This is a genomic window from Steroidobacter sp. (assembly GCF_036402275.1).
Taxonomy (GTDB): domain Bacteria; phylum Pseudomonadota; class Gammaproteobacteria; order Steroidobacterales; family Steroidobacteraceae; genus Steroidobacter.
The window spans coordinates 1-115,343 of sequence record NZ_DASWTF010000018.1; the positions used below are offsets into that span (position 1 = coordinate 1).

A 115,343-nucleotide genomic window follows, 5' to 3' on the forward strand; every position below is an offset into this window, starting at 1 on the left:
GCCTCTACTTGCGCCGGACTACACTAGCTCGCGCGACGGCGAGGACGACGCGTCTTGGCGGCGTCGGCCGCGGGCTCGAGCGGGCATTCACAAACGATGCGGGTGCCGGGTCGTACATCGCCGGCGGCGCCATCCGGCGCCCCGCGCTCGAAGCGAACTTCGCCGCCGAGAATCCGCGCGCGGTACCGCATGATCTTCAGGCCCAGGCCCGGTGCGTCCACCGCGTCCGACGGCATGCCGAGACCGTCGTCAGTTACCGTCAGCCGAACCTTAGCGCGGGCCCCATGTAAATGCAGTCGTATAGACCGCGCCTGACCGTGGCGGACCGCGTTCCGGACCGCTTCCTGCGCTATTCGATAGAGATGATTGGCCAATTCCGTGCTCAGCGGGCGAATCGTCTTCACACGATGAGTACAAGTGACGTGGACGCCATAAAGCTCCGTAGCGTGCATGGCGAGGCCCTCGAGCGCATCCGATAGGCCGCCGCGCTCCAGATTCACGGGCGACAGGCCCCGCGCCAGCGCGCGAGTGCTCTCGATCGAGTTGTTCACGAGTCGGGTGATGCCCTCGATTTCCGGCAGAATGGTCGGATACTCGGTGGTCAGACGGCCGGCGAGACCGCGCAGCATCAGCGCGATGCCAGTCAACTCCTGACCGAGGCCGTCGTGCAGATCATTACCGATGCGGTACTGCTCGCGGCTGACCGCTTGCAGGATGGCGCGCTCCAGCTGCTTGCGCTCGCTGACATCCTGAAGCACCAGCAGGCTGTGATTACTGCCCGCGATCTCGAAGCGGGACAGCACGCCCAGCGCGGCGAAATGCGTATCGTCGGCGCGGCGGCCGTCGAACTCGACCTGAATGGAACGGCCCTGCTTGGCTGACAGCGGTTGCCAGCGCTCGGGCTGCTCGAACGGCCAGCCGGCGAGCATGGACATGTTGCGGCCGATGAGCTCGCCGCGACCATAGTTGAACAACGTGTCGAACGCCGGGTTCGTGATCTCGATGACGCCGTGCTCGTTGATCACCGCGACGCCTTCGAGCATCGATTCGATCATGCGCGCCTGAGTCGCGATGGCTCGCTCCGCCCGCACCTGTTCGGTGGTTTCGCTGGTGACGACCGCGAGCGCGACGATTTTCTGCTCGGCGCGGATCGGGCTGACCCGCACGTCGAAGTGACGCGACTGGCCATCGTTGCCCTCGATCTCGGCGACGTAACCATCGACCTGGCCGTTCGCCAGCACCCGATGCAGCGTCGACAGCGCGCGCGCATGCAGGCTCGGCGGGAAGAAATCGGTCACGAGCACGCCTTCGAGCTGCCGCGCCGTGCGTTCGCCGATGCCGCGATTCGCCATCAGAATGCGCAAGCCGCGATCGACGACGAACACCACCTCGGACACCGCACCGACCAACTGCCGCATGGCGTCGGTCTGCAGCGTCGAGCGCAGTCCGTCCTCGGCGGAGACGCCGATTAGAAGGTCGATTGTTTTCGCAGTATTCAAGCCGTCCACTTCCCTGCCCGCGGCGAGCGCTTTGGCCGCCCACGGAACTGGACAGCATGGTGTTAGAGCGCCGTTGTAGGGGATATCAGCCACTCCCCTAATGTCACACGCGGTGTGCGCGCCTTTGCGAGGAGTGTGGCGAGAGTCTCGCTTAGGGTTATAACTCCAAGCCGAGCAAGTACTTATATTGCGGGACGGGCGCGCTATGCGATTCCGCTCACGCTTAAGGCGTGAACTGCGTCACAATTACCAACGAGGCCTGAGTAGTTTTTACTCAGCGAATGACTCAATGAGTTCCGCTGGGCGCGGAGTCTGTCGGTGAGCCCTTATCGGATACCCACTGCGTGGCGTAGCGGATCAGCTCGCTGGTGGAGCGCAGGTTGAGCTTCTCGCGCATGTGACGACGATGCGCGTCGACCGTCTTCATGGACAGATCCAGCCGCTGTGAAATTTCGCGCGTGCTGATGCCTTCGCCGATCAGACGAAACACTTCCAGCTCACGATCGGTGAGCGCCGACACCGGATCTTCGTCGGACGCGGGTGAACGGCCGCGCGCCACCTGACTGAGCAGACGCTCACCCATGGCGGAACTTACATGCCGCTGGCCACGAGCCACCTTGCGCAAAGCGCCGAGGAAGTCCGTGCCCGCGACGTTTTTCATTACATAACCGCTGACGCCCAGGCGAAGCAGACGCTCGGCATAGAGCGCTTCGTCCTGCATCGACAGCACCAGCACGCGGACATTTGGATGATCACTGCGGATCCATCGCACCAGTTCGATACCGTCGTCGGGGCCCAGCGCCAGATCGACCACCGCCACGTCGGGTTCTTCGCCCTGGATGGCGGTCTGCGCCGCCTGCACCGAGGCCGCCTCCGCCTGCAGCACGAATTCGCTCTGCCCGGCCAGCAGTTGCTTCAAACCTTCGCGGACAAATGGGTGGTCGTCAACGATCAGGATCCTTGTTGGATCGGCCATGGTCTTTCCTCTCGGGGGGATCCGTCATGGCGCCCCCGCCTTCTAGCTTCAGTCTTGCGAGGCCACAAGGGGTGGGCAATCCCCATTTTCCACAGTGCTCGCGTGGTGATACGTTCGGCCCCGGCGCTCCTTACACGATTCAGGGCACGACTCTCGGACGACCGTCGGTGGGCTAACTATGGAGTGCGCCCGGCCCAGCCACAACGGCCGAACGTCCCTACGCGCCTCCGGAAATCTTCGGTATGAAAACGGATTCGACAGAACCGCTGCACTTCGTCCTGCTCGAGGACGATCCCAACGACGCCGAGCTGATTCAGTTGCAGCTGGCCCGTAACGATCTGGACATCAGGTGGCGACACGTGATGTCGGAGAGCGACTTTCGCGCTGCCCTCGCGGGAGCGCCTCCAGACCTGGTGCTGGCCGACTATACCTTGCCCGGCTTCGACGGCCTCACCGCGTTGCGCATCTTGCTCGAGCGCTCCGCGGACGTTCCTTTCATTTTCGTGTCGGGCTCGCTCGGCGAGGAGCGCGCGATCGAAGCGCTCAAGAGCGGCGCCACCGATTATGTACTGAAAGATCGGTTGCAGCGTCTGCCGATGGTTGTAAATCGTGCACTGTCCGAAGCGCGCGTCCGTCGCGAGCGGCGGCGCGCCGAGGTCGCACTGGAAGAACAACGCATTCTGCTCAGTACGTTGATCGACAGCCTGCCCGAGATCATTTACGCGGTCGACAACGAAAATCGCCTCACGGTCGTCAATCGTGCGTTGCTCGACACTCTGAAGAAGACGCGCGAGGAAGTGCTGGGTCGCAAGTTGTCGGAGCTGTGGACCGAAGAGAACGTGGTCGACATCGAGGGTCAGGCCGCCACGACCATGCGCACCGGCCGGCCGCTCACCGATCAGGAGCGCGCGTGGATCGGGCTCGATGGCTCGGTTCGCTGGTTCACGTTCACGCACGTGCCGCTGCGTGATCACGGCACCGTATCGGGCCTCGTCTGCACCGTTCAGGAAGTGACTCAGCGTAAAGAGCTGGAGCAGGAGATTCTGGAGATCTCCAATCGCGAGCAGCGCCGGCTGGGCAGCGATCTGCACGACGGCCTCGGGCAGGAGCTCACCGGTCTGTCATTGCTGATGAAAGGGCTCGAGATGCAGATGGCGCGCGAGTCGCCACAGTACTCGGCGCAGGTCATGAAGATTACCGATCTGTTGGCACGCGCCATCTCAAGCACTCGCTCGTTGGCGCGAGGTCTCGCTCCGGTGAACCTCGAACGCGGCGGCCTGCCGGAAGCGCTGAAGCATCTGGTCGCTCGCTGCACCGACATGTACAGCCTCGAGTGCACCTTCACGATGGGCGGACAGAAGCTGCCGGACCTCGAAGAAGGCGCGGCCACGCATCTATATAGAATCGCGCAGGAAGCGTCGACCAACGCGGCTCGCTATGCGCGCGCGACCTCGATCAACATCGATTTGCGATCGACGGGTCGCAAGCTGCAGCTCGCCATCGCCGACGACGGCATCGGCCTGAGCGCCGGCCTCGCACAAGGTCGTCCGGGCATGGGACTGAAGATCATGGAGTACCGCGCGCGGATGCTTGGCGGCTCGATCAGTTTCGACGAGCCGGGCGCGGGGACGCGGATCACGCTGACGGCGCCGTTACATTTGCTACGGCAATCGAAGGATAAGAAACGTCTCGCGGCCAGCGGCTGAGGCCGCGAGAATTGTTACTTACGGACCACAGGGACCAGCGTGTGGTCCGCGCCGTTCCACACCTGGATGAACGACTCGATCTCCGCCGCCGGCATCGACGGCGCGATGAAATCGCCCTGCAGGGCGTCGCAGCCACACTGCTCCAGGAACTCGAACGCCGGTGAGTTCTCGACCCCTTCGGCGCACGTGGTGAGCGACAGGTTGTGCGCGAGCTCGACGATGGCGCGCACCACGGTCGCCGCCGCCTTGCTCTGTGCGATTTCCGAAATCACCAGGCCGTCGATCTTCACTTCGCTGAACGGCATCTTGTAGAGCAACGTCAACGACGACGTGCCGATGCCGAAGTCGTCGAGCGACAAGCCGACGCCCTTCACTCGCAGGCGCGTGAAGATGTCCATCACCAGCTCCGGATCGTCCACTGACGCCGCTTCGGTCACCTCCAATGTGAGCTGCTCAGGGCGCACTTCGAATTCGCGCAGCACTCGAGCCAGGCGCTCCGGGAACTCCAGATCCTGCACCAGTCGCGGCGACAGGTTCACGGCCGCACCGAGATCCAGTCCACGCGTGCCCCAGTGACCGATCTGACGGATCGCATCGGTGAGCACGAAGTCGGTGAGATCGACGATCAGACCCGACTGTTCGGCCAGCGGCAGGAACTCGCCCGGATATAACAATCCCAGACGGGGATGACGCCAGCGCACCAGCGCTTCGGCGCTGCGCACATGCCAGTCGTTCGCCGAGCGCACGACTTTGGGTTGATAGTGAACGATGAGCTCGTGCTCATCGATGGCGGTGCGCAGCTCTTCGACCGAAATGCGCGAGCTCGGCTCGAGGTGCTTGGCGAGCAACGTCTCGATGTCTTCGAGCATCGCCGGCTTCTGCAACGTGCCCAGCATCTTCAAGCCCAGCGATTCGCCGAGCTGCCGCGCGCTCGCGAGCACGCGCTGATCCATCCCGCTCGCCAGCAGAATTCCGGAAGTCACATTCTGACGCGCGAGATAACGCAGCGCCTCGATGCCGTCCATGCCCGGCATCTGCAGATCGAGCAGGATCAACGCCGGCATCCGATGAGACAGTTGCTCACGGAAGCTGGCGGCGGTGTCGGCCGTGATGACGGTGCAGCCGACGCCCCGGCCGATCTGTTCGATCAGCTCCAGGAAGTCCGCCTCATCGTCCACCGCCAGTAACAGATTCCTCTCACGCCGGAACACGCTTGTTCTCCTCTTTACCGTCCAGCAACGCGCGCACGCGCCGTGCCAGCTCTTCCAACTGATAGGGCTTGGGCAGCAGTTCCACCGTGCCGTCGAGCAGACTTCGGTGCATCACGCTGCTATCGCTGAAGCCCGAGGTGAGCAGCACTTTGAGCTCGGCGCGCCGCTCGGTGAGTTTTTCCACCAGCTGCGTGCCGAGCAGGCCGCCGGGCAACATGATGTCCGTGAACACCAGAGCGATCTCGGGATGTCGCATGAATCGCTCCAGCGCCTGATGCCCGTTGTTCGCCTCGAGCACTCGATAGCCGAGACTCGTAAGAATTTCAACCGTAGTGCCGCGGACTTCGGCATTGTCTTCCACGACCAGCAACGTCTCGGCGCCGCGCGGCAGGTCCATTTGCATGGGCCCTTCGGCGCGCGTCTCGTCGGCGCCGGCCTGCGATCGTGGAAAGTACAACTGCACCGTCGTGCCTTGCTGCGGAACGCTGGCGATGTTCACGTGGCCGCCGGACTGTTTCACGAACCCATATACCATCGAAAGGCCCAGGCCGCTGCCTTTGCCCACTTCTTTGGTCGTGAAGAATGGCTCGAACACGCGCTTGAGGGTTTCGCCGGACATGCCCGCGCCGTTGTCCGCGACTTCCACTAACGCGTACTCCCCGGGCGTCAGACCATCTTCACGCTGCTGTCGGTCCGCGCTGATAGTCACATTCCGGGTCGTGATGGAGATGACGCCGCCGCCGGGCAGCGCGTCGCGCGCATTGATCACCAGGTTGAGCACGGCGTTCTCCAGCTGGCCCGGATCGGCCCGCGTAAACCAGGTGTCCGGGGCGAGCTCACTATGAATCTCGATATCGCCCGTCAGCGAGCGACGCAGCAATTCGTACATGCCGCCGATCAGCGCGTTGAGATCCACGATCTTCGGCTCGAGCACTTGCTGGCGCGCGAATGCGAGCAATCGCTTGATCAATTCGCCGCCTCGCATGGCGGCGTTGAGCGCGGTGTCCGCTTGCCTCAATAAACGCGGCGTCTGTTGCAGCGAGCGCGTCAGCAGCTGCATGTTGCCGACGATCACCGAGAGCAGATTGTTGAAATCATGCGCGATGCCGCCGGTGAGCCGGCCGACCGCTTCCATCTTCTGACTCTGGCGCAGCTCCGCTTCGAGCATACGTTTTTCGGTGACGTTGCGAGCAGCGACGAAGCAGCCCTGAATCTCACCTTTGTCGTCACGGTGCGGAATGAAGGTGGCTTCCAGATCGACCGGCTTGCCGTTGCAGTCGCGATAGCGGCCCTGACCTTCCACGGTCTTGCCTTGCAGAGCTTCGCGCACGTACGGACCGATCGCGCCCCAGCGACGATCGCCGATGACTTCCTTGATGAGACGGCCGCGGGAATCGGATAGTGGCGAGGAGAAAAATTCCTGGAAGATGCGATTGGCGTACACGATGCGTTCGTCGCGATCGGCGTAGGCCACGAACAACGGCAGCGAGTCGAGCACGGTGCCGTAAAAATCCTGGCTGCGGCTCAGTGCTTTTTCGGCGTCGATCTGGGCGCTGATATCACCCAGCGAGCCAGCCAGCCGCGTCGGTCGACCTGAAGCGTCGCGCTCGGCTTCACCGCGCAATCGACACCAGACAATGTTTCCTTTGCGAGTCACGACGCGACAACGAACGTCGAGCCGGCTCTGATTCTCCAGATGCGCGCGAATCCTGCCGAGCACGGCGCTACGATCTTCCGCGTGCAGCACGTTCTGAAAGGCTTGAAACGTGTTGGCGAAATACTCGTCTCCCCAACCGATGATGTCGCGGAAACGGCTCGCATACCAGACATGACCGGTCAGCAAGTCCCACTCGTACAAGCCATCCGAGGTGCCACGAATCGCACGCTCCCAACGCTGTTCGACTTCCAGCGCGGTGCGCTGATCTTGTTTGCTACGTGAGATGTCCTGCAGTACCCCGATGACCCGCATCGGTTTGCCAGCGGCGTCACGTCGCACGACCTTGGCGTACGAAAGAAACCATTTATAGGCGCCGTCGACGGTGGCGAGGCGGTACTCGGACTGAAAGTACGGCGTGCCGCCATGGTAGTGCCGCTCGAATTTATCCAGCACACTCGAGTCGTCCGCCGGCAGCATCAATCGATCGGCGAGCCCCTCGCGTTTCAACAACTCTTTGGGATCGATCCCTAACGAAATGCGCCATTGATCGTTGTAGGAAACTTGATCCTGCTCGACGTTCCAGTCCCACATCGACAACTCGCTCGCTTCCATCGCGAGCTCCAGGCGGGCTTCGCTCGCACGCAACGACTCGCGGGAACGCTTGTAGTCGGCGATGTCTTCGAGCGTGATGACGACTTGCCTGGAATCGACAGCCCGCGTGCTCACACGAGTCCACAAGGTGTGGCCGCCGCGACAATGAACGAGCCATTCGGCGGTGAAGTCCTCGCTGGCCAGGATGGCTTCGCGCAAATGCTGATGAACCGCCGAGTCGTTACTCGATCCGCTTAGCAGTTGCAGCCCAGATTGAAGGATGTCGGCGCGCTCGTAACCCGTCAGTTGGCAGAACGCGGCATTGACATAAGTCAGCTCGACCTGCCCCGCGTTCGAGGTCGCGATGGCGATCCCCTGAACGACGGCATCGAGCGCGGCGGGCGCATCGATGATTGAGCTACGGTCGGCGACAACGGACATGAACTAGGGGTTTCGGTCAGCTTGCGAGTTCGGATGAGTGACATAACCCGGCCGCATCGGCCGCAAGTGCCGAAGTCTGAACAAGTCCGCGATTGGAAAGTGTGTTCTGTCGCCCGCCGCTTCACCTTTAAGGGTTTCCCCTAACGCCTACGGACGTATATCCGAAGAAGGAACCGAGTTGCCTTCGGAGGCTCCAGGCCCGAGCCGAACGCCAGAGGCGGAGGTCAGGGCGGGGTGGCTTCTCCGGGCAGCTTCGGACAGCAGGGACCTGCCGTAGCAGCGCCACAGGGAAGTGCAAGCGGGACGCCCGCGATAGCGGGCGGAGGCGGGTGCGCGGTGCCCGGAGGAGCCACCCCGCCCTGGCCTCCGCGAACCACGGCGCCTCTTATTCTTAAGTACCGCTAGCGAGCTAACCAACCGCCGTCGACAGGAAGGATTGTGCCGTGAACGTAGTCAGACGCAGCTGAAGCGAGAAACACAGCTGCGCCACCGAGATCGGACGGCTTACCCCACCGCCCGGCGGGGATGCGGCCGAGGATGTCCTTATTACGCTGCTCGTCGGCACGCAATGCCGTCGTGTTGTTGGTTTCGAAGTAGCCCGGCGCAATCGCATTCACATTGATGCCGTACGACGCCCACTCGTTAGCCAACAAACGGGTCACGCCCGCGATACCGCTCTTGGAAGCGGTGTACGACGCCGTGCGAATCCCGCCTTGGAACGACAGCATCGACGCGATGTTGATGATCTTGCCGCCGCGACCCGCGTTGACCATGGACTGCGCCACGGCTTGAGCAAGAAAGAACGGCGTCTTCAAGTTCACATTCAGCGCTGCGTCCCAATCCTGTTCCGTGAACACCAGCGCGTCATTGCGACGGATGATGCCCGCGTTATTGATCAGGATGTCCACGCGACCGGCGGAGTCGATCGCTCGCGCTACGATCTGATGCGCTTCATGGCTGCGCTCCAGATCCGCGTACAGCGAATAGAACTTACGGCCCGCGGCGACCACGCCCCTTTCGGTATCGACCGTGCTGGAGCGCGCGATGCCGACGATGTCCGCGCCGGCTTGCGCCAGCGCGATCGCGATGCCTTGACCCAGTCCGGTGTTGGCGCCGGTGACCAGCGCCACTTTGCCAGCGAGAGAAAACGAGACAGGTTGACTCATGATTACTTCAGCTGGCAGATGTCGAGGACGTTCATGTCCGTGTAGTCGAGGTTTTCGCCGCCCATCGCCCAGATGAAGCTGTAGTTGCGCGTGCCCGCGCCCATGTGAATGGACCACGGCGGCGACAACACGGCTTCCTCGTTGTTGATCACGAGACTGCGCATTTCATCGGGCTCGCCCATGAAATGCATGATTCGCTGCTGGTCGCCTTCCAGATCGAAATAGAAATAAACCTCGGAGCGGCGATCGTGCAGATGCGGCGGCATGGTGTTCCACACGCTGCCGTTCTTCAGCAGCGTCATGCCCAGCAGCAGCTGCGAGGATTTGCAGGTCGCCGGCACGATGTACTGATAGATGGTGCGCTCGTTGGATGTTTCCAACGCGCCGCGCTCCAGCGGCACCGCCTTGTCGATCGACAGGTGCACCGTTTCGTAACGCGCGTGCGCGGGAGTCGAAGCGAGATAGAACTTCGCGCTCTCGCCCGGCTTGGACTCGAACACCACGTCCTTGCTGCCCATCGGAATATACAAACCGTCCTTGGCCGCGAGCGTATAGCTCTGGCCGTCGACGGTCACCTTGCCGGTGGTCTTGCCGATATTCACTACGCCGAGCTCGCGGCGTTCGAGGAACGGCTTGCCCTTGGCGGAAGCGGGCTCGGTCTGCTCGGGCAAACGGATCGCCTGGCCGGCCGGCATGACGCCGCCGATGACCATGCGCTCGTAGTGCGTGTAGTTCAACGCGATCGCGTTTTCTTTGAACAAACCCTGGACCAGATAACGTTCGCGCAGCTGCTCGGTGCTGGCGCCGTCCATCATGTCCGGATGCGTGGCGTGATAGGTTTTCTTGAACACGGGAAATCCCCTGGGAAAGCAGCGCCGTTACAGCTTGTAAGCTTGCTTGGGCAACCGGTAAGCGAGATCGCGAGCCACTTGCGCCGCGGCGTCTTCATCGATGCGATGTTCGGCGACCAGTCGCGACAGGTAGACACAATCGATACGACGCGCCAGATCATGACGGGCCGGAATCGACAGGAACGCGCGCGTGTCGTCGTTGAAGCCGACGGTGTTGTAGAAACCCGCCGTCTCGGTGGTGTACTCGCGGAAGCGCAACATGCCTTCGGGGCTGTCGTGGAACCACCAGGACGGGCCCAGCTTCAACGCCGGGTAATGGCCCGCCAGCGGCGCCAGCTCGCGGCTGTACACCGTTTCGTCCAACGTAAACAGAATGATGCTCAGCTTCTTGCTGTTGCCGAACCGGTCCAGCAACGGACGCAACGCCTGCACGTACTCGGTCTTCTCCGGAATGTCCGCACCCTTGTCGCGGCCGAAGGTCTCGAACAGCCAGCGATTGTGATTACGGAACGCGCCCGGATGGATCTGCATCACCAGGCCGTCCTCCTCGCTCATCTTGGCCATCTCGACCAGCATGGCGGCACGGAACAGCTCGGCGTCCGCGGGCGTGAACGAACCCTTGGTGACTTTCTCGAACAAACGTTGCGCTTCGACCGGGTTCAGATCGGCAGTAGCCGCCGTCGGATGACCATGGTCGGTCGAAGTGGCGCCGGCCTTGGCGAAATCCGCGCGACGCTTGCGGTGCGCGTTGAGATAACCCTTCCACGAGTAAACATCTTCGTTCGTGAGCTCGGCGAAGCGCTTCAGCGCGTCCTTGAACTGCTCGTGCTCCGGATCGATCACCGCGTCGGGACGATAGGCAGTGATGACGCGGCCCTTCCAGCCGCTGCTCTGAATCTTGTGATGATGTTCGAGCGTGTCCACCGGCGATTCGGTGGTCGCGAGCACTTCGATGTTGAAGCGCTCGAACAGCGCGCGCGGACGGAACGCGTCCTGCGCCAGCTTTTCGCCGATGACGTCGAAGTAATGGTCCGCGGTGGACGGCTCGAGCCGCACCTTCAGATCGAACACTTTCGCGAACACGTAGTTCAACCACAGCCACGACGGCGTGCCGTTGAACAAATAAAAGTTCGCCGCGAACTTGCGCCACGCTTCGCGCGGATTCGCATTCGAGGGGCCGCGACGCGACGCCACGCCGAGCTCGTTCAGGTCGACGCCCTGGCTGTACAGCATGCGGAACAAGTAATGGTCCGGCGCCAGCAGCAACTCGGTGGCGTTACCGAACGGCGCATTGCCGGCGAACCACTGCGGGTCGGTATGACCGTGCGGACTCAGGATCGGCAGGTCGCGCACTTCCGCGTATAGGCGGCGGGCGATCTGTCGGATAGCGGGTTCAGCGGGAAACAGTCGATCTTCGTGCAAGTGTAAGGGTGTGCTCATGGCCGATGCGGAGTCGCGATACGGGCAGTTTCAACAAGGGCAATGGTAACCGGTGTCAACATCGCCCGCCAGCAATCTATCCAGGACAAACCTGAACCGTGCGCAAAACTATCGCGCGCAGCCCCGTTTGTGGGGTTAATTCGCCGGACGACCGCTCGATTCGCGCACCACCAGATGCGGAAATACCGTGGTCGCCGCGATCGACGGCCCTTCGGTCCGGGAGATTTTGGAGATCAGCTTTTCAGCCGCCAATCGTCCCATGTCCCGGATCGGTTGTCTCATGGTGGTCAAAGAGGGACAAAGCCGGGACGCCAGCGGACTGTCGTCGAAGCCAATGATCGTGAGGTCATGCGGAATACGCAGGCCTCGCAGGTACGCCGTTCGATAGACGCCCGCGGCTGTCTCGTCATTACCGGCGAAGATCGCCGTCGGCCGCGGAGTGCGCGATAACAGCATTTCGGCGCAAGCTGCGCCGGATTCGAAGGTGTACGCGCCTTCTGCGACGTAGTCCGGCGCCAGTGTGAGACCTCGATCCGCCAACGCGTTGGAGAACCCTTCGAGACGCTCCTGCGAGGAGCGGTAGGTCGGCGGGCCGACGATCATGGCGATGCGCGTATGTCCCAACTTGGCCAGGTGCTCGGCCACCTCGGCCGCGGACTGTCGGTCCATGGACTGCACCAGGTTTTCGGGCTCATCCAGCGCGGCTGACAAGATGCGGATGTAGGGACAACTGATCTCGCGCAACAGGTCGGCGAGCGCATTGTTCTCCGACACCGGCGGCAGGATCAGCATGCCGTCGAGCTTCTGGCGGCTGACCAGCTGGCGAATGTCGCTCAAAAATTCGGGACTATTGCGATCGCAGGGATGCACCACGAGCTCGTAACCGACCCGGCGCAACGCGCCGAGCGCGCCTTCCTGCACGTTGATCACATAGGGCGCGTTGGGATTGTCGTACACCAGACCGATCAGGTACGAGCGGCGGAAAGCGAGGCCGCGCGCCTGCGGATCCGGCGTAAATCCAGTGCTGCGAATGATTTCCGCGATTCGGGTGCGGGTCTCCTCGCGAACGAACGGCGATTCGTTGATGACCCGCGACACTGTCTTTTTCGAGACATTCGCCAGTCGCGCGATGTCGTTGATGGTGTGCTTCTTTTCCAGAGCTCGCCGGACAGGCGCGGCGGGACGAGCTTCCGCCACAACGGGGCGCGTCTCCGGGATCACGCGCGCGGCTGGGATGAGCGGCGGTTGTCGACTCGCCTTCTTGGCCGTTTTTTTCGCCATCGACGCGGTAACCTGCTGTGAAATCCGGCGGCGCCAGAATACATTGCGAGTGGGCTCGTGCGCATTAACGGTACCAGAACCGCGGGCTGCCTGACACCGGTTTCCCCACCGGCCCATTCGGTGCCATCATGCAGACTATGAGTGCAGCTACTAACGCCACCCCTGTCTCCCCGGCTGTCTATCGGGTCGCGCCGGACGACGATGTCGCCGTCGCCCTCCGAGACCTTGCCGCGCAGGAAAGCATCAGCGTCGGCGATCGCACCGTCGTAGTCACTGACCCGATCCCTCGCGGACACAAGGTAGCCATCCGGCCCGTGTCTGCGGGACAAGCGGTCCGCAAGTACGGCTGGCCCATCGGACGAGCCACCGCCGACATCGCCGTCGGCGCGCACGTCCACTCGCACAACCTCGAAACTCTGCTCGCCGGCACTGACGAGTACGAGTACACCGGTGCCGGGGCATCGGTTACAAGCAAACCGGCCACACGTAGCGGTTCCTTCCTTGGCTTTCGTCGCGCCAATGGCAAAGTGGGCACGCGCAACGAGATTTGGATTCTGTGCACCGTAGGCTGCGTGGGCCGGACGGCTGAACGCATCGCCCGTCTCGCCGCCCAGAAATACGCCGGTCGCGTCGACAACGTCGTCGCATTCCCGCATCAGTTCGGTTGTTCGCAGTTGGGCGGCGATCTCGATCGCACGCGCCGCTTGATCGCGGGCCTGGCGCGTCATCCGAATGCCGGCGGCGTGCTGATCCTCGGCTTGGGATGCGAATCGAATCAGTTGTCCAAGCTGCTCACCGAGATTCCGGAAGCGGAGCGCGAGCGCATTCGTTACTTCGCGGCGCAGGCCACTGAAGACGAAACAGAAGCGGGTTTGCAGGCAGTGGAAGAACTGGTGAAGCTCGCCGAGCAGGACAAGCGCGTGCCTTGCGGCCTCGATGATCTGGTGGTCGGATTGAAGTGCGGCGGGTCGGATGGCTTCAGCGGCATCACGGCCAATCCATTGGTGGGCCGCATCGCCGACCGTGTCACCGCAGCCGGCGGCACGGCCGTGCTCACCGAGATTCCTGAAATCTTCGGCGCCGAACGTTTGTTGATGCAGCGGGCCGCGGATCGCGAGGTGTTCGACGGCATCGTGCACGTGGTCAACGACTTCAAGGAATATTTCCTGCGTAACAACCAGCCCGTGCACGAGAACCCGTCGCCGGGCAACAAGGCCGGCGGCATCACCACGCTGGAAGAGAAATCGCTCGGCGCCGTACAGAAAGGCGGTCATGCGACCGTTACGCAGGTGTTGCGCTATGGCGAGCGCACGACCAAGCCGGGACTGACGCTGCTCGAAGCGCCCGGCAACGACGGCGTTTCCTCGACGGCGCTGGTCGCCGCGGGCGCCACGATTCTGTTGTTCACCACCGGGCGCGGCACGCCACTGGGTTTCCCGGTGCCGACGCTCAAGATCAGCTCGAACTCCAAGCTCGCCGAGCACAAATCTCACTGGATCGATTTCGACGCCGGCAAGGCCTTGACCGCCGCCGATCCCGAGTCGGTCACCGACGAGTTCTTGCAGTTGATCGTCGACACGGCGTCCGGCCAGCCGGCCCGCAACGAGATCAACGAGCAGCGCGAAATTGCAATCTGGAAAGACGGTGTGACTCTGTGACTTTATCGCTCGCTTCCGTTGCGGTGCTCGGCAGCCGCAACATCAAGATCCCCACATACGACCGCAAGACTGTCAGCACCGGTATCGTCCATTTCGGACCCGGTGCTTTTCATCGTGTGCACCAGGCGTGTTATATCGACGATGTCTTGCACACCGATCCGCGCTGGGGCATTTGTGAAGTGTCCCTGCACAGCGCCGGCGTGCGCGACGCGCTCGTACCGCAGGAAGGCCTGTACACCATCGCCATTCTCGACGAGCAGTCTTCGTTCCGAGTCGTCGGCTCGGTGAAAGAGGTGCTGGTCGCGCCGGAGTCGCCGAGCGCCGTGCTGGAACGCATGGTCAATCCGGCGACGCGCATCGTCACCGCGACCATCACCGAGAAAGGTTATTGCCTCAATAAAGAAGGCGGCCTGGACTTCTCGCATCCAGACATCGCTCATGACTTGCGGCATCCCGAAGCGCCGCGGACCTTCGTTGGTTTTCTCGCGCGCGCCTTGCGTATGCGACACGACCTGGGCCACGAGCCCTTCAATGTGATCAGCTGCGACAATCTCGCGGACAACGGTCATCGGCTGCGCCGCGCCGTGCTGGATTTCGTTCGCTCGAGCGATCCTTCCCTGGTTGCGTGGGTCGAGAAAGAAGTGACTTTCCCATGCACGATGGTGGACAGCATCACTCCTGCCACCGACGACGCGCTTCGGGCGCGCGTGAAAGGTGCGCTCGGCGTCGAAGATCTTTGGCCCGTGCAACGTGAGTTCTTCTCTCAGTGGGTGATCGAGAACAAGTTGCGCGGTCCGCAGCCCGATTGGGCAGCGGTCGGCGTCACGGTGACGGATGATGTCGCCGGCTTCGAACGCGCCAAGCTGCGCTTACTGAACGGTGTGCACTCCACGCTCGCCTACACTGGCAGCCTCGCCGGTTACGAGACTGTGTCGTCCGCCATGAGCGACGGGGCGCTCGCTACGTTTGTCCGTCGCATGATGGTCGAGGACATTCGCGCCGGCCTGGCCGCGCCGAAGGGCCTGGATCTGGACCAGTACATCGAGGCGGTGTTGCGTCGGTTTCGTAATCCGACCATTCGTCATCTGCTGTCGCAGATCGCGTGGGATGGTTCGCAGAAGCTGCCGTTCCGAATCCTTCCGACGATCGCCGAGAACCTGGCGGCTGGCCGCTCCGTTGCGCGGCTGTGCGTGCCGCTGGCGGCTTGGTTTCATTTCATTCGTCGGCAGGTACAGCACGAGCGGCAGATCGTCGATCCGCTCGCGACTCAACTCACGGAGCTCGCCAAGCGTTGCACCGGCGATGCGCGAAACGATGTCGCGACGTTCCTCGGCTTCGAGAAGGTGTTCAGCGCCGAGCTCGCTGGCAATGCGACGTTCCGTTCGGCACTCGAGACCGCTTATGCGCGGCTCTCGAACGTGGACGGCCCCGCCGCGCTCGGCCAAGCACTCACCTCAGCGGTGTAATAGAACAACGGCCACCTGGGTACATGGACGTACCCCGCCGCCGCAGGCGGCGGCGAGAGGCAAAAGTCGCGCCTTTTGCCGACTCGCACGAGGGTCGTGGCAGGATGCCCGATCCCGAGTCATTTAAGCAGCGCCGGTAACCACAGCGACAGCTGAGGCACGAACACCACGATCATCGACACGGTGAGCGCTGCGAGATAGAACGGCCATATCGTTCGCAGCGCTTGCGTGACGCTGATCTTGCCGATCGCCGCACCCACGAACAGCACGGAGCCCACCGGCGGGGTGATCAATCCAATGCCTGCGTTCAGGATCAGGATCACGCCAAAGTGCACCGGATCCACACCGAACGCCTTGGCGACCGGCAGGAAGATGGGCGTGCAGATGATGATCAGCGGCGCCAGGTCCATGAACGTGCCGAGGATCAGCAGCACGACGACGAGCAGGATCAGGATGACGTACTTGTTATCGGCCACGGATGTGAGCGCATCCACCGCCGCCGATGGCACTTGCAGATAAGCGAGCAGCCAGCCGAACGACGCCGCCGCACCGATGACGAACAGGATCAGGCCGGTCGTGCGGACCGCGCCCATGCAGGTCTCGGCGAAGTGCTGCCAAGTCAGGCGGCGATACACCAAGCCGGTGACAAGAATGGCGTAGAACACGGCGATGGCGGCGCTTTCCACCGCGGTGAAGATGCCGGCTCGAATGCCGAAGAAAATCAGCGCGACCAGCAACAAGCCGGGCAACGCGGCGACCAGACGAACGAAGATCTCTTTGAAGCCGGGAAATGCTTCCGTTGCGTAACCTCGACGCCGGGCGATCGCCCAGCCCGTGAACATCACCACCACGGTCATCAGCAACGCCGGAATCACGCCGGCCGCGAACAGATCGGCGATTGAGATCGACCCGCCCGCGGAGGCGGAGAACAAAATGAGGTTGTGAGACGGCGGCACGAGCAGTGCCACCAGCGCCGCGGTAATGGAAACATTCACCGCGAAGTCCCTGTCGAATCCGCGCTTCACCATCTGCGGAATCATCGTGCCGCCAATCGCGGACACATCGGCGATTGCCGAACCCGACACGCCGCCGAAGAACAAGGAGGCGAGCACGTTCACCTGGCCTAGACCGCCGCGCAGGTGACCGACGAGCGACGACGCAAACGAAATCAATCGTTCGGAAATACCTCCGCGCATCATCATCTCGCCCGCGAAGATGAACAGTGGAATCGCAATCAACGACGCCGCATTCGCCCCCGCCGCCGTCTGCAACGCGACGACAATCGGAGGGATGCCGAGATAAAGCACCGTCGCGAACGACGCCGCTATGAGCGCGAAACCCACGGGAAGGCCGATGAGCAGCAGCAGCCCGAGTGAAACAAAGAGAATTGTTACAGCCATTTCGAACGCCTTCGCTTCAGACCACCACCGCGGCGTCAGCAGCGGCTGAGTGGGGTATGTTCTTCCGGCAGCTTGAGAAACCGGATGTTTCGCTAGCAGTCCTACCGGGACGTATTCACGGACGGTGCCGGAAGGACATACCCCACTCAGCCGCTGCCGGCCACCGAGCCTCTTACTCCGGCTCCGGCAGCCCTGATCCGCGTCACTCCGCCGCCGGATCCTGAGGCCGCGGCGGAACGAACAACTTCTCCACCGCGAAGATCGCAATCAGCAACCCACCGATACACAACGGCAGATAAGCCACCCCCTGCGGAAACGGCGCGCCAGCGATGGGAAAATCCCACGAGTCGCTCACCATCTTCGCCCCCCAGATCCCAAGCATCAGTCCGATGGCCGCGGCGATCAGACTCGTGACGGCGAGCAGTACTCTGCGCGCTGCCGGCTTCAATGTCTCAACCAGGATGAAGAATCCGAAGTGACGATTCGCGCGCACGCCGCAGGCGGCGCCCAGCATCATGGTCGTGCTCATGAACAACAGAGCGAGCGGCTCCGTCCAGCTCGGCGAATCGTTCAGCACGTAGCGGGCAAACACTTGCCAGCCTTGCACGATCGCCATTCCGCCCAGCCCCAGGCAAGCAATCACCAGGGCAGCACGATCCAGAACGTCGAGCACCGAGATCAATCGGGCCGTAGCAGGGACGGCGTCGGTTTGCTGATTGACGGACATGCGTTACGCCACCGCTCGAATGCTTTGGTAGATCTGTCCCAAGCCCTGTCGCTGCAGATATCGTTCGAGCAGCGGTTTCGCCGCGTCATGGAACGCCGTCGTATTGACCTCGTTGGCCTGTACTCCAGCCTTCAGCACGAAATCGCGCGACTCCGCATCCATTCGGTCCCACAGCTGCCGCATATACGGCACCGACTCACGCGCCGTCGCGACGATCAAATCGCGATCCGCCGGCTGCAACGATTCGAACGTTCGCCGCGACATCAGCAAAGCTTCTGGCGAATGCGAATGCATCGACTGCGACCAATAACGCGCCACTTCGAAGTGACGACTGGTATGGAACGTGCGCCAGTTGTTTTCGGCGCCTTCGATCAGATGCGTTTGCAACGCCGAGTACGACTCACCGAACGGCAGCGGCGTCGGGTTCGCCCCCAAAGCGCGCGCGAGCTCGATGAAAATATCCGAAGGCGGCACACGAATTTTCAAACCGTGCAGATCCTTCGGCTCGTGCACCGGTCGACGCGTGTTGTAGAACGATCGTGCGCCGGCATCGTAAATAGCCAGGCCGACCAGATCGCGCGTGGCAAAACTTTCCAGCACCGCCCGGCCCGCATCGCCGTCGGTCGCGCGTCGCATGTGCTCCACCGACTCGAACACGTACGGCAGCGAGAAGATCTGGGTCAATGGAAACGGATTGTTCAGCGGCGCGAAGTTGACGCGCGTGATATCCAGAGCGCCGAACCGAGTCATATCGATGGTGTCGGACTCACGACCGAGCTGGCCCGCGTGATACACGCGAATGTTCAACCTGCCATTGGTTTCCTGCTGCAGCTTCTTGCCGATCCAACGCACGGCCTCGACGGTCGGGTAACCATCGACGTGCACATCGGCTGCCGTCATCGTCGAACCCGGCGCCGCAGCGGCAACACGTGCGCTGCTCGCGCAGACCGCGCCGATTCCAACCAATAGCTCGCGACGATTCATTTTGTATCAGCGCGTGGCGTTGGACGGATACTGACCCGCACGAACACCGCGACACTCGACTTCACCGCAGCCCTCGAAAATGTGGCGCGATTGCTGACCGATGCGAATGTCGTGAACGCCCGTGATGGCGCCCGTGGAAATCACATCCCCGGCGCGCAATGGGCGCCCGCGTTCAGCACACTTGTTCAACGCGAAGGCCAGTGCGCCCAGCGCGCCCTGCCGAATGAACGCCGTGCCGCGGCCGACGAGTGCATCCTCGATGAACGTCAGTGCGACGATTTCTTCGATGGAGCGCCACTCGCCCACGGCCGATCCGACCACGACGCCCCAATTGTTTCCAAAATCGGAAATGACCGCGCCCGGTCCGATATCGTTGAGCGTCGCGAGCGGGCTGCCAGCGACTTCCACGCCCAGGTGAAAGCTGCGCACCAGCTCCGCTGCTTCATCGATGCTCCAATCTTTCTTATTGGCCGGAGCATCCTCGTTCACACGCAGCACGATCTCGGCTTCGACTGCCGCGAAGCCACCGTCAAAGATGGGAAAATCGATGACCTGTCCGACGCGCGCCGTATAGAGATTGCGCTGAAAGACCGGACCGACCAGCCGCTCTTCGGGGAACTGCTGCGCGAACGCCGCCCCGATGCGCGCCACTTTCCAGCCGACGATAGTGTCCGGGAAACGCTTGATGGCGGCTTCCTGACAGGCGTAAGCATCCGCCAGATTGGTGGGCACCTGGCCCGGAAACTGCGGAAGCGATTGCCCCGCCAGCCGCGCACGGACGAATTGTTCGGAAATCATTTCGGCGCCGTTGGCCGGCAACCCATGCAACACCGCGCTGTTCATGTCGCAGTATCTCCCCCAGTCGACGCTTGAAATTCTGGGTCGCGAGCAGCCCTGCGCCGCCCCGATACACCGAAAACTGTATATAGGAAACCGGTGTCATTTACAATCCACCGGCCTCGATCGCTCAGTCCCGACAAGGGTAATCAATACGTGCCGCGCTGAATGTAAGGCACCGCCGCGAACAACTTCCGCTCCTCGCCGCGAGGATCGTCGACCAACTGCGAGCTCGCATCGAACACCATGGTCGCGCGCGCCGGCAGCTCGTACGGACGCCATTCGGGAATGCCTGCATGCGTAGGCTTACCTGTACGCGCGAACGCAAGAAACGCCTCGCTCATCTGATCCGCCGTCTTCTGCGCATCGGCATTCTGACCCGTCAGGGATCGAGGTTGCGCGATGTTGTCGAACACCAGCGGAATATCCATCGCGTGCTGGGCGCCGTAGCGGCCGTTCTCGAGCGGCGAGCGGTAATTCAACTGATAAACGTACGCAGGTGAACCTTGCGCCGCGCGCAGCTCTGCCTCGATCACAGCACCGCGCCAGGAACGACCCGCCGTGGTAGCCGCGAAGAACACCTCGGTGGCGGAATATTTGGGATACAGCTTGCGATACTCGGCGATGACGTACTCGGGCTGAATATCGACGTGAAGTTGGGGCAACAAGCGCTCCGGCAGTTCTTCCCAAGTCAGCTGTTCCACTCCCGGCTCGTTGCCTAGGAATGCCCGCGTCTCATCGCGCGTGTTGCCAATGATCATGGGAATATCTGCGGCGAGCGGCGGCGCATCGGGATAGAACGGATGACGCGATAGCACCGACTGATCGAGCACGGGACCGAAATACACGTTGCGCCCGACCATGGACGGATCACTGGCGCGAATCGCGGGGACCAGATCCGCGGTCGGCACGTCGTTCAACTTGCTCACGTCGCTCGGCGCGATCTTCAATGTTTGCAGAATCGTTCGGGCGCGCTCCGTCGCGCCGCGCGGGCCGGCGGCAGTAATTTGCTGACCGCTCATGGTCGCGGCCCGCTGAAACAGCCCTTTGGCCGCCGGCATCGCCATCAGCGTCGCGATTTTCGCGCCGCCGCCGGACTGGCCGAACACCATGACCCGCTGCGGATCGCCACCGATGAGCTCGGCATGATCACGCACCCAAGTCAGCGCCTGCACCAGATCGAGGATGCCGACGTTGCCCGACGAGGCGTACTTCGATCCGCCGAAGCGCGCGAGATACAAATGTCCGAACACATTCAAACGATGGTTGACCGTGACGACCACGACGTCGCCGCGATTACACAGTCGCGTGCCGTCATAGGTCGGATGCGATCCGGAGCCGTTGCTGAACTCGCCGCCGTGGAAATAAACCATGATGGGCCGCTTGCGCCCATCGCGCAGAGCCGGCGTCCAGACGTTCAGGACAAGGCAATCCTCACTCACGTTCTCCCGCTCGCTCGACTGGGGGCACGAGGGACCGTAGCTGGTTGCGTCACGCGTCTTCTTCCAGGCGACCGGTAGCTGCGCCGGCTGGAAACGTGTGTTGCGAGTGTCGGCGCCGTACGGAATGCCCTTGAAAACATGGACACCCTGCGCCTTCACGCCAGCCACTTTGCCGAAGCGCGTTTCGAGAATGCTGCTCTTGCCAGAGTTGGCGTGCACGATCGACGGCAGGCTCAAGCTACCAGCGAGGAGCAGCGAGCCGCCGAGCAGCTCGCGTCGAGAGATCGAGGAGGGATTGTTCATCTGAAACTCATTCTTCAGGTCGGGAAATCCATCCCTGGCTTTGCAACCATTGCCGGCAGCGCTCGATCCAGCGATCGCCGGTGGTGGCGTTGTTCAGACCGTAGCCATGGCCTCCTGCGGGATACACCATGAGCTGCGCCGGAATCTTCCTGGCTTGCAGTGCTTCGAAGAAACGAATGCTGTTGGCGACGGGCACGGTGGCGTCGTCGGCGGCATGCACAAGAAACGTCGGCGGCGTTTCATCGCTGACCGCGAGCTCCGCCGAGAAACGCTGCATGTCCGCGGACGCCGGCGCATCGCCCAACAGCATCTGACGCGAACCCCAGTGCACGGTCGCGTCAGTGAACGTGATGACCGGATAGATCAGCATCAGAAAATCCGGCCGCACGTCCGCGCTGGTCCATTGAGCCAGCACGGGTGTTTTGAACATCGTGCCCGTGGTCGCGGCGAGATGTCCTCCGGCCGAGAACCCCATGACGCCGATGCGGCCCGGATCGATCTGCCACTTCGCCGCGTCACGCCGCACCGTGGCTACCGCCTGCTGTGCATCCTGCAAAGGACCGACGCGCTTGTCTTTCATATGCTTGTCGCTGGGCGTTCGATATTTCACCACGAACGCAGTGACACCCATTTCGTTGAAAGCGCGCGCTACGTCATAACCCTCTTTGAGGATGGACACGCCGCGGTATCCACCGCCAGGAAAGATGACGACGGCCGCCCGCTTCGGATCCTGTTTGGCGGGCCGGTAGGCCGTGATCGTGGGACGAGAAATGTTTTGCAGGAACGGCCACTGGTGATTCGGATCGCGCACCGATTCTTCGTCCGGCGCCACGATGGCGCCGGGAATCTCACCGGGATATAGCGGCTGCGCCGGCGGCTCGGCTGCGCCGGCCGCCGTCATCGTCATCCACCCGAGCAATCCCAACGCCGTCTGGCGCAATTTGTTGCCCGCCCTCATGACTTGGCCGAGCCTTCGATCGCTTCGTAACGCATGTCACGAAACACCGCCGCGCCCTGACCCGCCACGTAAATGGCCGGCCGCAGGCTGAGGAAGTCCCAGGCGACGTTGTGGTGATAGCCGCTCACTTCCATCTGCACGTCGAATTTCTTCCATTGCTTGCCGTCGGTGCTGTAGCGAATGGTCACGATGTGCTCGTCGTTTTCGATCAGCACGTGCAGGCGTCGCCCGACGCCCGGTGGCAATTTGAGACGTCGCTCCAAGCCGTAGCGGTGCATGACCAGACCGTTCGCATCGAAGCCCAGGCCGCAATACAGCCGCTTGTTATAAAACAGCAGCAGACCGGCCTGCGCACTGTCCTGCAGCTCGATGTCCACCGTGACCCGATACGACGTGTCCGGAGTGATGAAGGACAGCGGCGAGCAATCGTGCGGCTGCGTGCCTTTGCCGGCGATACGCAGCGCTTTGTTCTGGTACTGCACGCGGCCCATTTCGTTCGACCCGGGATTGTAGAAACCCCACAGCACGCCGAAACGGTTGGTGGAAAAATCATCCGACAGCGGCATGCCGTTCGGCGACGGTTTTCCTTTGGCCGGTTTGGCGATCGGTTGTGACAAATCGCCGCCTTTGGCGCGGAACCAGCCATCCTTGGTCCACTCCACCGGATCGAGCAGCGTCTGGCGGCCGAGCGTCCAGTAACCGTTCTCGTAACCGTGATACACCATCCACCAGTCGCCGGCCGGTCCTTGCACCAGCGTGGCGTGCCCGCGCGACCACCACTTTTCTTTGGCCGAGTAAGTGCGAACGATGGGATTGGCCGGATCGTTCTCCCAAGGCCCGTGAATGGATTTGGAACGCGCAACGATCACCATGTGACCGGTTGGCGGCCCGGCGGTCCCGCCGACCGCGGTGATCATGTAGAAGTAATCGCCGTGGCGCATGACTTTCGGCCCTTCGGGCGCGAACGATTCCACCACCCACTCCTCGGGATAGCGCCAGGGATCGTACACGTGCTCGACGGGGCCGTCGGTAGCCAGGCCGTCGTCGGTGAGGCGCACGCGGTCGCCGCCGCTAAGAAACAAATAGCGCTTGCCGTCTTCGCCCACCACGTGACCGGGGTCGATGTGATTCGGCAGGTTCAGATCGATGGGATCGCTCCAGGGTCCGCGGATGTTATCGGCGTGGATCACATACGTGGATTTGCGATCGGGCCAGCGCGCCGGAATATAAATGTAATAACGGCCCTTGTGCTTGATGAGCTCGCAGGCCCAGACCGAGCCGATGGGCTTGGTGAGCGCCGCGATCACCGGCTGCCAGTTCACCAGATCACGCGAATGCCAGATCACCACGCCGGGATAGGCGTCGAACGACGAGAACGTCATGTAGTAGTCGTCGCCGTCCTTGAGAATGGTCGGATCGGCGTGATCGCCCGCGACGATGGGATTGAGAAACGTGCCGTCGCCGAGATCGGCCTGGCGCTGTCCCTCGATCCCACGGCGCCACGTCTTGCCGGACGTCTTCCCGGACGCCTGGGCCTCGCTGGCGCATGGAGTTGCACTTTGAGCGGCGGCGGGGAGAGTCCCCGCCGCCGCGCCCAGAATCGCCGAGCCCAGCAGCTCGCGTCGACTGATTTCGGTCATTGTCACCTTCGCTCAGAGTGAATACTGCAAGCCCAGATAGTACTGCCGTCCCGTGTGCACGTAGTTGTTGATGCGCTCCGCGTTGCTGTCCATCAGGTCGGTGCGGTATTCGTCCGTGAGGTTGAGCGCCTCCAACGACACCTTGAAGTGATCGTTGATCTTATAGCTCGTGGAGAAGTCCACGTAAGTCGATTCATCCGTGAAGTCGATGTCGTTGGGCACACGCGAGAATGCATTGGTCATGAACGAGTCGCGGTACGCCACCGACACGCGCGCACTGAAGATGTCGTTGTCGTAGTACAGCGTCGCGTTCGCGGACTGCTCCGACAGGCCGACCAGATTGAGAATGCGCGGCGGCTCGCCTTCTCCGGCGAAGTTCACCTTCGACTCCACGTTGGTGTAGTTGAGGATGGTGCCGAAGTTGTTCAGCCACGCCGGACCGAACGTGAACGGCTGCTGGAACTGAATTTCGAAGCCTTCGAGCTTGCCGCCGCGACCGTTGATCGGCCTGCGCACCTCGAACGTCTGCTCCGGCCCGGCCGGCACTTGATCGAGCAGGCTGTCGGGATAACCCAGTTCCACCCAAGGCACGAACGTCGACTGGGTGGCCACGAACGAATCGATGTCCTTGCGGAACAGCGCCAGCGCGAGCAAGCCTTCGTCCGAGAAGTACCACTCGAACGACAAGTCATATGCGTCGGCCCGGAACGGATCGAGATCCGGATTGCCCACGGTCACGGTCGGTGGAGTGGCGAAGCCGCCGATGGCGATGCCCGGCGAGAGATTGCCCAGCGGCGGCCGCGACATCACTTTCGAATACGCGGCGCGCACCAGGAAGTCCTGAATCGGCTCGAGCACCAGGTTCACGGCCGGCAAGGTGTCGTCGTACTTGCGGTTTACAGTGGTCTCGATGTTCTGGCCGCTGCCGACCAGTAGACCGGTGGACGCGAGGTCCGTTTCGACGTAGCGCACACCGACATCGCCGCGCAACGGCATGTCGAACACCGTCGTATTGAAGTCGACCTGCACGTGATATCCCAGATCTTCTTCGGTCACGCTGCGCACGTCAGCCGCCGTGGCACGCAATGGGAAGCACGCGTCGTTGTTGTACAAGCCGATCGCATTCGCCACCGCCCGCACGTCGGCGACGAAGAAGGTCGGCGCCATGCCGGGCGCGAGATCGTTGTCGCCGTAGCCTTGCTGACGGCCCAGAGCCGAGGTGATGGCCACTGAGCAATTGGCGTTGGCGGCGGTCAGCGTGGTGTCGCGCGCGCCCGCTGTCACATCGAAGCCATACTCCTTCCACGACACGCCGCCTTTGAGCGTAAACGTGTCGTTGAGCTCGAACGCCGTTTCGATGCGAGCCGTGTCGAACTCGTTGGTCTGATCGCTCGGGCGCTCGCGCACTTCGGAAAGCGTCCAGTTCGCCGGATTGCTGATATCGAATCCATAGGAAACGAACGGGCGCTGATCGTTGCCACGGAAGTCGTACACGAAGTTATCGGAGTCGAAATTCTCCAGAATGATGGTGGTCGCGCGCTCCACCTCCAGTTCCGACTTGGACGTGCCGACCAGCGCGTTGATCTTGACGCGATCGCCGATCTCCTGGTCCAGCGTCAGCGAGTATTGGTTGAATGTGGTGTTCCATTCGTCGAGGCGGTTCTCGGAACGCACGTCGACGTCGTTGAATACGCCGTACACCATGGTGCCATTCTCGTCGATCTCGTAATCCAGCACATCGGTCGCGCCGCGCCCCGAGGCATTGGCGCGCGAGTGGGAGATGGCTTCGATGAACGGTTCGGTGCGCTCGGCATCCAGCTTCGAGTGCAGCACGTCGAAACTCAGCAGCGTGGTATCGGTTGCCTGCCACTGCAACGAGCCGGTGAGGCCCAGCCGGTCCTGATCGTGCTCGAAATTCACATAGCGCGGAAAGCGCGCATGCACAGAATTGTTGACGCGCGCCTGCTCCTCAGGGCTCAAGCCCGCGGGCAAGGTTTGCCAGCGATCGGCGCCGGTATTGCCATTGCGCTCCCAGCCGCCGGACTGCATGCCTTCTTCGCGAGTCTGGCGCTGCGAGTACGCGACAGAGAACAGCGCGCCGAATGTTTTACTGTCGTTGCTCATGCTGACCAGCGCGACGGCGCGCGGATCGGCCTTATCCGACAGTTCGTTGTAGCCCTGCTGATAGGAGCTCACGAATTTGAAACCTTCGAAATCCAGCGGGCGCGCCGTGAACAAATCGATGGTCGCGCCCAACGAGCCTTCGTCGACTTCCGCGCTCGAGGTCTTGCGGACGGCGATCTGATTGAACAACTCCGATGCGAATACGTTGAAATCGAAAGCGCGCGTCCGGTTCGTGCCCACTGCGTCGGTGGCGCTCGTCGTGGTCAGCGCTTCCATGCCGTTGATGCGAACCCGAGAGAATTCGGGACTCAAACCGCGGATGCTGATCTGTCGGCCTTCGCCGCCGACACGATCGATCGACACGCCGGGCACGCGCTGCACGGACTCGGCCAGGTTCGTATCGGGAAAGTCGGCGATGTCTTCGGCAAAGATGGCGTCGACCGCGCCGGCGGTGGCCTTCTTGATCTCCAGCGACTGCTCCAGACTTTCGCGATAACCGGTCACCACGACTTCTTCCACCGCTGACTCCGAGGCGGTGTTCTGACCGGCTTCCTGGGCATGGGCGCTGCCAGCCACGATCGCACCGGCCAATAGGATGTGCACAGCTCCGCGTAACTCGAGCGAGTGCTTGGACAACTTCGACATGAGACCCCCAATCGCAAATGCTATCGGTAACAATCAGCGACCCACGCACGCACTGCTGCTAAAGCGCGCAACGTGATCGCCTCCGGTGCTCCGGATCGTCCTTACCGCCGGCTCGGTGCTGGGGCGTCGCTTCCAGCGACGCCGATCGTGAGTGCTGCTGGCCTCACCAGATCATGGGCCCTGCGAGCAACGGCGCCGTCAGAGGCGTCGTCCATGCAGGCAGCAGCTGATGATTCAACGTCGGAACCCATCCCGCGTCCGCGCCCAGGTCTGGATCGTTGCTGGCATTCCATGCAGCCACGACGTCGACTGGATTGCGCACCGGCGGGCCGACCAGCAACGTGCCGGAGGCGGACACCGCGGTGCCGTTGAATCTTTCTAGAATCCGATCGGGAGCAAAGCTGCGAGGCGCGGCGAAGAAGTTCTCTTCGGCGTAGATCGCGGACTCGATGCCCACTCCCCAGCTGTACTGATAGTTCGGCGTGTTACGCAGGTCGTAATAGTTGTTGTAGAGATGAACTTGACCGAAGCGCACGCGCGGCACTCGCTGCCCGACGCGCTCGAAAACGTTGTGATGCAGAGTCACGCGCAGCTTGCCGCGGTCCGCGGCGGTGCTGTCAGAGGAGCCGATCAGCATCACCTTGTCGTGATTGCGGAAGCGGTTCCACGAGACAGTCACCAGATCCGAGGCGTTGGTGATATCCAGCGAACCGTCGTGCACCTGATACAGCACGCCGAAATAATTCGGCTGAGTGCTGTCGGCGGTGACGCGGTCCTCGAACGTGTTGTGATCGATCCAGACATTGTTCGTGTCGCGCAATGAGATCGAGTCGTACAACGCGTTCCAGGCGCCTAGCGAACCGTCGGTAGGCGACCACTGCGGGAAGCAGTCGTAGGTATCCTGGAAAGTGATGTTTCGAATGATGATGTTGCTGCGGCTGTTGGCCACACCAGATGTGCCGCGGATGTCGATCCATGCGCCGCGGATCGCGGCCTTGTCACCGACGCCGACGATGGTGGTGTTGGAGCCGACGCGAATACGAACGCGTGGCTGCTGAGCCGCGGCCGAGGCGGCGCGTGCCGCTTCCAGCGGACCTGACGGCGCCACCCTGCCCCACACCGCCGGATCGTACGTCGCTAGAAATTGCTCCAGCGTGTAGCCGTCGCGATAGTAATCGGCGCAGGTCAGCGGCTGGTTCGCGTCATCGACATTGGCGTCGATCACGCCCTTGACGTAAATGATCTTCGGCTCGTTCGAGGGAGTCGTCGGCGAGGTCGAGGACACCGCGCCGTTATTCAACGCGGCGATGAGCTCACTGCGATTCCTGACGACATACACCTGCTCGGGCGCAGCCGCAGCGCCGCCGGTCACGCCGGCGCCGCTCGCGGCCCAGCCGTTCTCGGCATGCAAAGTCTCACGACCTAGGTCCCTGTGGTCATGCGCGTTCGCGGTTGCGCAGCTCAACGCTGCTAACAAGCAACCTGCGCGCAGAATCATTCCCGTCGCACGCACGCTTCCCCCTTCATGTCCGGCAACGTGCTCGTTGCCGGAGTTGTTTCAAACTGTCGTTCTCCCGAGCGTTTAGAACTTGTACCGGGCGCCAAGCAGGTACTGCCGGCCCTGGTGGTGGTAGTACGACAGGCGATTGCCCGCCGAATCCACGTACTGATCCTGGAACTCGTCAGTGAGGTTGAGCGCTTCCAGGGTCAGGTCCAGGTTGTCCGTCACCGTCCAGGTCGATGACGCGTCAACGGTGAGCGTCTCTTCCGTGCCTTCGACATCGTTGAGGTTTCGGCCCGGCACCGTGGTCAGGAACTCGTCGCGATAAGCCGCCGAGACACGCGCGCTGAACGCTTCGTTTTCCCAGTACAGCGTGGCGTTGTAGGCCGACTTCGACAGACCGGTGAGATCTTCCTTGACCACCGCGCCGCTGGCGTCCAGATATTCGACCTCCGATTCCACGCCGGTGTAGTTCAGAATCAAACCGAAGTTGCTCCACAATCCCGGCAGGAACGAGAACGGCTGCTGGTAGCTGATTTCGAAACCTTTCAGGTCGCCGCCGTCGGTATTGGTCGGCACCGCGAATTGCCAGCCGGAAACGCAGGTGGCCGGATCGGGAATCGCGGTTCCGCACGCCGCGATCGCAACGCTGTCGGGCAGCCCCAGCGGATTGTTCGAGAAGTTATCGGTGCTGCGCACGATCTGCACGAAGCTGTCGATGTCCTTCATGAACAGCGCCAGCGACAGCAGCGAGTCCTCGGCGAAATACCACTCGAAGGACAGGTCGTACGCCTTGGCTCGATACGGATCGAGCAGCGGATTGCCGACGGTCAACACCTTGTTCGCACCGTTGATCGACGCCGACGCACCCGGCGCGAGAATGCCCAGGCCCGTGGCTCCGCCACCGCCGTTCGGACGCACCATCACCTTGGCGGCCGCGGCACGGATCACGAGCTCGTCGGTGAGATCGAGCGCGACGTTCAACGAAGGCAATGTGTCGGTGTAAGTGCGCTCCACGGTCAACTGCAACGGCGCGCCGATGTTGGCCGCATACCCCGAAGAGGTTTGCTTGGTTTCGACGTAGCGAACTCCCGCGTTGGTGCGCAGTTGCCGTCCCCACACTTCGGTCTTGAAATCGGCCTGCACGTAGCCGCCGGTGTCCTCTTCCTCGATGCTGTAGTTGTTGCCCAGCGCCGGCTCGATGCCGAGCGGGAACAGCGAGCGATCGTTCAATCCAAACAACGCGGTGGCCTGATCGATATCGGGAATGATCCAGCGGGTAGCGGTGCCCGCCGGAACGTTCAAGTTGCCGCTGATGCGCGCCAGCTCGCTGTAGCTGGCGATCGGCGTAGCGCGGATGGCGGGCGACAACGAACCTTCCTGGTTCGCGGTCGTGCCGTTCGAGCGCACCAACGCAGAGGTCTCGAACTCGAACTTTTTCCACTGCGGACCGGCCTTGAGCGTGACGGCATCCGTCACGTCCCAGGCGACGTCGAACGAAACTGTCTTGAACGTATTCGAGGAACTCTGCGGGCGGAGACGAATCTGCGACAGCGCCCACGCCGAGGGGTCGTCGACCGCCGCATTGCCATAGCTGATCACCGGCAAACGGTCGTTGCCGCGGAAGTCATACACATACCCGTCGACGTCGGGCCGATCGAACAGCAGCGTGGTCTGTACGGGATTGTCGTGCTCGGCTTCTGAATAGCCGGCGAGGCCGCGCAACCGCACCGAATCGGTAAAGCTGTGCGTACCTTCCAGGGTAAGGTGCGTGAAGTCGGTCTCGAGCTCGTCGAAGCGTGCCTCGGAACGGATGTCGACGTTATCGAACAAGCCATACACGAGGGTATTGCTCGCGTCGATGATGGCATCGCGCACCACGACGTTCCTGATGTTGGCTGCACCGTTGGAACTGAACACCGGTGCTTCCAGGAAGATCTCGCTCCGCTCGGCCTCGAACTTGGCGTACATGGCATCCAGACTGAGCAAGGTCGCGTCGGTAACTTGCCACTGCAACGAGCCGGTCAAGCCAAGCCGTTCCTGCTCGTGCTCGTAGATGTCATAGCGCGGAATGCGCGGGCGGAACGCACGATTCAGCTGGTCCAGCGTCACGCCGGTCAGAGCGGGATCCTTCGAGCCGAACGCAGCGTTATTGTCGATCGCGCCGCTCGCGTTTACCGCGTTCTGCCAGCGCACCGTGCTCGATCCTTCATCGAGCAGCTTGCGCTCGGTATACGCCACCGACAGCAGCGCGCCGAAGCGGCCGTCGGCGAAGGTGTCGCTGATGAGAAAGGCGCCGCGCGGGTCGACATCCTCGTTGATATCGTTGTAACTGGCTTGCGCGCTGGTGACGACAGTAAAGCCGTCGTAATCGAAGGGCCGCGCCGAACGCAGGTCCACGGTCGCACCCAGCGAGCCTTCTTCGATTTCGGCGCTGGCGCTCTTGCGAATCGTGATCGAGTTGAACAACTCGGACGCGAAGGTATTGAAGTCGAAGGAACGGTCGCGATTGGTGCCACCCGCGGCGTCGGTGCCGCCATTGGCGCTCATCGCCTCCATGCCGTTGATGCGTACACGGGTGAACTGCGGACCCAGGCCGCGAACGCTGATGTTTCGGCCTTCGCCGGCATCGCGGGCGATGGAGACGCCGGGCACGCGTTGAATCGATTCGGCGAGGTTCAAATCCGGAAAGTCGGCGATGTCCTCGGCGACGATGGCGTCGATGGCGCCGACCGCGTCGCGCTTCTCCTCGAGCGCCAGGCTCAGGCTTTCGCGAAAGCCTGTAACCACCACCTCTTCCAGCGCGGCATCCTGTGCGGACGCTGCCTGATCCGACTGTTGTGAAATCGCCGCAGTACTAGCCGATAACGCCGCGACCCCCAACACGGTTCGCACCGCAAAGCGGAGCGCACCGTGGCGACCTACCTTCGACATGATAGTTACCCCCATTCCGAAATCGCCCTGACACCGCTGATCTGGACCATCACTGGCCACCGGCTTCTGGCTGCCCGGGTATGGCCGTCCTGCCAACCCTTGCGATTGGCCATCCCGATTTCTGACACCGGTAGCATCCTGCGCGCGCAGCGTTGACACCGGTGACAATGAGAGGCTAACAGAGCAGCCAGCCGGCCGGCAAGACACCCCCGCCGGCTGTTGTCTGGACGCCAAAACAGGTCCCGATGGGCCTACAATTCCGGGCTTCGGGTTTTACATTCACCACGGAACACGCCTTTGTCCATGAAACCGGCCATCATTTGCTTCGGTGAGGTCTTGCTTCGCTTGTCGTCGCCCGGCAAGGAGTTGCTGTTGCAGTCGCCACGGTTCGACGCCCATATCGGCGGCGCCGAAGCCAATGTCGCCGTCTCCTTATATAAGTTCGGTCATCGCACCCGTGTGGTGAGCACGCTACCGGACTCGACGCTCGGCCGCGCCTGCGCCGACGAGTTACGCCGTCATGGCGTGGACACGGATGCGATCAACTATCGCGACGGTCGCATGGGAATGTATTTCCTCACGCACGGCGCGGGTCATCGGCCGGCGGAAGTTCTCTACGACCGCAGTAACTCCGCCTTTGCAGCGGCTCCCGCTTCGACTTACGACTGGCCGGCGCTGTTGAAAGATGCGCGCTGGCTGCATGTTTCAGGAATCACGCCTGCTGTGAGCAGCACGACCGCAGAGGCCGCTGCGCAAGCGATGCAAGCTGCGCGCGCAGCCGGCGTCCAGATTTCGTTCGACTGCAATTTCCGCGCGCGACTGTGGGGCTCGCGTTCACCGGAAGCGCCTCAGCTGTTGACTCGTCTATGCGAACAGGCCGATGTGATTTTCGGCGACGATCGCGATCTCGCGTTCATGCTGGGCTTCAAGCCAACCAAAGAAGATGCGCGCCGCGAAGCGGCCGATCTCGCGTTCAAGACATTCAAGCAGCTTCGTTACATCGTCTGCACCGAGCGCGCTCGCGCCAGTGTCGATGTTCAGCAACTCACCGGTTTGTTGTTCGACTCGAAGAACACCTACACCAGCCGCTCGTACCCTCTGCATAGCATCGTCGACCGTATCGGCGGCGGCGACGCCTTCGCGGCCGGCGTTCTGCACGGCCTGCTCACCGACATGACGCCGCAAGCCGCCATCGACTTCGGCGCCGCCGCGGGCTGCCTGAAGCATTCCATTCCCGGCGACTTCAACCTGCTGGGCGTGTCGGATGTGGAACTGTTGCTGTCCGAGAAAGGCGGCGACGTGCGTCGCTAAATCTTAACCATCAGCGCCGTCCGCAGGACCCATTTGTAGCCGGCGCTGACGTATCATTGTTCTCCCTTTCAGCGCCGCGCCCAGCTCATTTTTCGCGAGTTCCGGTGTGCGGATCGCGCCTTTGGCGGAGGACGATATGTACGAGTTCAAGCGGTTTTACATCGACGGCGCCTGGGTGAGCCCGCCGGGCCGTAAAGAGCTGGCGGTCATCAATCCGGCGACGGAACAGGAAGTCGGCAAGATCATGCTCGGCACCGCCGAGGACGTGAACGTGGCCGTGAAAGCCGCGCGCGCCGCCTTCGAGACTTATTCCCAGACCTCGCGCGAAGAACGCGTCGCGCTGCTCGAACGCATCATCAAGGTTTATCAAGCGCGCATGAAGGACGTGGCCTTGGCCATTTCCGATGAAATGGGCGCGCCGATGAAGTTCGCGTTGAATGCGCAGGCGGGCAGCGGCCTCGGTCACTTCATGTCGACGCTGGCGGCGCTGAAAGAATTCGAGTTCGAAGAAAGCCTCGGCACCACCATGATCCGCCGCGAGCCCGTCGGTGTGTGCGGCTTGATCACTCCGTGGAACTGGCCGCTCAACCAGATTGGTTGCAAAGTCGCTCCCGCGCTCGCCGCCGGCTGCACGATGGTATTGAAGCCCAGCGAAGTCGCGCCGCTCAGCGCACACATTTTTGCCGAGATCATGCACGAGGCCGGTGTGCCGAAGGGCGTGTTCAACATGATCGATGGCGACGGCCCGACGGTGGGCGAAGCGCTGTCACGCCATCCCGACATCGACATGATGTCGTTCACGGGTTCCACGCGCGCCGGCGTTCAGGTCGCGAAAGCGGCCGCCGATACGGTGAAGCGCGTCTCGCAGGAGCTCGGCGGTAAATCAGCAAACATCATTCTCGAAGACGCCGATCTGAACGCCGCCGTGAAAAGCGGCGTGCTGTCGATGATGTCCAACACCGGCCAGTCATGTAACGCGCCGTCGCGAATGCTCGTGCCGAAGAAGCTGTACGACGAGGCAGTGAACATCGCGAAGAGCGTCGCGGCCAAGCCGGTCGTGGGCGATCCGAAAAAAGACGGCGTGACCATGGGCCCGGTGGCCAACCGGACGCAGTTCGAAAAGATTCAGCGCTTGTTACAAACGGGCATCGACGAAGGCGCCACCGTGGTGGTTGGCGGCCCCGGCCGGCCGGACGGCATCGACAAGGGTTATTTCATCAAGCCCACCGTGTTCGCGAACGTGAACAACAACATGACCATTGCGCGCGAAGAAATCTTCGGGCCGGTGCTCGTGATGATTCCGTACGAGAGCGAAGAAGAAGCCATTCGCATCGCCAATGACACCGTGTATGGCCTGTCGGGCTACGTGTATTCGGGCGACATCGAGCACGCACGCAAAGTGGCGCGCAAGCTGCGGACCGGCATGGTGCATTTGAATGGCGCTTCCACCGACGTGAACGCGCCGTTCGGCGGCTACAAACAGTCCGGCAATGGCCGCGAGTGGGGCAAGGAAGGTCTCAAGGAATTCCTCGAGGTCAAGGCCGTGATGGGTTACTCGGCCGCCTGACGCCTCAAGGCTGGGGCCCGTGATCCGGATTGGGCGCCGGTGCGGGCCCGGTGCGGCGATCGAAGAAGCGGACCACTTTCATGCCCGCGAGCTCGGTGTCGCCGCTCCATTTCATGTAGTACTCGAGCTGGCCGGTCTTGGTGATGCGGAATTTTTCCAGGCCGCGCGGGCCACGACTCGCGCGGCGCTCGATCACGAACCATTCGCCGTCCCAACCGACTTCCGAATCGGCCAGCTGTCCTTCCGGCATCGATACCTGAGTGTGACTGCCGGCCTGGACCCGGCGTGACTCGACCGCGGAAACGAATTCGAAGCGCGTCGGATCCAGCTGTTTGATTTCCAGAGTCGGGCTCACAGCAAGCATGCGGCGCAGGTTTTCCTGCTGTTGTTTCTGCCATGGACGGGGACCTCGACGGCGACCGCCGGCATCCGGCGGCGGCGCATCCACATCGATGGGCGGCGGCATGCCGGCAGGACGCGAATCTTCCATACGTCGCCGCATGCGCTCGAAGCGTTCCCACTCCTCGGCTTGCCGTTCTCCCAGCATAGCTTCCGGATCGTCACTGGTCGCCGTGTTCAACACCCAGAAACCAGCCAGCTCCACCGGCCGCTTTGGCATGGCGTCGTAATCCGCAAGCGCGAGCGCGGACGCCAGGCACAGCACGACTGCGGTGAGAGCACGGTAGAGCAAGGGCGTTACTGGCGGCGTTATGAAATATAGGGAACCGTAGCGGGCCGCGAGCCAGCTTAAAGACTGCCCTGACGTGGAGCAACCCTACTTAGCCGCGGAGGTGCCGCGTTTGTCGATTGGCTCGTTCCGCTGCAGATACTCGATGAGCGCCTTGCGCTGCTCGGCATCGGGGATGCCGGGGAATCCCATCGAAGTACCCGGGACCGCCGTTTGCGGCTGCTCCAGGAAGCGATCCAGCCGCTCGGCGTCCCACACGCCGCTCTGTGCCCGCAGCGCCGGCGAATATTCTTCGAAGCCCTGCGCTCGGGCGACCTGCCGGCCGAACAAGCCGAACAGATCGGGGCCGAGGCGATGGTACAGGCCATCGTGGATGGTGTGACATCCCAGGCATTGCGCGGCGAACAAGCCAGCGCCATTCAGTGTCGACGCCGGCTCGATCAGGGTGAGTGTCCAGTCGTCGCTCCAGATCAGGATGCGACCATCCTGCAGCTGCAGGATGTCACGCACACGCTTGTTGAGCGCGATGGGCTCCTGTAACACGACGCGATCCTCATCGAGGACCAGTCGATACAGCGAGCGGCTGGACAGCGAGCCCACCAGCAGATTATCCGCCCAGATCGGGAACAGCTCGCCGCTCAACGCTGTCACATCGGTCACGCCGGGGCTGGGCAACCAGGACAGCACCGGCTCCGGGTAGTCGCTGTGACGGCCCGGATGTTTGCTCAGCGGCCAGGCGTTCGAGCCGTAATCGGTGCCGTAAGTCACGATGGGCCAGCCGTAGTTGGCGTGCTCCGACAGCAAGTTGATTTCATCGCCGCCCTGCGGGCCGTGCTCCGCTACCCAGAGCTTGCCGTCGCGCGAGCGCGTGATGCCCTGCGGATTGCGATGTCCCATCGTGTAGATGCTGTGCTGTCCGGTCGCAAGATCGATCATGATCGTCTTGCCATAGTCAGCGGCCGGATCTTGCGAGAACGCCTGGTTGGACTCGATGCCGGAGAATCCGAAATCGCCTAGCGTGAGCAGCATCTTGTTACCTTCCAGGAGCAGCATGCGGCCGCCGATCTCCTCGCCCTGGAATGGGTTCTTGCCGCGCTTACGATCCGTTCCGGTCAGCGGTATGCACGGCTTGCTTTCGAACAAGGTGGACCACTGGGCGCCGGAAATAGCCTGCTGCAGATTTTTCAGCGGGGTCGTCAGTTGCGAGACCCTGACGACGAAACATTGTTCCTGCGCCTTCCAGTAGTGATGAGATGCGAGGATACGAACGTCGTCGCCTTCCACGGCTGCGGCAATATCAGCAACGCGGAATCGCCAGGTCTGCACTTTGGGTGCGCCTTGAGCACGCCAATCCGCCGTACGCGTCGGTTGTCGCGACGACCCGCCGAATGCATTAGCAAACTCTTCGCGGTTCGCCGGCACTCGCGTCGCGAGCTCCTGGATCTTGAAGCCGGCGGGGTCCGCGGGCGCGTCGATTACATATAAATGCCCATCGCCGGTGGCGAACAGGATCCGATCGCCGAGCAGGGTCAGACTACCGCCGCGAGTCTCCGGCTCGGGGATCCAGCCTTCCCGGATGGTCGCACGCAACGGATAGTAGGCCGTGGAGAGATAAACCTCGCGCGTCCTTCGCTGGACGCCTGAGGACGCCTCCAGATGCGAGAAGCCATACGCGCTCACCACACCGGTGAACACCACGATCGCCGCGATGGGCAGCCGCCGCAATCCCACGGGACTGATCGCCAAGGGCACGATGAGCGCGATCACGACGACCAGCGGAATCAGCAGGTAGCGCGGCAAGACAATCGACAGCGCCGCCGCGCCGATGAGGAACAGGCTCAGCACCGCAAAAGACCGGACCAAGGATCGGCCGGCGGCGCGCCAGCTGGCGGTACGATCCACCAGCAACGACAGCAGACAGGCGCCGCCAAACGCGCCGAGCGCGACCAGCAACCCCAGTTTCTGCTGCCGTCCCAACGCCACCCATAATTCGGCGTACTTCAGCACGGGCAGCAGCAGCAGAAGCAGTGCTCCGCAGGCGTACCAGGCCAGGCGCTGCCACAACGGTGGGTGCGCGTCGCTCAAATCGAACCCGTCCTCGCTTGTTGTAGAAACTAGAGCGTGTAACGCGAGCAGTGGGTCTTAGGATCCCCGCGATTGAAAAATATCACGGGGTTGCCTCGATTCGATTCCGTACTGGCCGCGAGCCGGCGGCCCTTCGTTCAGCGCATCTTCCAGTCCAGCATCAGGCCGAAGGTACGGGGACGAATAATGAAGTCCTGCACGCCCAGGCCGAAGTCGCCATAGCCGAACGTCACGCCGCGCTTGTCGGTCACGTTGTTCACGAAGGCGGTGACGCCGACGTTAGCGAACGTCGCGTTGACGCGCAGGTCGGTCTGGCCATAGCCGTTGATACGCAGGTCCGGCGTTTGCAACGACTGCGGCGCGTCGGTCAGGTAGCGATGCGCCAAGGTGATGGTCGGTTCCGACGCATACGGCAGGCGCGCCGTCGCCATCGCGGACACCTGCCACTCCGACGAACCGGGCAGTTGCTGGCCGTCGCGCAGGATCTCGTTGCCGGCGCTGACGACGGTTTTGGTCAGCTGACCATCCAGGTGCGTGACGTTGAGCGAGAGATCGAACGCATCCGTCACCCGCCACAGGCCGCTGAACTCCTGGCCGATGTTACGAGCTTCACCGGCATTGGCGCCGTAAGTCACATCGTCCGGCCGGTACAGACGGACCTGCAGATCGCTCCAGTCGATCAGGAATACCGTGAAGTCGGTCTGCACGCGGCGATCGAGGAAACTGTTACGCATGCCGATCTCGTAATTCCACAGCGAGTCGGTTTCCCAACCGCTGGGCGTATTGAAGCCGTCCAGCGGGAAAATGGTGTTGGGATTGCCGAAGCGATAGCCCTTGGACGCCAGGGCGTACACCATCAGGTCGTCATCGCGACGCCACGCCAGCGACACCTTCGGCGCGAAGCCGTCTTCCGTCTGATGGCCCCGCGGCAACGTCAGCGACCCCGGATACAACACACCGGAATAAACGGCCTGGCTATTGACCTCGGTATCGAACCAACGGCCGCCGAAGGTCAGGGTCCATTGATCGGTGAACCGATAGTTGGCTTCGCCGAACACGGCTTTTTCCTCGCCGTCGGTGCGGCCGACACCCCAATAAAACATGTCGCCGCGCAGGTCCGCCGGATTTCTGTTCACCGACAGAATCTCGTACGAGCCTTCGGAAGTGATGTAGTCCTTGAAGGTCTTGTCGGTCGAGGTGCCCATCACGCCGATCAGATAATCGAACTTCTCGCCTTTCGGCGACGCCAGGCGCAGCTCGTAGCTGCGATTCTCGCTCGTGCCCGTGTCCAGATACGGCGTCGGATTCGGCAGCACTTCGCCCGGCGTGTCGTCGTCGATGGGCGGCAGCACGCTATAGAACTCGGTGAAGTCGTTGGTCAGGCTGCGTTCCTTTTCGCTGTAACCCACCAACGCCGTCAGCGTCGCGAAACCGAGATCCTGATCGAGGCGCAAGCTATGCAGCTGCAACTCGTATTCGACCGGCTCGTTCACCAGCGTGTCGCGCACGAACTCGCCCAGCTGCGGATAGCGATAGCCGAAATCAGGCGTGTGATTCTTATCGTAGAGGCTCAACAAGGAGAACTTGGTGCCTTCGGCCGGCGTCCACACCGCCGAGAAGCGGCCGCCTTTGTCGGTCTGTTCGTTGGTCGCCTTGCGGCCGGTGCCGACGTTGTCGAGATAGCCCGCCTCGGTGCGATAGTAAGCGACGCCGCGAATCGCAAAGGTATCGCTCAGGGGCACGTTGATCATGCCCTTGCCGGCATAGCCGATGTCACCATCGCTGTGATGCGTGCTGCTCGCGGAAGTCTGCAAGGCTGCATCGAAGCCCTCAGTGCTCGCCTCGCGCGCGACATAGTTGATCGCGCCGCCGAGCGCGGACGAACCGAACAGCGTGCCTTGCGGACCGCGCAGCACCTCCACTCGCTCCACATCGAACGTATCGACGTCGGGAATGGCGACGGCGTAGCCGGGCTCGGTCAGCGGAATTTCGTTGATGTAATAACCGGTCGGCCCTTGACCCTGATCCTTGCCGACGGATGTACCGACGCCGCGAATGATGGCCGTCGAGTCACCGAGCGGTCCCGCGTTGAACACGACGCCCGGCGTGCGGGTCAGATAATCCTGCATGCTTTGCGCACCGATAGCTTCGAGCTGCGCGCCGGACATGGCCGACACGGAGCCTGCGATATCGCGCGCACGTTCGGGTCGCTTGGTGGCAGTGACGATCACTTCGTAAAGCGATTCGCCGAGACCTTCGGCGCTCGACGCCGTGTTGGTATTGCGAGCGGCCGGCGCGGCCGATTGCTGCGGCTCCGCCTGAGCATTCATCTCGGCGCGCGCCAGATGTATCGCCGGACCACTTTGAGGGTACGAACCGGAACGCGAAGTCACATTCGACAAGTCGCGCACCAGGATGGCGTTGGAGTCGGTGACCGAGTAGGTCAGCCCGGTGTTGGACAGAATTCTTTTCAGCGCGTCGAGATCGTCGTAACGGCCGACCACGCCGAGCGTCTGTTTACCCTGGGTCAGCTCGGGCGCGAAAAAGATTTCGCGATTGCTCTGGAACGCGAACGCCTTGAGCGCGCTGCCCAGATCCTGAGCTTCGATGTTGAACGCGCGCGTTTCGGAGTGCGCGGCTGCTACTGCCTGCGACAGACTCGGGGCGCTGGCCGTGGCCAGCACGCAAGCGATGATCGCCTTCAGATGCGGCCGGGCCGCGTGCCTGTTGTGCATGAACCGTGCTCCCCATTCTGGTGTAGTGTGACCAGTAAGACGCACGCCATTGCAAAACTGTTAAGGCGATTCGAATCCCGATTACTCACCCGCCGTCAGCAGAATGCGAGACTCATCCCGGCTCGCGATCTGTAGTGGATAGTGACCGGTGACCGTCTCGACGAAGCTGTCGCTGTGCCCTGCTTTGAACACCCCGCTGACGCGCAGCTGTCCCAGCGCCGGATCGGCGAGCTCGATGCGCTTCGACGAATAGCGGTTGATCTCGGCCACCGCCGCTTCGAGCGTGTCGTTGTCGAACACCACCTGGCCTTGCCGCCAGCTCACCACTTTGCTCACGTCGGCCTTACGCTTTTCGACGGGCGCGTCGTCCGAGACGATCAGCGCCTCACCGGCAATCAGCAGCTCGGGAACCGGCGGTGGATTGATCAATCGAGCCAGCGGCGAAAGAATCGGTTCGACGGAAACCTTGCCTTCCGCGAGCGTGACTTGCACGGAGTCGTGACCGTTCAGTCGGACGTCGAAAGCGGTGCCTAGCGCGGTCACGCGCCGATCGCCTGCTTCGACTACGAACGGCCGGCTCGGATTCTTCGCGACTTGGAACCACGCCTGCCCGGCGAGCAAGCGAACACTGCGCTGCTCGGGCGTGAAGCGCACTTCGATACGGCTGTTAGTGTTCAACACCACTGAAGAGCCATCCGACAAGGTGATATTGGAGCGCTCGCCGATGGCCGTACGGAATGCCCCTCCTTCGGTGGCAGCACGCGTGATCATGCTTGCAGGCGAGACCGGACTGTCGCGAAACATCGGGGCAACGGCGTAGGCGATCGCCACGGCAACGCCGACAACAGCCGCAGCCGTCGCGACTTTGAAGAAGCGCAACCGATGCGTGGCGCTCAGCGCTTCACGCCGCAACTTCAAGACGCGGTCATCCACTCGCGCGGCCGCCAACGACGACCACGTCTGCTCAACGGCTTCGAACGCCGCCCTGTTGCGCGGATCGGCCGCGAGCCAGGCATCGAACTCCGCGCGCGTACGGGCGGAGTCGTCCTCATCGAGACGACCATGCCAGTCCGCGGCCGCGGCGTAGATGTCTTGCAGCGGTTCCATGCTCATTTTTCCAGTCCTCGCGCCATGTGCTCCTTGGCACGCCGCAAATGGAATCGAACGCTCTCGACGCTGATCTGCAGGCTGGCCGCGATCTCCTCCTGTTTCATACCTTCGTACAGACGCAACACGAACACATGACGGGTGCGCGCCGGCAGCTCGAGCAAGGCCCCGAGCGCCCGATCGAGCAACTGCCTGCCCTGTAAGACGCGCTCCGGCGAAAAATCGTTAGTGGGCAGCTCACAATTTTCCAGGGGGTCGTGGTCGGCAGCATGCCGCACGGCCCGGCGCCGCACCCGATCGCGGATGACGTTCGCGGCCGTCTGGAAGACATAACCTTCCAGATACTCGATGTCGTCGAAGTTGGGCCGATGCGCCAGGCGGATGAAGACTTCCTGCACCAGGTCGTCGATGTCGTAGCTTTCCCGGATGCGCTTTTCGAAGTAACTGGTCAACGGCCGGCGATAACGCCGATCCAGATGCACCAGAAAATCGCCGGCATCGGTCGCGGGCGCGACCGGCACGGACGAGGCAACTTGTTTGCGCCAACGAAACATCGACACCAGCGGCAGGTTTCAGGCGGGAGTTCGCCCGAGCTTAGTGCTGGGATCGGCCGCCTCGCAAGCCCTGGCCCCCCCGAGATGGACCAGTCGCGATGTTATGTGGCCCGAGCTCGCGACCTCAGTCTTCCAGCTCGATCCAGGTCGGCGCGTGATCGCTGGGTTTTTCCCAACCGCGCACGTCGCGATCGACGCCACCCGCCTTGAGCCGCTTGGCTGCGGGCGCGTTCAACAACAGGTGATCGATGCGAAGTCCGGCATCGCGTCCGTACGCATTCCGGAAGTAATCCCAGAAGGTGTAGATGGTCGCGTCCGGATGCAGATATCGAATCGCGTCGACCCAACCCTGCTCGACGATGCGCCCGAACGCCTCGCGCGTCTCGACACGAAACAACGCGTCGTCCACCCAGCGCTCGGGCTTGTAAACGTCGTTGCCGGTAGGAATGACGTTGTAATCGCCCGCCAGCACCACGGCATTGCTGCTGCCCACCAGCTCGGCGGCATGCACTCGCAGCCGCTCCAGCCAGCGCAGCTTGTAGTCGAACTTTTCGCCGGGCGCCGGATTGCCATTCGGCAAATACAAACATCCGACGATCACGTCACGAACCACTGCCTCGATGTAGCGGCTGTGCAGATCCTCGGGATCGCCGGGCAGCGCGCGCCTGATCTCGGTGGGTTCGCAGCCCTTGGTGAGAATGGCGACGCCGTTGTAACTCTTCTGCCCGTGCCAGATCACGCCGTAGCCGAGCTCGCGGATCGCAGCTTCGGGAAATTTTTCGGACGGCGTTTTCAATTCCTGCAGGCAAGCCACGTCGGGCGATGTTTCCTGCAGCCAGCGCACCAGGCTGGGCAAGCGCGCGTGGATGCTGTTTACGTTGTAAGTCGCGATCCGCATGAGTTGTCTCGTCAGCCGCGCGCGATGAAGGCGTCGATGTTCCGCGCCAGCACCACCATCGGCACGTCACCGCCCATCACCACCGCGTCGTTGAATTTGCGGAAGTCGAACTTGTTGCCGAGCGCCTGCTGCGCCTTCTTGCGCAGACGGTTGATCTCGCTGTGTCCGACCTTGTAGCCGCACGCCTGGCCCGGCCACGCGCAGTAACGATCCACTTCGCTGGTGACCTCTTCGATGCCCGAGCCGTTGGTGCGCGCAAACCATTCGATGGCCTGCTGCCGCGTCCAGCGCTTGGCGTGCAGCCCAGTGTCGACGACCAGGCGGCAGGCGCGGAAGGCGATGGATTGCAGGTAACCCAGCCGACCGAACGGATCGTTGTCGTAAACGCCCAGCTCGGAGGCGAGTTGCTCCGAGTACAGCGCCCAACCTTCGGCGAACGCATTGAATGCCAGCAAGGAACGGAACAACGGCAGCTTGAATGTATATTCGCCCTGCCACACGTGGCCCGGGATGGACTCGTGATATGTCAGCGTCGGCAACGCGTAAGTCGTCCACAGTTTGGTGGTGTGCAGGTTGATCCAGAACTTGCCCGGCACTTTGCCGTCGATCGTGCCGGCGCCGCCATACGCACCCGGCGCGCCTGGCTCAACCTCGGGCGCCATGCGCTTGATCTCGAGATTGCCTGGCACGAGCGTCGCGAACGCGCGCGGCAATCGGGTGCGAATGTCTTTCACCCGATCGTTGAGCAGCGCCATGATCTGAGCGCGGCCTTCATCGTTGTCTGGGAATTGAAAGCGCGCTTGCTTGCCGAGCGCGGTCATGCGCTCGCCCACCGTTCCTTGGGTCATGCCCTGCGCCTTGAGAATGCCGTCCATCTCGGACTGCAGAGCCCGCAGCTCTTGCTGGCCAAGCTCGTGAATCTGATCCGGGGTCATGCGCGTCGTCGTGGCCGCGCTCAGCGCCCATGCGTAGTACTCGTCACCACGCGGCAGCTTCCAAACGCCTGCGTCACTGGTCGCGCGTTTGCGATGAGCTTCCAACTCGGTGAGCTGGCGCTCGAGCGCGGGCGCGACTTTGTCCTTCGCAATCTTCGCCGCCTTGCCGGCGTAATCGCCTTGCATGTCCTTGGTCCGCTGCGCCAGGGAAGTGACCAGCGACCAATCGGCCACGTTACCGCTGCGAGCCATGCGCAGCTGATTGAGCGTCTTGTCGAGCAGGAAATCCGGCGCGATCACACCCTGAGCAGCCGCGGCTCGCAGCCGCCCGGTCTCACCATCGAGCTGCCCTGCATAGGCTTCCAGACGTGACAGATAGGCGTCCGCATCGGCCCGCGTCTCAACCGTGTGACGCGAATCGAGCATGCTCGGAATTTCGAGGAATGCGCCGGTGTTCTGCGCGACGACGTAAGGCGCGTTCCGATACGACCAGTTCTGATTGAGCGTGGAAACATCGCCATAAGGAAACTTGAAGCCTTCGGCGGCGAACTCATGCGCAGTGCGCATGACGTCCACATCGATACGAGCCGCCTCGCCGAGCGTCGAGGTATCGATGGCCTTCAAGCGTTGCAAACGTTTCGCGATCCGCTGCGCGATCGCACGCTGGCCGTCCGCCGAGCGGTCGGTCAACTTCGATTTGAGCGCGGCGCGCGCGCCGGTATCGATGCCCAAGCCCGTGGCGCTCTCGGGATAGTCGACCATCAGCTCTTCGGCCAGCTCCGCGAGCAGGGTTTCCGTCGCCTTGTCGGCGCCGGCCGCCTTGCCGCTGGTCTGGGCCAGGGCCGGCAGATTGGCGACGGCGAGCGCGGCGCCTGTTCCCACAATGAAATCGCGACGGCTGGCGGACATCGGACGGCAATCCTCCTGACAAAAGGTCGGACGCGGCGGCGAGCAACGCTGCCGGACATGGCGAGGCGAGTTAGGGAGTCGCGCCCGACGGGCCGGAATTGGAGCGGGCGACGGGTCTCGAACCCGCGACCTCAAGTTTGGGAAACTTGTGCTCTACCAACTGAGCTACACCCGCGCCCGGCCGATTCTAGGCAACCGCCGGACAATTGCCAATGACGATGTCGCCCGGGGGGCCAGCCGCAACCGGGGTGCACGCCGGGCTATACTGGCCCATCCTCCGCTCCATCCCGCCCTATCGTCCGTGGCTCTCCGATTCGATTTACGTGACCTCGAACTGTTCGTGGCCGTGGCGGACGCCGGCAGCATTGCCCGCGCCGCCGAGCGGTCGCATACCGTTGCCTCGGCGGTCAGCAAGCGGATCTCGGACCTGGAAGACAACCTTGGCGGCGCGCTGTTGCTGCGCGGAGCGAAAGGGGTGGAGCTGACGGCGGCCGGCCATGCGCTGCTGGCAAGAGCTCGCGTGCTGCTGCATCAGGCGGCCCAGCTGGACGACGAGATGCGCCGACACGCCAGTGGCGCTCGCGGCTACGTACGAATGTTTGCAAACATTTCGGCTATCGTGGAGTTTCTGCCACACGCCCTGGCCTCGTTCGCCAGTCAGCATCCCGACATTCACGTTCATCTCGAAGAGCACGTCAGCTCCGCCATCGCCACCGCGGTCGCGGACAACTCGGCCGACTTGGGCATCGTCAGCGAGCTGCCGGTCATCGACGGGTTGAGCACCGTGCCGTTTCGCAATGACGATCTGGTGGTGGTGTTGAAGCCGGACCATCCGCTGGCCGGGCGCGACTCGCTGTCATTCTCGGAACTGATCGACGAGCCCTTCGTCGGTCTGCACGCGGGCAGCTCCTTGCATCGATTGCTCACACGCGCGGCCATGGAGTCGGATCGATCGCTGAACTGGCGCGTCCAGGTCACCAGCTTCGACGCGGCCTGCGCGATGGTCGCGGCCGGGCTGGGCGTGAGCATCGTGCCGCGAGCCGCCACGACTGTGTATATCCGCTCGTTGTCGCTGGCTTCGGTGCCGCTGACCGATGCCTGGGCGCAACGGCAATTGTTTCTTTGTATTCGCACCGGGGCGCCGCTGCACTCCGCTGCCAAATTGCTTTACGACCATCTGCAGTCCCAGTTGAAGAAATGACCGAAGACCGTCCTAGCGACTCCATCTCCAGCGGGCCCTCACGCCGCACGGTGCGCAGTTTTGTGATTCGAGGTGGCCGCGCGACCGTGGCCCAACAACGCGCATTGGATGAATTGTGGCCGCGCTACGGCGTGGAATTCAGCGCGCAGCCACTCGATCTCGATCGGCTGTTCGGCCGGCGCGCCCCGCGCATGCTCGAGATCGGCTTCGGCGCGGGCGAAGCGCTGCTGGCTTTTTCCCAGGCGCATCCGGAGCTGGATTGTATCGGCGTGGAAGTTCACAAACCCGGCGTCGGTCATCTGTTGCTGGGCGCGGACACGGCCGGATTGCAAAATCTTCGCGTCATCTGCCACGACGCCGTCGAGGTGTTACAACAACAGCTGGCGCCCGGCTCCATCCAGCTGATTCATATTTTCTTTCCCGACCCCTGGCACAAGAAACGCCATCACAAGCGGCGCCTGATTCAACCCGAGTTCGTGGAGCTGCTGGCGCGCGTGCTGGCCGTGGGCGGCACGCTACGACTGGCGACGGACTGGGAACATTACGCCCTGCAAATGCGCGAAGTCCTCGACGCCTCGCCGTCGTTCGCGAACGACGCGCCGGACACGGGCTTCACCGCCCGCAACCAAGAACGTCCCTTGACCCGATTCGAACGCCGCGGCCAGCGGCTCGGACACGGCGTTTGGGATTTGAGCTATCGAAGAATCGCACGCGACCTCGCCGCTTCGTGACAGAAAAGTCACATTCGAGAATTGGCAGAAAAAAATTCACGTTGCTCCTTCGGCACCACCGGCAAAATGAAATTAACACACGTTGTGAGGGTGAATTCATAGCGTATTTGGAGCGTGCGACTTGACGCCTTGCAGAAAAAATCCTACTTGAATCCAGCGCGGCGCAGGACTAAAAGAAAGCTCGATGTCACGCGCTTTCTTTTGACGCAAGGATGCCGCCTGCAAGGACTGCTCCCTCTCTCCTGCTGGAGGATGGTCAATGACTTCGCCGAGCCCGGTCGTGGGTGATTGGTATCGCCGCTTCAACGGCGCCCTGTTTGAAGTAGTCGCGGTCGATCGTGACGACGGCACTGTGGAAGTCCAGCATTTCGACGGCACCCTGGAAGAGTTCGACCTGGAATCTTGGGAAGAACAGGATTTCGAAGAAGCGCAGGCGCCGGAGGACTGGACCGGCTCGGTGGACGTCGAGCCCGAGGACTACGAATCGGAGCGGGAGATCGCCACGGCCAGCGCCTGGGTCGATCCACTGATGAGCCTGGATCGTTCCGAAGCGTCCGGTTATTCCGAGTGGCCTTCGCCTCGGGATTTATAACCTTTCGTCGCGACTGTTCTCTCGTTTGTTTCTTATTCCGATCAGGCGCGCGGCCGATCCAGCTCCCTGATCTTGTTCCGCATGAACCACACCAGCAGCAGGCCCGGCGTGGCCAGCAGCACGCTGACCACGTAGTACATATCCCAGCCCGCCGTATCGGCCAGCCACCCAGCGGGGCCGCCGAGCACATATCGTGGCGTCAGCGCGAGCGCCGACAGCAGCGCATATTGAAAGGCGCTGTAGCGCACGTCGCACAACGCCATGATCAGCGCGACCGATGCGATGTTGCCCATGGCGCCGGCGACGTTATCGATGCTCACGGCCGCGATCATCAGCGGCCAGCTTTTGCCTGTCAGGGCCAACGCGTAGTACAGGAAGTTGGACGCGGCCTGCATCGCTCCGAAAATCAGCATCGAATTCAACAGGCCCATGCGCACCATCAGCACGCCGCCGAGAATCGCGCCGACGATGGCGCTCGCGGTGAACAGCGCCTTCAATACCAGCGCGATCTCAGTTTTGCTGAACCCCACATCCATCATGAACGGCGTGAACAGCCGTAGCGCGAAGGCGTCGCCGACCTTGAACAGGATCACCAGCGCGATGAAGGCGATGGCGCTCGGGGAGCCAAGCAGCTCTTGCAACGGCACCACCAAAGACTCTGTCAGCGTGCGCGGCGGCTGATGCTCATAGTGGGGTTCGGGCGCGAGCAACGTAGCGATACAGAACGCCGCCATGACCGCGGCAAGAATTAGAAACGCGGGCTTCCAGCCGAGAAAATCCGCTACCACCAGTGCGAACGCCGAGGCCAGCCAGGCCGACGTTCTATAACCCAGGTTATTGGCTGCCGCCGCCAGGCCACGCTCATTCGGCTGCGCCACGTCGGTACGATAGGCGTCGAACGCGATGTCCTGCGTCGCCGAGAAAAACACGATCGCCACGGCGCATATGGCGATGGGTGTGAGCGAGACCGCAGGGTTTTGCAACGCGAACAGGCCAATCGCCACCGCGAGGGCCAACTGCGTCAGCGCGATCCAACCTCGTCGACGACCGAGCAGCGGCAACGGAAAACGATCGATGGCGGGCGCCCAGAGGAACTTGAACAAATAAGGCAGCGCCACGTACGAAAGAATGCCGATGGTGGTGTTGGTCGCCCCGCTGTCCTTCAGCCAGGCCTGCAACGCGCTCTCGGTGATCTGATTGGGAAAGCCCGAGGCCGCGCCCAACACCATGATGGCGACCATCTTCGGACTGGCCAGAATGTCGCGCCACCGCGGTTTCTGCGCCGGAGTCGCCTGGGTCGTGCTCGCTGCCACTGTGCTCATGGCGGCCGATTATAGAGAAGGCTTGGCCCATGGCCGCGCCTGCGAGCTCGGATCGCGCGAAATCAGGCCGAATCTGGTCCGAAGTCGAGCAGAAATCGACTACCATCGCCGCGTTCCCTCATTCAGCGTTTGTGACATGCGTGCCTTCATCGACCTGTGCCTGCAGCTCGGCGTGCTGCGCTTCGGCGAGTTCAAGCTCAAATCGGGCCGCGTCAGCCCGTACTTTTTCAACGCGGGCCTGTTCAACTCGGGGCGGGCGCTGGCCGAACTGGGCCGCGCCTATGCGCAGGCGGTCGCGGGCGCCGGCGTTCAGTTCGATGTGATCTTCGGCCCGGCCTACAAAGGGATTCCGCTGGTGGCCACGACAGCAGTGGCGCTCGCAGACCGGCATGGCCGCGATGTGCCTTGGGCATTCAATCGCAAGGAGGCGAAGGATCACGGGGAAGGCGGCAACATCGTCGGCGCGCCGCTGCGGGGCCGGGTGCTGATCGTCGACGACGTGATCACGGCCGGGACCGCGATTCGCGAAGCCACCGACATCATTCGCGGGGCCGGAGCCACGCCGGTGGGCGTCATTCTCGCTTTGGACCGGCAAGAGCGCGGGCAGAGCCGGCTGTCGGCGGTCCAGGAAGTGGAACAAACATTGCAGCTCCCCGTGACCAGCATCCTGCGACTGGCGGATCTCATCGACTACCTGCGGCAATCCGGGGACGCGGCGCAACTGGCGGCAATCGAGCGTTATCGCAACGAATATGGCGTGTGACCAAAAGTGTCCAAAGTTGACGTCACACGGACGCCTTACGGCAGAATACGACCACTCACCTCAGGGGAAAATTGCACACCGATGCGCGTGATTCGCATACTGACAATCGTCGCTGCGACATTTGCATCGGGCGCTGTGCTTGCCGCGCAAAGCAAGAACAAAAGCAACGCCTCCGACGAGGCGTACTTCCGCTGCAGGGACGTCAAGGGACAATCCCTGTACGGCGACAGCATGCCGTCTGGCTGTCAGGGCCAGGACACCGAAGTGCTCAACGGTCACGGCATGGTGCTCCGGGTCATCGAGGGCGATCAGACACGCGCCGCCCGGATCTCACGCGAAGTCGCCGAAGCCAAGGAACGCAGGCAGCGCCAGGAACGCGAACAGCGCGATCGCATGCTGATCGAGACTTACGAGAACGTGGCCGATATCGAGCGGCTGCGCGATCAACGCATCGAGCTGCTGGTCGCCCAACGCCGCGTAACCGAGCTGACCATCGCGAACATGCGGGAACGGCAAAGCCGTCTCGAATCGCAAGTCGCGCGCTTCAAACCTTACAGCAACAAGCCGAACGCGCCAGCCCTGCCCGACCACCTCGCCGAGGACATGGTCAACACGGTGAAGAGTCTGCAGGTCTATGAAGCGTCGCTGGAGAAGAACCTGGCCGAGCAGGCCGACGTGAAGTCGACCTTCACGGCCGACATCAAGCGGTTCAAGGAACTGAAGGGAATCAAATAGTCGAAAGGGCCTCGGCCGCTTTCGACCAGATAAACACGTTAGCCTCGGCCGGAGCTGCCGAAGCCGCCCGCGCCGCGCTCGGTCGCGGCGAACTCATTTACCACGTCGAACTCCACCTGCACCACCGGCACCACCACCAGCTGCGCGATGCGCTCGCCGGGTTGAATGGCGAACGTGCTCTGCCCGCGGTTCCAGCACGAAACAAAGATCTGCCCCTGGTAATCCGAGTCGATCAACCCGACCAGATTGCCGAGCACGATGCCGTGCTTGTGACCGAGACCCGAGCGCGGCAGCACGATGGCTGCGTACGCAGGATCCTGCAGATAAATCGCGATGCCCGAAGGAATGAGCTGCGTATCGCCGGGCTTCAACTCCAGCGGCGCGTCGATGCAGGCGCGCAGGTCCACACCCGCGGAACCTGACGTCGCATATTGCGGCAAGGGATAGTCGCGACCGATGCGAGCATCGAGCACACGAATCTGCAGGCGACGGCGCGTATCGGCGCCGGACATTCCATCAGCGGGCATGAGCTAACGTGGGCGTGGCAGCTGGAGTTTGCGTTTCTGTTGGCTGAGCGCCGCGCGCGCGATAACGCTGCGCGATCAGCTCGACCAGCTGGCGCGCCAGAGCGGCTTTGCTGGTCATCGACAATTCCTGTTTGCCGCCTTGCCAGTAGACGGTGAGCGCGTTCTCGTCCTTGTCGAACGCCAGCCCGTCGCCGACTTTGTTGGCGGCGATCATGTCGAGGTTCTTGTTGGTGAGCTTGATCAGCGCGTTGCGCTCCACGTGCTCGGTCTCGGCCGCGAAGCCGACGAGGAAGGGACGCGACTCACCGCGAGATACCGTGGCCAGTACGTCCGGTGCGCGCGCCAGCGCGAGATTCAATGTGTCGCTGGTTTTCTTGATCTTCTCGCATGCGATTTCTCGACAGCGATAATCGGAGACCGCCGCGGCCGCGATGAAAATATCCGCGCCGACGACGTTACTTTGAACCGCGCTCAACATTTGTTCGGCGCTTTCCACGTCGACGCGGTCGACGCCGCGAGGCGTGGGAATTTGCACTGGACCGCTCACGAGCACGACGGTCGCGCCCGCTTCGCGAGCGGCTTCGGCGACGGCATAACCCATCTTGCCCGAGCTGCGATTGCTGATGAATCGCACCGGATCGATCTTCTCCCGCGTCGGACCGGCCGTGACCACGACCTTCAAACCTTGCAGCGGGCCAGCGCCGCCGCGCGTGGTGAAAATCTCAGCGGCGATCTGCGTCGGTTCGAGCATGCGACCCACACCAACTTCACCGCATGCTTGTTCGCCACTCGCAGGGCCGAGCACTCGCACGCCGCGCTCTTTCAATGTGCGTACGTTGGCTTGAGTTGCGGGGTTCGCCCACATCTGACGGTTCATCGCGGGAGCCACCGTGATCGGCGCAGTGGTCGCGAGACACAGCGTCGTCAGCAGGTCGTCTGCGAAACCATGCGTGAGCTTCGCGAGGAAATCGGCCGTGGCGGGAGCAATCACAATCTCATCCGCCCAGCGTGCGAGCTCGATGTGACCCATCGCCGCTTCGCCGCTCTCGTCCCATAAATCGTCGCGCACCGGCTTGCCCGACACCGCCTGAAAGGTCAGCGCCGTGACGAATTGCTGAGCGCCACGTGACATGACGACCTGGACTTCGGCGCCCTGCTCGATCAAGCGGCGCACCAGATCCGGGCTCTTGTAGGCCGCGATTCCGCCCGTGACACCCAGAACGATTTTGCGAGGCTGCGAGCTCATGGACGAGATTATGGGGGCGGCCCGAGGGCCCGGCAAACCTCGCCGGCGCATACAGGCATTCCGCGCGGGAATGGGTCTCCGCCCGCCTGCACAGCGCAACTTAGGCGCTAAAGAGGCTACTTCCGTCGCTAACAGGCCGCCATTTCGCTCACATCCCGATACTTGCCGCGGCCGCCGCGATCCGCATTGGCGCCTTGGGCCGTTCGTACATCCGTTTCATATATGAAAGGAGCGTCGGGCACCGGTCGAGCAGTTGGACTTCGTTGCCCCAGTCCAGGGTGTAGGCGAGCACGAAATCGCCGACCGTCACATGGTCTCCAACCACGAACTCGCGGCCGCGCATGTGCTGTTCCATGACGGCCGCCATCTCCCGGAATTCGCGGCTGGCGATCTCGATGTCCGCCGGGCTCCGCTGCTCCTCGGGATAAAGGAACGTGTGCCGCGCAATGCGCCACAGCGGCTGTTCCAGTTCCGTCGCCGTGAACAGGAGCCAGCGATTGAGCTGGGCACGCAACTTCGGATCGGTCGGCACAAAGCGCTTCTCGGGATATTTCTCGGCGAGATAAAGGACGATTGCCACCGATTCCGTCAGCACGACATCGCCGTCCACCAGCGTCGGGAGCTTGCCGGCGGGATTGAGCCGGAGGTACTCGGGCGTCTGTCCTTGCCCGGCCAGCAAGTTGACCGTGATCGCCTCGAAATCGACACCCAGCTCCTGCAAGGTCCAGCGGGCCCGAATCGAGCGGGTGGGAGCAAATTCGTACAGCTTCATTGCGCGTCTCCTCCAAGATTGCTCAAAGGACGTCCGCGGCCCGCCCCCTCCGACACGCCGGCGATATAACGCAAGCTCCGCTCCAAAGCGCCCGGGCTCGGCGTATAACCCAAGCCCGATGCCGGGAGAGCACTCATTTCTCGACAAACCGAGCCGCATTTGCCTCGAAGCCGCCCCGGCCCAGTCGCAGAGTGATGGACCCAGCCACCCCGGAGACAAGGATGTCCATACGCGACTGGCCGGAAAGCGATCGGCCCAGGGAGAAACTGTTAAAGGTGGGTGCGTCGGCCCTGAGCGAGGCTGAGTTGCTCGCCATCCTCCTCGGCACTGGAGTGCGCGGGCGGAACGCGCTGGATCTGGCGCGGGATCTGCTCGCCGACTTCGGATCTCTGCGGACCTTCCTCACGGCCGATCGCGCGCAAGTCTGTAAGACGCGCGGCTTCGGAACGGCGCGATACGTGGTGCTGCAGGCCGCGCTGGAGCTGACGCGCCGACACTATCAAGAACTGATGAAGGTGGGCTCGGCCCTGCAGAACCCGGAGGCAACCCGCGAGTTCGTGCTATTCCGGCTGCGAGACCTGCCGTATGAAGTGTTTTGCTGCCTGCTGCTGGACAGCCGTTTTCGGGTCATCGGCTTCGAGGAGCTGTTCCGCGGCACCATCGACGGCGCGATCGTTCATCCGCGGGAGGTGCTTCGGTTGGCCCTGTCGCGGAACGCCGCCGCGCTAATCCTGGTGCATAACCACCCGTCCGGAATCGCGGAACCCAGCGCGGAGGACCGTAAAATTACGGTGCGGCTCAGGGATGCCCTGGCCCTGGTGGACATCCGGGTGCTGGACCATCTGGTGGTCGGCGACGGGGTCTGCGAGTCCTTTGTGGAGCGTGGCTGGCTGTAAAAAAGGACCGACTGGGCGCTTTCGGGCATTTTCGGGGCCCGGACGACTTCCCTAAGCCGCCGCCGGCTGGTATAAAGCGCGACTCGTTTTCGGGCCCCCGGCCCGCGTGCCCAATGTGTTATTGAACCTTTGCGCCCGCGCCGCCCCAACCAGGAAATCCGCCATGTCCAGAGTCTGTCAGATCACCGGCAAAGGGCCGATGACCGGCAACACCGTGTCACACGCCAACAACAAGCGTCGCCGCCGCTTCCTCCCCAACCTGCACGTGCAGCGTTTCTGGGTCGAGAGCGAGCGCCGCTTCGTCAGCCTGCGCGTGTCGACCCGCGGCCTGCGCACCATTGAAAAGAAGGGCATCGAGACCGTCGTTGCCGAACTGCGCGCCAAAGGCGTCGCGGTCTAACGAGTAGGAGCCTCAAGCCATGCGCGAAAAGATCAAGCTCGTGTCCACGGCCGGCACCGGCCACTACTACACCACCACCAAGAACAAGCGCCTGCATCCGGACAAGATGGAAGTGCGCAAGTTCGACCCGAAGGCCCGCAAGCACGTGGCCTACAAGGAAGCCAAGATCAAGTAAGAGAGCTTGCCCGCTGGCGGCGGGCCGCTTTTCTGCTCAAAGGCCCACTTCGGTGGGCCTTTTGCTTTTCCGGGCTCAAATAAAAAGCCCGCCTTTCGGCGGGCTCTTCCGTCGGCGGTCAGGCCGACGCCTGGAGATCAGGCAGGCTGCATGGAATAGCTGCGCAAAGTGTTGGCGAAGTCCTGCAGCACCTTGATACGGCTGGCTTCGGCCTGGGCGATCAGTTCCTTCAGGTGCTGAATGAGCTTTTCGTTGCTCATGTTCGCGCCACTCCACATCACCGCCAGGCGCTCGCGGAATTCGTGCACGGTCTTGAGCGTCTGGTTGGACGCCAGCACTTCGCTCAATCGTGAACGGGCGTTCGAATCCAGTAAGCCCGGCTCACGCACCAGCAGCTTGCGAACGCGGCCACTCAGCTTGCCGCCAGCGGCGCGGAGCTCTTCCTTGAAGACAGGCAAAGTCACATTGCGCGTGTAATCACGCAGCACGTGCATGCGATTCACGATCACGGCGCGGACATTTTCCAGATCGATCTGCACGCGCGGCTCGACCTTTATCGGTTCCGGCGCCGTGCGCAGAACGCGAGCCAGGCCCAGCGCTTTGAAGATGCGGATGTAGAGCCAGCCGATATCGAATTCCCAGCGCCGTACCGAGAACTTCGCCGAGCTGGGGAACGCATGATGATTGTTGTGCAGTTCCTCGCCCGCCAGCAGGAAGCCCCACGGCATCACGTTGCGGGCGGCGTCCGCACATTCGAAGTTGCGATAGCCATAGTAGTGGCCGAGGCCATTGACCACGCCGGCGGCGAGCAACGGGTTGGCCATGAGCTGCGCCGCCATGATGATGATGCCGGGAATACCGAACAGCACCAGATCGGTGACGATCAGCAGCACGATGCCCATGTTCCGATACTTGGAATAGACGTTGCGCTCCATCCAGTCGTCAGGCGTGCCGCGACCGAACTTCTCGCGCACTTCCGGATCGCGCGCCGCCGCCTGATAGAGCTCGGCGCCTTCCAGCAAAACCTTTTTCAAGCCGACGATGACCGGGCTGTGCGGATCTTCCGGCGTCTCGCAGCGGGCGTGGTGCTTGCGATGCACGGCCACCCACTCCTTGGTGATGATGCCGGAGGTCATCCATAGCCAGAAACGAAAGAAATGACGCAAGGCCGGGTGCAGGTCGAGGCTGCGATGCGTGGCGTCCCGGTGCAGGTACAACGTCACGCCCATGAAAGTGACCTGGATCAACAGGAAGGTCACCAGCACGTAGCCCCAGAAGCTCAGGTTCAAGACGCCGTATAGAAAATCTAGGTTCACGGGTGCCCCTGCACGGACGCAAAAACTTATAGGATTAGGGAAAAATCGTCGCCGGCCGACTATAACGGAGCCCGAAAGCCCCCACAAATGAGCCGTTCCCTTAAGCCGCGACGTTGCAGCGGCCTACTTTGAACCTGGAGCGGCCGCTTTCAATGGGCGGAAGCCACGAGGCTACCGATTGAACAGAAGTCATGCCTGAACTGCCTGAAGTCGAAACCACCCGTCGCGGCATCGAGTCCTCGGTCGTCGGACATGTCATCAAGAAAGTGATCGTGCGCGAGCCGCGTTTGCGCTGGCGCGTGCCGCGCCAGTTGCCGGAACTGGCTGCCGGCCAACGCGTGTGTCGGCTACGCAGGCGCGCGAAGTATCTGGTGTTCGATCTCGAGCGCGGCAGCATGATCCTGCACCTCGGTATGTCGGGCAGTTTGCGCGTGCTCCCGAGCAGTACGCCGCCATCGATGCACGATCACGTCGACATCGTCATGGATACGGGCCTGTGCCTGCGGTTCAACGATCCACGGCGGTTCGGCAGTCTGCTGTGGGCAGACGGGGATCCGTTAGAGCACAAGCTACTGAAATCGCTCGCGCCGGAGCCGCTCTCGGAGGATTTCGATGGCGAGTACCTGGCGCGCGCGGCCAAAGGTCGCAGTGTCGCGATCAAGCAGCTGATCATGAATGGCCAGGTCGTCGTTGGCGTGGGCAACATTTACGCGAGCGAGGCGCTGTTCCGAGCCGGCGTGCGGCCGCGCCGCGCTGCGGGGCGGCTGAAGCGGCCCGAATTCGATGCGTTGGTGAAAGCGATCAAGGATGTGCTCGGGGATGCGATTCGCGCGGGCGGTACGACGCTGCGCGACTACATCAATCCCGAGGGCAACCCGGGATACTTTCGCCAGAAGCTGTACGTGTATGAGCGCACCAAGGATCCGTGCCGGGTGTGCAAGACGCCGATCAAACATTTCGTGCAGGGACAGCGGTCGACGTACTTTTGTCCGCAGTGTCAGAAGTAGGAGGCTTGCGTCCCTGACGGGACGCCGCATTCAGATTTGATTTAGGCCGCGCCTTCGGCGCGGCCTATGAAGGGCCAGAAAGGCGTCGAGGTCGACGCGACCTCAATACACGACGCCGACACCTACGCCGCGAGGGTCGGAGACGGCTTTGACTTCGCCGGTTTTGTAATCCCACGTCACGATCTGCATGTTGCCGGGCTGGCGGGATTCGCGAAGGTTGTGACCGTATTGTTTCAGCGTCGCCTGCTCGGCTTCGCTGAGCGCGCCGGGCTCGAACGAGAGCACGTCGGGCATGTATTGATGGTGATAGCGACCTTTCTTCACCAGCTCTTCCGTCGGCATACCGTGGAGCCAATCGAGCGTGGCCAGCAACACCATGCCCATGATGTAACTCCCTCCGGGCGTGCCGAGCACCATCACGCCGTCCGGGCGCTCGACGAACGTCGGCGTCATGCTGGACAGCGGTCGCTTGCCTGGCGCGATGGAATTCGCCTCCGCGCCCACCAGACGAAAACCGTTGGGCACGCCGGGCTTGGCGACGAAATCGTCCATTTCGTTGTTCAACAGGATCCCGACGCCGGGCACCATCAACCCAGAGCCGAAGAAGAAATTGATCGACATGGTGCCGGCGACGCGATTGCCATCGGCGTCGATGATGGAAAAGTGCGTGGTCTGCGTTCCGGGCGGCGGCGCGGTGATACCGGGCAACGTATCGCTGGGCGTCGCGCGATCCATGCGAATCGAGGCGCGCTGACCGGCCGCGTAATACGGACTCAGCAACTGCTCGACCGGCATCGTCACAAAATCCGGATCGCCAAAATACTGCGCGCGATCGCGATGTACACGACGCGCCGCCTCGACTACCAGATGCACGCGCGTCGCGTTGTCGAGCTTCTTCAGATCGTAGCCGGAGAGAATGTTCATCGCGTCGATCAAGGCAATGCCGCCCGAAGACGGCGGCGGCGCGCTGATGATGCGAGCGCCGTGATATTCGCCGTACACCGGCTTGCGCTCTTTGACCTGATAGTCGGCGAGATCCTGCAGCGACCAAATGCCGCCCATTTTCTTCACGCCGTCGACCAGCTGTCTGGCGATCGGTCCTTCGTAGAAGCCATCAGCGCCGCGCTCGGCGAGCGCGGTCAGCGTCTTGGCGAGTTCGGGTTGTTTGATGATGTACCCGACCTCGGGCACCTCACCCTTGTTCAAAAATACTTTCGCCGCCGCACCAGCATTGAACGTATCCCGCTTGGCCACGATGCCACCGCGCAAGCGCGTGTTGAGTGGAAAGCCATCGCGCGCCAGGCGAATCGCCGGCTGAAGCACCGTCTTGAACGGCAGCTTGCCGTAAGTCTTGGAAATATATTCGAAGCCCGCGGGTTCGCCAGGAATGCCCGCCGCCAGCGCTGTCGAAGTGGAGCGACCTTTGACGACATTCCCCTGCTCGTCGAGAAACATATCGTGAGTCGCGGCACGCGGCGCGACTTCACGCGCATCCACCATCGTCTCAAAACCATCCGACGCGCGATGTAACAACCAGAAGCCGCCACCACCGAGCCCCGAGCTGCTCGGCTCGACCACGGCGAGCGCCGCACTCACTGCCACCGCTGCATCGAAAGCATTGCCGCCCTGACGGAGAATCTCCATGCCCGCCTCGCTCGCCAGCTGATGCGCGCTCGCGATGCCCGCCTTACCGGGCCGTTGCGGCTGGTCGGCAAGCGCCGTCAGCGGCAATACAAACAAAGCGACGATCAGAACGCGGATGCGGAGCAGCGGTATCACTTTCATGGGATCTCGAGCGCTCGCTATGTTACGAGCGCGACAAACAAAGGAAGGCTATTGCGCTCGGCGCTTGGCCCAGGCGCGTTGCAAGGCAGCCTCGACCTTGGGATGCACGAACTGCGCGACGTTGCCGCCCAGGCTGGCGATTTCGCGGACCAGCGTCGAGGAGATGAAGTTGAATTGTTCCGTGGGCGTCAGGAACACATAGTCCACCTTATCCGACAGATGCCGGCTCATGGTGGCGAGCTGAAACTCGAACTCGAAATCGGACACCGCTCGCAGGCCGCGCACCACCACGCTCAAGCCGTGCTGACGCGCGAACTCGACGGTGAGGCCCGAATAACCGGTCACCTCGACATTGGGAATATCGTGCAGCACCTCGCGCGCGAGCTCGACGCGTTCATCGAGGGTGAACAGGGGCGCCTTATTCGGATTGGCCGCGATCGCGACCACGACCCGATCGAAAATGCCGGCGGCCCGACGCACCAGGTCGTAGTGGCCATTGGTGATCGGATCGAAGGTGCCGGGATACATGGCGCCGGTCATGGCAAAACCTCTTCAGCGGAAGCAACAGTGGTCGCGCGCAGCAGATGATAGCCGACCTGCCCTGCCTGCTTGGAACGATACACCGTCCAGCCGGCTGACAGCGGTGGCAGCGGCGTATCAGCCGGACACTCGACGTAAATATGCGCCGAAGGCGCCAGCCAGCCGTGCGGCAACCTGGCGAACACCGTCTGTAACAGCGTTGAAGCAAACGGCGGATCGAGAAAGATCACGTCGAACGGCTGGGGCTCGCGCTCCAGAAAGCGCACCGAATCTTCGGTCTTGACCGTCGCGCCGGTAGCGCCCAACCGCTGCAATGTCTGGGTCAGATGCCGCCCGACCTGCGGTTCCCGATCGACGAAAGTGACCGCCGCCGCGCCTCGCGACAGCGCTTCGATGCCCAGCGCGCCACTGCCGGCGAATAGATCGAGGCAGCGAGCACCGACGATCGGCGACTGTAACCAGTTGAATAACGTCTCCCGGACCCGATCCGGCGACGGCCGGATCGCGGCGATGTCGGGAATGTCGATTTTCATGCCACGCCAGCGCCCGCCCACGATGCGCAGCCGGTTGGGCAGCCCCCTGGAGCTGGATGAGGAGGTGGATTTGCCGACCGGGCGGCGATTGCTGGGAGCTCTGGCCATGCGCGCGGCGGATGATACCGCCGGCGAGCGCCCCCGTTGCTGTTAGAATTGCGCGCTCCGCTCGCGAAGTACTCGATCCCAACAAGCCAACGCCCGTAATGTTCGGTTTCAAGAACAAGCCACCCGCCCCGACCCCGCCGCCTGCCGCCGAATCGAGCGAAGGCAACCTGTTCCAGCGCCTGCGCGCCAAGTTGAACAAGGGCGACTCGTGGCTGACTTACGACCTGGCCAACCTGATCCCGGGCGGCAAGATCGACGAGAACGTGCTCGAAGAGCTCGAGATGCGCCTCATCACCGCCGACGTGGGCGTGGAGACGAGCGAGCGCATTCTCACGGCGCTGCGTAAGAAAGTGGCGCGCAACGAGCTCGCCAATCTCGACGCCTTGCTCGACGCACTACGCGAGCAGCTCATGGACATCGTCCGGCCCGTGCAGGGCCAGATGGTGATCGACAGCAAATACATTCCGTTCGTCGTGCTGGTGGTCGGCGTCAACGGCGCCGGCAAGACCACGACCATCGGCAAGCTCGCGCGCATCATCAAAGCGGCCGACATGAAAGTGATGCTCGCCGCCGGCGACACATTCCGCGCCGCTGCGGTCGAACAGCTGCAGGTATGGGGTCAGCGCAACGACGTTCCCGTGGTCGCGCAGGCCACCGGTGCGGATCCCGCGGCCGTCGCATTCGACGCTCTGCAGTCCGCGCAGGCACGCAAGTTCGACGTGCTGATCGCGGACACCGCGGGTCGTCTGCACACCCAGTCGAACCTGATGGACGAGCTCAAGAAGGTGAAGCGCGTGATGGGTCGAATCGATCCGAGCGCGCCGCATGAAGTGTTACTGGTGCTCGACGCAAGCCAGGGCCAGAACGCGCTCCAGCAAGCCAAGCTGTTTCACGAAGCGCTGGGCGTGACGGGCGTGGTGCTCACCAAGCTGGACGGCACCGCCAAGGGCGGCATCGTGTTCGCCATCGCCAGCGAATTGAAACTGCCCATCCGTTATCTGGGCGTTGGCGAAAGCGTCGAGGATTTCGTCGGCTTCGAAGCCGCGGCGTTCGTCGATGCCCTGCTCAAACGTGACTAACAAGTTTTCCATCGGCCGCGAACCGACTCACGAACCATGAAACTCAACACGTGCCACCCCAGGTACAGGGATGTGCCCGACGCCGCAGGCGGCGAGCGCAGGGGGAAAAGCCGCGCCTTTTCACCTCTGCGCCACAGCGCGAGTGGCAGGATGCCCGAGTCGCTGTTTCTAACAAGCGCGTCCGAATGATTCGCTTCGACCACGTTTTCAAACGTTATCCCAATGGCCGCGAGGCGCTCAGCGATCTTTCCCTGGAGATCGAGAGCGGCGAGATCGTGTTTCTCACCGGTCATTCCGGCGCGGGCAAATCCAGCCTGTTGAAGCTCATCTCGCTGATCGAGCGGCCCTCGCGCGGCCAGCTCATCGTCAACGGCCAGAACGTCAACGGCGTGAAGCGCTCCAAGGTGCCCGCCTTCCGCCGGCAGATCGGCATGGTGTTTCAGGATCACAAGCTGCTGCACGATCGCACCATCTTCGACAACGTCGCGCTGCCGCTGATCATCGCGGGCATCGGCACCAAGGAGATCGGTAAACGCGTGCGCGCCGCGCTCGATCAGGTGGGCTTGCTCGGTCGTGAGAACAGCGTGCCACTGGAACTCTCGACGGGCGAGCAACAACGTGTCGGCATCGCGCGCGCGGTGGTGAGCAAGCCGCCGGTGCTAATCGCCGACGAGCCCACCGGCAATCTCGATCCCGAGCTGTCGCTCGAAGTGATGAACATCTTCCGCCGCTTCAACGAAGTCGGCGTCACGGTGCTGGTCGCGAGCCACGACTTGTATCTGCTCGAGCATTTCCCCGTGCGTCGCGTGCGACTGGAAGGCGGTCGTATCGTCGACGACAGCCCGGCCGGCGTCAGCGATGGCGAAAAACTCGTCGATCCCGCCAAGTTCATGACCGGCTCCGAGGGAGCGATGCGATGAGTGCCTGGCTGACGCGGCATGCGCAAACATCCATCGGTTCGCTCGGGCGCCTGTCACAACAGAAACTCGCGACGCTGCTGACCGTGCTGGTCATCGGCATCGCGCTCGCTCTGCCGGCGTGCCTGCACTTGCTGATCAGCAATGCGCAGAACGCGACCGGGAACTGGAATCGAGCGGTGGACCTGACGGTATTTCTGAAGCGCCCCACCTCCGCCGAAGAGGCGACGCGCACCGCCGATCGCATCCGCAAGCGTCGAGATGTCGGCAACGTGGAGCTGATCACCGCGGACGCCGCGCTGAAAGATTTCCGACGCGATTCGGGTTTCGGCCCGGCGATCGATGCGCTGAACGACAATCCGTTGCCGCATACCCTGGTCGTGACTCCAGCAGCCGAGTTCACGACGGCGGCGAATCTCGACAGCCTCGCCGCAGACCTGCGGGGCATGCCGTCGGTCGAGGTCGTTCAGCTCGATACGGCGTGGGTGAACCGACTCAATGCCATTCTCGACACTGTGCGACGTGGCTTGGTGGTCGCGGCCGCTCTGCTCGCACTCGGAGTCATGGTGATCGTCGGCAACACCATCCGTCTGGACATTCAGAATCGCCGCGCCGAGATCGAAGTGACCAAGCTGGTCGGCGGCAGCGACGCCTTCGTGCGTCGGCCGTTCCTGTACAACGGCATCTGGTACGGGCTGGGCGGCGGCATCACCGCCTGGATCATTACTCTCGCGGTGACCGGCATTCTCCGGGACCCCATCGGACGACTCGCCGGCCTGTACGGCAGCGCCTTCCAACTCGGCGGCCTGGATCCCAAGGCCACCCTGATCCTGCTCGGCAGCGGGATCGTTCTGGGCTGGCTGGGGTCTTACCTCGCGGCCAGCCGCCATCTCCGGGCCATCGAGCCCACCTGACGGTTCCCATTGGGCATGCTCGGTCACGGCTTTCGTGACTGAGGTTCACGGGCTGGCTGCGGTGCAAAATACGTCAGCAAGATCAACGGTTTAGCTAGGGGCAAACCGTTAGGAACATATGGTCGCCTCTGGAACTTCCAAGGCGACTTAGCACTCAAACTTCGCGATTGCTAAACTTCTGCCCACTTACTGGAGGGGAATCTTCGACATGACAACTGCGCTTGTTCGCTCAAGCACGGATCTCGCCACCAGTCCTTACATGATGTTGGCTGGCCCGGTCGGCAGCCTCGACTCTTACATCGAGCGCGTGTCGCGCATTCCGGTGCTGTCCCGAGAAGAGGAGCTGGATCTGGCCCGTCGTCTGCGTAATGACGAGGACCTCGATGCCGCTCGCCAATTGGTTCTGTCACACCTGCGCTTCGTGGTCCATATCGCCCGCGGTTACAGCGGCTATGGCCTGCCGGTCGGCGACCTGATTCAGGAAGGCAATGTCGGCCTGATGAAGGCGGTGAAGCGGTTCGACCCGGATGTCGGTGTGCGACTGGTGTCGTTCGCCGTGCACTGGATTCGCGCCGAAATCCACGAGTATGTGCTGCGTAACTGGCGGCTGGTGAAAATCGCCACCACCAAGGCGCAGCGCAAGCTGTTCTTCAACCTGCGCAAGTTCAAGAAGAACCTGGGCTGGCTGACGGACGTGGAAACCCGGCAGATCGCCAGCGACCTCGGCGTGAGCACCGCCGAAGTGACCGACATGGAGCAGCGGTTGAGCTCGCGCGACCTGTCCTTCGATCCGGCCCCGGACGCGGACGAAGAGGATGGCGCGTATTCGCCGTCGGCCTATCTGCCGCACCCCGAAGCCGATCCGTCGGTGGCCGTGGAACGCGAGCAGTGGGACGAGGACACGGCGGAACGACTGTCTCAGGCCCTGGAAACGCTCGACGAGCGCAGCCAGCACATCCTGCGCAGCCGTTGGATGCAGGACGAGAAGTCGACCCTGCACGAGCTCGCCGACAAGTACGGCGTGTCCGCGGAGCGTATTCGCCAGATCGAGGCGAATGCGATCAAGAAACTGCGTGGCCTGGTGGCCGATGCCGCATGATGGGTAACGGACTGATGTAACTTTTATGGACCCAGTAAACCAAAGGGCCGGACTCGTGAAGAGCCCGGCCCTTTTTCTTTGCGGTCATCTCATAACGCCGCCAGTTTTTTTCTCCCCTGCGGGGAGCTGCTTCCACAGGAGCAGATCCGCCGGCCCGACTCTTCCGAGCCGGCGTGAAGGAGCAACTAAATAATTACGGCGGCGTTATGCTCAGCCCTTTGTGATTGGCACGATCGTCATCTCGACGCGACGGTTCTGCGCGCGACCCGATTCAGTGTCATTGGACGCGATGGGATGCGACTCACCCGCACCGACCGTGAGCAAGCGCTGGTCGACGATGCCCTGGCCGGTCAGGTAGCTCGCCACCGCCGACGCGCGGCGCTGTGACAGCTGCTGGTTGTACTGATCGCTGCCCGTGCTGTCGGTGTGACCGGCCACTTCGATGACCGTCTTGTTGTATTCCTTCAGCACCATCGCCACGCCGCCCAGCGCGTTATAGAAACCTGAATTCAGGTCCGCGCTGTTGGTCGCGAACGTGATGCTGCTCGGCATGTTCAACGTGATGTTGTCACCCACGCGCGTGACGCTCACGCCCGTGCCTTCGAGCTTCTGGCGCAGCTTCGCTTCCTGCACGTCCATGTAATAACCCACGCCGCCGCCGGCCAGCGCGCCCACGCCCGCGCCGATCAGCGCGTTCTCGAGCTTGTCGCCTTTCGTCAGCAAGCCAGCCACCGCGCCAACCGCGGCGCCGATGCCTGCGCCTTTGACAGCTTTGCTGGTTTGCGTCTCGCGCGTGTACGGATTGACGGTGGTGCAGCCAGCCGTCAAGCAGGCCACGACGATGCCGACACCGGCGAGTTTGGAAAAACGATCGACCATAGGGGTTCCTCTCCGCTGAAAAATTCGCGCGGCACTATGCACCGGCGCGTCAGTCCGTCATCAGCCTGGAAAAAACGGACTGAACCTCGACTGAATCCGTGAGTCTTGCGCGGGCCCGCGTATCGAAACTAGTAAGGGATTCGCAGTTTTCGATAGATGAAGCTGAGCAACCATAGCGGACCGATCATCAAAAACTGAATGTCTTTGAAAAACGACGGTCGCTTGCCTTCGACATGATGTCCGATGAACTGACCGATCCAGGCCACCACGAACAACGCGAGGCACACGCTCCACAACGGCCACGGCAGACTTTGCAAGCCGACGATGGACAGCATCACCAGCCCGACGAACAACGCCATGCCCACCGCGAGCGACCAGGACATGACGAGGTAGTAGGCGACGCCCGCGAACAGAAACAGCGAGCCCCAGTTCAACAGCGGCGAGATTTCCTGCCAGGCCTGCGGCGTGGGCAGCGACCATAACAGCCCGATCAGGCTGACCACGATGATGGGCACGCAAATCCAGTGCAACGTCTTGTTGGTAGCGTTGCGATGACTCTCGCCATATTCCTGCAACCACTGCTCCACGGTGCGCATCGGCTCCCCCTTTGCTCGACGTGATTTTTGTTCGCGATCCGTACGGGCGCACACGCTACCCCGGTCGGTCGCCACCGACAAGAATTGTAGGCTCGCCTCGCAGCACTGCGCGTCGGAAACGCTCACGAGCCAGGAAATTCAGGCGTTTTGCGATTTTGTTAGCGCTCTCGGCCCGCCGCCGGGACACCACCGACGCCCAAGTGCGCACCAAGTGACCTTGAGCCACCTGCGCTAGAATGGGGCCGATCAGGAGACCCACATGTCAGCCCATCCCAAGACCGCTTCCTCGGCCCCCGAGCTCGATCCCGTCGATCTGTACAACGTCCGCAGCATGCTCAGCGACGAGGAGCGGCTGGTGCAGGACTCGGTCGCGAAATTCGTCGACGAACAGGTCATTCCCATCATCGGCGACTGCTTCGAGCACGAGCGCTTCCCGCGCGAGCTGGTCACAGGCGTGGCCGAGCTGGGCCTGCTGGGCAGCTCGATCCATGGTTACGGCTGCGCCGGGTTGAATGCCGTGTCATACGGTCTGATCTGCCAGGAACTGGAGCGCGGCGACTCGGGCCTGCGCAGCTTCGTGTCCGTGCAGTCCAGCCTGTGCATGTATCCAATCTATGCGTTCGGCAGCGAGGAACAGAAACAGCGCTGGCTGCCGAGCATGGCCAAGGGCGAAACCATCGCCTGCTTCGGCCTTACCGAGCCGCACGGCGGTTCGGATCCGGCGAACATGAAGACGCACGCGAAGCGTCAGGGCAAGAACTGGGTGCTGAACGGCGCCAAGATGTGGATCACCAACGGCTCGATCGCGGACGTGGCCATCGTTTGGGCCCGCACCGACGAGGGCATTCGCGGCTTCCTCGTCGAAAAGGATTTCAAGGGCTTCACCTCGGCCACCATCAAACACAAGATGAGCTTGCGTGCGTCGGTGACCGGCAGCCTGTTCTTCGACAACGTGGTGGTGCCGGAAGAAAACATGCTGCCCGGCGTGGTCGGCTTGAAAGGCCCGCTGTCGTGCCTGACTCAAGCGCGCTATGGCATTTGCTGGGGCGTGACGGGCGCGGCGCAGGCGTGTTTGAAGGACGTAATCGATTATTCCAAGACCCGCGTGCTGTTCGGCAAGCCCATCGCCGCCACACAGTCGATCCAGATTCGGTTGGCCGAGATGGCGCGAAAGATCACTACTTCGCAGCTGCTCTCACTGCAGCTCGGCCGCCTGAAAGATCAAGGCATCATGCAGCCCACGCAAGTCTCCGTCGCAAAGTGGCACAACGCTCGCGCGGCTATCGAAGTGGCTCGCGACGCGCGTGACATTCTCGGCGGCGCTGGCATCAGCGTTGAGTACTCGCCGATTCGTCACGCCCTCAATCTTGAAAGCGTGATCACTTACGAAGGCACGGAGACGGTTCATCAGTTGACCGTCGGTCGCGCGCTGACGGGCATCAGCGCGTTCTAACTTTCGCGTTGAATTGATTTGCCGCCGGACCCGAGCCGCCTCGGTGGCTCGCGGCGCCGGCAGCGACCTACCTCCTCCCGGCACCGCGCACCCGCCTCCGCCACGCTTTCGCGTGTCGGCCTGCTCGTACGTCCATGTAGCTGCTGCTCCGACCAACTTCCCTGTTGGATCGAAGCTGCCGTGAGGAGGTAGGTCACTCCCGACGCCGCAGGAAACATCGACTGGCCTTGCCAAACCAGAAAGAATTCCATTCCCAGCGAACGCTCTCCGAATTCTTACCTCCCAAACGCAGCTAACGTTTCGGCGTCGTCGGGAGGGGGATGTGTTCTCCCGGCAATTGGGATCAACATGGTGCGTTGACCCAATAGCGCTACATGGACGTACAAGCAGGCGACACGCGACAGCGTGGCGAGGCGGGTGCAGCGGTGCCGGGAGGACACATCCCCCTCCCGGCGACGCGAGCCACCGCCGCATGTCTTCAAACTCAAAGGTCGACGCTGAAACCGGCGGCAGGCTGAAACATCTCATCCTCCTCCACCGCATGCGCAATCCGAGCGCGGGGCGGCGACACTCGTTCCTCCAATCTAGTCGAGGCGTCCCAGCAGAGGATCAGCGCGACCAGCGACAGCCAGGCCCAAACCGTTTCGCGGCGCTGGCGATCGCGCGCCAAGGTGCGGAAGCTGGGGGCGCGGTCCTGCATCCAGTGACGGGACGGCTCGGACGCGGGTTGCGGCTGAGCGCCGGCGCGGACGCGAGGGGTGGCAGGAATCGGTCGCTCGATCATGGCGGTTCTCCAACGCCGGTTGAGCTCGGCGTGGTGCTATTACCGCTCTGAAGCCCGGACACATCCCCGCTGCCGGAAGGCGCAGCGCGGGCAGATTGTGATTAATTATGGCCATGCGGCCCCGGCGCGGGCTCGGCGGTACACTGTGCCCGTCTCACCGCACAGCTGGCGCCATGAAAAAAGTCATTGCCATCGTCGAAGATGAACCCGCCATCCGGGACAACTACGCGGCCGCGTTTCAGCGGCACGGTTATTCCGTTCGCACCTACGGCACTCGCAAGGAAGCCATCGAGGCATTCCGCGCCCGCCTGCCTGACCTGGCCGTCATCGACGTCGGCCTGCGCGAAGAACCGGAAGGCGGCTTCGAGCTCTGTCGCGAGCTGCGCTCCATGTCGGCGGAGCTGCCGATCATCTTTCTCACCGCTCGTGATAGCGAACTGGACGCTGTGTCCGGCCTCCGCCTCGGCGCAGACGACTATCTGACCAAAGACCTCTCGCTCACTCACCTGATCGCGCGCGTCACCGCCCTGTTTCGTCGCATCGACGCGCTCACTCAGCCGTCGAATCGCGATCAAGTGATATCGCGAGGCCCGCTGATGATCGACGCCGCACGGCTGCACGCAACCTGGCAGGATCAACCGCTCGGCCTGACACTGACCGAGTTCTGGATCGTGCACGCGCTGGCGAAGAATCCCGGCCACGTGAAGAACCGGCAACAGCTGATGGACGCCGCCAACGTCGTGCTCGACGACAACACCATCACCTCCCACATCAAACGCATCCGTCGCAAGTTCCAGGCGGTCGACTCGACGTTCGACAACATCGAGACCATGTACGGCATGGGCTATCGCTGGAAGGAAGCCTGACCGCCGCCACTCACGCGATTCCACGGATGTCTCTTCGCACCAAGCTGCTGTTGCTCAGCCTGCTGACGCTGATCCTGCCGTGGGCCGGCTGGAAATATGCGCAGCAGATGGAGAACACGTTGCGCAGCGGCCAGGAAGCCGCGCTTCTCACCACGGCTGACGTGCTCGGCCGCGTGGTCGCAAGCGAGCCCGAGCTGCTTTATCGCGTCGGCGAAGTGCGCGAGAAGTTCGATCCAGCCCACGGCGATTTGTTTGCACCGCTGTTTCCAGCGCAACCACTGGTCGACGGGTTCGCAGACGAATGGCCGCAGCCCTCGCGGCCAGTGCCCGGCTTCGAGGACACTCGGCCAGACGAGCCGTTGCTGCGGCTCGGTGTGCACGGACGTTCCCTGCACATGTATGCGGAAATCAAAACACCGCGGCGCGCTTACGAGCTTCCTTCCGACAGCGACGCCGCGCCCGAGAGCGGCTCGGATCGATTGATCATTCTCACGCGCGATGAGTTCGCTCGCGAGCGCGCCTGGTCGGTCAGCGCGTTGGCGCCAGGCCCCATCATCGTGCGGCCTTGTGACATCGGCTCACCCTGGCGCCCGCACGCCGAGGTCATGCCGCCGTACGTCAATGGCGTCTGGCGAGAGACCGCCACCGGCTACGCCGTCGAGCTGCGCGGCCCCATGAATCTGTTCGGCACGCAGATCGCGGTGTATGCGCTGAACAAGGACAACGTGCGAATTTCGGGCACGAACGGTCTCGCCTGGGTGCACACCGGTTCGGAAGCATTGAAACAACGACTGGAGCAATACGCGCCTGAAGGCGTGCGCGTTTCCGTCGTCGATGTGAATGGCTGGCTGCTTGCGCGAGCGGGCGCAGTCACCGCCAATGCTTCGTCGGATTATCCTGGCCTGCAGCGTGACGAGTACGGTTTCATGCGCTCGATCTACCGCGGCTTGTTCCCCAGCAGCTCAGTACCTCCGCAACCGACTGGGCTGCCGTATGGCATGTGGGGGGCGCCTGTGGATGAAGCGCGCAAGGGAACGAATGCAGCGATCTGGTTCGATCAACTCGGCGGCGAGCCGTCGCTGGTCCGCGCGGCAGTGCCGGTGCGCTACGGCGACGAGTTGCTGGGCGCGCTGGTGGTCGAACAACCCGGCGAGCAACTCGTGCTTGTGCGCGAGCTTGCGCTCACTCGCCTGATCAACCTCACACTCGTGGCAACTCTCTTTGCGATCGCGATCATGCTGGTGTTCGCGGCCCGACTGTCACATCGCATTCGCCGCTTGAGCCGCGCCGCGAGCACGGCCCTGACCGCTGAAGGTCGCATCGAACACAGCATCCCGGGCACTCAAGCCAAGGACGAGCTTGGCGCGCTCGCGCGCAGTTACGACACGCTGCTCGGTCGCGTGAAGGAATACACCATCTATTTGCAAACGCTCGGCACGAAGCTCTCGCATGAGTTGCGCACGCCCCTGACCATCGTCAGCTCGTCGCTGGACAATCTCGTCTCGGAAGAAACATTGCCGCCGAGCGCACAGAGCTACGTCGATCGGGCGCGCAGCGGCACCAATCGCATGCACGCGATTCTCACGGCGTTGAGCGAGGCGACGCGCGTCGAACAGAGCATCGAGCACACCGACCGCGTGCGCTTCGACCTGAGCGAGCTGGTCCGCAACATGGGCCAGGCGTATCGCCAGACGTTTGCGAGACATCGCATCGAGACCAGCCTGCCGAACGAGGCCTGCATGATCGACGGCTCGCCCGATCTGATCGCGCAGTTGCTCGACAAGCTGATGGACAATGCAGCTGATTTCACCCCGCCCGACGGCCGTATCGCCCTGGCGCTGGACGTGGGACCGCGCGACTACACACTCAGCGTCAGCAACGAAGGTCCGCCGCTCCCGCCGCAGCTGAACGGCCGGCTGTTCGAGTCGCTGGTGAGCAGTCGCGGCAGTTCGGACGGGAAACCCCATCTCGGGCTCGGCCTGTATATCGTCCGGTTGATTGCTGACTTCCATGGCAGTCGCGTCACCGCAACGAACCTGCCCGACGATGCCGGCGTGGTCATCACCCTGGAGATTCCAAGGACTTAGCCAGGTGAACAAGATGAATGCTGCATCACGACGTGGCGTGCCGTCGATATTTCTTACAACTATTGGTGCGCCTGCGCTGAAATAGTAGTTGCGCTAGCGCGACGATTAGGACTAAGTTCCTGTTCCAGAACGCACCGCAAGCCGGTCGGCATGTGGCTTGCTTCGAGTAGGTCCAGGCGAGGCTCCGATTGAGCCGCGCATGAGGCAGAGAAGCGGGGATGGCACCGCGAGGGGAGTGGGATCGAATCACAAGCGACAGGGACGCGCAGCCTTCCGTCCTGGCAATGCCAGGCGAGGCGAGAGCTAGAAGGGTTGAGCGACAACAGCGACGTTTCCAGATTTAGCCGGCGCCACCAAACAACGCGAAGAAATCGTCGACTCGGAAACGAAAAGCCCCGCAAGATGCGGGGCTTTTTTTTGGGTCGTAGCAGCCAGTTTATTTCTGTTTCCAGGCGCCGCTCTTGTCCTGGTAGTACCAGCCCGCGGCCGCTTTGCTCGACCAGCGCTCGGCGAAGGTGGTGCGAATATCCATTTCCCATTCCGGATGGCCGTTGGCGTTGGCGATCTCTCGATACAAATTGGCGCGATCGGCATTCTCGTCCGCGACCAGTTTGCGCACCGAATTGCGCTCGGGCAGCGGCACCAGATTCTGATCGCGGATCTCGACCAAGCCGTCGCTCGTCAGGCCCACCGCGCCGGAGTCGTAGTATTTCTTCAAGCGCGCATGGCGCTCTTCCATGGACTGCGTGAGCTGACGAACTGCCGGAGTCGATACGTTCAGATCGGCTTGCGCGGCCTCGGCCGTCGGCACGAGCAGGTTCAACACTGAGTGCGCGGCCGCGAGCAGCACGTCCCCCGAACGCTCCGGCAGCGCCGAACGCTTGTCGTCGTTTTTGGCCGGCGGCGCGCCCTCGCCGCCCCAGATGTCGTCGATGATCTTGTCGGCGGCCTTCTCTGCGGCGGCGGCCGGGAAATAAACATTGATGGTGACGCACGCCGCCACCACCAAGCACGAGGCGAGGCACAGCAGCGAGCCGAATCTGTAAGCAGCGGAACGCATCATGAAGCTCCTTGGGACCGAGGCGCGATTACAGTCGGTGGCTCGAGACCCGTCAATCCGAGTTATCGTGCGGGACACTTACCGTACGACCGGCCCTCCCGACTCCGTGACGGCCAGCAACTGCTGCACCAGGCGAGGCCAGTCGACGCGCCGCGAGCTGCCGATGACATCGATGCGCGGCAGCCCCTTGCCTTTCACCAGGTAGTAATTGCCATTCTGCGCGGGACCCACGCCGTCCATCACGCACACTTCGTTCTGCAATCGGCACGAAATGCCCAGCCGGTCATAGTTGAAGTCGTCGAAGAAGCGCATGACGCCGCCCGACAACGCCGCGGTCACACCCGCACCGCCGCCGCCAATACTGCCGATGTTCTCTACCGCGCGCTGACTGATGCGATGACGCGAACGATCGTCCGCAGGCGTGTAAAGCCGCGCGTCGAATGCGACCGGCGTCCAGTTGAACAGTTGCAGTCCATTGATCGCACCCGACAACCGGCCCGTTATGCGCCCGAACGAGAACGCGCTGGTCATGGGCTCGAGATCCAGACTGTCGAGTGCGATGCTCGAGTAGAAGCGCGGCCATTGACCGAAGGGCTGCTCCAGACGCAGATCGCTGATCGTTACGTCGCCATCGAACACTTGAGCGCGCAGCGTCGTTCCAAGCGTGACCACGCCCTCGCGCATGCGCAGCTTGGAAATCACGCCGCCAACCGTGCCACCGAATTCAGGCCAGCCGAACGCCTTGCACAGTTGCTGAACGCTGATGGGCTGCAATGTCGCGTCCACCAGGAACGCGACCGAAGGCAAGCCCGCGTTGCGCACCCGGAATGTCTCCAGATCTATAGCGCCATCGAGTACCGGGATGCGCGCGGGCTCCATCAGCCGGAACTGTCGCCCCTGCGTGCTGAAATCGAGCTCGCTCGGACCGAGCGCGAGGCCTAACAGCGACCCGCCCTGCCATTTCAGCTGTGACTGTTGTACCTGCATGTTCCGCGCGGGCGGAGCATCGTCATCATCGCCACCTGCTTGCGACGGCTCGTCGAGCCAATGCCAGTCACCGTTCAAAGCCGACAGATTCAGATTCCCTACGCCATCGTCGACAGTGACATCGTCGAATCGCAGATCGATGCGCTGAGGCTGGCCTTCCGCGATCGACATCGTGCCGCCGAGGCTGCCCGCCGTTTGCAGCGATTTGAAATTCGTGTCGATGAGCAGCGGCTGCAAATAACTCTCGTAAGCGCCGGGAAACTTCAACGCCGTGAGGTCGAGCTCCAGGTCACGCACTGGCTGCTCTTGATCCAGTTGCAGACGGCCGCGTCCCGACGCTCGAGCGACATCGGCGTGATCGAGCACGAACCGATCCAAGGTGACCGATTTGCCATCGACGAGCTTGCCCTGCGCTCGCAGCGAGATTGCATGCACGCCCAAGTCGACAAAAATCGGCTGAGCGAAGGCTTGCCCTTGCGACGATTGGACGGCCACGTCGAACTGCCATTGCCTCGCCAGGCTTCGTAACTCGGCTTGCACTTGCAGCGACAGCTTGTCGCTCGCGAGGCTGCCACTCTCGTTGTTCGCGGTCAGATCGACTATCGCGCCTTCTACTTTCGCCGCGCTGATGTTTGTTTCGACGCCGCGCGCGGTGACAGTAAGATCAGCCAGTCCGGTGGCGCTCACCGCCGGCAGCGGCGCTTTGAAACTCATCGCCAGCTTCATCAATGCATCGATGGGAACACGTTGCAGACGAACCTGAGCATTCCAACCCGAGTCGCGCAGTGCTCCCTGAATGGCGACTCTTCCCTCACCGACGCGCAAGCCCTGAAAGGCTACGTTCAGCGAGCCGTCCGCTCGACCATAAATCAGCCTTGCCTCGAGCGACTGCTTCCCGAGCGACGCCAACTCCGCAACGACGCGAGCCTTCGAGCAAGCAATGACATCGGCCCGCAACTCGAGCGCCGGACAATCGATACGAACATCGCTGAATGTTTGTGACAACGCGGGGACATGCAGCCGACCGATTCGAGCGCGCGCGAGCGCGTTGTCTTTCGGTAACCCCATCTCCACCGACACATCGCTCGCACTCCAGCCTTCACCAGCGACGTGCTCGATATGTAACGTGGCATCGTCCACTGCACGCACGGCTGTTGCGAGCACGACGCCGCCGGCGATCATCGCCGTCGCAGCGAGATAGCGCGTGCGAATGCTCCGGATCGATTGTGATTGTTGTAAGCGAGATACGCTCGGCATCGGCGCGATCATGACGAGCGCCATGCGCGCCGCCAAGCACCCGTTCGACCGGATCGCCTCACAAGCAAATTGACAACGTTGTCACGTGCGTGGGATTCTTTCGGCCCAGAATAGCGAGGACACGGGGGCAAACAATGATCGACGCACGCGCACGCGCCGAGCTTCGCGGCGCCATAGTGGCAACGCTGCTGACAGTGGCTCTGTCGGGCTGCTCTAAAAAAGAGGAGACCACCGGCGAAACTCAGCCGAGCCGCATTACCACTGCTTCCAACGTGCATCCCGAAATCTGGCCGCAAGTATCTCTGCCGGCATTGGATGACACCGCGATCGAACCGCGGCTGAATGAGTTGTTGAGCTCCCTCAGCGTGGAAGAAAAAGTCGGCCAGATCATTCAAGCCGACGTGGGCAGCGTGACCGCGGAAGACGTGCGTCGCTATCGACTCGGATCGGTGCTCAACGGCGGCAACTCCGCACCCGGCGGCGACGACCTCGCGCCCGCTCGTGTCTGGTTGGCCGCGGCGGATGCGTTCTACGAAGCATCGATGGACACCAGCGACGGCAAGCATGCGATTCCGATCATGTGGGGCGTCGACGCGGTTCATGGCCACAACAACATCATCGGCGCCACGTTGTTCCCGCATAACGTCGCACTCGGCGCGACTCGCAATGCGGACCTGATGCGCAAGATCGGCGTGATCACGGCGACCGAGTTGCGCGTCACCGGTCAGGAATGGACGTTCGCTCCGACCATCGCCGTCGCTCAAGATGTGCGCTGGGGTCGGGCTTACGAGTCGTACTCCGAGAATCCGACGCTCGTTCGCGAGTACGCGCACGCCATCGTGCTCGGCTTGCAAGGCGATCCGGGCAAACCAGACTTCTTGCGTGGCAATCACGTGATCGCCACCGCCAAACATTTCCTCGCCGACGGTGGAACGTTCGAAGGTCGCGATCAAGGCGATGCTCGCATCACAGAAGAGCAGCTGCGGGATTTGCACGCGCCCGGCTATGTCGCTGCGATCAGCGCCGGCGTACAAGTGGTGATGGCGTCGTTCTCGAGCTGGCAGGGCAAGAAGATTCATGGTCACCACGGTCTGCTGACCGATGTGCTGAAGACTCGCATGGGTTTCGACGGCTTCGTGGTCGGCGACTGGAATGCGCACGGCCAGGTCGAAGGTTGCAGCAACGTCAGCTGCCCGGCCGCCATCAATGCCGGCCTGGATATGTTCATGGCGCCCGACAGCTGGAAGCCGCTCTATGACAACACGCTGGCGCAGGTTCGTTCCGGCGAGATTCCCATGGCGCGACTCGACGACGCCGTTCGCCGCATTCTCCGCGTGAAACTCCGCGCGGGTTTATTCGAAGCAGGTAAACCGTCCAACCGCGTGCCGGGCGGCAAATTCGAGCTGCTGGGCTCGCCCGAACATCGCGCGGTCGCAAGACAAGCGGTGCGTGAATCGTTGGTGCTGCTCAAGAACGCCAACAAGGTGCTGCCGCTGAAGCCCAACATGAAGGTGCTGGTGGCCGGCGACGGCGCGGACAACCTGCCGAAGCAAAACGGCGGCTGGACCCTCACCTGGCAGGGCACCGGCATCACCAACAAACATTTCCCCAAGGCCGAATCGATCTTCGCAGGCATTCGCTCGGCGGTGAACGCTGGCGGCGGCTCGGCCACGCTGAGCGTGGATGGCAAATACACGCGCAAGCCCGATGTGGCCGTCGTCGTGTTCGGTGAGGATCCTTACGCGGAATTTCAGGGCGACATCTCGACTCTGGAGTACAAGCCCGGTAACAAATCCGATCTGGAGTTGCTGAAGAAGCTGCGCGCGGATCAGATCCCTGTCGTCGCCGTGTTCCTGTCGGGCCGTCCGCTATGGACCAACCCAGAGCTGAATGCGTCGGACGCGTTCGTGGCCGCGTGGCTGCCCGGCTCCGAAGGCGGCGGCATCGCCGACGTCTTATTCACCAAACGTGACGGATCGGTGAACCATGACTTCAAGGGCAAGCTGCCCTTCGCCTGGCCGCGCACGCCGCTGAAATTCAACAGCGAAGGCGCGCCGGAAGCGCCGCTGTTCGATAACGGGTTCGGTCTGACCTATCAGGACACCGCCGATCTGCCGCAGCTGTCCGAAGCTGTGCCGGCTGCGCCCGCGGGGCAGACGTCCACGCACAGCTATTTCGCCGCAGGCCGGCCAAGCAATGGCTGGCAGCTCGCCATCGGTGCTGGCGACGCCGCGCGCACGGCCTTGCCGGGAGCAGTCGGCAACTCGGCTGGCGACGTGCTCAAGGTCAGCGCCGTGGACCGCGCGGCCCAGGAGGATGCCCGATTGGCGCAGTGGTCCGGCTCCGGGCCGGCCACGCTGGCGCTGCAAGGAGATGCGCCCATCGACCTGCAACGCGAGGCCAACGGCCAGCTGTCGGTGACGTTCGATTACCGGATCGACGCGCCGCCGACCGCCAAAGTCACGCTCGGCATTGAATGCGGACCGGGTTGTCGTGGAGACTTGCCAATCGAAGCGCAGCTGAAACAGGCGCCGGCGGGCGAATGGCGCCAGTTGAAAATGCCGCTGCACTGTTTCCAGAGCAAGGGGGCCGACCTGCGCAACGTCACCGCGCCGTTCCTGCTGACCACCGCCGGCAAGCTCGAGTTGGGCATCGCCAACGTGCGGTTGGAGTCGGGCTTGAACGACGCCACGGGCTGTCAATGATGGGCCGTCGACGATGGGCTGGCGATCGATTATTTGAAAATGGGTTACCCAGTTAAGTGTCCGCAATGACCAAAGCACCGCCCCGACGGGCGAAGATTCAAGACGTGGCCGAAGCAGCCGGCGTCGCCATCAAAACCGTATCGCGGGTATTGAACAACGAGCCCAACGTGCGCGAGGAAACCCGTCAGCGGGTGCTCGCCATCGTCAAGAAACTCAACTACCACCCAAGCCTGTCGGCGCGCAGCCTGGCCGGCCGGCGCTCCTTTCTGATCGGCCTGATCTACGAAAACCCCAGCGCCAACTACATCGTGGACGTGCAGCACGGCGCGATGGCCCGCTGTCGTGAGGATCGGTTCCAGCTGCTGATGCATCAGGTCACCGGGCGCGGCGAGGAAATGGAACGCGACGTGCTCGGCCTGGTCGACCAGACGCACCTGGACGGTCTGATCGTGACCGCGCCGTTGAGCGAATCGCCCGATCTGATGCGCGCGCTGGACCGCCGTGCCCTCCCCTTTGTGCGCGTGGCGCCGAATGACGTTGCACATCAAACGCCGTATGTGGACATGGACGACGCCGGCGCGGCGCGCGAGATGACTGAATATTTGATCGGCCTCGGTCATCGGCGCATCGGTTTCATCATCGGCCATCCGGATCACTTCGCCAGCGGACAGCGACTGGTCGGTTACAAGGCCGCACTGGCCGCGCACGGCATCGAGTATCAGGACCGCCTGGTGCGCCAGGGATTCTTCGTATTCGAATCGGGCATGGAGGCCGCCAAGGATTTGCTCTCGCAAGCGAATGCGCCGACCGCGATCTTCGCGAGCAACGACGACATGGCGGCCGGCGTGCTGATGGCCGCGCACGAGCTGGGCATCAACGTTCCTGAACGGCTGTCGGTGGCTGGATTCGACGACACATATATCGCGAAAACCGTCTGGCCGCGGCTGACCACCGTGCATCAGCCCACCTATGACCTGGCTTACACCGCCACCAACCTACTCTTGCAAATGCTACAAACAGGAATCGCGCCACAGTCCATGCGGTTGGGGTATCGTCTGGTGTGCCGCGCCTCGACGGCCGTCGTTCCCAAATGAAGGATGACCCGGCTCGCTGCGTTTCTTTCTGCCGTTCGTTCACGAATCCTCTTGCTGATGCTGCTGGCGGCGCTCGGCGCCGCCGGCTGCACCAACTTTTTCTACGACCGTCTCGATACGCTGGCGGCGTGGTACATCCAGGACCTGGTCTCGCTGGATGACGATCAACGCAGCGATCTGCGCTCCTGGCTGGAGAGCACGCTGCAATGGCATCGCAGCTCGGAGCTGACTCGCTACGCAAAGTTTCTGCGCAATCTCTCCGACTCCGCGGCGCAGCCCGGCAACCCCGCCACATATAAAAATGTCGAATCGCAGATCGAGGAGTTCGGCGCGCGGTTGGTTGAGCAGGCCGCACCCGACGCCGCGCGCCTGTTGATGAGACTGACGCCCGAGCAGCTCACCGAATTCGAAACGAATCTCGCGGAAAAGTCCCGCGAACGTAATGAGGAAAATCTCAAAGCGCTGGCCGATGGCAAATGGCACGAGAAGCGCGCCAGGGACATCGAGAAGCAACTGAAGCGCTGGACCGGTTCGGTCACCAAGGAGCAGCAACAGCTGATCGCCGAACAGAGCAAGCGTTTCGACTCCACCACCGCGGATTGGCTGGAGAGTCAGGGTCGCTGGCGCCAGGCGATGTTCGGCGCGCTGAAGGAACGCTTCGCCGCAGGCAAGTCGCCCGCCGCGGTCGAGGAGCGTATTCTCGCGCTGTTGCGTGCGCCGGACAGTCAGTGGACTCGCGCCTTCCAGACCAAGGCCACTCAGAATCGTCAGCAATCGTTAGCGGTGCTGGCGGCGCTCGACGCCTCGCTGACGCCGGCCCAACGGAGCCATTTGCAACGCGAGCTCACGCAGCTGGCGCAACGGCTCGAGCAGATGACCCAGACCTGATTGCTATTCAAATAAGGAGCTCTCATGAGCCGTGCCCTGTTGCTGGCCATCTCGGTCTCCCTGCTGACCGTCGCGGGCTGCAAAAAAGCGCCGCCTGAACAACCGGCCGCGGAGCAGTCGACGCCGGCCGCGGCCGCGCCGGCGCCAGGACTTTCCGCCGAGGAAAGAACAGCGATTCACGACGCCATCGGCAACATCGATCGACTGCCTGGCGACATGGACGAAGACTCGTGGCGCAAGCCGAGCGAGGTCCTGACGTTCCTCGAAGTGAAGCCCGGCATGAAAGTGGTCGATTATTTGTCGGCCGGCGGTTATTACACCGAGCTGTTATCGCGCATCGTCGGCAGCAACGGTCAGGTCATCGCTTATAACAATCCCGAGTACCTGAAGTTCTCGGGCGAGAAGCCGAAGCAGCGTTACGGAAACGATCGGCTGCCGAACGTCGCGCAACTCACCACGCCGCCCGAAGAAGCGCCGTTCGAACCGAACAGCCTCGATGCCGCATTGTTCGTGATGTCGTATCACGACCTGCACTGGAAGGCTAAAGACGGCTCGTGGCCGAACACGGATCCCGCTCAAGCCCTGGCGAAACTGGTTCCCGCGCTGAAGCCTGGGGCAACGGTGGTGGTGTTGGATCATGCGGCCGTCGCGGGCGCGGATCCGGCAGTGAGCGTCGACGCGCTTCATCGCATCGATCCCGCCATCATCAAACGCGACTTCGAAGCCGCCGGCCTTCAGTTCGATACGGAGAGCAAAGCCTTCGCCAACGCCGAGGACGATCACACCAAGCCGGTGTTCGACCCAGCCATACGTCACAAGACGGATCAAGTGATGTATCGATTCAAGAAGCCGGCGTGAGACATGAGTAGGTGACCCTCCCTGCGGGAGGGTCGTTTATTACAGCAAACTCTGTTCTCCGTCGTACGTCCGCAGAGACTTGAACGAGCTGCGCTCATCCGTCCGCCGCACGCTTGAAAGCTTGCGCAAGCTCCTGTTGCTTGCGCGGCGGGACTGGATCGTAATGACTCAGCTCCATCGTGTACGCGCCTTCGCCGCCGGTCAGCGACTTGATGCGCGATTGATAGTCGTTGATCTCGGCTAATGGCACCAGCGCACTGATCCGGGTGCGTTGGTTTGCCAACGACTGGCTGCCGCTCACGCGGCCGCGACGAGTCGCTAGATCGCCAGTGATGTCGCCGGTGGCCGCGCTCGGTGATGTCACTTCAATACGTACCAGCGGCTCGAGAACAATGGGCGCGGCCTCTTCGACCGCGTTCAGAAACGCGCGGCGGCCGGCGGCGATGAACGCGACTTCTTTCGAATCCACCGGGTGATGTTTGCCGTCGTAAACGATAACGCGGATGTCCTGTAACGGAAAGCCCGCCACCGCGCCTTCGGTCAACGCCTGGCGAATTCCCTTCTCCACAGCGGGGATGTATTGCGAAGGAATCACGCCGCCGACCACTTCGTCGACGAATTCGAAACCCTCGCCACGCGCCAGCGGCTCCACTCGCAAATAAACTTCGCCGAACTGCCCCGCGCCGCCGGTTTGTTTCTTGTGACGATGATGTCCTTCGGCCGGTCGCGTGATGGTCTCGCGATAGGGAATGCCGGGTGTCTTGGTCTTGCAGCCGACCCCGTAGCGCTCCTTCATGCGATCCAGCATCACGCGCAGATGCAGATCGCCCATGCCATACAGCACCGTCTCGTTGAGACTGGCCTGATGCTCGATGCGAACGCCGGGATCCTCGGCCACCAGCTTATGCAGCGCGTCCGAGAGTTTTTGTTCCTCGCCGCGCCGCTCGGGCTCGATGGCGACGCCGGCCATGGCGGGCGGCAAAGTAATGGACTTCAAGTGATAGTGATCTTCGTCGTGCGAATCGTGCAGCACGGCGTCGAAGTGCATCTCGTCCACTTTGGGCACGGCGCAGATGTCGCCGGGAATGGCGGCCGGCACCTCGTAATGATCCTTGCCTTGCAGACGATACAAATGCGCGACCTTGAACGGCTTGCGCGCATCGCCGATGAACAACTGCGCGCCCGATCGCACCGTGCCCTGATGAACGCGGAAGATTCCGAGCCGACCCACGAACGGATCGATGTTCACTTTGAACACATGCGCGATCACGTGCAGATTCGGATCTGGCTTCACCGGGACGCGCACGGCCTGCGCGCCTTCGCCGCGTAGAAAGGGCGGCGGATTGCCCTCCATAGGATTCGGCATGAGTCGCGCGAAGATATTCAGCAACTCTTTGACGCCGGTCCCGGTCTCGGCCGAGGTGAAACACACCGGCACCAGATGCCCTTCGCGCAACGCGCGCTCAAAAGGGTCGTGCAGTTGCTCCGGGGTCAGCTCCTGACCCTGTTCCAGATACACCGCCATCAGGTCCTCGTCGACCTCGACTACCTGATCGATGATTTCGGTATGGGCAGTCTCAACCGAGGAAAAGTCAGGCCGCGCCACGGCGTCCGGCCCGGGATCGAAAAAACAGTCGACCACCGTCTTGCCGCCCTCGGCCGGCAGGTTCAGCGGCAGGCACTCGCGCCCGAACATTTCGCGTAATTGCGACAGTACGGCTTCGGGCTGCGCGTCCTTGGCGTCGATCTTGTTGATGATGACCAGCCGGCACAGCTCGCGATCCCGCGCGAAATCCATCATCCGCTGCGTGACCGGCTCGATCCCGTTCACGGCGCTGATCACGACCGCCGCCGTTTCCACCGCCTCCAGCGCCGTCAGCGCGCGCCCGGCGAAATCCGGGTAGCCCGGCGTGTCGAACAGTTGGACGTGACAGTCTCCCACGGGAAAATGCACCAGCGCCGCGTCGAGGGAGTGGCGTAACTGCTTTTCCTGTGGGTCGAAGTCACAAACGGTGGTGCCGCGCTCCAGGCTGCCGCGGCTGCGGATGGCGCCGGCTTCCAGCAGCAGGCTTTCGGTCAGCAGGGTTTTGCCGGCCCCCGCCTGCCCGACCAGCGCGATGTTGCGAATGTCCGAGGTCGAATGGGCCCCTGGAATCGACATGGGCTGCACCTCCACTGGAGATTCACGCTCAGCATACTCCTCAACCGCCCATTAAGAAGCGCCAGACCTATTGGAGCCGTCGCGCCCTACGCTTAACCTACACACCTTGAACTAACTACTCATTCACGCTTCCTCATGAGCAAGCGCGCCCTGATCGTCGACGATTCGCGTTCCGCGCGCGTCATTTTGAGCCGCATGCTGGAAGGCTACGGTCTGGAGGTGGACTCGTCCGAGTCGGCGGAGCAGGCGCTGGAGTTCCTGCGCCAGGCCCGTCCGGACGTGATCTTCATGGACCACCTGATGCCGGGCATGGACGGCTTCCAGGCCATTCAGGCCATCAAGGGCAACCCCGACACCGCGACCATTCCCGTGATCATGTACACCTCGCAGGAAGGCGAGCTGTATGTCAGTCAGGCTCGCGCGCTCGGCGCCGTCGGCGTCCTGCCGAAGACTGTGAAGCATGCCGATGTGTCCAGGGTGTTGTATCAATTGCGATTGTTGCCGGAGCGTCGCGAGCCGACGACGCGCCCACCGGTGCAGGTCGCGCAACACGAAGGCTCGGCGGCCGTGCAGATCGAACCGGCCCGCCCGTCCAGCGGCGAGGTCGAGACCGCGATTCGCAACGCGATTGCGCCGCTGCTCAAGGAGCACAGCTCCGAAATGCGCCGCTTCGTGCTGGCCAGCCTCGAAGGGTTCGCCCGTCGCATCAGCTCCGAAGGCAAACCGCCAACTGCGCCGGTCGCCTCGGAGCCCGTGGCCAGCACCGACCACCCGTTGCCGGTGGAGACGCAGACCATCATGGTGCGCCAGAACCGCTGGCCTTTGGCTGCCGGTGTCGGCGCGCTCGCGCTGATCCCCGCCCTGGTGCTGGCGCTGTTCTATACGAAAGAGCTCGAGACCACGAAGGCGCTGCGCGGCGCCGTCACTACCTTGCAAGCAACGATCGACGGGCAGCAGGCGCAGCTCACCACGTTGCAACAGAGCCTTCAGTCGGGCCAGGTCGCCACCGTCGCCGCTGCGCCGAAAGCTGACAACGTCACTTCGGAAGTCGTCCCGTATGGGGAAGCGCCTTTGTCCGGCGCGCGCCTGGAGCGACTGCGCGAAATGCTCGGACAACTGCGTTCCAACGGTTTCCGCGGCAAGGTGAAGGTGGCCACTTTCGTGGGCGAGTTCTGCCTCACGGGCAACGGCATCGAAGGCTATTCGATGGCCACCGACGATCTGCCCGTGAACCGTTGCGACCTGGTCGGCAATCCTTTCGAGGACAGCCTGCCCACGGCCCAGCGTCAGTCGCTGGCCTTCGCCAATCTGCTGTCGTCACTGCGTCAGGATGGCGGCTTGACGGTGGAGGTTGCGCACGAAGGCCGTCGCCCGAGCGTGGCCTACCCGACAGCGGATCAACGCGCGCGCGTAACCGCAGGCGAATGGAACCGCATCGCCGCCCAAAACAATCGGGTGGAATTCGCCACTGAGCCGGCCGGCTCATGAAGCGCCCTCGTCACGGAAGTCGCTCTTAGAGGGTTTCAATGTCCCCGCCCTGGTTGCTTTATGGTGCCAACGGATACACGGGCGAGCTGATCGCGCGTGAGGCGGTCGCGCGCGGCATGCGGCCGGTGCTCGCCGGTCGTTCCAAACAAAAAATCGCCAGGCTCGCCGCCGAGTTGAATTGTCCCAGCGCGGTGTTCGATCTCGACGATCACACCGCGTTGGTATCGACGCTCACCCAAGTCGCGGCTGTCCTGCATTGCGCGGGACCGTTCTCACAAACCGCGGCGTCGATGATGCAAGGTTGCCTCGCGACGCACGTTCACTATCTCGATATCACGGGCGAGATCGACGTGTTCGAGCTCGCGGCCAGCGTGCATGGCAAGGCAGAGCGTTCCGGCATCGTGCTGTGCCCCGGCGTCGGCTTCGACGTCGTGCCGACCGACTGCGTCGCCGCCCGCCTCAAGGAAGTGATGCCGGACGCCACTCATCTGGCGTTGGGCTTCGACAGTCGCGCCGGTTTGAGCAAAGGCACCGCCAAGACCGCGATCGAATCGGCGGGCAAAGGCTCGTGTGTTCGCATCGATGGTCGCCTGGTTACCGAGCGCCTCGGCTCCCGGACGCGGCGCATCGACTTCGGCGCAGGCGAGAAACTCGGCGTCAGCATCCCGTGGGGCGATGTCAGCACCGCGTATTACACGACCGGGATCCGGAGTATCGAGGTGTACACGGCGTCGTCACAAAAATCCGTCGACAGCATGCGCCGCGCGAATCTGCTCCGCCCGCTGCTGCGGCAACGCTGGATTCGCGAGCTCGTGAAGTTCAACGCTCAGCGGAGCATCACGCCGCCGGACAAAACACAGCGGGACAACAACCCCACTTACGTGTGGGGCGAGGCACGGAACGCCGCGGGGGAAGTGAAAACTGCAAGACTGCGCACCGCCAACGGTTACTCGTTGACCGTACACTCCGCGCTGGGAATTCTCGGTGAGGTGCTGGGCCGCGCTTGCAACCCTGGCTTCACCACCCCAAGCTTCCTGGTGGGCGCCGACTTCGTCAGCTCCCTGCCAGGCTCGTCCACGATCCGTATCGAATCATGATTGACTCCGCTGCCGCGCTAGATTCCGCTGACATTGCCACGTTTGCTCCCTCGGGCTGGCTCGCCAACGCTCATTTTCAATCCATCGTGCCCAGCCTGAGCCTGCGCCGTCCGTTCGTCGCACGCCGCGCGAAACAGATGCTGGCCGTGGCGGATACTCAGATCGTGGATTGTGGCGATGGCGTGCGGCTGCTCGGTCACTATTCCAGTCAGGCAGCTGCGGGCCGGCCGCCAGCGCGCGATCTTGCAATTTTGTTACACGGCTGGGAGGGCAGCTCCGACTCGGTGTACGTGCTGTCGCTGGGCAGCCATCTGTTCGACCTCGGCTGCGACATTTTCCGCCTCAACTTTCGCGATCATGGTCCGAGCCATCATCTGAACGAGGACATTTTCCATTCGTGCCGCCTCGACGAAGTCATCGGCGCGGTTCGTAGCATCCAGCGCTCGTTGCCTGACAAGCGGATTACCGTCGCGGGCTTCTCGCTCGGCGGCAACTTCGCGCTGCGCGTCGCCGCCAAGGGGCCGCGAGTCGGTATCGAGCTGGAGCGCGCCGTGGCTGTCTGCCCGGTGCTCCGGCCTCACAGCACCATGGAAGTGCTGGAGACCGGCTGGTTCATCTACCAGCAATATTTCATCAACAAATGGAAGCGCTCGCTGCGCCGGAAACAGCAGTGCTTTCCCAAGCTGCACGATTTCAAAGAGATCCTGGCGCAGACCACCATTCGCAGCATGACCGAGATGCTGGTGAGCAAGTACAGCGAGTTCACCAACCTCGATGCTTACTTGAACGGTTACGCCATCACCGGCGACGCGCTCGCGCACCTGACCGTGCCGAGCCACATCCTGATTTCGTTGGACGATCCCATCATCCCGGCGCACGATCTGCAAAACCTGGCTCGCTCGCCCAACCTGCACGTGACCAGCATTCCCAAGGGCGGTCACTGCGGCTTCATGGATACCTTCAACGGCGCCAGCTGGGCGGACCGGCAGATCGCGAACATCATGTTCAAGCAGCGTTCCGACCTTCCGCAAAGCGCCGCCGCCTGATCTCAGCTGGCGCGAGCGCTTCTGAACTCGCGCAGCACTTTGCGAAACGACGTGGTGCCGACCAGGCGCGCGCCACGCGTGGCGAGTTGAGCCGCGGCTTCGCGAGAAGTCACATTGTGAATCGCCCAACGCCACGGCCCACGCCACAACTGCGCGTTGGTTTCCGTCAGCAGTTCGTGGTCGCACAGTAAGTAATCTGGAACCAGCGCTTCGCTCTTCAGCGCCGACAGGTTGGAATATTCGGACAGGATCCAGCCGACTCGACATGACGAGAGCTGCCGCACTTGATGAACGGCAGTGAGATCGCGTGACACCAGCACGCACTGGCGCACGACGGGTTTCAGCACCTCACAGATCTTTCGGACGACCACCTCGGCGCCGAACACTCGCAGGCTGGCGCGTTTGATTTCGACAAAGGCCGTGACGGCCGGATGTGTGCCCAGGAGGCTAGCCGCCTGCGCCAGCATGGGCACGCCGATGTCGGAATATTTGTCACCGAACCGTTCAGGCTCGGTGACCGCGATTTCGACCAGCTCGCGCCAGGTCATTTCCAATGCGTTACGATTCAGCCCCGCCATGCGCTTCAGGTTGGCGTCGTTCAGCAGCACCGGACGACGATCGGCCGTGAGCTGAACGTCGAACTGCAGGTGGCGGGCGCCGAGCTCCAGCGCCGAACGCAGCGCCGGCAACGTATTCTCCGGATAGTCCTCCGAATTGCCGCGTTGAGCGATCAAGTCCGGCAAGGGTGAGAACAGTCTGCTGGCGCTCATCCGGGAGTGCGGCTCAGGTGACTGGAACGATGGGGGTGCTATGTTTACCACAGCACGCGTTGGAGTCGGCATTCAGCGGATCCTCATTGACCCATCAAGCGTGCCATTCTTGTTCGGGCTCCAAACGGCTGCAGCCTGCGAAAGGCACGACGATCGTGGCGCATTCATATAAGTCACTCCGCATGAACGGACCACGGATAACGCGGGTTACCTCGACGCTACTGCTGCTGGCGCTGCTGCAGGCTTGTGGCGGTGGGGGCGGTTCCGGGGGTCAGAACGGAGGAGGCGACCCACCGCCTACGAACCCGCCGCCCACCAACCCGCCGCCGAATCCGAATTCCGGCCTGGACGCCCGGCCGTCGAATGCTACCTGCAACGCCTGGCCGCGCCCCAATGCAGGCAGCGATATTTCCTTGAGTCGATTCACCAACCTGACGTTCACCTTGCCGCTCGAGCTGCTCCAGGCGCCGAACGACGACTCGCGCTGGTTCGTCGTTCAGCAGAACGGCATCGTCAGGCAGTTCACCGGAACCAATCCGTCGAGCGCCAGCACCTATATCGATCTCAGCGCGATCACCTCGCGCGTCCTCGACGGCGGCGAGATGGGCTTGCTGGGCATGGCGTTCCATCCCAATTACCCGACCGACAATCGCGTCTTCCTGTCATTCACGACCGGCGATCCGCTCACGTCGCGGGTCTCCTCCTTCACCAGCACCGATGGCGGCGCGACGCTGAACCCTGCCACCGAAACCGTGCTGTTGACCATCAATCAGCCGGAGGACAATCACAACGGCGGCCACATCGCCTTCGGCCCGGATGGATATTTGTATATAGGCATGGGCGATGGCGGCGGTGGCGGCGACCCGTGGGGCGATCGCGGTAATGGTCAGCGTCTCACCACGATGCTCGGCAAGATGCTGCGAATCGATGTGAACACCGCCACGCCGTACGCGATTCCGCCCACGAATCCGTTCGCAGGCAATGAGCGCTGTCCTGCCGCCGGCCGTGCGAGCGGCAATTGTCCGGAAATCTTTGCCTGGGGCCTGCGCAATCCCTGGCGCTATGCCTTCGATCCAGCCAATGGCGATCTGTGGGTGGCGGACGTCGGCCAGGGCTTGTTCGAAGAAGTGGATCTGGTGACGATCGGCGGCAACTACGGCTGGCGCTGCCGCGAGGGGGCGCATGATTACAACACCGCTGGAACGCCTGGCTGCAGTTCCGCCCCGCTCATCGATCCAGTGGCCGAATACGATCACACGCTCGGCGGCTCCATCACCGGCGGCTTTGTTTATCGCGGTTCGCAGAACACCGCGCTGGTCGGCAAGTTCTTGTTCGCCGACTTCGAGTCGGGCCGTATCTGGGCATGGATCGCCGAGAACGCCTCGCAACCGCGCCAGCCGACCCAGTTGCTCGACTCCAATCTGAATATTTCTTCGTTCGGTCAGGGCAACGACGGCGAACTGTACGTCGTGCATTACAACGAGACCGGCTCGTTGCATCGGATCAACTTCCAGAGCACCGGCGTCATCGACACCGCGCCCCGGCTGTTGAGCAACACCGGCTGTGTCAGCAACGCCGATCCCAAGCAACCGGCCACTGGCCTCATTCCGTATGCGATCAATGCGCCCTTCTGGTCCGATGGCGCGGACAAGGATCGCTGGATGGCGTTGCCCAACAATCAGGGCATCTCGGTGCAGACCGACGGCGACTGGCAGTTTCCGAATGGCACGGTGCTGGTGAAGAACTTCCGCATCGGCACGCGCCTGGTCGAAACTCGACTGTTCATGCGCCATCCGGACGGCGTGTGGGGCGGGTTCAGTTACGAATGGAACGCGGCGCAGACGGACGCGACGCTGCTGGAAGGCGGCGCGGTGCGCGACTTGGGCGGCGGTCGCAGTTGGATTTTCCCGAGCGAAGGTCAGTGCCTCGAATGTCACACTGAAGCGGCGGGCCGCGCGCTCGGACTCGAGACGGCGCAGCTCAATCGTTCCTTCACTTATCCGCAAACCAATCGCACGGCGAACGAGCTCACGACGCTCAATCATATCGGCCTGCTGTCGCCAGCCATCACCGATGCGGCCTCACAACCCGCGCTGCCTGATCCGCAAGGGAGCAGCGGCACGGTCGCCGAACGCGCTCGCGCTTATCTGCACACCAACTGCTCGCAATGTCATCGCCCGGGCGGGCTGGCGCCGACCAATCTGGACCTGCGCTATACGACGAGCCTCATTGGCACCAATGCCTGCAATGCTTTGCCTCAGAACGGCGACCTGGGGCTCGGGTCGAACGCGAGGCTGATCGCGACGGGCAGTTCGGCGAGTTCGCTGGTGGTGAATCGGATGAACCGACGCGACTCGGCGGCGATGCCGCCGTTAGCGTCCAACACCGTGGACACTGCCGGCGTGGCATTGGTCTCGCAATGGATCGACAGCCTGTCCGCGTGCCAATGACCGGAGTTATTTAGCCGGGCCGCGCTTCTCTTCGAAATGCACGACTGGCTTGCCGCTGGTCACGGCCATGTCGCCTTCGATGATGGCGCCTTTGGCGACGGCGATGGTGCGCGCTCTGAGTGAGCCCTTGATGCGTGCCGTCGCGCGCAGTTCCAGTTTCTCGCCAATCGTTACGGAGCCTTCGACGTCACCGGCGATCACCGCGTTGCCAGCGCGAATCTCGCCTTCCCAACGACCGCCCTCGGACAAGGTCAGCGCGCCCTGCACGTCGCCATCGCCGACCACCGTGCCGCCGACCACCAGGTCGCTGGCGCATTCCAGATCGCCAGTGAAGCGCGACCCCGAGCCGATGAAGGTCGGACTGCTGGACACACGATCGGCAAGACGGCGGCGGGGCGTATCGGCCATGAACATCTCCAAGCGAAGCGAGCGCGGATTATGGTCGGATTGCAGGTTGAGGGTCGACACACTGAGGTGCTCGGACGATGTCAGTCCGTGACGGAAGTCACCGAAGCGGTCGGAAGGTGACATTTCGTGTCAGGCTCAAATGTGTCACCCGCTTCAGCGGAATGTCATACGAACTTTCGTAAGTCGCTGATTTCGTGAACGCTGCCCGCTCGGATCGCTCGCCGGCAGTTCACCATAAAATTTTTACAGGTAGTGGCACGCCGGTTGCACTAACGAGCTGGCATTTATGCGCTGAACCTCCAAGCAAGCTCGATACCGAGCCCTTGAGTTCGTATTCGCGCCGCCACGCGTTCTTCCCCGCTGGCGGCGTTTTTTTCGCGCACTCCCCGCGCCAGCGAACCCGACCCGGGCTCGTTATGATGCTGGCTTAATCAGGAGTGCGCATGATCACTCGATCCCGATTGTCTCGAATGATGCTGTGGGGCTTGGCGTTGCTCGCGCCGGCGACGTTCGCGCAAGTGCCCGGCGCGAAGGAAGTCCGCGCGACCACACTGGCCAACGGCATGCAGATCCTCGTCTGGCCGGACCGCGACATCCCCAATGTCGCGCTCTACAACTGGGTGCGCGTCGGCAGCCGCAACGAAGTACCCGGCATTACCGGCCTGGCGCACTTCTTCGAGCACATGATGTTCAACGGCACCAGCAAGCGGGCGCCGGGCGAGTTCGATCAGGTGCTCGAAGCCAACGGTGCGCGCAACAACGCGTTCACCAGCGACGACGTTACCGTCTACCAGGACTGGTTCCCGCGCTCGGCGCTCGAGACCGTGTTCGAGCTAGAAGCCGATCGCCTGCGGAATCTGTCCTTCGATCCGAAGGTCGTGGAAAGCGAGCGCAACGTAGTGCATTCCGAGCGCCGCCTGCGCGTCGACGACAGTCATCAGGGCCGGCTGCAGGAACAAGTTCAGGCCACGGCGTTCGTCGCTCATCCCTACGGCATTCCGACCATCGGCTGGCCCTCCGACATCCTGTCGTGGAGCATCGACGATCTGAAAACGTTTTTCGCGACCTACTACGCGCCCAACAACTGCACGCTGATCCTGGTGGGCGACGTCGATCCCGACCAGGTGATCGCGCTGGCGAAAAAATATCTCGAGCCCATTCCCTCGCACGAGCCGCCGAAACTGGTAAAGACCGTCGAGCCCGAACAACTCGGCGAGCGACGCGTCGCCGTCAACGCCGAGGCGCAGACGCCGCTGGTGCAATTCGCCTATCACGGCATTTCGGGCTCGGATCCACGCCGTCCCGCATTGGATTTGCTGACGCGCGTGCTCACCGATGGCGATGCATCGAGACTGCATCGTTCGCTGGTCGAAGAGCAGAAGCTCACCATCTCGGCCGACAGCTATTTCACCGCCGGCTTCGATCCCGGACTGATCTGGTTCTTCCTTTCGCTGCCGGCGGACGGCGACGCGGCCAAGGCCGAAGCCGCGTTCACGCAACAGATCGAACGCGTGATCAAAGACGGCGTGACCAAGGAGGAACTGGCCCGTGCGCGCAGTCAGGCACTCGCCGATTTCTGGCGCGGCCTCGCGACCATCGACGGCAAAGCCCAGGCGCTCGGCACGTTTGCCGTCCTCCAGGGCGGCCACGAAAAGCTCTTCGACGCGCCCCGCGCTTATGAAGCCGTGACACAAGCCGATCTGCAGAAGGTGGCCGCCGAGTTGCTGCGTCAAACGAATCGCACCGTAGGCGTGTTGAGCTCGCCGCCGCCAGCCGATGAGTTGCAGACGAAGACGGGGGGTGCGGAATGAACGCGTTACGTCGGTTCATCGTCGTTACCGCGAGTATCTGCTCGCTGAGCGTAACGTCGGCATTCGCAGCCAACGCCGTCAAAACGCCGGACTTCGAAACAGTGAAACTCCCCAACGGCGCAACGTTGCTGTTGATGGAGCGGCACGACGTGCCGCTGATTTCCTTCAATGCCGTGATTCGCGGTGGTGCGCTGACCGATCCGGAAAATCGCTTGGGCACGGCCAACCTGCTCGCCGGGCTGCTGGAAAAAGGCGCGGGTTCACGCGACGCCAATGCGTTCGCGGAAACGGTCGCTTCCGTCGGCGGCTCGATCGAAACCGGCACTGCCACCGAAAGCATTTCGGTGGCCGGTTCGTTCCTGGCGCGCGACCAGAAACTGATGGTCGAGTTGCTTGCCGACGTGCTGCAGCGGCCTCGGTTGGAACAAGCGCAGTTCGAAGCTTTGCGCGGTCGTTATATCGAGTTCATCCGTGCCGCGAAGGATTCGGATCGCTCGTCACTCACGCCCATCTATGGCGCGGCCACTCTGTTCGGCTCGCATCCGTATGGCCGGCCCGTGGGCGGCAGCGAAGCCAGTCTCGCCGCGATCACCCATTCGGACGTGCAGAAGTACTACCAGGACAATGTGGGCGCCGATCGCGTGATCATCGCGGTCGCCGGCGATTTCAAAACCTCGCAACTGAAATCGTCGTTGTCACGCGCGTTCTCGGGCTGGCGCAAAGCGGGTCAGCCGATGCCGAGCGTGCCGAAGCAGCCCGACATCACGGGGCGGCGCGTGCTGCTGGTCGATGCGCCCGACGCCGTTCAGTCCTACTTCTGGGCTGGAGATGTGAGTGTCGCCAGGAAAGATCCGCGGCGCGCTTCGCTCGACATCGTGAACACTTTGTTTGGCGGCCGCTTCACCTCGATGCTCAACACCGAGCTGCGGATTCGCAGCGGCTTGAGCTACGGCGCGAGCTCGCGCTTCGACCGCATGGCCGAAGGTGGCAGCTGGGAATTCGCCTCGTTCACACGCACCGAAAAAACCATCGAAGCCATCGACCTGGCGTTCGCCACGCTCGATAAGCTGCATGAGGGCGCCATCGCCGATCCGCAACTCGAATCCGCGAAGAGCTATGTCCTCGGCCAGTATCCGCTCGGCCTCGAAACGGCCTCGCAGTGGGCTTATCAGCTGGCCACGCTGGAGTTCTACGGGCTGGATCGAAGCTACATCGACAACTATGGCGACGCCCTGAGAGCCGTGACTCTCGCGGACGCCAAGCGCATCGTGAGCGAAGTGATTCCGCCCAGCCAGCAATCGGTGCTGGTCGTGATCGGCAAGGCGGACGCGATTCGAGACGACCTGCGCAAGTACGGCCCGCTGACGGAAGTGAAACTGGCGGATCCGGAGTTCCAGCCAAAATCATGAGCGGCGCAGCTCCCGAGATCCGTCTGGTCGTGTTCGACTTCGACGGCGTGATGATCGACTTCGTGCCCGAGCGGCGCTTGCAGTTCCTAGAGCAGCTCACGGGCAAACCCGCCGCGGACATCCATGCCGCCATCTGGGGCTCGGACTTCGAGATCGGCGCCGAGCAGGGCGCGTATCGCACGGGCGATGCTTATCTCGCTGCTTTCAACGAGCGCATTGGATTCCAGCTGTCTCGCGCGCAATGGATTGCCGCGCGTCGGTCTGCAATGCAGTTGCGGCCGGACATGGTCGAATATGCACGCTCACTCAGCGAGCGTGTCTCGCTCGCCCTGCTGACCAACAACGGCGCGTTGTTACATGAAGCGCTCCCCGAGCTGGTTCCTGAAGTCTGCGGAGTGTTTATCAAGAACCTGCACGCCAGCTACGAGTTCGGCGCACGCAAGCCGGACACGGAAGTGTTCACGCGTTTACTGGAACATTGCAGAGTGCCCGCGCAGCAAGCAGTATTCATCGACGACTACTACGAATTCATACAAGGCGCGATATCCGCGGGCATGCACGGCATTCATTTCCAGAACCTGCCGCAATTGCGCGCGGCGCTGGAGCCGCTGCTGAGATAATCGGCAGCCCGCGGGCCCGCTGTCGGGACTGTTTCTATATACAGCCACCCGGAGCGGGGATATGATCGATCTCCCCCAACCCATCAGCAAACACGGAAGTGAGCGACGGAAACAACGCCCGATGAGCGAATGGCCGCATTCTTCGATTCACGCCGCACTACTGCAGACGATCCGCAGGCATGCAATGAAGCAGTCCCTCTGGCGCTACACGCAGCTCGAGGTGTTGCACGATGCGCTGGCGCGGATCATCCAGCTGGAGCCGGGCGAGCTGTGTGTGGTCAGTTGTTTCATCGACGGGCAACGCTGGTACGTGATGACATCCTCGCGGGTGTTCGGCATCTACCGCGGCTCGCGCTTCGAGTTCTCGCCGCTCAAGATCCGCAAATGCACCTGGGGCGACTTCCAGCAGGAAGGCCGTCTACAGATCGACGTTGCCGAAATTCAGCTGCTCGACGGCGCCAAGGTCACCCTCGCTTACGAGGCGGGCTTCGCCGCCATTGCGCCGATTTATTACGAACGTTTCTGGCATACCAGCTATCCGGCGCTGGATCGGGTGGCCGATAAGCCGGGCCGGGACTGAGGCCGGGTTTGCGCCCCATCCGCGACCATTTGCGCATAGACGGGGTCAGGCTGAATGTTCAGCGGTCCAACAGTGTGAAGCTTGTCACATAGATAAAAGTTGGTCGCGCCAGACAGCGCCGCTGGCGCGCCGGCCGGCAACAAAAACTTCGTGCAAATCCGCTGGGAAACGCAGTTTGTGCGGCGGATGACGCCAAACGCTGACAATTTTTCCGACATGGACAAACGCCGAAAGCCGAATAGACTCCCGGCATCGTTTGCACTTTCTCGCAACGAGTTTCCCGCTAGAAATGCAGTATCGGCGCAGCGATTTCGATGTCACCAACACCGTGCAGGTGAGCTCACCTGACGCGGTCCGGCGCGCCGTGGTCGATTTGTATCGACAGAGCTGGCCGCACTACCCCCTGGATCGCGTCGATACCGCCTTCCGTGACTTCGAGCGGCTGTTCAACGGTCAGTTTCCCGGCTACTACGGCTGCGACACCGTTTATCACGATCTGCAACACTCGCTCGACGGAACATTGGCGGTGGCGCGGCTGATCGTTAGTTACGATCGCACGCACGTGGCCGACGAGCGCCTGGGTCCCGAGCGCGCCATTCTCGGCGTGGTCACCGCCCTGTTTCACGACGCCGGTTACATACGTCAGACCGACGACCAGACTCATCGCAACGGCGCCGAGTTCACGCTCAGTCACGTGAGCCGCAGCGCGCAGTTCATCGGGCGCTACCTGCCCACCATCGGCATGGCCGAATGGGTGCCGGTGGCGACCAAGATCGTGCACTTCACCGGTTACGAAGTGCAGTTCGATCAGATCCGTCTCGACGATCCGCGCGACCGCAAGCTCGGCCACCTGATCGGCACGGGCGACCTGATCGCGCAGATGTCGGATCGCTGCTACCTGGAGAAGTGCCGCGACCGGCTCTATCCGGAGTTCGTGCTCGGCGGCATCGCCATGCCGAGCGATGCGACCGGCAAGACTTCGGTGAAGTACAGCTCCGGCCTGGATGTGCTGCGGCAGACGCCGGGCTTCATCGAGGACGTGCGCCGCTCCCGCCTGGATGGCGAGTTCGCGAGCGCGTACAGCTATCTCGAATCGCTGTTCAACGGCCGCAACCCATACATGGAAGCCATCGAAGCCAACCTGAGTTATCTCAGTGAGGTGCTGCGCACCGGCCGCTGGCCCATGCTCCGGCGCGATCCGCCCTGCTTCACCTGGGAGCGCAATCCGGTGCAGAACATCCGCTCGCTGGTGATCGGCCACCTCAAGCAAGTCTGGAAGAGCGGCTAACCGTACTGCCGCCCGCTAACATGGCGGGATGACTGTCACTCCCGCAGATAGTGGATGGATCAATCTCGGCGTCGCGCTCGCCGTCGGTTTTCTCATCGGCATCGAGCGTGAGCGCAGTAAAGGCGACGGACCGCAACGCGCGGTCGCCGGTCTTCGCACCTTCACTCTGATCTCCCTCGCAGGCGCGCTTGGTCTATGGATCGGCGGCGTCTATGTATTCATCGCGACCTGCGCCATCGTCGGGCTGTTGATCGCGGTCGGCTACATGCGCACTCGTGACACCGACCCCGGTCTCACAACCGAGATTGCGATGGTGGTCACGTGCCTGTTGGGCGGACTGGCGATACGCGACCCTCGGCTCGCCGCCGCGCTGGCCGTCATCGTCACCATCCTGCTCGCCTTTCGCAGTCCTGCCCACAACTGGGTCAAGAACGTTCTGACCGACGAAGAGATGCGCGATGGTCTGCTGCTCGCGGCCGCCGCGCTCGTGATTCTGCCGCTCGCACCCACCGAACCCATCGACCCATGGGGCGTCGTGCAGCCGCGCAAGCTGTGGATGCTTGCGGTGCTCGTCATGGCGATCAACGCGCTGGGTTACGTCGCATTACGCGCGCTCGGCGCTAAAACCGGCTTGGCAGTGGCGGGCTTGCTCTCCGGCTTCGTATCGAGCACCGCCACCATCGGCGCCATGGGCGCGCGGACCAAGACCCAGCCCGAGTTACATAAAGGCGCCGTGGCCGGGGCGGCCGCGTCTTCGGTTGCGACAGTGATTCAGCTCGCCATCGTCGTGGGGCTGGTGAGCACGCCGACGTTGACGATGCTGATCCCTTCGCTGCTCGCCTCCGGCTTGGCCGCGATCGTCTACGCCGGTGTGTTCGCCCTTCGTAGTTTTCGCGAGCTGTCGGCCGCGGAGGATGCACCTAAGGGGCGACCTTTCGAGCCCAAGACGGCCATCGTTTTCGTGCTCGTGGTCGGACTCACATTGTTGATCTCGGCGCTGCTGACTCAGTGGCTAGGAGATCGAGGGCTGCTGCTCGCCGCCGGCGTCGCAGGTTTTACCGATGCCCACGCGGCGGCGATTTCGTCAGCATCGCTGGCGGCCAGCGGTCGCACTCAGGCGGAGTTCGCGGCGCTGGCGGTGCTGGTGGGATTCAGCACCAACACCGTGAGCAAGACGGTCGTCGCCTTTTCGCTAGGCAATCGACGCTACGCCTACGAGCTGACGCCCGGCCTGCTGCTGATGGCGGCCGCTGCATGGGCTGCGTGGTCGGTTCGCGCTTTCTTTGTTTAAGAGCTTCATACTCCGCGTCGCTTTACTCCAGCGAGGGGTTAGACACGCACGATGAGCGAACGGTTTGCCCGGCTGAACGCCCGGTTTCCACATAAGCGCGCTTTCATCACCGGCGCCAGCAGCGGGCTGGGCCTGGAGCTGGCGAAAGCACTGGCGGCCGACGCTTGGACGCTCGGGCTGTTCGATCGCAATCTCGAGCGACTCACCAGCGTCGAAGCCACGTTCGCGGATGCGGGCGTGAAGCTGGTCGCTTATCCGGGCGATGTCACACAGGCGGACGAGCTGACCGTCGCGGTCAATTCGTTCGCGGCCACTCACGACGGCATGGATGTGATGATCAACAACGCCGGCGTCGCCGGCGCCGGCTCGATGATGGAAGTGTCCCTGGAAGACTGGCGCTGGATCGTCGACATCAACATGATGGGCGTGGTGCACGGCTGCCGCGCGGCCATTCCTCATCTGCAACGCAATGGCAGCGGCTTGTTGATCAACGTCGCGAGCGCCGCAGCCTTCGCGTCCGCGCCGGGCATGGTCTCTTACAACGCCACCAAAGCCGCGGTGCTCTCGATCAGCGAAACTCTGGTGAACGAGCTGCGGCCGGTCGGCACGCAGGTTTCGGTGGCGATGCCGACCTTCTTCCGTTCTTCCTTGTTGGAAACATTGCGCGGCCCCGAGCAAGCACGCGCGTTCGCGCACACCATCATGCAACGCTCGGAGTATTCGGCGGAGGCCGCCGCCCACGATTTGCTGACAGAGGCCGCCGACGGGCGCACGTATATCGTGTTGCCGAAGGCGGCCCGCACGCTATGGCGCATGAAGCGCTGGATGCCGGTGCGTTTTCTCGATCGACTCCGTCAGTTCGCCCAGCATTAAGCGGGCGTGTCCACCGACAGCAAAAAGCGCGTGTAGATTTCGGGCAAGCGCGCCAGCACGTGCGGCTTGCCTTCGATGTTGCTGCCCTCCAGCACCCGCCGCAGCGTCGACAGGCTCAGCGACTCGAGCGCCGGCTGCGAGATGGGCGCGTAACTCAGATGCCACGGCTCGGGGCTCACGCCGCCGCGATCGGTCCGGTACGGCCGATAGAACCCGAAACGTCGCATATTCGCATCGAGCCACTGCGACAGACGACCGAATATTCCTTCCGCCGCGTACTCACTGGGCAACAACTCGACGGTGTAGCCCGGTGGCACGGCCGCCGCGTCGATCACATCGACATCGCTGCCCCAGTGATGGCGGCTGCCGCCGGGAATCGCGGACCAGCACAGAATGGCGTCCACCGCGGCCGAATCGGACAGCTGTTTGCGATCCAGCAGCACGCCGTCGCGATCGTAGATGGGCCGCTCGCCGATCCATTTGCGGTTCCAGATCCCGAGCTGGGCCTGGAAATCACGGAAGCTGGAGCGCGGCGTGAGATCGATGCCGGCGGCGCGCGCGGCGTCCCTCATCGCCAGGAAAGAAGCCACTGCTTCGTAGTGAAGCATGCAAAGCGGATCACTCAACTCCACCACATGAGTGCGCGCCTGTCCGGTGAGCTCGAGCTCGTTCATTACGATCTGCGTCCTAGAAAAACAATACTCAAAAGGGCTGGAAAAACACGGCAAACGCCGCCGTTTTTGACATTCTAATCGTTTGGTATGTCAAAAAAACCGACAAGTAAACTGCACTGTGTTACCGGCACGAAAAACCCGAGTATCATGCCGTTAGCAGCGTTTTCGCACCACGCGACCGGCAAGCGCGGAGTATGGGTTGAGATCCCGGGGCCTCAAAATCAGATTGCTCTCCGTCGCCATCGCGGCGGGCATCAGCATTGCGGCGACCCTGTTCCTGCTGGAATACCTCGACTATCGCAAATCCAGCGAGGTGCTGGTGAAGCAGGGCGAGCGCTCGCTGCTCACCGCCGAAGCGCAACGGCTCGACCTGCTGGCCAGCGACATGGCCGCGGCGGGCGCGCAAGCCCTGGAAACCGCCTTGAAGGAACAGGACCAGCGCACCCTCGAAAAGGTGGTCGCGTCCCTGTTGAACAATCCCTATTCGATTTCGGCGCGCGTCGTAGCGCCGGATGGCTCTGTTGTGTACGAGACCATTCGGCAGGACCAGTGGACGCAGCAGCTCACCGCCCAGGACAAACGCACCATCCGTCGCACCCTTGGCGGGGTCGAGTCGCTCGGCACCTTGGAAATCGTCGTCGGCCGGCCGGGACTGGCCGATACGGCGCACGCGCTCCGGACACAGCTCGAACGCGTTCAGCAGCGCGATTTCGAGCGGCGCATCTGGATCGTCGCCGGCGTGGGCGTGCTGATCACCGGTTTGTTGACGCTGGTGGCGTGGATGCTGGCGCAGCGTCTGGAGCGTCCCATCGTCGAGCTGATCCGCTCCGCCGAGCGCATCGGTGAAGGCGACTACACGCGGCCTCACAAGGTCACCAGCAACGACGAGATCGCCGAGCTGGAAATGGCGCTGGACCGCATGCGGCAGAACCTGCGCCAGACCACCATCACCAAGAACTATCTCACCATCGTCCTCAACAGCATGAACGACGCCGTGCTGGTGACCTCGCCGGACGGCATGGTGCGCAAGATCAACGACGCGGCGGTGCGCCTGTTCGGTTACAACGAAGAAGAAATCGCCGGCCAGCCATTCATGAACTTGATCGCGGAGAACGAGCGCGAAAACTTTTCGCTGGAAGCCGCGGGTGTCGAGACGCGCGAGACCGTCATCGCCACGCACAGTGGGCAGACGATCCCGGTGTCGCTCTCGGGCGCGCCGATCGCCGGTGACGATCCGCAGTTCCAGGGAACGATCTTCGTCGTTCGCAATATCACCGATCGCAAGCGGGCCGAGCGGCGCATCCGCTATCTGGCGCGCTACGACGCGCTGACCAAAGTGCCGAACCGCATGCAGTTCCAGCACATGCTGCAGCAGGCGATCGCACGCGCGCGGCGGAACGACCGTGGCATCGTGATGCTGTATCTGGACATGGACCGGTTCAAAGAGATCAACGACACGTTCGGTCACGCCGCCGGCGACCGCACGCTCGAAGTGCTCAGCGAACGTTTGATTCGCATCCTGCCGCGCGAAGCCGTGGTCGGCCGTCTGGCGGGCGACGAATTCGGTCTGTTCATCGAAGGCTTCGCGGATTCCGAGGACGAGCGCACGCAAGCGGCGAGTCTCGCTCGCATGGTGCTGGCGGAAGTTTGCAAAGCTTATTACGTGGATCAGCAGGAAGTGTTCCTGACGGCCAGCGTCGGCATCGCGTTCTGCCCGAAGGACGCGGAGAACGTCATCGACCTGATCCGCAACGCCGACGCAGCGATGTATCACTCGAAACAGAACGGCGGTAACAGCTTCGCGTTCTATTCGCCGGACATGAACGGCGCCGCGGTCGAACGCCTGATGCTGAAGAGCAAGCTGCGTCGCGCGCTGGAGCGCGACGAGCTGATGATGCTGTATCAGCCGAAGGTCGACCTTCGTAACGGCCACATCGTCGGCGCCGAGGCGCTGTTGCGCTGGCGGCTGCCGGGCCATGGCGACATTTCACCGTCGCAGTTCATTCCGCTGGCCGAAGAAACAAACATGATCCTGGGCATCGGCGAGTGGGTGCTGAATCGCGTCTGCGCCGACTACCGGCGCTGGCAGGAAAAGATCAAGAACCCGGGGCGCGTGTCCATCAACCTTTCGCTGAAACAGCTGCGCCAGGCGAGCTTCATCGCTCGCTGCAAATCGGTGTTCCGTCGGCACGAAGTCTCGCCGACTTGCTTCGAGCTGGAGATCACCGAGACCACATTGATGGTTGACCCGAAACGCACCATCAAATTGCTCGACGAGCTGTATGCCATGGGCCTGCACCTGTCCATCGACGACTTCGGCACCGGCTACTCGTCCCTGTCGGCCTTGCAACAGTTCCCGATCGGCACGCTGAAGATCGACCAGTCCTTCGTGCGCGACGCCGCCATCAACACCGACGACGCCACCATCGTCCGCACCATCATCGACATGGGCAAAGCCCTCGAAGTCGAAGTGGTCGCCGAAGGCGTCGAGACCGAAGAACAATTCAACTTCCTGCGCAACCGCGGCTGCCACTACGGCCAGGGCCGCCTGTTCGGCGACGCCATGTCCGCCGACGAATTCCTCTCCCTCGTCACCTCCCAGGAAAGCGGCCGCGCCAAGGTCAGCGAGCTGTTCGCGTCGTGAGACCCGTAGCCGTCTGACTGCTTTTTGCGCGCGATAACTGGGTGCCATCCTCTGCGTACGTTCCGCGCGCAGACCGCGGGGTTCCCCACGGAACACGCCGTCGTCGAGATTTGCATGATGCGTCGCGCTACTGATATTTGTATCGGGCGAATCCAAACACAGGACGTGCAAAGCCAACATGCAATGGAGGTTGTTTCAGGCAGTAGCTTGCGCTAGATTCGCAGCCCATAGCGCCCTTGGCAGTAAACGGCTCCTTTCCACAGGAACCGTCGAGCCCAAGGGTTTCTCTTTTTGGGCGGCCCGATGAACAAGGTCGCCATCCTGGTCGATCTTGGCTTTTTCCTGCCCCGCTATCGATCACTCATCGAACGCCAGGCAAGCCCCGCCCACAGCGCGAAGCGAGTCGCAGCGGCGCTGTTCGAAACAGCCGTGCGTCACGTCGACAGAGAGCACGGCGAGGTGCTCTATCGAATCTTCGTGTACGACTGCAAGCCACTCGGCAAGAAGGTCCATCATCCGGTCACCGGCAAAGCGATCGACTTCTCGCGTACACCGCTATTCAAGTTTCGAAACGAGTTGCATGGCGAGTTGGTATGCATGCGCAAGGTGGCGTTGCGCTTGGGCGAGTTGGCGAACGATTCGGAGTGGACACTTCGCCCTGAACCGTTGAAGCGGCTGCTCAGGAAAGAAATGACCATCCATGATCTCACCTCTGATGATCTGTGTTACGACGTCTCGCAAAAGGGCGTGGACATCAAGCTCGGCATCGACATCGCCTCGCTCGCATATAAAAAGCTGGTCGACAGAATCGTGCTGATGACAGGCGACTCCGATTTCGTTCCGGCTGCAAAGCTCGCCCGACGGGAGGGACTGGATGTAGTCCTGGACCCACTCTGGAATCACATCCCCAACAGCCTGCGCGAGCATATCGATGGCTTGAGATCGGTCTGGTTCAAGCGAGAAGGCAGCGACCGACATGAAATATCCAAGTCAGTTCGGTCTCGACAAAGGCGGAGGGCGCCGGGTGCGATCTGCTAGGATGCCGCCCCAGCACGGTTCACCCTCGATTCGTCCATGCTTTCCTTCTCCTCCCTCGCCCTCCGGCGCGGTACACGCCTGTTGATTTCGGATGCGTCCTTCACCGTTTATCGCGGGGAGAAGGTGGGCATCGTGGGCGCCAATGGCTGCGGTAAATCGAGCTTGCTGGCGCTGGTGCTAGGCGAATTGCAGCCTGATGCCGGCAGTGTGGAATATCCATCGCAACTCGTAGTAGCGCATGTGGCGCAGGAACTGGAGGCGACGGAGCGGCCGGCGATCGACTTCGTGATGGATGGCGATGAGGAACTGCGAGCCACGGAAGCGGCGATCGAGAAGGCTGAACAGAGCAATGCCGGCGCGAAGCTCGGCGAGCTACATGCGCGATACGCGGCGTTAGGCGGATATGACGCACGCAGCCGTGCCGGCAAATTGATGCACGGTTTGGGATTCTCGGCGGCGGAGGAGACGAGACCCGTCAGCGCATTCTCCGGCGGCTGGAGGGTGCGACTCAACGTCGCACAGGCGCTGATGTGCCGTTCCGATCTGCTGCTGCTGGACGAGCCGACCAACCACCTGGATCTCGACGCCGTGATCTGGCTGGAACAATGGCTGCGCAATTACCAGGGCACGCTGCTGATGATCGCGCACGATCGCGAGTTCCTGGATCGCACCGTCGGTCGCATCGTGCACATCGAGAACGGTGCGGCCAAGCTTTATAGCGGCAACTATTCCGCCTTCGAAGACCAGCGCGCCGCGCAGCTGGCCCAACAGCAATCGATGTACGAACGTCAGCAGCGCGAGATCAAGCACATGATGAGCTTCATCGAGCGCTTCAAGGCCAAGGCCAGCAAGGCCAAGCAGGCCCAGAGCCGCGTCAAGGCGCTGGAGCGCATGGAGCGCATCGCGCCGGCGCACGTCGACTCGCAGTTCGAGTTCACATTCCTGGCGCCGCAAAAGCTGCCGCGTCCACTGCTGGCCCTCGAGAAACAATCGGTGGGTTATGGCGAGCGCGTCGTGCTCGAAAACATCAGCATGACCATCGCGCCCGGCAGCCGGATCGCGTTGCTCGGCCGCAATGGCGCGGGTAAATCGACGATGATGAAACTGCTCGCCGGCGAGCTCGCCGCGTTCGACGGCAAGCGCACCGAAGCGCGCGATCTGAAAATCGGCTATTTCGCGCAGCATCAGCTCGAACAACTGTCCGTCGACGATTCGCCGCTCGGTCATTTGAAACGGCTAGGCGGCGAGGCCGCGGCTAAAGCGACGGAACAGGAGCTGCGCGGCTTTCTCGGCAGTTTCGGATTCAGCGGCGACCGGGTGTTCGAGCCCGTCGGTCCGTTTTCTGGCGGTGAGAAGGCGCGTTTGGTGTTGGCGTTGACCAGCTACCTGCGGCCCAATCTGTTGCTGCTCGACGAGCCGACCAACCACCTCGACCTCGAAATGCGCCAGGCGCTCGCAATGGCTCTGCAAGACTACGAAGCAGCTGTCGTGCTCGTTTCACACGATCGTCACCTGCTACGCGCGGTCGCCGACGAGCTGATCCTCGTCGACCAGGGTCGCGCTCAGCCCTTCGATGGCGACCTGGACGATTACGCTCAGTGGTTCACTAAACGTGAAGAAGCTGAAACCTCCGCGGAAGAATCCGCCCCCACTGCCCTCAGCGCCGAACAAAAGAAACAACGCAAGCGCGAAGAAGCCGAGCGTCGCAATCGCCTGAGCCCCCTCAAGGCGGACATCGCCCGCCTGGAGAAACAACTCGCCAAGCTGGAGCAGGAACGCAGCACCGTCGAAACCGCGCTCGCCGAGCCCGACATTTACAGCCCCGCCTCCAAACAAAAGCTGCAGGACCTGCTCCAGAAGCAAACCCAACTCAAACGCGACATCTCCAACATCGAAACCGAGTGGCTCGCCGCCAGCGAAAAACTCGATGCCGAAATGTCCGTGGGCGGTTGAGGGTCTCCTTTAGTCCGCACAGCGAAACCCGTTTGTATACGGCCCAATCGCGGCCTGGCTGGTCGAGCTGTTCCGGTGTGAACCTCACTTCTCGAGTTGAGCGTCGACCAGCGCGTCCGCGGCGGCAACCAAAAACTGCTGCGGACCGTTCTTGCCCAGGCATTGGGCCGACGAAAACGCGCCATCCACGAGCAGCAGCAACTGCTCCGTGAGCTCTTCCGGATTCTTCACGCCTTCGATGTTATCGACCAGCCCACGCAGACGGCGGCGCAGTTCGTACATCACTTCGTTGGCAACCAGGCGCGCGGGATGCTCGGGGTCGGAGAACGCGGCAGTGACATTCATGAACGGACAGCCCCGAAAATGTGAGCTGCTCACGTAGCGAGCAATGCCGGTGAGGTGAGCACGCAGGCGAGCGCGCGGCTCCGCGTCGCTTTGCGCAGCGGTCTTGTCCCATCCCGCCCAACGGTCCTTCTGCTCCTGCTCCAGGACGGCCACGATCAGCGCATCCTTGGACGGGAACCAGCGATAGAGACTGGTCTTGGCCACGCCCGACTCGGCGACGACCGTGTCGACGCCCACCGCACGGACGCCCTCTTTGTAAAACAAGTCCCTGGCGGTGTTCAGAATTCGATCCCGGACGCTTTCCGTGGGCGCGGCCGATCCTTCGCTGGCCGCGCGTGTTTTGCTGGTTGGACTCATACGCCCCCTTTCGTCAGTTGACAGCGCTACAGACCTGTACGTAGCATACGAACAGACAGGTCTGTATCGTCGCTATTTAGCCTCGGGCACCCGGCCAGTGCAATCGAAGCTCTCTATGCGCCGTTTCGCCTGTCGGAATCGACCTACTCCTTATCCGGAGACGGCAATGAACACTCTGCTCACCACTGGCCTGGCCCTTCTGGCCGCGACCACCGCGATTCCTGCTTCCACCGCCCTGTCCGCCGCTTGCGGCATGAAAGTGGTCCAAAGCGACACTGATTTTCCCATGCGCTCGCAGCTGCGGGGGCAGAAGGGAACGGTATTTCTCAACGTGACCCTGGACGCCAAGGGCCACGCCACCGGCGCGGAAGTGGACCGCTCCAGCGGACACCTGCTGCTCGACCTCGCCGCCAAGCGCAGCGTGCTGGAGAAGTGGCAATTCGATGTCTCTCATTGCGACCACGCCTTCCCCGCGACTCATCAGGTCGCGGTCGAGTATCGCAACGAGGAGTACCAGTAACTCGGGTGAGCGCGGATGCCTATTCAAGGCGACTTAACGTCGCCTCGAACCGCGCGAACGACGGTACACGGATGTCCCGGCTGGCTGAGGCTCCATGGACGGCTGCTTGATACGACCCCTTGTCTCCTCCCTCGCATCCCCACACTGGAGGGGGGAGATTTTTTAACCCGAAGTCAGATGATGCCGGACTTCTGCAGCTGCTCAATCTCGCTGTCAGTCAGTCCGGCATCGGCCAGCACTTCGCGCGTGTGCTGACCCAGCAGCGGCGGCGCGGACTCATAACGCAACGGCGTCCCTGACATCTTGATCGGGTTCGCCACCATCGGCACCGTGCCGGCCTGCGGGTGCGGCAGATCGATTTTCATGCCGCGACTGACGACCTGCGGATGGCCGAACACCTGCGCGAGGTTGTTGATCCCGCCCACCGGAATGCCGAGCGGCTCGAACAGCGCAATCCACTGCGCGACGGTCTTTTGCTTCAAGACCGCGGCCAGCAGCGGTATCAGCACGTCACGATTGCGCACGCGGTCGTCATTGCGGAGGAACCGCGGATCCTGATGGAACGTCTGGCCCGCGGCCTCGCATAGCTTCGCGAACTGCCCGTCGTTGCCTACGGCCACCACGAACTGCCCGTCCGAAGCGTCGAATACTTGATACGGCACGATGTTGGCGTGCGCATTGCCCATGCGCTTCGGCGCGCGCCCCCCGACCAAATAGTTCATGTTCATGTTGGCGATCATCGCGACCTGCGAATCGAGCAGCGCCATATCGATGTACTGCCCCATGCCCGTGAGCGATCGATGCACGATCGCCGCGAGAATGGCGACCGTCGAGTACATGCCGGTGGTGATATCCGCCACCGCCACACCGACCTTTTGCGGCCCGCCGCCAGGCAGTTCGTCCTTCTCGCCGGTGATACTCATCAAGCCGCCCATGGCCTGGATGATGAAGTCATAGCCCGCCACCTGGCGCATCGGTCCGGTCTGACCGAAGCCGGTGATAGAGCAATAAATCAGGCCCGGGTTCAACGTCTTGAGCTGCTCGTAACCGAGGTTGTAACGAGCGAGGTCGCCGGCCTTGTAGTTCTCGATCAGCACGTCGGCGCTGGCCGCCAGCCGCCGCGCCACTTCCTGGCCCGCCGGCTTGGAGATGTCCAGCGTCACCGACTTCTTGCCGCGATTCGCACCCAGAAAATACGCGGACTCGCGCGTGTCCTTACCGTCACGATCTTTCAAGTACGGCGGACCCCAGCTGCGCGTGTCGTCGCCGACGCCAGGCCGCTCGATCTTGATCACTTCCGCCCCAAGATCGGCGAGGATCTGCCCGCACCAGGGACCTGCGAGCACGCGGCTCATGTCCAGTACGCGGATATGCGACAGCGCGCCCGGTGAGGGCTGATTGGAACTGGAACTTTGCGGCTTCATACTGTCTTCTAAGCAAGGTCCGAGGCGTTTCGGCCGCGCAAACTAATCGCAGCCAGGGCCGCGGATCAAGGACGTTTCGCTCACCAGCAGATGTCGGTGCCGCACCATGACCTCGCGCAGTCGCTCTGGTTTGATGGTCTCGATGATTGTCGTCGGTGCTTTACTTAGCAGCGCCTCGCTCGCCCAGGAACAAGCGCCAGCCGCTCCACCGCGCAAGCCGCTGGATCTGCGCCCGCCCAACATCACGCACCTGTTTACGTCCGAGCAGCTAAATCAAATTTTAGCCGTGACCTTCATTCGTGAGGATATCGAAGAAGTGCAGGTCGAAAGCGAGCGCGACCGCAGTCCCACCGACACCCCCAACGTCTGGCCCGGAATCGCCGCGCCGTTCTGGGCGGTGATGAATCCCTCTCAGGCCTGGCGCATTTTTGCGCCATTACCGCCGGATCAGACCGATCGCCTCCAATACGTACGCGCCAACGTTACCGACGCATACGTACTGGAACCGGCCGGCGTGCCTTCGCCTCACGCGCAGTAATCGATACCGCGTCGTAGAACTCCACCAGGGTTGCGCTGGTCTCCGTCTATGAGACACTGCAGTCCATTCCCTGGTAAGGCGTGTCCATGACTTCATCGGCTTCCGCCGTTCGCGTTCAGCGCGAACGCGTGCTCACGTTCCAAGGCGGCTGTAACTTTCGCGATATCGGCGGTTATCGCACCCAACAGGGCTCCAGCACGCGCTGGGGCACAGTGTACCGAACCGGTGTGCTCACCTACTTCACCGACGACGATCACGCCCCGCTGACCAACCTTCAAGTTCGAGCCATCTGCGACCTGCGCCGCGCCGAAGAACGCGAACGAGAGCCAACGCGTTGGCCGCACGCGAACGTCAACGCTTTGTTTTGGGACGACGGCATCGTCACGCCGACCATTCGAGGTCTATCCGCGGATCGCCCACGAAATGCTCAGGGAATGTTCGATTCGATGGTCGCGTTGTATCGAGCTCTACCTGAGTGGATGGGCCCGCGCATCGGAGGCATGTTTGCCGCCATCGCGGCCGGCGATGTGCCGTTGATCGTCCACTGCGCCGCGGGCAAGGACCGCACGGGCATCGCGGTGGCGGTGTTACTGAGGTCGCTCGGTGTGCCGGAAGAAACAGTCATCGAGGACTATTTGCTCACGAACACCTCGGGCGATTTCGAAGAGTTCATCCGCTCGCGTCACCAGGCACAACTCGGCGTCACGGACATCCACAACCCGCTTCTATCGATGCCCGAAGACATGCGACGTGTGTTGTTCAGTGCCGACGCAGCGTTTCTTCACGCAGCGTTCGAAGAGATAGGCGACGTAGAAGCTTACCTGGCGAAGACGGCGGGAGTTACACCGCAAGTACAGGAGCGCGTTCGAGCGGCGCTGCTGGAATAATTCAAGGCATCACGGGCGGCTTATATTCCAGCGTCATCCCAAACGCCCACAGCAGGAACAGCACCACGGGCACGTGCACGATGAACTGCACCATCGTGAATCCAATGACGTCTCGTGCACGCAGCTTCAAGATGCCGAGCAGCGGCAGCATCCAGAACGGGTTGATGAGATTCGGCAACGCCTCCGCCGCGTTGTAAACCTGCACTGCCCAGCCCAGGTGCACCTTCAGCTCGTTCGCCGCCTGCATCACATACGGCGCTTCGATGATCCACTTGCCGCCGCCCGACGGGACGAAAAATCCCAGCACCGCCGAATAAATCCCCATCACGATGGGGAACGTCTCTCGCGTGGCCGCCTGCGCGAAGAACGTCGATAAGTGATGCGCGATGCTCTGTCCGTCGCTGCCCGTGGCGGACACTAGGATGGCCGCAATCCCGCCGTAGAACGGAAACTGGATCAGCACGCCACTCACACTGGACACACTTCTCGACACCGCATCGAGAAACACGCGAGGCCGCCAGCACAGCAGCAGGCCGAGCATCACGAACAGGAAGTTATAAGTGTTGAGATTGGAGATCGCCAGCGCCGGGCCTTTGGTCGCGAACTCCTGAATCAGCCACGCGGCCCCAAGCGCGACTATCAAAACGTTGAGCAGAGGGCTGTGCTCCAGCCACTCCCCAGGCCTCGTCGCCTCCATAGTCGGCGCAACCGGTGGTGCCTCCGCCACGATTCCCATGCGCCGCGCGGTCTGCGCATTCTCCATCCGCGGCGCAGTCAACCACGCGATCACCAAAGTCACGACGATCAGCACTGCCGTCAGCGCCATCGACTGCCACAAAAATATCGTCTCGGTGAACGGGATGACGCCCGTGATCTGCAGAAGTGCCGGCGGCATGCTCGCTGGATTGGCCTGCAATTGCGCCGCCGAGGACGACAAGCCCATCGCCCACACCGATCCCACTCCCAAGTATCCCGCCGCAGCCGCCGCGCGGTAATCCATATCGAGATCGTCCCGATGCGATAGAGCACGCACCAGCAAGCTGCCGAGAATGACGCTGAGCCCCCAATGCAGCAGCGAGAACAGCATGCTGATCGCCGCCACCCAGCACACGGCAGCGCGACCCGAGCGCGGAAAAGCAGCGAGCTTGTCGATCAAACGCGCAGCGGGCGGGGAGCTGGCGACCACGTAACCGCCGATGATGATGAAGCTCATCTGCATGGTGAACGGGATGAGGCTCCAGAAGCCGTCACCGAACGCCTTTGCCGTTTGCGTCACCGGCGAACCCAATGCGATCGCCGCGGCGGCGACGATGATCACGCCAACGACCGCGAACACATAGGCGTCGGGAATCCAGCGCTCCGACCAGGCGCAACACCGCAGGGAGAAGCGTTCCAACGCGCCGACTTGTTGGCTCATTATTGTGTGCTGTATGCCGCCCTGGTTCCCTAGCCTACCTTGATTCGAATCGCGTTGTCTGGCTGATCGAGCTTTGCGATGAGAGCCGCGCGCTCGACGCGCGCAGCGCCTTTGCGATACGGATTGGCATCGTGAGTCAGCGGCAAACTTTGCCCATTAACGCTCACCTCGCCTACGCCCCAGCCCGCGCCATCGATCTCGTAATTCACCGTGACCGGCTTGCCAAAGAATGACAACCGCACGCGCAGTCCATTCAGCGCCGCCGGAATGACCGGATCGAACGTGACATCGCGCGCCTCGATGCCGAGCCCGAGGAAGCGCCGGACGATCAGCCCCAGCCCAATCCCCGCACCGCTGGAATACACACGCCAACCGCCGTCGAGCGGCACCGTGCCCTTATTCACTCGTTCGTACTCGGCGCTGGCCTGATAGCGATCTTCGAACGCCGCATCGGAGCTGGAGTAATAACAGTTCGCCTGCCGCAGCGTCGCGCTCGGCGCCAGGCTCTGGATGCCGATGGGATTGGCCTGGCACAGAGCCCGGAAGAAACGATCGGTCTCGCCGACTCTTGCCAACGCCTGCGCGTAGCGAAGGTGGGCATGCATGTACATCAACCCGATCTCGCGGCCGAAGAACGTCGCGCTCTCGGCGCGCTGGAAGAAACGTTGCGGCCCGCCGTGATAGTTCATCGGGCGATCGAACAGCCGGATGCCGTCCGGCCCGCTCAGATGCAAGTCGATCAGACGCAGATGCTGCTGTAACTGCTCGGGGCTCAGCAGATCTTCGAGAATGGCGTGAATCATCGCCAGCGAGCTGTAACGAACGCCGGTGATGCCGTCGCGAGGATGCAGGAGATAACTCTCCTTGCTCTTCTCTTCGAACAACGCATAACCGGTGAGCACGCCATCCACCAGCAACACGTGCTGGAAGTCACGTTTCACATTCTCCGCCCAGCTCTCGAAACGCATTGCCTCTGGCTCGCGGCCGATGCTTCGCAGTGCGCGCGCCAGAGTCGTCAGCACCTGATAATGCAGCGTCACGGTCCAGGAACTGCACATGCGCTCGCGCATCGCTGGATCGGCCGGCTGTAGCGCGTCATTCCAGTCGCCATGGCCATAGGCCGCCAGCGCAGTGCCAGCGACCACTCGACGCTCGATCACCTTCAACGCGCGCTCCACGTGTTTCCAAACTGAAACGGCCGGCAAGGCGCGGCCCGCGGTGAAGAACGGCACGGGCTCGTCGAGAATGGAGCTGTCGCCCGAAGCAATCAAATATTGAGACAACGCCAGCAACGGCCAGAATACGATGTCGCCGTGAGAATCGCCGGCCCGAATGTCACGCTCGCGATCGAAGAACATGAACCATTGCGGCCAATCGCCATCAGGCGCCTGCGCCCGCATGACTCTCAACAACAGGTCGCGGATCGGCGCGAAATGGCCCAACGCCAGCAGCATCTCCACTGGTCCTTGAGTCACATCACGAGTACCCCAGCCACCGCCCGAGTACTGCTCCAGGCCACGCGGCGAGAGGTAATGCACCAGCGCGTTGTGCCTGAACCAAGGCAGGATCTCCGCGAGTCGCTGGACCTGCGTGGCATGCGAGCTCTCTGTCGGCGCTTCGATGCCGAGCAGCTCGACCAGTTGCTCGCCGTTCGACTTCGGCACATCGATGCTTTCGGTCACGAGATTGCCGCGCAGAGTCAGCGCGAACGACTTCGCCGCCGCGACGATGATGCAAACGTAGGGCTGTTGGCGAGAGCGCCCATCGCTGAAAAGCAACTCGTCGCTGCCCACCGCCTCGATCTGGGCATCGGCATGTGGCGTGATAACAAACCATCCTTGCGGAAAGCGCCGTGCGAGGTCGCTGCCCTCGGCCGGTTGAATCAGGACTTCACTGCCATCCTGCCGCCAATGCGCCTCGCCAAGCACGCTGCCGTCGTCGCCATTCAGCGCGATATGGTTCGAAACGAGCATGCGCATCGCCGCGCCCGCGAGCACGGTGATCCGCAAACTCATCTGATGCTCAGACTGCGCCTCGCTGACAACTTCGATCAGCCCACCCGTGTGCTTGTAAAGCCAGCGACACGCATTCGGTCGAATCTCGAAGGCCGAAGGCATATCGAGCAGCTGCCACTCGCCGTGCACCTCGGCAAACACACGCAGCCCGTGCGAGCGAAACAAACTCAGATAACTGTGTACCGTGGAGAACAGCCGGTTGAAGCTCACATGCCCTTGCGTGAGCATGGAATGAAACACGCCGTTCATCCACACCGTGGAGGTCAGCGCCATTTCGTCGGGCGTCACGTGCTGGCCCGAACGCAATAAATGACCATGAGGACGCAGCACCCGGGCTTCCTTGGCGCGGAGAACTACGTGGCGGTCGGCTTCATGGAAAAAAGACAGCAACGCGCCCTGCTCGTCGCGCTCTTCGTGTCGCCGCTGCGTGCTGAACAACGAACCGATTTCTTGCGCCTCCAAGTCGAGAGCCTCCAGCAATGGCGCATGACTGAACAAGGTCGCTGAATTCGCACTGTCGGCGGGCACCGGTTCTATCTGCGTGAACGCCGCCTCCGGCAGCGCCATCGTTTGATCCACAGCATCGAGATCCGCAAGCGATGTCGCGGCCGGATGATCGGCGTTGAAGCTGCCGAAAAAACCTGCGCTTACGCGCTCGCCGGGCGCGAGATGCAAAGGCTCATCCTGAATCGCGACCATCGAGTGTTCGTGTTGCAGCCGTCGTGTCGGCAGGCCCTGCAAGATGCCCGCCGGCCGCTCGCCGGCGCGAGTCGCGAGCCCATGCACTTGCATTGCATCGGTAGCAAAACCCAGCGCTTGGCGCAGCGAGCCGATGACACACCAAGGATTGCGACCGCCGGCGGAGAGATTCTGGCGAGACGCCACGACGTGGTGGTGCTTCGGATGCGACAACGGAGTGTGGTCGACGTACTGGCTGACATAGAACTCGTTCAAGCGCACGGTGCCGTACGGGGCCAGCGCCACGTCCTGCACATAGATGACATCGACCTGCTGAGCGGTGCTTGCAGAATTTTCCAGGCTCACGTGCCAGAACCAGGCCGGCGAGGCGCTGGCGAGTCGCAGCTGAACTGTGTAGCGGAGGCCGGACCATTCGCCCACTCCGATCCAGGCATCGCCTGACCGAGTGAAGCGACTCGGACTGCGCGGCCCGAGCAGTTCGATGTACTGCACCGCGTCGGCGTTCAACCGTCGTAGGTACAGATTGGCGACGCCCCCTTCCAACTCGTTGCCGATGAACAGATTGACGATGGTGTCGCCGTGATCCATGCGTCGCACGGCGCCGTTCTCCAGCACCTCGACGGTCAACCCGGCGGGACTTTCCAAGCGCGTGAGCGGTGATAGCGGCATCTGCGACTTTCCTGGCGCTTGCGGGAAGCGTTGAAATACGTGCGCGGAGTGTAGTGCATGCGCTTCCAGGCGCGGAACCGCAGCGTTACTGACGAGTTGATCCTGATACCCCGCGTCACATCCCTGAGCCGAGCGCTCTTTACATCCGCTCGAGGAGACCGCCATGAAAATCCGCGATTGCATGACTCGAGACGTTCGCATGGTCCGCCCGGACCAGAGCATCCGCGAGGCCGCTCACCTGATGGCCGAGCTCGACATCGGCGCGTTGCCCGTGCAGGACAACGACCGGCTGGTGGGAATGATCACCGATAGAGACATAGCGGTGCGCGCAGTCGCCGAAGGCCGTGGCGCCGACACGCGGATTAGCGATGTCATGACCAACGAGATCAAGTACTGCTACGAAGACCAGGACATCGATGAAGTGACGCGCAATATGGGTGAGCAGCGTCTGCGTCGGTTGCCAGTGATGAATCGCGACAAGCGGCTGGTCGGCATCCTGTCGTTGGGCGACCTGGCTCTCGACGAGGACGCGGCGGACGAAGCCGGCGAAGCGCTGTGTGGCATTTCACGCCCCGGCGGCGAGCACTCGCAATCGGCCAGCAGGCACTGAACCGACCGTACTCGAGTTCGGCGGCGACGTTACTCGTCGTCGCCGACTTCCACCATGCGCTTGGATTTGCCGATCATCCAGGCGATTCCGATACCGCCCGTCACGTAGTTCTGCTGCCGAACCAGCGGGCTGTCCTCGAACGCGGCATTACGAAGATTGTCATAGCGCATGTACGCGCCCACCCAATACCTCGGGAAACGCTTGGAAATCGCGGCAAGCACATGCGTGCCTGAGTAGCCACCCTTGGCGTCGTAAGCCGGTCGATCTGCAGTCGCGAAGCGCGGCGCCACCGAATAGAAATATTCGTGATACTCGGCCGCGCCGAACAGCGGGCCCGCGCCGACACCGAAATTCCAGCCCGGCTGGCCCGCGACATTGGCGATGTCCAGATTCAGGCGCGGCGAGAAATTCCAGCCCAAGGTCTGCGGCGATCCCTCTAAAGTGATTGGCAATCGCAGCGGCATCACCAGATCGAGCTTCATGTCTTCATTGCGCGAGCGCCACAGATGCACGTCCAGAGACGGACCGAACTCCAGCGTCGGCCGCAGATTCGGCATGCCTTCGCGCGCGTCATTGTCGTCGCTGCTCACCGGGATGGTGGCGTTCATGCTCAAGCTGAGCTCGAGATAGCGCTTGTCGAACAGCTCGCCGCGCACGCCTTCGCGATCGGCTTTCAGGAACTTGCCCCGATACACGAAGTACGGCAGCGGCACCGGATAAGCGTTGACCTCATCCGAGCCCCGATAGTCCGGGAACGCCAGCGCGCCGACACCGAGGCCCGCTTCCCACAGCGGTTTTTCTTCAGCGTGCGATGAGGCCGGCCACGCAACGAAGGCGCAAGCCATCAGCACCGCCGGCGCGATTTTCGACATCGAACCCATAAAGTCCCGGTTACAACAATGCCTCGACGTTGGCCTTCAGGTCTTCGGGCTTGGTCGTGGGCGCGAAGCGATCGACCACTTGGCCGTTCCGGTCGATCAGGAACTTGGTGAAGTTCCACTTGATGGCCTCGCTGCCGAGCAGGCCCTTGGCGCTGCTCTTCATCCAGCGATACAGCGGGTGAGCCCCGTCGCCGTTCACGTCGATTTTCTCGAACATGGGGAAGCTGACGCCATAGTTCTTTTGGCAGAAGCTGCCGATCTCCTCGGCGTTCCCCGGCTCTTGCGCGCCGAACTGATTGCAGGGAAAGCCGAGCACCGCCAATCCCTTGTCCCGGTATTGCTTGTACAGCGCTTCCAACCCTTCGTACTGAGGCGTGAAGCCGCACTTACTGGCGGTGTTGACCACCAGCAGCACCTTGCCCGCGTAGTCGCGCAACGCGACCGGCTTGCCGTCGAGGCTGTTGGCCGAAAAATCATAAACGGTGGTCATGACAGGACTCCTTCAACGCTGCTCGCCGCCGGACACCGGAGTGAAGCTTTCGGCGAAGTATGGCGTCTCGGCGAAGCAATTGGTGGGAATGCCACGGTGCTCCGTGTAGTGCAGGCGGATGTGCCGCCCGACACTGGCCGACAGCTGCTTGGCCAGCTCCTCGTCGCGCGTGCTGAAGTGCCAGATCTGCGGCGCCACCCCGCCTACGACGTACAGGGCCAGTTCGCCCTCGTACGTCTTGCAGATCCAGCCCTTGCGAGAGAACTTCTGCAGGATGCCGGCGCGTTCGCCTTCCGAGTAGGACCAGCTCAGACTGAACCAGGTCCAGAGGCCGCCCAGCACTACCGCCAGCAGCACGACGCCGATGAGCAGCCGGGACAGCCAGCGGCCGGGACGACGGGAACCAAGCGCAGAATCGGCCATGTTATTGATCTCTCGTTTTTTGGATTCGCCGGGGGCGATGGCGAGAGTGTGGCCAAGGTCCCGGGCGCACTCAACTATTTCGAATGTGCGCCCGCGCCCTCAACGGCGAGCCTTGGCTGTCGCACGCCGTGCCGGTTTCGGCGCCGGCGCGGCGGCCGGCATGGAGTTGCGCAGCCCATTGATGAAGATGTCATAAACGTGCGCGATGTAGCGTTCGCGCACGGCGTCGGTAACACCCGCGCCACCGACGATGGACTGCAAGGCGTAGCGCGCGTTGAACAGATGATCGCAAGCGCCGAGCAGGTTCACATAGAACAGCACCGGCTCGACCGGCTTGAACTCGCCAGCCTTCACGCCCTGCTCCAGCAACTGGGCCTGCAGTTCCATGAGTGGCCGCACGAACACGCGCGCGATGGTTCGTGCGCTGCTGGTCTCCGCCTCGCGATGATCGAGCAGCGAATGCATCAGCCGGTTCAGGTAGGGCCTGCGATAGAAGCCGTTGATGATGCCGGCGATATGCAGGCGCAGTTTCTCGGAGGGCGAGATGTCCAGGTCCAGCAGATGGCGCACCCGCTGCAGCTCCACGGCCGCGTCGCGTTCGACCAGGGCAACCATCAGCCCTTCCTTGTTCCCGAAGTAGTACTTCACCAGGGCGGAATTCAGACCCGAGTGCTCGGCGATTTCGCTCAAGGAAACATTCAAACCGTGCCGGTCGCTCATCAGGCGGCTGGCGGTGTCCAGCAACTTGTCGCGCGCGTTGAAATCGTCGGGCACGGCGGCCCGCGCGATGCGCCCGGCCCTGCGAGGACGCTGGGCGCGGGAGCGATTGCTGTCTTTGGCCTCGGCTCGGCTTGGCACGCGGGACATTTACTCTCTGGTCGGACAGTCAGGCAATGGGCGCGCATTCTACTGCGCATTTCATAAAGCAAACAGTGCGCCGGCTATTCTTTAACTGATTGATTAATTCCTGCCGATAGCGTCCAATGGCGCCCCGGCACATTCAAGAGTCTGTCAGGGGATGGCATGAGCACTGCGTATATCGTCGCGGCCGCCCGCACGGCGGGGGGCCGCAAGGCCGGTCGTTTGTCCGGCTGGCATCCGGCCGACCTGGCGGCCAAGGTCCTGGATGCGTTGGTGGATCGAGTCCACGCCGATCCGGCCCTGATCGAAGACGTCATCATGGGTTGCGTCAGCCAGGTGGGCGAACAGTCGACCAACGTGGCGCGCAACGCCGTGTTGTCCTCCAAGCTGCCGGAAAGCGTGCCGGGCACCTCGGTGGATCGTCAGTGCGGCTCGTCGCAACAGGCGCTGCACTTTGCCGCGCAGGCAGTGATGTCCGGAGTGCATGACATCGTGATCGCCGCGGGCGTGGAAAGCATGAGCCGCGTGCCCATGGGCCTGTCGGTGCAACTGCCCGCGAAGAACGGTTTCGGCGGTCCCAACGGCGAGGCCATCAAGAAGCGTTATCCCGGCATCGAATTCAGCCAGTTCCTCGGCGCCGAGATGATCGCCAAGAAATACGACATCTCGAAGGATCAGCTCGACGAATACGCGCTCGGTTCGCATCAGCGCGCCATCGCCGCGACTCGCGCCGGCGCGTTCGAGCAGGAAATCGTGCCGATCGAAGTGACTCTGCCCGATGGCAAGAAAGAACTGCACACCGTCGACGAAGGCATCCGCTTCGACGCCAATCTGGAAGGGATTCGTGGCGTGAAGCTGTTACAGGAAGGCGGCCGTATTACTGCCGCGACCGCGAGCCAGATCTGTGACGGTGCGTCCGGTGTGCTGATCGTGAATGAAAAAGGTTTGAAGACCTTAGGCGTGCAGCCGCTAGCACGCATTCATCACATGTCCCTGCTGGGACACGATCCGGTGATCATGCTCGAGGCGCCACTGCCCGCCACCGAGCGCGCGCTGAAAAAGGCCGGCATGACGATCGACGACATCGATCTGTTCGAAGTGAACGAAGCGTTCGCTTCTGTGCCCATCGCGTGGCTGCAGACCACCGGCGCGGATCCTTCGCGGCTCAATGTCAACGGCGGCGCGATTTCGCTCGGGCATCCGCTCG

General features: G+C 62.5%; 94 protein-coding genes and 1 tRNA gene (1 of these 95 running past the window's edge). 44 read left to right on the plus strand and 51 right to left on the minus strand.

The window, feature by feature from the left end; all coding sequences use genetic code 11:
- Nucleotides 1-23: 23 nt before the first annotated feature.
- Together VGD45_RS09760 and VGD45_RS09765 are read right to left on the minus strand one after the other, a co-directional pair.
- Nucleotides 24-1,499 carry a PAS domain S-box protein gene (locus tag VGD45_RS09760; RefSeq protein ID WP_331155103.1) on the minus strand — a complete coding sequence of 492 codons (1,476 nt, stop codon included), beginning with the start codon at nucleotides 1,497-1,499 and terminating at the stop codon, nucleotides 24-26.
- 286 nt (nucleotides 1,500-1,785) lie between these two features.
- The gene (locus tag VGD45_RS09765) at nucleotides 1,786-2,475 is read right to left on the minus strand and encodes a response regulator transcription factor (RefSeq protein WP_331155104.1); all 690 of its coding nucleotides are present in this window, start codon (nucleotides 2,473-2,475) and stop codon (nucleotides 1,786-1,788) included.
- A gap of 242 nt (nucleotides 2,476-2,717) precedes the next feature.
- Here VGD45_RS09765 and VGD45_RS09770 point away from each other — a divergent pair, with 242 nt between their 5' ends.
- On the plus strand, nucleotides 2,718-4,181 hold the full coding sequence (locus tag VGD45_RS09770) for a PAS domain S-box protein (RefSeq protein ID WP_331155105.1): 1,464 nt from the start codon (nucleotides 2,718-2,720) through the stop codon (nucleotides 4,179-4,181).
- Nucleotides 4,182-4,195: 14 nt separating this feature from the next.
- Here VGD45_RS09770 and VGD45_RS09775 read toward each other — a convergent pair whose 3' ends face one another.
- The 6 genes from VGD45_RS09775 to VGD45_RS09800 all read right to left on the minus strand — a co-directional run bounded on the left by VGD45_RS09775 (nucleotide 4,196) and on the right by VGD45_RS09800 (nucleotide 12,819).
- Nucleotides 4,196-5,392, minus strand: a complete 1,197-nt coding sequence (locus VGD45_RS09775) for an EAL domain-containing response regulator (RefSeq protein WP_331155106.1) — start codon at nucleotides 5,390-5,392, stop codon at nucleotides 4,196-4,198.
- Nucleotides 5,379-8,081 (minus strand): hybrid sensor histidine kinase/response regulator, encoded by a 2,703-nt coding sequence (locus tag VGD45_RS09780; RefSeq protein ID WP_331155107.1) that lies wholly within the window; start codon nucleotides 8,079-8,081, stop codon nucleotides 5,379-5,381. The genes VGD45_RS09775 and VGD45_RS09780 overlap by 14 nt, the downstream gene beginning before the upstream one ends.
- A 401-nt stretch (nucleotides 8,082-8,482) precedes the next feature.
- Nucleotides 8,483-9,247, minus strand: coding sequence for a 2-dehydro-3-deoxy-D-gluconate 5-dehydrogenase KduD (kduD, locus tag VGD45_RS09785; protein ID WP_331155108.1), 765 nt, complete (start codon nucleotides 9,245-9,247; stop codon nucleotides 8,483-8,485).
- Between the two features lie 2 nt (nucleotides 9,248-9,249).
- Entirely contained in the window at nucleotides 9,250-10,098 is an 849-nt protein-coding gene (gene kduI / locus VGD45_RS09790) for a 5-dehydro-4-deoxy-D-glucuronate isomerase (RefSeq protein WP_331155109.1), read from the minus strand.
- A gap of 27 nt (nucleotides 10,099-10,125) precedes the next feature.
- The gene (gene uxaC / locus VGD45_RS09795; RefSeq protein ID WP_331155110.1) at nucleotides 10,126-11,538 is read right to left on the minus strand and encodes a glucuronate isomerase; all 1,413 of its coding nucleotides are present in this window, start codon (nucleotides 11,536-11,538) and stop codon (nucleotides 10,126-10,128) included.
- A 135-nt stretch (nucleotides 11,539-11,673) separates the two neighbouring features.
- Entirely contained in the window at nucleotides 11,674-12,819 is a 1,146-nt protein-coding gene (locus VGD45_RS09800) for a LacI family DNA-binding transcriptional regulator (protein WP_331155111.1), read from the minus strand.
- 128 nt (nucleotides 12,820-12,947) lie between these two features.
- Between VGD45_RS09800 and VGD45_RS09805 the strand changes: the two genes are divergently transcribed.
- On the plus strand, nucleotides 12,948-14,477 hold the full coding sequence (locus tag VGD45_RS09805; protein WP_331155112.1) for an altronate dehydratase family protein: 1,530 nt from the start codon (nucleotides 12,948-12,950) through the stop codon (nucleotides 14,475-14,477).
- Nucleotides 14,474-15,943, plus strand: coding sequence for a mannitol dehydrogenase family protein (locus VGD45_RS09810; protein WP_331155113.1), 1,470 nt, complete (start codon nucleotides 14,474-14,476; stop codon nucleotides 15,941-15,943). The genes VGD45_RS09805 and VGD45_RS09810 overlap by 4 nt, the downstream gene beginning before the upstream one ends.
- 119 nt (nucleotides 15,944-16,062) lie before the next feature.
- On the opposite strand, the gene VGD45_RS09815 is transcribed toward VGD45_RS09810, so the two are convergent.
- The 10 genes from VGD45_RS09815 to VGD45_RS09860 all read right to left on the minus strand — a co-directional run bounded on the left by VGD45_RS09815 (nucleotide 16,063) and on the right by VGD45_RS09860 (nucleotide 31,438).
- The gene (locus VGD45_RS09815) at nucleotides 16,063-17,343 is read right to left on the minus strand and encodes a TRAP transporter large permease (protein WP_331155114.1); all 1,281 of its coding nucleotides are present in this window, start codon (nucleotides 17,341-17,343) and stop codon (nucleotides 16,063-16,065) included.
- Nucleotides 17,344-17,545: 202 nt separating this feature from the next.
- Nucleotides 17,546-18,070, minus strand: coding sequence for a TRAP transporter small permease (locus VGD45_RS09820; protein ID WP_331155115.1), 525 nt, complete (start codon nucleotides 18,068-18,070; stop codon nucleotides 17,546-17,548).
- Nucleotides 18,071-18,073: 3 nt separating this feature from the next.
- Entirely contained in the window at nucleotides 18,074-19,054 is a 981-nt protein-coding gene (locus VGD45_RS09825) for a TRAP transporter substrate-binding protein (protein ID WP_414717570.1), read from the minus strand.
- Nucleotides 19,055-19,060: 6 nt separating this feature from the next.
- On the minus strand, nucleotides 19,061-19,897 hold the full coding sequence (locus tag VGD45_RS09830) for a hypothetical protein (protein ID WP_331155117.1): 837 nt from the start codon (nucleotides 19,895-19,897) through the stop codon (nucleotides 19,061-19,063).
- 143 nt (nucleotides 19,898-20,040) lie between these two features.
- Complete coding sequence (locus VGD45_RS09835) at nucleotides 20,041-21,636, minus strand: carboxylesterase/lipase family protein (RefSeq protein WP_331155118.1); 1,596 nt, start codon at nucleotides 21,634-21,636, stop codon at nucleotides 20,041-20,043.
- 7 nt (nucleotides 21,637-21,643) lie between these two features.
- A complete protein-coding gene (locus tag VGD45_RS09840) occupies nucleotides 21,644-22,594 on the minus strand; it encodes an alpha/beta hydrolase (protein ID WP_331155119.1) in 951 nt (316 codons plus the stop codon).
- Nucleotides 22,591-24,234, minus strand: a complete 1,644-nt coding sequence (locus VGD45_RS09845) for a family 43 glycosylhydrolase (protein WP_331155120.1) — start codon at nucleotides 24,232-24,234, stop codon at nucleotides 22,591-22,593. Before VGD45_RS09845 ends, VGD45_RS09840 begins: the two co-directional genes overlap by 4 nt.
- Before the next feature lie 12 nt (nucleotides 24,235-24,246).
- A complete protein-coding gene (locus VGD45_RS09850) occupies nucleotides 24,247-27,003 on the minus strand; it encodes a TonB-dependent receptor (protein ID WP_331155121.1) in 2,757 nt (918 codons plus the stop codon).
- 163 nt (nucleotides 27,004-27,166) lie between these two features.
- Nucleotides 27,167-28,414: a polysaccharide lyase family 1 protein gene (locus VGD45_RS09855; protein ID WP_331155122.1), complete on the minus strand. Its 1,248-nt coding sequence runs from the start codon at nucleotides 28,412-28,414 to the stop codon at nucleotides 27,167-27,169.
- A 171-nt stretch (nucleotides 28,415-28,585) separates the two neighbouring features.
- Complete coding sequence (locus VGD45_RS09860) at nucleotides 28,586-31,438, minus strand: TonB-dependent receptor (protein WP_331155123.1); 2,853 nt, start codon at nucleotides 31,436-31,438, stop codon at nucleotides 28,586-28,588.
- A gap of 303 nt (nucleotides 31,439-31,741) precedes the next feature.
- Here VGD45_RS09860 and VGD45_RS09865 point away from each other — a divergent pair, with 303 nt between their 5' ends.
- Nucleotides 31,742-32,749, plus strand: coding sequence for a sugar kinase (locus VGD45_RS09865; protein ID WP_331155225.1), 1,008 nt, complete (start codon nucleotides 31,742-31,744; stop codon nucleotides 32,747-32,749).
- Between the two features lie 136 nt (nucleotides 32,750-32,885).
- Nucleotides 32,886-34,316 (plus strand): aldehyde dehydrogenase family protein, encoded by a 1,431-nt coding sequence (locus tag VGD45_RS09870; protein ID WP_331155124.1) that lies wholly within the window; start codon nucleotides 32,886-32,888, stop codon nucleotides 34,314-34,316.
- A gap of 4 nt (nucleotides 34,317-34,320) precedes the next feature.
- On the opposite strand, the gene VGD45_RS09875 is transcribed toward VGD45_RS09870, so the two are convergent.
- The 8 genes from VGD45_RS09875 to VGD45_RS09910 form a co-directional block, all read right to left on the minus strand.
- A complete protein-coding gene (locus VGD45_RS09875) occupies nucleotides 34,321-35,007 on the minus strand; it encodes a hypothetical protein (protein ID WP_331155125.1) in 687 nt (228 codons plus the stop codon).
- Between the two features lie 84 nt (nucleotides 35,008-35,091).
- A complete protein-coding gene (locus tag VGD45_RS09880; protein WP_331155126.1) occupies nucleotides 35,092-37,089 on the minus strand; it encodes a PQQ-dependent sugar dehydrogenase in 1,998 nt (665 codons plus the stop codon).
- A gap of 137 nt (nucleotides 37,090-37,226) precedes the next feature.
- On the minus strand, nucleotides 37,227-39,824 hold the full coding sequence (locus tag VGD45_RS09885; RefSeq protein WP_331155127.1) for a TonB-dependent receptor: 2,598 nt from the start codon (nucleotides 39,822-39,824) through the stop codon (nucleotides 37,227-37,229).
- A gap of 81 nt (nucleotides 39,825-39,905) precedes the next feature.
- Nucleotides 39,906-40,937 (minus strand): FecR family protein, encoded by a 1,032-nt coding sequence (locus VGD45_RS09890; RefSeq protein WP_331155128.1) that lies wholly within the window; start codon nucleotides 40,935-40,937, stop codon nucleotides 39,906-39,908.
- Nucleotides 40,934-41,485 carry a sigma-70 family RNA polymerase sigma factor gene (locus VGD45_RS09895; protein WP_331155129.1) on the minus strand — a complete coding sequence of 184 codons (552 nt, stop codon included), beginning with the start codon at nucleotides 41,483-41,485 and terminating at the stop codon, nucleotides 40,934-40,936. Before VGD45_RS09895 ends, VGD45_RS09890 begins: the two co-directional genes overlap by 4 nt.
- A gap of 124 nt (nucleotides 41,486-41,609) precedes the next feature.
- A complete protein-coding gene (gene xth, locus VGD45_RS09900; RefSeq protein ID WP_331155130.1) occupies nucleotides 41,610-42,383 on the minus strand; it encodes an exodeoxyribonuclease III in 774 nt (257 codons plus the stop codon).
- 11 nt (nucleotides 42,384-42,394) lie between these two features.
- Nucleotides 42,395-44,227, minus strand: a complete 1,833-nt coding sequence (locus VGD45_RS09905; protein ID WP_331155131.1) for a DUF885 domain-containing protein — start codon at nucleotides 44,225-44,227, stop codon at nucleotides 42,395-42,397.
- A gap of 99 nt (nucleotides 44,228-44,326) precedes the next feature.
- Nucleotides 44,327-44,402: transfer RNA gene (locus VGD45_RS09910), tRNA-Gly, on the minus strand.
- A 126-nt stretch (nucleotides 44,403-44,528) separates the two neighbouring features.
- On the opposite strand from VGD45_RS09910, the gene VGD45_RS09915 reads away from it, so the two are divergent.
- The 3 genes from VGD45_RS09915 to VGD45_RS09925 all read left to right on the plus strand — a co-directional run bounded on the left by VGD45_RS09915 (nucleotide 44,529) and on the right by VGD45_RS09925 (nucleotide 46,751).
- Nucleotides 44,529-45,428 (plus strand): LysR family transcriptional regulator, encoded by a 900-nt coding sequence (locus tag VGD45_RS09915; protein WP_331155132.1) that lies wholly within the window; start codon nucleotides 44,529-44,531, stop codon nucleotides 45,426-45,428.
- Nucleotides 45,425-46,159 (plus strand): tRNA (guanosine(46)-N7)-methyltransferase TrmB, encoded by a 735-nt coding sequence (gene trmB, locus VGD45_RS09920; protein WP_331155133.1) that lies wholly within the window; start codon nucleotides 45,425-45,427, stop codon nucleotides 46,157-46,159. The genes VGD45_RS09915 and trmB overlap by 4 nt, the downstream gene beginning before the upstream one ends.
- A gap of 259 nt (nucleotides 46,160-46,418) precedes the next feature.
- Nucleotides 46,419-46,751: a DUF6763 family protein gene (locus VGD45_RS09925; RefSeq protein WP_331155134.1), complete on the plus strand. Its 333-nt coding sequence runs from the start codon at nucleotides 46,419-46,421 to the stop codon at nucleotides 46,749-46,751.
- Nucleotides 46,752-46,792: 41 nt separating this feature from the next.
- Here the strand turns inward: VGD45_RS09925 and VGD45_RS09930 are convergent, their stop codons facing one another.
- Nucleotides 46,793-48,073, minus strand: coding sequence for an AmpG family muropeptide MFS transporter (locus VGD45_RS09930; protein WP_331155135.1), 1,281 nt, complete (start codon nucleotides 48,071-48,073; stop codon nucleotides 46,793-46,795).
- Nucleotides 48,074-48,209: 136 nt separating this feature from the next.
- On the opposite strand from VGD45_RS09930, the gene pyrE reads away from it, so the two are divergent.
- Both pyrE and VGD45_RS09940 read left to right on the plus strand, forming a co-directional pair.
- On the plus strand, nucleotides 48,210-48,836 hold the full coding sequence (gene pyrE / locus VGD45_RS09935; protein WP_331155136.1) for an orotate phosphoribosyltransferase: 627 nt from the start codon (nucleotides 48,210-48,212) through the stop codon (nucleotides 48,834-48,836).
- Nucleotides 48,837-49,067: 231 nt separating this feature from the next.
- Nucleotides 49,068-49,571: a hypothetical protein gene (locus VGD45_RS09940; protein ID WP_331155137.1), complete on the plus strand. Its 504-nt coding sequence runs from the start codon at nucleotides 49,068-49,070 to the stop codon at nucleotides 49,569-49,571.
- A gap of 38 nt (nucleotides 49,572-49,609) precedes the next feature.
- On the opposite strand, the gene dut is transcribed toward VGD45_RS09940, so the two are convergent.
- The 3 genes from dut to VGD45_RS09955 all read right to left on the minus strand — a co-directional run bounded on the left by dut (nucleotide 49,610) and on the right by VGD45_RS09955 (nucleotide 52,116).
- Entirely contained in the window at nucleotides 49,610-50,098 is a 489-nt protein-coding gene (gene dut, locus VGD45_RS09945; RefSeq protein ID WP_331155138.1) for a dUTP diphosphatase, read from the minus strand.
- Nucleotides 50,088-51,344 carry a bifunctional phosphopantothenoylcysteine decarboxylase/phosphopantothenate--cysteine ligase CoaBC gene (gene coaBC / locus VGD45_RS09950; RefSeq protein WP_331155139.1) on the minus strand — a complete coding sequence of 419 codons (1,257 nt, stop codon included), beginning with the start codon at nucleotides 51,342-51,344 and terminating at the stop codon, nucleotides 50,088-50,090. Before coaBC ends, dut begins: the two co-directional genes overlap by 11 nt.
- 148 nt (nucleotides 51,345-51,492) lie before the next feature.
- Nucleotides 51,493-52,116, minus strand: a complete 624-nt coding sequence (locus VGD45_RS09955; protein ID WP_331155140.1) for a glutathione S-transferase family protein — start codon at nucleotides 52,114-52,116, stop codon at nucleotides 51,493-51,495.
- 221 nt (nucleotides 52,117-52,337) lie between these two features.
- On the opposite strand from VGD45_RS09955, the gene radC reads away from it, so the two are divergent.
- From radC to rpmG, 3 genes are all read left to right on the plus strand, one after another.
- On the plus strand, nucleotides 52,338-53,012 hold the full coding sequence (radC, locus tag VGD45_RS09960; protein ID WP_331155141.1) for a RadC family protein: 675 nt from the start codon (nucleotides 52,338-52,340) through the stop codon (nucleotides 53,010-53,012).
- 163 nt (nucleotides 53,013-53,175) lie between these two features.
- Nucleotides 53,176-53,412, plus strand: coding sequence for a 50S ribosomal protein L28 (rpmB, locus tag VGD45_RS09965; RefSeq protein WP_331155142.1), 237 nt, complete (start codon nucleotides 53,176-53,178; stop codon nucleotides 53,410-53,412).
- A 19-nt stretch (nucleotides 53,413-53,431) separates the two neighbouring features.
- Complete coding sequence (gene rpmG / locus VGD45_RS09970; protein WP_129641833.1) at nucleotides 53,432-53,587, plus strand: 50S ribosomal protein L33; 156 nt, start codon at nucleotides 53,432-53,434, stop codon at nucleotides 53,585-53,587.
- A gap of 137 nt (nucleotides 53,588-53,724) precedes the next feature.
- Here the strand turns inward: rpmG and VGD45_RS09975 are convergent, their stop codons facing one another.
- Nucleotides 53,725-54,903 carry a DesA family fatty acid desaturase gene (locus tag VGD45_RS09975; protein WP_331155143.1) on the minus strand — a complete coding sequence of 393 codons (1,179 nt, stop codon included), beginning with the start codon at nucleotides 54,901-54,903 and terminating at the stop codon, nucleotides 53,725-53,727.
- Between the two features lie 191 nt (nucleotides 54,904-55,094).
- On the opposite strand from VGD45_RS09975, the gene mutM reads away from it, so the two are divergent.
- A complete protein-coding gene (gene mutM, locus VGD45_RS09980) occupies nucleotides 55,095-55,910 on the plus strand; it encodes a bifunctional DNA-formamidopyrimidine glycosylase/DNA-(apurinic or apyrimidinic site) lyase (protein ID WP_331155144.1) in 816 nt (271 codons plus the stop codon).
- A 102-nt stretch (nucleotides 55,911-56,012) separates the two neighbouring features.
- Here mutM and ggt read toward each other — a convergent pair whose 3' ends face one another.
- Genes ggt through rsmD form a run of 3 tightly spaced genes read right to left on the minus strand, consistent with a single transcriptional unit; the run spans nucleotide 56,013 to nucleotide 58,876 of the window.
- Nucleotides 56,013-57,695, minus strand: coding sequence for a gamma-glutamyltransferase (ggt, locus tag VGD45_RS09985; RefSeq protein WP_331155145.1), 1,683 nt, complete (start codon nucleotides 57,693-57,695; stop codon nucleotides 56,013-56,015).
- Between the two features lie 48 nt (nucleotides 57,696-57,743).
- Nucleotides 57,744-58,235, minus strand: a complete 492-nt coding sequence (gene coaD, locus VGD45_RS09990) for a pantetheine-phosphate adenylyltransferase (RefSeq protein ID WP_331155146.1) — start codon at nucleotides 58,233-58,235, stop codon at nucleotides 57,744-57,746.
- A complete protein-coding gene (gene rsmD / locus VGD45_RS09995; RefSeq protein WP_331155147.1) occupies nucleotides 58,232-58,876 on the minus strand; it encodes a 16S rRNA (guanine(966)-N(2))-methyltransferase RsmD in 645 nt (214 codons plus the stop codon). The genes coaD and rsmD overlap by 4 nt, the downstream gene beginning before the upstream one ends.
- Nucleotides 58,877-58,974: 98 nt before the next feature.
- Here rsmD and ftsY point away from each other — a divergent pair, with 98 nt between their 5' ends.
- The 4 genes from ftsY (at nucleotide 58,975) to rpoH (ending at nucleotide 62,885) form a co-directional block, all read left to right on the plus strand.
- Nucleotides 58,975-59,955, plus strand: coding sequence for a signal recognition particle-docking protein FtsY (gene ftsY, locus VGD45_RS10000; RefSeq protein WP_331155148.1), 981 nt, complete (start codon nucleotides 58,975-58,977; stop codon nucleotides 59,953-59,955).
- 185 nt (nucleotides 59,956-60,140) lie between these two features.
- The gene (ftsE, locus tag VGD45_RS10005; RefSeq protein WP_349263245.1) at nucleotides 60,141-60,875 is read left to right on the plus strand and encodes a cell division ATP-binding protein FtsE; all 735 of its coding nucleotides are present in this window, start codon (nucleotides 60,141-60,143) and stop codon (nucleotides 60,873-60,875) included.
- On the plus strand, nucleotides 60,872-61,786 hold the full coding sequence (ftsX, locus tag VGD45_RS10010) for a permease-like cell division protein FtsX (protein WP_331155149.1): 915 nt from the start codon (nucleotides 60,872-60,874) through the stop codon (nucleotides 61,784-61,786). Before ftsE ends, ftsX begins: the two co-directional genes overlap by 4 nt.
- Before the next feature lie 259 nt (nucleotides 61,787-62,045).
- Nucleotides 62,046-62,885, plus strand: coding sequence for an RNA polymerase sigma factor RpoH (gene rpoH, locus VGD45_RS10015; protein WP_331155226.1), 840 nt, complete (start codon nucleotides 62,046-62,048; stop codon nucleotides 62,883-62,885).
- Nucleotides 62,886-63,095: 210 nt separating this feature from the next.
- Here rpoH and VGD45_RS10020 read toward each other — a convergent pair whose 3' ends face one another.
- The gene (locus tag VGD45_RS10020) at nucleotides 63,096-63,764 is read right to left on the minus strand and encodes an OmpA family protein (protein WP_331155150.1); all 669 of its coding nucleotides are present in this window, start codon (nucleotides 63,762-63,764) and stop codon (nucleotides 63,096-63,098) included.
- Between the two features lie 128 nt (nucleotides 63,765-63,892).
- The gene (locus tag VGD45_RS10025) at nucleotides 63,893-64,360 is read right to left on the minus strand and encodes a DUF962 domain-containing protein (protein WP_331155151.1); all 468 of its coding nucleotides are present in this window, start codon (nucleotides 64,358-64,360) and stop codon (nucleotides 63,893-63,895) included.
- Nucleotides 64,361-64,619: 259 nt separating this feature from the next.
- Here VGD45_RS10025 and VGD45_RS10030 point away from each other — a divergent pair, with 259 nt between their 5' ends.
- Complete coding sequence (locus VGD45_RS10030) at nucleotides 64,620-65,813, plus strand: acyl-CoA dehydrogenase family protein (protein ID WP_349263246.1); 1,194 nt, start codon at nucleotides 64,620-64,622, stop codon at nucleotides 65,811-65,813.
- A 484-nt stretch (nucleotides 65,814-66,297) separates the two neighbouring features.
- On the opposite strand, the gene VGD45_RS10035 is transcribed toward VGD45_RS10030, so the two are convergent.
- Nucleotides 66,298-66,597 carry a hypothetical protein gene (locus VGD45_RS10035; protein WP_331155152.1) on the minus strand — a complete coding sequence of 100 codons (300 nt, stop codon included), beginning with the start codon at nucleotides 66,595-66,597 and terminating at the stop codon, nucleotides 66,298-66,300.
- 173 nt (nucleotides 66,598-66,770) lie between these two features.
- On the opposite strand from VGD45_RS10035, the gene pdsR reads away from it, so the two are divergent.
- Nucleotides 66,771-67,463 carry a proteobacterial dedicated sortase system response regulator gene (gene pdsR, locus VGD45_RS10040; protein WP_331155153.1) on the plus strand — a complete coding sequence of 231 codons (693 nt, stop codon included), beginning with the start codon at nucleotides 66,771-66,773 and terminating at the stop codon, nucleotides 67,461-67,463.
- 26 nt (nucleotides 67,464-67,489) lie between these two features.
- Nucleotides 67,490-69,550 carry an ATP-binding protein gene (locus VGD45_RS10045; RefSeq protein ID WP_331155154.1) on the plus strand — a complete coding sequence of 687 codons (2,061 nt, stop codon included), beginning with the start codon at nucleotides 67,490-67,492 and terminating at the stop codon, nucleotides 69,548-69,550.
- 436 nt (nucleotides 69,551-69,986) lie between these two features.
- Here VGD45_RS10045 and VGD45_RS10050 read toward each other — a convergent pair whose 3' ends face one another.
- Complete coding sequence (locus VGD45_RS10050; protein ID WP_414717571.1) at nucleotides 69,987-70,610, minus strand: YdbL family protein; 624 nt, start codon at nucleotides 70,608-70,610, stop codon at nucleotides 69,987-69,989.
- Nucleotides 70,611-70,688: 78 nt separating this feature from the next.
- The gene (locus VGD45_RS10055; protein ID WP_331155156.1) at nucleotides 70,689-72,878 is read right to left on the minus strand and encodes a hypothetical protein; all 2,190 of its coding nucleotides are present in this window, start codon (nucleotides 72,876-72,878) and stop codon (nucleotides 70,689-70,691) included.
- 110 nt (nucleotides 72,879-72,988) lie between these two features.
- On the opposite strand from VGD45_RS10055, the gene VGD45_RS10060 reads away from it, so the two are divergent.
- The 4 genes from VGD45_RS10060 (at nucleotide 72,989) to VGD45_RS10075 (ending at nucleotide 78,399) form a co-directional block, all read left to right on the plus strand.
- Nucleotides 72,989-75,559, plus strand: coding sequence for an exo 1,3/1,4-beta-D-glucan glucohydrolase (locus VGD45_RS10060; RefSeq protein WP_331155157.1), 2,571 nt, complete (start codon nucleotides 72,989-72,991; stop codon nucleotides 75,557-75,559).
- Nucleotides 75,560-75,624: 65 nt separating this feature from the next.
- Nucleotides 75,625-76,653, plus strand: coding sequence for a LacI family DNA-binding transcriptional regulator (locus VGD45_RS10065; protein WP_331155158.1), 1,029 nt, complete (start codon nucleotides 75,625-75,627; stop codon nucleotides 76,651-76,653).
- 57 nt (nucleotides 76,654-76,710) lie between these two features.
- Complete coding sequence (locus tag VGD45_RS10070) at nucleotides 76,711-77,541, plus strand: DUF6279 family lipoprotein (RefSeq protein WP_331155228.1); 831 nt, start codon at nucleotides 76,711-76,713, stop codon at nucleotides 77,539-77,541.
- A 24-nt stretch (nucleotides 77,542-77,565) separates the two neighbouring features.
- Nucleotides 77,566-78,399 carry a hypothetical protein gene (locus tag VGD45_RS10075; protein WP_331155159.1) on the plus strand — a complete coding sequence of 278 codons (834 nt, stop codon included), beginning with the start codon at nucleotides 77,566-77,568 and terminating at the stop codon, nucleotides 78,397-78,399.
- A gap of 94 nt (nucleotides 78,400-78,493) precedes the next feature.
- On the opposite strand, the gene fusA is transcribed toward VGD45_RS10075, so the two are convergent.
- Nucleotides 78,494-80,560: an elongation factor G gene (gene fusA / locus VGD45_RS10080; RefSeq protein ID WP_331155160.1), complete on the minus strand. Its 2,067-nt coding sequence runs from the start codon at nucleotides 80,558-80,560 to the stop codon at nucleotides 78,494-78,496.
- Between the two features lie 135 nt (nucleotides 80,561-80,695).
- Between fusA and VGD45_RS10085 the strand changes: the two genes are divergently transcribed.
- The 3 genes from VGD45_RS10085 to VGD45_RS10095 are packed head-to-tail and all read left to right on the plus strand — an operon-like array spanning nucleotide 80,696 to nucleotide 84,191.
- A complete protein-coding gene (locus tag VGD45_RS10085; protein WP_331155161.1) occupies nucleotides 80,696-82,048 on the plus strand; it encodes a response regulator in 1,353 nt (450 codons plus the stop codon).
- 38 nt (nucleotides 82,049-82,086) lie between these two features.
- Complete coding sequence (locus VGD45_RS10090) at nucleotides 82,087-83,145, plus strand: saccharopine dehydrogenase family protein (protein ID WP_331155162.1); 1,059 nt, start codon at nucleotides 82,087-82,089, stop codon at nucleotides 83,143-83,145.
- Complete coding sequence (locus tag VGD45_RS10095) at nucleotides 83,142-84,191, plus strand: YheT family hydrolase (protein WP_331155163.1); 1,050 nt, start codon at nucleotides 83,142-83,144, stop codon at nucleotides 84,189-84,191. Before VGD45_RS10090 ends, VGD45_RS10095 begins: the two co-directional genes overlap by 4 nt.
- A 2-nt stretch (nucleotides 84,192-84,193) precedes the next feature.
- Here the strand turns inward: VGD45_RS10095 and VGD45_RS10100 are convergent, their stop codons facing one another.
- Entirely contained in the window at nucleotides 84,194-84,961 is a 768-nt protein-coding gene (locus tag VGD45_RS10100; protein ID WP_331155164.1) for a glycerophosphodiester phosphodiesterase family protein, read from the minus strand.
- Between the two features lie 413 nt (nucleotides 84,962-85,374).
- On the opposite strand from VGD45_RS10100, the gene VGD45_RS10105 reads away from it, so the two are divergent.
- Nucleotides 85,375-87,411 carry a PQQ-dependent sugar dehydrogenase gene (locus VGD45_RS10105; protein ID WP_331155165.1) on the plus strand — a complete coding sequence of 679 codons (2,037 nt, stop codon included), beginning with the start codon at nucleotides 85,375-85,377 and terminating at the stop codon, nucleotides 87,409-87,411.
- A gap of 6 nt (nucleotides 87,412-87,417) precedes the next feature.
- Here VGD45_RS10105 and VGD45_RS10110 read toward each other — a convergent pair whose 3' ends face one another.
- Entirely contained in the window at nucleotides 87,418-87,942 is a 525-nt protein-coding gene (locus VGD45_RS10110) for a polymer-forming cytoskeletal protein (protein ID WP_331155166.1), read from the minus strand.
- A gap of 320 nt (nucleotides 87,943-88,262) precedes the next feature.
- On the opposite strand from VGD45_RS10110, the gene VGD45_RS10115 reads away from it, so the two are divergent.
- The 7 genes from VGD45_RS10115 to VGD45_RS10145 all read left to right on the plus strand — a co-directional run bounded on the left by VGD45_RS10115 (nucleotide 88,263) and on the right by VGD45_RS10145 (nucleotide 95,691).
- Complete coding sequence (locus tag VGD45_RS10115; protein ID WP_331155167.1) at nucleotides 88,263-89,630, plus strand: pitrilysin family protein; 1,368 nt, start codon at nucleotides 88,263-88,265, stop codon at nucleotides 89,628-89,630.
- Nucleotides 89,627-91,039 (plus strand): pitrilysin family protein, encoded by a 1,413-nt coding sequence (locus VGD45_RS10120; RefSeq protein ID WP_331155168.1) that lies wholly within the window; start codon nucleotides 89,627-89,629, stop codon nucleotides 91,037-91,039. Before VGD45_RS10115 ends, VGD45_RS10120 begins: the two co-directional genes overlap by 4 nt.
- Nucleotides 91,036-91,659 carry an HAD family phosphatase gene (locus VGD45_RS10125; protein ID WP_331155169.1) on the plus strand — a complete coding sequence of 208 codons (624 nt, stop codon included), beginning with the start codon at nucleotides 91,036-91,038 and terminating at the stop codon, nucleotides 91,657-91,659. Before VGD45_RS10120 ends, VGD45_RS10125 begins: the two co-directional genes overlap by 4 nt.
- A 184-nt stretch (nucleotides 91,660-91,843) precedes the next feature.
- Nucleotides 91,844-92,239 carry a hypothetical protein gene (locus tag VGD45_RS10130; protein ID WP_331155170.1) on the plus strand — a complete coding sequence of 132 codons (396 nt, stop codon included), beginning with the start codon at nucleotides 91,844-91,846 and terminating at the stop codon, nucleotides 92,237-92,239.
- Between the two features lie 289 nt (nucleotides 92,240-92,528).
- Nucleotides 92,529-93,527: a hypothetical protein gene (locus tag VGD45_RS10135; RefSeq protein WP_331155171.1), complete on the plus strand. Its 999-nt coding sequence runs from the start codon at nucleotides 92,529-92,531 to the stop codon at nucleotides 93,525-93,527.
- Nucleotides 93,528-93,555: 28 nt separating this feature from the next.
- On the plus strand, nucleotides 93,556-94,818 hold the full coding sequence (locus tag VGD45_RS10140; protein WP_331155172.1) for an MgtC/SapB family protein: 1,263 nt from the start codon (nucleotides 93,556-93,558) through the stop codon (nucleotides 94,816-94,818).
- 51 nt (nucleotides 94,819-94,869) lie between these two features.
- Entirely contained in the window at nucleotides 94,870-95,691 is an 822-nt protein-coding gene (locus tag VGD45_RS10145; protein WP_331155173.1) for an SDR family NAD(P)-dependent oxidoreductase, read from the plus strand.
- On the opposite strand, the gene VGD45_RS10150 is transcribed toward VGD45_RS10145, so the two are convergent.
- Entirely contained in the window at nucleotides 95,688-96,365 is a 678-nt protein-coding gene (locus tag VGD45_RS10150; protein WP_331155174.1) for a M15 family metallopeptidase, read from the minus strand. The genes VGD45_RS10145 and VGD45_RS10150 overlap by 4 nt on opposite strands.
- 199 nt (nucleotides 96,366-96,564) lie before the next feature.
- Here VGD45_RS10150 and VGD45_RS10155 point away from each other — a divergent pair, with 199 nt between their 5' ends.
- From VGD45_RS10155 to VGD45_RS10165, 3 genes are all read left to right on the plus strand, one after another.
- Nucleotides 96,565-99,009 (plus strand): putative bifunctional diguanylate cyclase/phosphodiesterase, encoded by a 2,445-nt coding sequence (locus VGD45_RS10155; protein WP_331155175.1) that lies wholly within the window; start codon nucleotides 96,565-96,567, stop codon nucleotides 99,007-99,009.
- Nucleotides 99,010-99,312: 303 nt separating this feature from the next.
- A complete protein-coding gene (locus tag VGD45_RS10160; protein WP_331155176.1) occupies nucleotides 99,313-100,047 on the plus strand; it encodes an NYN domain-containing protein in 735 nt (244 codons plus the stop codon).
- 36 nt (nucleotides 100,048-100,083) lie between these two features.
- Nucleotides 100,084-102,000, plus strand: a complete 1,917-nt coding sequence (locus tag VGD45_RS10165) for an ATP-binding cassette domain-containing protein (RefSeq protein WP_331155177.1) — start codon at nucleotides 100,084-100,086, stop codon at nucleotides 101,998-102,000.
- Between the two features lie 84 nt (nucleotides 102,001-102,084).
- On the opposite strand, the gene VGD45_RS10170 is transcribed toward VGD45_RS10165, so the two are convergent.
- Nucleotides 102,085-102,702 (minus strand): TetR/AcrR family transcriptional regulator, encoded by a 618-nt coding sequence (locus tag VGD45_RS10170; RefSeq protein ID WP_331155178.1) that lies wholly within the window; start codon nucleotides 102,700-102,702, stop codon nucleotides 102,085-102,087.
- A gap of 166 nt (nucleotides 102,703-102,868) precedes the next feature.
- On the opposite strand from VGD45_RS10170, the gene VGD45_RS10175 reads away from it, so the two are divergent.
- A complete protein-coding gene (locus VGD45_RS10175; RefSeq protein WP_331155179.1) occupies nucleotides 102,869-103,222 on the plus strand; it encodes an energy transducer TonB in 354 nt (117 codons plus the stop codon).
- A 173-nt stretch (nucleotides 103,223-103,395) separates the two neighbouring features.
- Here the strand turns inward: VGD45_RS10175 and VGD45_RS10180 are convergent, their stop codons facing one another.
- Nucleotides 103,396-104,646, minus strand: coding sequence for a CaiB/BaiF CoA-transferase family protein (locus VGD45_RS10180; RefSeq protein ID WP_331155180.1), 1,251 nt, complete (start codon nucleotides 104,644-104,646; stop codon nucleotides 103,396-103,398).
- Between the two features lie 106 nt (nucleotides 104,647-104,752).
- Between VGD45_RS10180 and VGD45_RS10185 the strand changes: the two genes are divergently transcribed.
- Both VGD45_RS10185 and VGD45_RS10190 read left to right on the plus strand, forming a co-directional pair.
- Nucleotides 104,753-105,184 (plus strand): hypothetical protein, encoded by a 432-nt coding sequence (locus VGD45_RS10185; protein WP_331155181.1) that lies wholly within the window; start codon nucleotides 104,753-104,755, stop codon nucleotides 105,182-105,184.
- An 86-nt stretch (nucleotides 105,185-105,270) separates the two neighbouring features.
- Nucleotides 105,271-106,071: a tyrosine-protein phosphatase gene (locus VGD45_RS10190; RefSeq protein WP_331155182.1), complete on the plus strand. Its 801-nt coding sequence runs from the start codon at nucleotides 105,271-105,273 to the stop codon at nucleotides 106,069-106,071.
- A gap of 1 nt (nucleotide 106,072) precedes the next feature.
- On the opposite strand, the gene VGD45_RS10195 is transcribed toward VGD45_RS10190, so the two are convergent.
- Together VGD45_RS10195 and VGD45_RS10200 are read right to left on the minus strand one after the other, a co-directional pair.
- Nucleotides 106,073-107,488 carry a short-chain fatty acid transporter gene (locus tag VGD45_RS10195; protein ID WP_331155183.1) on the minus strand — a complete coding sequence of 472 codons (1,416 nt, stop codon included), beginning with the start codon at nucleotides 107,486-107,488 and terminating at the stop codon, nucleotides 106,073-106,075.
- A 29-nt stretch (nucleotides 107,489-107,517) separates the two neighbouring features.
- On the minus strand, nucleotides 107,518-110,871 hold the full coding sequence (locus VGD45_RS10200; RefSeq protein ID WP_331155184.1) for a GH36-type glycosyl hydrolase domain-containing protein: 3,354 nt from the start codon (nucleotides 110,869-110,871) through the stop codon (nucleotides 107,518-107,520).
- A gap of 163 nt (nucleotides 110,872-111,034) precedes the next feature.
- Between VGD45_RS10200 and VGD45_RS10205 the strand changes: the two genes are divergently transcribed.
- Complete coding sequence (locus VGD45_RS10205) at nucleotides 111,035-111,481, plus strand: CBS domain-containing protein (RefSeq protein ID WP_331155185.1); 447 nt, start codon at nucleotides 111,035-111,037, stop codon at nucleotides 111,479-111,481.
- Nucleotides 111,482-111,510: 29 nt separating this feature from the next.
- Here VGD45_RS10205 and VGD45_RS10210 read toward each other — a convergent pair whose 3' ends face one another.
- The 4 genes from VGD45_RS10210 to VGD45_RS10225 all read right to left on the minus strand — a co-directional run bounded on the left by VGD45_RS10210 (nucleotide 111,511) and on the right by VGD45_RS10225 (nucleotide 114,142).
- Complete coding sequence (locus tag VGD45_RS10210; protein WP_331155186.1) at nucleotides 111,511-112,353, minus strand: MipA/OmpV family protein; 843 nt, start codon at nucleotides 112,351-112,353, stop codon at nucleotides 111,511-111,513.
- Between the two features lie 19 nt (nucleotides 112,354-112,372).
- Complete coding sequence (locus tag VGD45_RS10215) at nucleotides 112,373-112,852, minus strand: glutathione peroxidase (RefSeq protein ID WP_331155187.1); 480 nt, start codon at nucleotides 112,850-112,852, stop codon at nucleotides 112,373-112,375.
- A 12-nt stretch (nucleotides 112,853-112,864) separates the two neighbouring features.
- The gene (locus VGD45_RS10220; protein ID WP_331155188.1) at nucleotides 112,865-113,275 is read right to left on the minus strand and encodes a hypothetical protein; all 411 of its coding nucleotides are present in this window, start codon (nucleotides 113,273-113,275) and stop codon (nucleotides 112,865-112,867) included.
- Nucleotides 113,276-113,374: 99 nt separating this feature from the next.
- Nucleotides 113,375-114,142, minus strand: a complete 768-nt coding sequence (locus tag VGD45_RS10225) for a TetR family transcriptional regulator (protein WP_331155189.1) — start codon at nucleotides 114,140-114,142, stop codon at nucleotides 113,375-113,377.
- Between the two features lie 156 nt (nucleotides 114,143-114,298).
- Here VGD45_RS10225 and VGD45_RS10230 point away from each other — a divergent pair, with 156 nt between their 5' ends.
- Nucleotides 114,299-115,343: the 5' portion of an acetyl-CoA C-acetyltransferase gene (locus tag VGD45_RS10230; protein WP_331155190.1), read on the plus strand. Its footprint extends 128 nt past the window's final position; only the first 1,045 of its 1,173 coding nucleotides appear in the window; the start codon lies at nucleotides 114,299-114,301; the stop codon falls past the right edge of the window.

Excerpts from the sequence above, each read along its gene's own strand:
- VGD45_RS09865 (WP_331155225.1), top strand. The coding sequence starts at position 31,742 with ATGAAACCGGCCATCATTTGCTTCGGTGAGGTCTTGCTTCGCTTGTCG.
- VGD45_RS09815 (WP_331155114.1), bottom strand. The coding sequence starts at position 17,343 with ATGGCTGTAACAATTCTCTTTGTTTCACTCGGGCTGCTGCTGCTCATC.
- VGD45_RS09830 (WP_331155117.1), bottom strand. The coding sequence starts at position 19,897 with ATGAACAGCGCGGTGTTGCATGGGTTGCCGGCCAACGGCGCCGAAATG.
- VGD45_RS10135 (WP_331155171.1), top strand. The coding sequence starts at position 92,529 with ATGCAGTATCGGCGCAGCGATTTCGATGTCACCAACACCGTGCAGGTG.
- VGD45_RS09780 (WP_331155107.1), bottom strand. The coding sequence starts at position 8,081 with ATGTCCGTTGTCGCCGACCGTAGCTCAATCATCGATGCGCCCGCCGCG.
- VGD45_RS10145 (WP_331155173.1), top strand. The coding sequence starts at position 94,870 with ATGAGCGAACGGTTTGCCCGGCTGAACGCCCGGTTTCCACATAAGCGC.
- VGD45_RS09885 (WP_331155127.1), bottom strand. The coding sequence starts at position 39,824 with ATGCACAACAGGCACGCGGCCCGGCCGCATCTGAAGGCGATCATCGCT.
- VGD45_RS10030 (WP_349263246.1), top strand. The coding sequence starts at position 64,620 with ATGTCAGCCCATCCCAAGACCGCTTCCTCGGCCCCCGAGCTCGATCCC.
- VGD45_RS09840 (WP_331155119.1), bottom strand. The coding sequence starts at position 22,594 with ATGAGGGCGGGCAACAAATTGCGCCAGACGGCGTTGGGATTGCTCGGG.
- VGD45_RS09845 (WP_331155120.1), bottom strand. The coding sequence starts at position 24,234 with ATGACCGAAATCAGTCGACGCGAGCTGCTGGGCTCGGCGATTCTGGGC.
- VGD45_RS10195 (WP_331155183.1), bottom strand. The coding sequence starts at position 107,488 with ATGAGCCAACAAGTCGGCGCGTTGGAACGCTTCTCCCTGCGGTGTTGC.
- VGD45_RS10025 (WP_331155151.1), bottom strand. The coding sequence starts at position 64,360 with ATGCGCACCGTGGAGCAGTGGTTGCAGGAATATGGCGAGAGTCATCGC.
- VGD45_RS10185 (WP_331155181.1), top strand. The coding sequence starts at position 104,753 with ATGACCTCGCGCAGTCGCTCTGGTTTGATGGTCTCGATGATTGTCGTC.
- VGD45_RS09770 (WP_331155105.1), top strand. The coding sequence starts at position 2,718 with ATGAAAACGGATTCGACAGAACCGCTGCACTTCGTCCTGCTCGAGGAC.
- uxaC (WP_331155110.1), bottom strand. The coding sequence starts at position 11,538 with ATGAGCACACCCTTACACTTGCACGAAGATCGACTGTTTCCCGCTGAA.
- VGD45_RS09835 (WP_331155118.1), bottom strand. The coding sequence starts at position 21,636 with ATGAACAATCCCTCCTCGATCTCTCGACGCGAGCTGCTCGGCGGCTCG.
- ggt (WP_331155145.1), bottom strand. The coding sequence starts at position 57,695 with ATGAAAGTGATACCGCTGCTCCGCATCCGCGTTCTGATCGTCGCTTTG.
- VGD45_RS10160 (WP_331155176.1), top strand. The coding sequence starts at position 99,313 with ATGAACAAGGTCGCCATCCTGGTCGATCTTGGCTTTTTCCTGCCCCGC.
- pdsR (WP_331155153.1), top strand. The coding sequence starts at position 66,771 with ATGAAAAAAGTCATTGCCATCGTCGAAGATGAACCCGCCATCCGGGAC.
- VGD45_RS10215 (WP_331155187.1), bottom strand. The coding sequence starts at position 112,852 with ATGACCACCGTTTATGATTTTTCGGCCAACAGCCTCGACGGCAAGCCG.
- coaD (WP_331155146.1), bottom strand. The coding sequence starts at position 58,235 with ATGACCGGCGCCATGTATCCCGGCACCTTCGATCCGATCACCAATGGC.
- VGD45_RS09860 (WP_331155123.1), bottom strand. The coding sequence starts at position 31,438 with ATGTCGAAGGTAGGTCGCCACGGTGCGCTCCGCTTTGCGGTGCGAACC.
- VGD45_RS10085 (WP_331155161.1), top strand. The coding sequence starts at position 80,696 with ATGAGCAAGCGCGCCCTGATCGTCGACGATTCGCGTTCCGCGCGCGTC.
- VGD45_RS10150 (WP_331155174.1), bottom strand. The coding sequence starts at position 96,365 with ATGAACGAGCTCGAGCTCACCGGACAGGCGCGCACTCATGTGGTGGAG.
- VGD45_RS10070 (WP_331155228.1), top strand. The coding sequence starts at position 76,711 with ATGCTGCTGGCGGCGCTCGGCGCCGCCGGCTGCACCAACTTTTTCTAC.
- VGD45_RS10110 (WP_331155166.1), bottom strand. The coding sequence starts at position 87,942 with ATGTCACCTTCCGACCGCTTCGGTGACTTCCGTCACGGACTGACATCG.
- VGD45_RS09805 (WP_331155112.1), top strand. The coding sequence starts at position 12,948 with ATGCAGACTATGAGTGCAGCTACTAACGCCACCCCTGTCTCCCCGGCT.
- VGD45_RS10220 (WP_331155188.1), bottom strand. The coding sequence starts at position 113,275 with ATGGCCGATTCTGCGCTTGGTTCCCGTCGTCCCGGCCGCTGGCTGTCC.
- VGD45_RS10020 (WP_331155150.1), bottom strand. The coding sequence starts at position 63,764 with ATGGTCGATCGTTTTTCCAAACTCGCCGGTGTCGGCATCGTCGTGGCC.
- VGD45_RS10065 (WP_331155158.1), top strand. The coding sequence starts at position 75,625 with ATGACCAAAGCACCGCCCCGACGGGCGAAGATTCAAGACGTGGCCGAA.
- VGD45_RS09765 (WP_331155104.1), bottom strand. The coding sequence starts at position 2,475 with ATGGCCGATCCAACAAGGATCCTGATCGTTGACGACCACCCATTTGTC.
- mutM (WP_331155144.1), top strand. The coding sequence starts at position 55,095 with ATGCCTGAACTGCCTGAAGTCGAAACCACCCGTCGCGGCATCGAGTCC.
- ftsE (WP_349263245.1), top strand. The coding sequence starts at position 60,141 with ATGATTCGCTTCGACCACGTTTTCAAACGTTATCCCAATGGCCGCGAG.
- VGD45_RS09850 (WP_331155121.1), bottom strand. The coding sequence starts at position 27,003 with ATGTCGAAGTTGTCCAAGCACTCGCTCGAGTTACGCGGAGCTGTGCAC.
- VGD45_RS10055 (WP_331155156.1), bottom strand. The coding sequence starts at position 72,878 with ATGGCGCTCGTCATGATCGCGCCGATGCCGAGCGTATCTCGCTTACAA.
- VGD45_RS10050 (WP_414717571.1), bottom strand. The coding sequence starts at position 70,610 with ATGCGTTCCGCTGCTTACAGATTCGGCTCGCTGCTGTGCCTCGCCTCG.
- VGD45_RS10125 (WP_331155169.1), top strand. The coding sequence starts at position 91,036 with ATGAGCGGCGCAGCTCCCGAGATCCGTCTGGTCGTGTTCGACTTCGAC.
- VGD45_RS09925 (WP_331155134.1), top strand. The coding sequence starts at position 46,419 with ATGACTTCGCCGAGCCCGGTCGTGGGTGATTGGTATCGCCGCTTCAAC.
- VGD45_RS10075 (WP_331155159.1), top strand. The coding sequence starts at position 77,566 with ATGAGCCGTGCCCTGTTGCTGGCCATCTCGGTCTCCCTGCTGACCGTC.
- VGD45_RS10210 (WP_331155186.1), bottom strand. The coding sequence starts at position 112,353 with ATGTCGAAAATCGCGCCGGCGGTGCTGATGGCTTGCGCCTTCGTTGCG.
- pyrE (WP_331155136.1), top strand. The coding sequence starts at position 48,210 with ATGCGTGCCTTCATCGACCTGTGCCTGCAGCTCGGCGTGCTGCGCTTC.
- rpoH (WP_331155226.1), top strand. The coding sequence starts at position 62,046 with ATGATGTTGGCTGGCCCGGTCGGCAGCCTCGACTCTTACATCGAGCGC.
- VGD45_RS09870 (WP_331155124.1), top strand. The coding sequence starts at position 32,886 with ATGTACGAGTTCAAGCGGTTTTACATCGACGGCGCCTGGGTGAGCCCG.
- dut (WP_331155138.1), bottom strand. The coding sequence starts at position 50,098 with ATGCCCGCTGATGGAATGTCCGGCGCCGATACGCGCCGTCGCCTGCAG.
- VGD45_RS09955 (WP_331155140.1), bottom strand. The coding sequence starts at position 52,116 with ATGAAGCTGTACGAATTTGCTCCCACCCGCTCGATTCGGGCCCGCTGG.
- trmB (WP_331155133.1), top strand. The coding sequence starts at position 45,425 with ATGACCGAAGACCGTCCTAGCGACTCCATCTCCAGCGGGCCCTCACGC.
- kduD (WP_331155108.1), bottom strand. The coding sequence starts at position 9,247 with ATGAGTCAACCTGTCTCGTTTTCTCTCGCTGGCAAAGTGGCGCTGGTC.
- VGD45_RS10200 (WP_331155184.1), bottom strand. The coding sequence starts at position 110,871 with ATGCCGCTATCACCGCTCACGCGCTTGGAAAGTCCCGCCGGGTTGACC.
- VGD45_RS09800 (WP_331155111.1), bottom strand. The coding sequence starts at position 12,819 with ATGGCGAAAAAAACGGCCAAGAAGGCGAGTCGACAACCGCCGCTCATC.
- ftsY (WP_331155148.1), top strand. The coding sequence starts at position 58,975 with ATGTTCGGTTTCAAGAACAAGCCACCCGCCCCGACCCCGCCGCCTGCC.
- VGD45_RS10175 (WP_331155179.1), top strand. The coding sequence starts at position 102,869 with ATGAACACTCTGCTCACCACTGGCCTGGCCCTTCTGGCCGCGACCACC.
- VGD45_RS10035 (WP_331155152.1), bottom strand. The coding sequence starts at position 66,597 with ATGATCGAGCGACCGATTCCTGCCACCCCTCGCGTCCGCGCCGGCGCT.
- VGD45_RS09940 (WP_331155137.1), top strand. The coding sequence starts at position 49,068 with ATGCCGTCTGGCTGTCAGGGCCAGGACACCGAAGTGCTCAACGGTCAC.
- xth (WP_331155130.1), bottom strand. The coding sequence starts at position 42,383 with ATGCGGATCGCGACTTACAACGTAAACAGCATCCACGCGCGCTTGCCC.
- VGD45_RS10225 (WP_331155189.1), bottom strand. The coding sequence starts at position 114,142 with ATGTCCCGCGTGCCAAGCCGAGCCGAGGCCAAAGACAGCAATCGCTCC.
- VGD45_RS10205 (WP_331155185.1), top strand. The coding sequence starts at position 111,035 with ATGAAAATCCGCGATTGCATGACTCGAGACGTTCGCATGGTCCGCCCG.
- VGD45_RS10140 (WP_331155172.1), top strand. The coding sequence starts at position 93,556 with ATGACTGTCACTCCCGCAGATAGTGGATGGATCAATCTCGGCGTCGCG.
- VGD45_RS10130 (WP_331155170.1), top strand. The coding sequence starts at position 91,844 with ATGAAGCAGTCCCTCTGGCGCTACACGCAGCTCGAGGTGTTGCACGAT.
- VGD45_RS10115 (WP_331155167.1), top strand. The coding sequence starts at position 88,263 with ATGATCACTCGATCCCGATTGTCTCGAATGATGCTGTGGGGCTTGGCG.
- fusA (WP_331155160.1), bottom strand. The coding sequence starts at position 80,560 with ATGTCGATTCCAGGGGCCCATTCGACCTCGGACATTCGCAACATCGCG.
- coaBC (WP_331155139.1), bottom strand. The coding sequence starts at position 51,344 with ATGAGCTCGCAGCCTCGCAAAATCGTTCTGGGTGTCACGGGCGGAATC.
- rpmB (WP_331155142.1), top strand. The coding sequence starts at position 53,176 with ATGTCCAGAGTCTGTCAGATCACCGGCAAAGGGCCGATGACCGGCAAC.
- VGD45_RS10060 (WP_331155157.1), top strand. The coding sequence starts at position 72,989 with ATGATCGACGCACGCGCACGCGCCGAGCTTCGCGGCGCCATAGTGGCA.
- VGD45_RS09890 (WP_331155128.1), bottom strand. The coding sequence starts at position 40,937 with ATGAGCATGGAACCGCTGCAAGACATCTACGCCGCGGCCGCGGACTGG.
- VGD45_RS10120 (WP_331155168.1), top strand. The coding sequence starts at position 89,627 with ATGAACGCGTTACGTCGGTTCATCGTCGTTACCGCGAGTATCTGCTCG.
- VGD45_RS10165 (WP_331155177.1), top strand. The coding sequence starts at position 100,084 with ATGCTTTCCTTCTCCTCCCTCGCCCTCCGGCGCGGTACACGCCTGTTG.
- VGD45_RS10090 (WP_331155162.1), top strand. The coding sequence starts at position 82,087 with ATGTCCCCGCCCTGGTTGCTTTATGGTGCCAACGGATACACGGGCGAG.
- VGD45_RS10190 (WP_331155182.1), top strand. The coding sequence starts at position 105,271 with ATGACTTCATCGGCTTCCGCCGTTCGCGTTCAGCGCGAACGCGTGCTC.
- VGD45_RS10095 (WP_331155163.1), top strand. The coding sequence starts at position 83,142 with ATGATTGACTCCGCTGCCGCGCTAGATTCCGCTGACATTGCCACGTTT.
- VGD45_RS09905 (WP_331155131.1), bottom strand. The coding sequence starts at position 44,227 with ATGTCCGCCAGCCGTCGCGATTTCATTGTGGGAACAGGCGCCGCGCTC.
- VGD45_RS10170 (WP_331155178.1), bottom strand. The coding sequence starts at position 102,702 with ATGAGTCCAACCAGCAAAACACGCGCGGCCAGCGAAGGATCGGCCGCG.
- VGD45_RS09895 (WP_331155129.1), bottom strand. The coding sequence starts at position 41,485 with ATGTTTCGTTGGCGCAAACAAGTTGCCTCGTCCGTGCCGGTCGCGCCC.
- VGD45_RS10100 (WP_331155164.1), bottom strand. The coding sequence starts at position 84,961 with ATGAGCGCCAGCAGACTGTTCTCACCCTTGCCGGACTTGATCGCTCAA.
- VGD45_RS09820 (WP_331155115.1), bottom strand. The coding sequence starts at position 18,070 with ATGTCCGTCAATCAGCAAACCGACGCCGTCCCTGCTACGGCCCGATTG.
- rpmG (WP_129641833.1), top strand. The coding sequence starts at position 53,432 with ATGCGCGAAAAGATCAAGCTCGTGTCCACGGCCGGCACCGGCCACTAC.
- VGD45_RS10045 (WP_331155154.1), top strand. The coding sequence starts at position 67,490 with ATGTCTCTTCGCACCAAGCTGCTGTTGCTCAGCCTGCTGACGCTGATC.
- VGD45_RS10180 (WP_331155180.1), bottom strand. The coding sequence starts at position 104,646 with ATGAAGCCGCAAAGTTCCAGTTCCAATCAGCCCTCACCGGGCGCGCTG.
- radC (WP_331155141.1), top strand. The coding sequence starts at position 52,338 with ATGTCCATACGCGACTGGCCGGAAAGCGATCGGCCCAGGGAGAAACTG.
- rsmD (WP_331155147.1), bottom strand. The coding sequence starts at position 58,876 with ATGGCCAGAGCTCCCAGCAATCGCCGCCCGGTCGGCAAATCCACCTCC.
- ftsX (WP_331155149.1), top strand. The coding sequence starts at position 60,872 with ATGAGTGCCTGGCTGACGCGGCATGCGCAAACATCCATCGGTTCGCTC.
- VGD45_RS09930 (WP_331155135.1), bottom strand. The coding sequence starts at position 48,073 with ATGAGCACAGTGGCAGCGAGCACGACCCAGGCGACTCCGGCGCAGAAA.
- VGD45_RS09825 (WP_414717570.1), bottom strand. The coding sequence starts at position 19,054 with ATGAATCGTCGCGAGCTATTGGTTGGAATCGGCGCGGTCTGCGCGAGC.